The 115,343-nt window shown below is 35.0% G+C and carries 107 protein-coding genes, 4 pseudogenes and 1 CRISPR repeat array (2 of these 112 only partly in view); of the genes and pseudogenes, 57 read left to right on the forward strand and 54 right to left on the reverse strand.

All coding sequences use genetic code 11. The features are described from left to right. From GKR88_05640 to GKR88_05655, 4 genes are all read left to right on the forward strand, one after another. Positions 1–322, forward strand: the 3' end of a protein-coding gene (locus GKR88_05640) for an IS3 family transposase (GenBank protein ID QMU63822.1). Its footprint begins 932 nt before the window's first position; the window shows 322 of its 1,254 coding nt (coding positions 933–1,254); the start codon falls outside the window, past its left edge; the stop codon is at positions 320–322. A gap of 94 nt (positions 323–416) precedes the next feature. Then, positions 417–1,538, forward strand: coding sequence for a hypothetical protein (locus tag GKR88_05645; GenBank protein QMU63823.1), 1,122 nt, complete (start codon positions 417–419; stop codon positions 1,536–1,538). 134 nt (positions 1,539–1,672) lie between these two features. Further along, on the forward strand, positions 1,673–2,506 hold the full coding sequence (locus GKR88_05650) for a hypothetical protein (GenBank protein QMU63824.1): 834 nt from the start codon (positions 1,673–1,675) through the stop codon (positions 2,504–2,506). 6 nt (positions 2,507–2,512) lie between these two features. Next, the gene (locus tag GKR88_05655; protein ID QMU63825.1) at positions 2,513–3,823 is read left to right on the forward strand and encodes a hypothetical protein; all 1,311 of its coding nucleotides are present in this window, start codon (positions 2,513–2,515) and stop codon (positions 3,821–3,823) included. 47 nt (positions 3,824–3,870) lie between these two features. Here GKR88_05655 and GKR88_05660 read toward each other — a convergent pair whose 3' ends face one another. The 8 genes from GKR88_05660 to GKR88_05695 form a co-directional block, all read right to left on the reverse strand. Then, entirely contained in the window at positions 3,871–4,728 is an 858-nt protein-coding gene (locus tag GKR88_05660; GenBank protein ID QMU63826.1) for an IS3 family transposase, read from the reverse strand. Then, positions 4,728–5,099, reverse strand: a complete 372-nt coding sequence (locus GKR88_05665) for a transposase (GenBank protein QMU63827.1) — start codon at positions 5,097–5,099, stop codon at positions 4,728–4,730. Before GKR88_05665 ends, GKR88_05660 begins: the two co-directional genes overlap by 1 nt. Positions 5,100–5,283: 184 nt before the next feature. Beyond that, on the reverse strand, positions 5,284–5,673 hold the full coding sequence (locus GKR88_05670; protein QMU63828.1) for a hypothetical protein: 390 nt from the start codon (positions 5,671–5,673) through the stop codon (positions 5,284–5,286). Between the two features lie 71 nt (positions 5,674–5,744). Continuing rightward, positions 5,745–6,242 carry a hypothetical protein gene (locus tag GKR88_05675; protein ID QMU63829.1) on the reverse strand — a complete coding sequence of 166 codons (498 nt, stop codon included), beginning with the start codon at positions 6,240–6,242 and terminating at the stop codon, positions 5,745–5,747. Between the two features lie 309 nt (positions 6,243–6,551). Next, entirely contained in the window at positions 6,552–7,763 is a 1,212-nt protein-coding gene (locus tag GKR88_05680; protein ID QMU63830.1) for a DUF3883 domain-containing protein, read from the reverse strand. Between the two features lie 165 nt (positions 7,764–7,928). After that, a complete protein-coding gene (locus GKR88_05685) occupies positions 7,929–8,165 on the reverse strand; it encodes a DUF2442 domain-containing protein (GenBank protein ID QMU63831.1) in 237 nt (78 codons plus the stop codon). After that, positions 8,143–8,382, reverse strand: a complete 240-nt coding sequence (locus tag GKR88_05690; GenBank protein QMU63832.1) for a DUF4160 domain-containing protein — start codon at positions 8,380–8,382, stop codon at positions 8,143–8,145. The genes GKR88_05685 and GKR88_05690 overlap by 23 nt, the downstream gene beginning before the upstream one ends. A gap of 14 nt (positions 8,383–8,396) precedes the next feature. Then, positions 8,397–8,777, reverse strand: a complete 381-nt coding sequence (locus tag GKR88_05695; GenBank protein QMU63833.1) for a hypothetical protein — start codon at positions 8,775–8,777, stop codon at positions 8,397–8,399. A 214-nt stretch (positions 8,778–8,991) separates the two neighbouring features. On the opposite strand from GKR88_05695, the pseudogene GKR88_05700 reads away from it, so the two are divergent. Then, positions 8,992–10,083 (forward strand): annotated as a pseudogene (locus tag GKR88_05700) (IS4 family transposase). Between the two features lie 47 nt (positions 10,084–10,130). Here GKR88_05700 and GKR88_05705 read toward each other — a convergent pair. The 5 genes from GKR88_05705 to GKR88_05725 form a co-directional block, all read right to left on the reverse strand. Next, positions 10,131–11,342, reverse strand: a complete 1,212-nt coding sequence (locus GKR88_05705) for a DUF3883 domain-containing protein (protein QMU63834.1) — start codon at positions 11,340–11,342, stop codon at positions 10,131–10,133. A gap of 161 nt (positions 11,343–11,503) precedes the next feature. Beyond that, a complete protein-coding gene (locus GKR88_05710) occupies positions 11,504–11,755 on the reverse strand; it encodes a DUF4177 domain-containing protein (protein QMU63835.1) in 252 nt (83 codons plus the stop codon). A gap of 29 nt (positions 11,756–11,784) precedes the next feature. After that, positions 11,785–11,991, reverse strand: a complete 207-nt coding sequence (gene yidD, locus GKR88_05715) for a membrane protein insertion efficiency factor YidD (GenBank protein QMU66650.1) — start codon at positions 11,989–11,991, stop codon at positions 11,785–11,787. A gap of 92 nt (positions 11,992–12,083) precedes the next feature. Continuing rightward, positions 12,084–12,941, reverse strand: coding sequence for an IS3 family transposase (locus GKR88_05720; GenBank protein QMU63836.1), 858 nt, complete (start codon positions 12,939–12,941; stop codon positions 12,084–12,086). Next, positions 12,941–13,312: a transposase gene (locus GKR88_05725; protein QMU63837.1), complete on the reverse strand. Its 372-nt coding sequence runs from the start codon at positions 13,310–13,312 to the stop codon at positions 12,941–12,943. The genes GKR88_05720 and GKR88_05725 overlap by 1 nt, the downstream gene beginning before the upstream one ends. Before the next feature lie 68 nt (positions 13,313–13,380). Here GKR88_05725 and GKR88_05730 point away from each other — a divergent pair, with 68 nt between their 5' ends. Continuing rightward, positions 13,381–13,809, forward strand: a complete 429-nt coding sequence (locus GKR88_05730) for a hypothetical protein (GenBank protein QMU63838.1) — start codon at positions 13,381–13,383, stop codon at positions 13,807–13,809. A gap of 15 nt (positions 13,810–13,824) precedes the next feature. Here GKR88_05730 and GKR88_05735 read toward each other — a convergent pair whose 3' ends face one another. Continuing rightward, the gene (locus GKR88_05735; protein QMU63839.1) at positions 13,825–14,040 is read right to left on the reverse strand and encodes a helix-turn-helix domain-containing protein; all 216 of its coding nucleotides are present in this window, start codon (positions 14,038–14,040) and stop codon (positions 13,825–13,827) included. 95 nt (positions 14,041–14,135) lie between these two features. On the opposite strand from GKR88_05735, the gene GKR88_05740 reads away from it, so the two are divergent. From GKR88_05740 to GKR88_05750, 3 genes are all read left to right on the forward strand, one after another. Next, positions 14,136–14,270: a type I addiction module toxin, SymE family gene (locus GKR88_05740; GenBank protein ID QMU63840.1), complete on the forward strand. Its 135-nt coding sequence runs from the start codon at positions 14,136–14,138 to the stop codon at positions 14,268–14,270. Between the two features lie 518 nt (positions 14,271–14,788). Then, complete coding sequence (locus GKR88_05745; protein ID QMU63841.1) at positions 14,789–15,712, forward strand: IS1595 family transposase; 924 nt, start codon at positions 14,789–14,791, stop codon at positions 15,710–15,712. A 550-nt stretch (positions 15,713–16,262) separates the two neighbouring features. Beyond that, positions 16,263–16,493: an NINE protein gene (locus GKR88_05750; protein ID QMU63842.1), complete on the forward strand. Its 231-nt coding sequence runs from the start codon at positions 16,263–16,265 to the stop codon at positions 16,491–16,493. Between the two features lie 13 nt (positions 16,494–16,506). Here the strand turns inward: GKR88_05750 and GKR88_05755 are convergent. Together GKR88_05755 and GKR88_05760 are read right to left on the reverse strand one after the other, a co-directional pair. After that, positions 16,507–17,672, reverse strand: a pseudogene (locus GKR88_05755) (IS3 family transposase). A 14-nt stretch (positions 17,673–17,686) separates the two neighbouring features. Then, a complete protein-coding gene (locus GKR88_05760; GenBank protein ID QMU63843.1) occupies positions 17,687–18,337 on the reverse strand; it encodes a hypothetical protein in 651 nt (216 codons plus the stop codon). Positions 18,338–18,682: 345 nt separating this feature from the next. Here GKR88_05760 and GKR88_05765 point away from each other — a divergent pair, with 345 nt between their 5' ends. Genes GKR88_05765 through GKR88_05775 form a run of 3 tightly spaced genes read left to right on the forward strand, consistent with a single transcriptional unit; the run spans position 18,683 to position 19,459 of the window. Then, complete coding sequence (locus GKR88_05765) at positions 18,683–19,018, forward strand: helix-turn-helix domain-containing protein (GenBank protein QMU63844.1); 336 nt, start codon at positions 18,683–18,685, stop codon at positions 19,016–19,018. Then, a complete protein-coding gene (locus tag GKR88_05770; protein QMU63845.1) occupies positions 19,015–19,218 on the forward strand; it encodes a hypothetical protein in 204 nt (67 codons plus the stop codon). The genes GKR88_05765 and GKR88_05770 overlap by 4 nt, the downstream gene beginning before the upstream one ends. Continuing rightward, a complete protein-coding gene (locus tag GKR88_05775; GenBank protein QMU63846.1) occupies positions 19,211–19,459 on the forward strand; it encodes a type II toxin-antitoxin system mRNA interferase toxin, RelE/StbE family in 249 nt (82 codons plus the stop codon). The genes GKR88_05770 and GKR88_05775 overlap by 8 nt, the downstream gene beginning before the upstream one ends. Before the next feature lie 92 nt (positions 19,460–19,551). Here GKR88_05775 and GKR88_05780 read toward each other — a convergent pair whose 3' ends face one another. The 8 genes from GKR88_05780 to GKR88_05815 form a co-directional block, all read right to left on the reverse strand. Next, complete coding sequence (locus GKR88_05780; GenBank protein ID QMU63847.1) at positions 19,552–19,845, reverse strand: hypothetical protein; 294 nt, start codon at positions 19,843–19,845, stop codon at positions 19,552–19,554. 2 nt (positions 19,846–19,847) lie between these two features. Further along, positions 19,848–20,135, reverse strand: a complete 288-nt coding sequence (locus GKR88_05785; protein QMU63848.1) for a hypothetical protein — start codon at positions 20,133–20,135, stop codon at positions 19,848–19,850. An 11-nt stretch (positions 20,136–20,146) separates the two neighbouring features. Beyond that, on the reverse strand, positions 20,147–20,830 hold the full coding sequence (locus GKR88_05790) for a hypothetical protein (protein QMU63849.1): 684 nt from the start codon (positions 20,828–20,830) through the stop codon (positions 20,147–20,149). A 102-nt stretch (positions 20,831–20,932) separates the two neighbouring features. Further along, positions 20,933–22,903: a hypothetical protein gene (locus tag GKR88_05795; GenBank protein QMU63850.1), complete on the reverse strand. Its 1,971-nt coding sequence runs from the start codon at positions 22,901–22,903 to the stop codon at positions 20,933–20,935. Between the two features lie 90 nt (positions 22,904–22,993). Beyond that, positions 22,994–23,989 carry a transposase gene (locus GKR88_05800; protein QMU63851.1) on the reverse strand — a complete coding sequence of 332 codons (996 nt, stop codon included), beginning with the start codon at positions 23,987–23,989 and terminating at the stop codon, positions 22,994–22,996. A gap of 335 nt (positions 23,990–24,324) precedes the next feature. Next, complete coding sequence (locus GKR88_05805) at positions 24,325–25,506, reverse strand: hypothetical protein (protein QMU63852.1); 1,182 nt, start codon at positions 25,504–25,506, stop codon at positions 24,325–24,327. Positions 25,507–25,511: 5 nt separating this feature from the next. Further along, positions 25,512–26,945, reverse strand: a complete 1,434-nt coding sequence (locus tag GKR88_05810; GenBank protein ID QMU63853.1) for a hypothetical protein — start codon at positions 26,943–26,945, stop codon at positions 25,512–25,514. Between the two features lie 121 nt (positions 26,946–27,066). Then, entirely contained in the window at positions 27,067–28,086 is a 1,020-nt protein-coding gene (locus GKR88_05815; protein QMU63854.1) for a hypothetical protein, read from the reverse strand. A gap of 839 nt (positions 28,087–28,925) precedes the next feature. Between GKR88_05815 and GKR88_05820 the strand changes: the two genes are divergently transcribed. From GKR88_05820 to GKR88_05840, 5 genes are all read left to right on the forward strand, one after another. Continuing rightward, positions 28,926–30,308, forward strand: coding sequence for a mannosyltransferase (locus tag GKR88_05820; GenBank protein QMU63855.1), 1,383 nt, complete (start codon positions 28,926–28,928; stop codon positions 30,306–30,308). A 140-nt stretch (positions 30,309–30,448) separates the two neighbouring features. After that, positions 30,449–31,261: a Cof-type HAD-IIB family hydrolase gene (locus GKR88_05825; protein ID QMU63856.1), complete on the forward strand. Its 813-nt coding sequence runs from the start codon at positions 30,449–30,451 to the stop codon at positions 31,259–31,261. 746 nt (positions 31,262–32,007) lie between these two features. After that, positions 32,008–38,493 carry a hypothetical protein gene (locus tag GKR88_05830; protein ID QMU63857.1) on the forward strand — a complete coding sequence of 2,162 codons (6,486 nt, stop codon included), beginning with the start codon at positions 32,008–32,010 and terminating at the stop codon, positions 38,491–38,493. Between the two features lie 431 nt (positions 38,494–38,924). Beyond that, entirely contained in the window at positions 38,925–43,334 is a 4,410-nt protein-coding gene (locus GKR88_05835; GenBank protein QMU63858.1) for a hypothetical protein, read from the forward strand. 12 nt (positions 43,335–43,346) lie between these two features. Further along, complete coding sequence (locus GKR88_05840; protein ID QMU63859.1) at positions 43,347–46,412, forward strand: hypothetical protein; 3,066 nt, start codon at positions 43,347–43,349, stop codon at positions 46,410–46,412. Between the two features lie 665 nt (positions 46,413–47,077). Here the strand turns inward: GKR88_05840 and GKR88_05845 are convergent. Then, a complete protein-coding gene (locus GKR88_05845; protein QMU63860.1) occupies positions 47,078–48,031 on the reverse strand; it encodes a carbon-nitrogen hydrolase family protein in 954 nt (317 codons plus the stop codon). Between the two features lie 92 nt (positions 48,032–48,123). Then, positions 48,124–48,915 (reverse strand): DUF2797 domain-containing protein, encoded by a 792-nt coding sequence (locus tag GKR88_05850; protein QMU63861.1) that lies wholly within the window; start codon positions 48,913–48,915, stop codon positions 48,124–48,126. A 77-nt stretch (positions 48,916–48,992) separates the two neighbouring features. Between GKR88_05850 and GKR88_05855 the strand changes: the two genes are divergently transcribed. Continuing rightward, positions 48,993–50,501 carry a hypothetical protein gene (locus tag GKR88_05855; protein QMU63862.1) on the forward strand — a complete coding sequence of 503 codons (1,509 nt, stop codon included), beginning with the start codon at positions 48,993–48,995 and terminating at the stop codon, positions 50,499–50,501. A gap of 44 nt (positions 50,502–50,545) precedes the next feature. After that, positions 50,546–51,502: direct repeats of the CRISPR family, unit length 46 nt; unit sequence GTTGTGAATTGCTTGCAGAATTGTATTTTTACATAGCATTCACAGT. Positions 51,503–51,571: 69 nt separating this feature from the next. Here the strand turns inward: GKR88_05855 and cas2 are convergent. The 13 genes and pseudogenes from cas2 to GKR88_05920 all read right to left on the reverse strand — a co-directional run bounded on the left by cas2 (position 51,572) and on the right by GKR88_05920 (position 66,610). Next, positions 51,572–51,919, reverse strand: a complete 348-nt coding sequence (gene cas2 / locus GKR88_05860) for a CRISPR-associated endonuclease Cas2 (protein QMU63863.1) — start codon at positions 51,917–51,919, stop codon at positions 51,572–51,574. A gap of 7 nt (positions 51,920–51,926) precedes the next feature. Next, entirely contained in the window at positions 51,927–52,823 is an 897-nt protein-coding gene (gene cas1, locus GKR88_05865; GenBank protein QMU63864.1) for a type II CRISPR-associated endonuclease Cas1, read from the reverse strand. 3 nt (positions 52,824–52,826) lie between these two features. After that, a complete protein-coding gene (locus GKR88_05870) occupies positions 52,827–54,848 on the reverse strand; it encodes a hypothetical protein (GenBank protein QMU63865.1) in 2,022 nt (673 codons plus the stop codon). A 105-nt stretch (positions 54,849–54,953) separates the two neighbouring features. Next, positions 54,954–56,312 carry a hypothetical protein gene (locus tag GKR88_05875; protein ID QMU63866.1) on the reverse strand — a complete coding sequence of 453 codons (1,359 nt, stop codon included), beginning with the start codon at positions 56,310–56,312 and terminating at the stop codon, positions 54,954–54,956. Positions 56,313–56,710: 398 nt separating this feature from the next. Then, positions 56,711–58,596 (reverse strand): annotated as a pseudogene (locus GKR88_05880) (hypothetical protein). 326 nt (positions 58,597–58,922) lie between these two features. After that, complete coding sequence (locus tag GKR88_05885) at positions 58,923–59,585, reverse strand: dTDP-6-deoxy-L-hexose 3-O-methyltransferase (GenBank protein ID QMU63867.1); 663 nt, start codon at positions 59,583–59,585, stop codon at positions 58,923–58,925. Positions 59,586–59,641: 56 nt separating this feature from the next. Next, entirely contained in the window at positions 59,642–59,992 is a 351-nt protein-coding gene (rplS, locus tag GKR88_05890; protein QMU63868.1) for a 50S ribosomal protein L19, read from the reverse strand. 99 nt (positions 59,993–60,091) lie between these two features. Then, on the reverse strand, positions 60,092–61,570 hold the full coding sequence (locus tag GKR88_05895) for a hypothetical protein (GenBank protein QMU63869.1): 1,479 nt from the start codon (positions 61,568–61,570) through the stop codon (positions 60,092–60,094). Beyond that, the gene (gene trmD, locus GKR88_05900) at positions 61,563–62,240 is read right to left on the reverse strand and encodes a tRNA (guanosine(37)-N1)-methyltransferase TrmD (GenBank protein ID QMU63870.1); all 678 of its coding nucleotides are present in this window, start codon (positions 62,238–62,240) and stop codon (positions 61,563–61,565) included. The genes GKR88_05895 and trmD overlap by 8 nt, the downstream gene beginning before the upstream one ends. A gap of 41 nt (positions 62,241–62,281) precedes the next feature. After that, positions 62,282–64,519: a sulfatase-like hydrolase/transferase gene (locus GKR88_05905; GenBank protein QMU63871.1), complete on the reverse strand. Its 2,238-nt coding sequence runs from the start codon at positions 64,517–64,519 to the stop codon at positions 62,282–62,284. Between the two features lie 58 nt (positions 64,520–64,577). Further along, entirely contained in the window at positions 64,578–64,988 is a 411-nt protein-coding gene (locus tag GKR88_05910) for a hypothetical protein (GenBank protein ID QMU63872.1), read from the reverse strand. A 231-nt stretch (positions 64,989–65,219) separates the two neighbouring features. Continuing rightward, on the reverse strand, positions 65,220–66,122 hold the full coding sequence (gene prmC, locus GKR88_05915) for a peptide chain release factor N(5)-glutamine methyltransferase (GenBank protein ID QMU63873.1): 903 nt from the start codon (positions 66,120–66,122) through the stop codon (positions 65,220–65,222). Then, positions 66,119–66,610 carry a GNAT family N-acetyltransferase gene (locus tag GKR88_05920; protein QMU63874.1) on the reverse strand — a complete coding sequence of 164 codons (492 nt, stop codon included), beginning with the start codon at positions 66,608–66,610 and terminating at the stop codon, positions 66,119–66,121. The genes prmC and GKR88_05920 overlap by 4 nt, the downstream gene beginning before the upstream one ends. 41 nt (positions 66,611–66,651) lie before the next feature. Between GKR88_05920 and GKR88_05925 the strand changes: the two genes are divergently transcribed. From GKR88_05925 to GKR88_05940, 4 genes are read left to right on the forward strand one after another with little or no spacing between them, the layout of a single operon-like run. After that, on the forward strand, positions 66,652–67,125 hold the full coding sequence (locus GKR88_05925) for a hypothetical protein (protein QMU63875.1): 474 nt from the start codon (positions 66,652–66,654) through the stop codon (positions 67,123–67,125). Positions 67,126–67,146: 21 nt separating this feature from the next. Beyond that, positions 67,147–68,175 (forward strand): bifunctional diaminohydroxyphosphoribosylaminopyrimidine deaminase/5-amino-6-(5-phosphoribosylamino)uracil reductase RibD, encoded by a 1,029-nt coding sequence (ribD, locus tag GKR88_05930; GenBank protein QMU66651.1) that lies wholly within the window; start codon positions 67,147–67,149, stop codon positions 68,173–68,175. After that, complete coding sequence (locus tag GKR88_05935) at positions 68,168–68,776, forward strand: HAD-IA family hydrolase (GenBank protein ID QMU63876.1); 609 nt, start codon at positions 68,168–68,170, stop codon at positions 68,774–68,776. Before ribD ends, GKR88_05935 begins: the two co-directional genes overlap by 8 nt. A 1-nt stretch (position 68,777) precedes the next feature. Continuing rightward, positions 68,778–69,647: an EamA family transporter gene (locus GKR88_05940; protein ID QMU63877.1), complete on the forward strand. Its 870-nt coding sequence runs from the start codon at positions 68,778–68,780 to the stop codon at positions 69,645–69,647. A 12-nt stretch (positions 69,648–69,659) separates the two neighbouring features. Here the strand turns inward: GKR88_05940 and GKR88_05945 are convergent, their stop codons facing one another. Continuing rightward, the gene (locus GKR88_05945; protein ID QMU63878.1) at positions 69,660–70,058 is read right to left on the reverse strand and encodes a YbgC/FadM family acyl-CoA thioesterase; all 399 of its coding nucleotides are present in this window, start codon (positions 70,056–70,058) and stop codon (positions 69,660–69,662) included. Between the two features lie 166 nt (positions 70,059–70,224). Here GKR88_05945 and dnaA point away from each other — a divergent pair, with 166 nt between their 5' ends. From dnaA to GKR88_05960, 3 genes are read left to right on the forward strand one after another with little or no spacing between them, the layout of a single operon-like run. Next, positions 70,225–71,652 (forward strand): chromosomal replication initiator protein DnaA, encoded by a 1,428-nt coding sequence (dnaA, locus tag GKR88_05950; GenBank protein QMU63879.1) that lies wholly within the window; start codon positions 70,225–70,227, stop codon positions 71,650–71,652. Between the two features lie 19 nt (positions 71,653–71,671). Next, the gene (locus GKR88_05955) at positions 71,672–72,046 is read left to right on the forward strand and encodes a low molecular weight phosphotyrosine protein phosphatase (GenBank protein ID QMU63880.1); all 375 of its coding nucleotides are present in this window, start codon (positions 71,672–71,674) and stop codon (positions 72,044–72,046) included. Further along, entirely contained in the window at positions 72,036–72,743 is a 708-nt protein-coding gene (locus GKR88_05960; GenBank protein ID QMU63881.1) for an SAM-dependent methyltransferase, read from the forward strand. Before GKR88_05955 ends, GKR88_05960 begins: the two co-directional genes overlap by 11 nt. A gap of 168 nt (positions 72,744–72,911) precedes the next feature. Here the strand turns inward: GKR88_05960 and GKR88_05965 are convergent, their stop codons facing one another. From GKR88_05965 to GKR88_05990, 6 genes are all read right to left on the reverse strand, one after another. Continuing rightward, on the reverse strand, positions 72,912–73,538 hold the full coding sequence (locus GKR88_05965) for a peptidoglycan-binding protein LysM (protein ID QMU63882.1): 627 nt from the start codon (positions 73,536–73,538) through the stop codon (positions 72,912–72,914). A 175-nt stretch (positions 73,539–73,713) separates the two neighbouring features. Next, positions 73,714–74,025, reverse strand: coding sequence for a T9SS type A sorting domain-containing protein (locus tag GKR88_05970; protein QMU63883.1), 312 nt, complete (start codon positions 74,023–74,025; stop codon positions 73,714–73,716). Between the two features lie 95 nt (positions 74,026–74,120). Continuing rightward, positions 74,121–75,311, reverse strand: coding sequence for a sulfatase-like hydrolase/transferase (locus tag GKR88_05975; GenBank protein ID QMU63884.1), 1,191 nt, complete (start codon positions 75,309–75,311; stop codon positions 74,121–74,123). Positions 75,312–75,954: 643 nt separating this feature from the next. Further along, on the reverse strand, positions 75,955–76,977 hold the full coding sequence (gene mltG, locus GKR88_05980; GenBank protein ID QMU63885.1) for an endolytic transglycosylase MltG: 1,023 nt from the start codon (positions 76,975–76,977) through the stop codon (positions 75,955–75,957). Continuing rightward, positions 76,970–77,494, reverse strand: coding sequence for a GNAT family N-acetyltransferase (locus GKR88_05985; protein ID QMU63886.1), 525 nt, complete (start codon positions 77,492–77,494; stop codon positions 76,970–76,972). The genes mltG and GKR88_05985 overlap by 8 nt, the downstream gene beginning before the upstream one ends. Further along, positions 77,494–78,270: a diaminopimelate epimerase gene (locus GKR88_05990; GenBank protein ID QMU63887.1), complete on the reverse strand. Its 777-nt coding sequence runs from the start codon at positions 78,268–78,270 to the stop codon at positions 77,494–77,496. The genes GKR88_05985 and GKR88_05990 overlap by 1 nt, the downstream gene beginning before the upstream one ends. A gap of 118 nt (positions 78,271–78,388) precedes the next feature. On the opposite strand from GKR88_05990, the gene GKR88_05995 reads away from it, so the two are divergent. From GKR88_05995 to GKR88_06060, 14 genes are all read left to right on the forward strand, one after another. Beyond that, positions 78,389–79,765: a trypsin-like serine protease gene (locus tag GKR88_05995; GenBank protein ID QMU63888.1), complete on the forward strand. Its 1,377-nt coding sequence runs from the start codon at positions 78,389–78,391 to the stop codon at positions 79,763–79,765. 293 nt (positions 79,766–80,058) lie between these two features. Beyond that, entirely contained in the window at positions 80,059–80,202 is a 144-nt protein-coding gene (locus tag GKR88_06000; GenBank protein QMU63889.1) for a hypothetical protein, read from the forward strand. 254 nt (positions 80,203–80,456) lie between these two features. Then, positions 80,457–81,017 carry a hypothetical protein gene (locus tag GKR88_06005; GenBank protein QMU63890.1) on the forward strand — a complete coding sequence of 187 codons (561 nt, stop codon included), beginning with the start codon at positions 80,457–80,459 and terminating at the stop codon, positions 81,015–81,017. Positions 81,018–81,353: 336 nt separating this feature from the next. Then, positions 81,354–82,160 carry a hypothetical protein gene (locus tag GKR88_06010; GenBank protein ID QMU63891.1) on the forward strand — a complete coding sequence of 269 codons (807 nt, stop codon included), beginning with the start codon at positions 81,354–81,356 and terminating at the stop codon, positions 82,158–82,160. 92 nt (positions 82,161–82,252) lie between these two features. Continuing rightward, positions 82,253–83,662 (forward strand): 23S rRNA (uracil(1939)-C(5))-methyltransferase RlmD, encoded by a 1,410-nt coding sequence (rlmD, locus tag GKR88_06015; protein QMU63892.1) that lies wholly within the window; start codon positions 82,253–82,255, stop codon positions 83,660–83,662. Between the two features lie 4 nt (positions 83,663–83,666). Beyond that, a complete protein-coding gene (locus GKR88_06020) occupies positions 83,667–84,146 on the forward strand; it encodes a hypothetical protein (protein QMU63893.1) in 480 nt (159 codons plus the stop codon). Further along, on the forward strand, positions 84,127–84,822 hold the full coding sequence (locus GKR88_06025; GenBank protein QMU63894.1) for a hypothetical protein: 696 nt from the start codon (positions 84,127–84,129) through the stop codon (positions 84,820–84,822). The genes GKR88_06020 and GKR88_06025 overlap by 20 nt, the downstream gene beginning before the upstream one ends. A gap of 61 nt (positions 84,823–84,883) precedes the next feature. Further along, positions 84,884–85,831 (forward strand): isopenicillin N synthase family oxygenase, encoded by a 948-nt coding sequence (locus tag GKR88_06030; protein ID QMU63895.1) that lies wholly within the window; start codon positions 84,884–84,886, stop codon positions 85,829–85,831. A gap of 18 nt (positions 85,832–85,849) precedes the next feature. Continuing rightward, complete coding sequence (locus tag GKR88_06035) at positions 85,850–86,176, forward strand: translation initiation factor (protein ID QMU63896.1); 327 nt, start codon at positions 85,850–85,852, stop codon at positions 86,174–86,176. Positions 86,177–86,180: 4 nt separating this feature from the next. After that, complete coding sequence (locus GKR88_06040; GenBank protein ID QMU63897.1) at positions 86,181–87,119, forward strand: DUF1835 domain-containing protein; 939 nt, start codon at positions 86,181–86,183, stop codon at positions 87,117–87,119. Beyond that, on the forward strand, positions 87,109–87,981 hold the full coding sequence (locus GKR88_06045) for a phosphorylase (GenBank protein QMU63898.1): 873 nt from the start codon (positions 87,109–87,111) through the stop codon (positions 87,979–87,981). The genes GKR88_06040 and GKR88_06045 overlap by 11 nt, the downstream gene beginning before the upstream one ends. Positions 87,982–88,386: 405 nt before the next feature. Beyond that, positions 88,387–88,968 (forward strand): transposase, encoded by a 582-nt coding sequence (locus GKR88_06050; GenBank protein QMU63899.1) that lies wholly within the window; start codon positions 88,387–88,389, stop codon positions 88,966–88,968. 266 nt (positions 88,969–89,234) lie between these two features. Beyond that, positions 89,235–89,492, forward strand: coding sequence for a hypothetical protein (locus GKR88_06055; GenBank protein QMU63900.1), 258 nt, complete (start codon positions 89,235–89,237; stop codon positions 89,490–89,492). A gap of 163 nt (positions 89,493–89,655) precedes the next feature. Beyond that, positions 89,656–90,252 carry a hypothetical protein gene (locus GKR88_06060; protein QMU63901.1) on the forward strand — a complete coding sequence of 199 codons (597 nt, stop codon included), beginning with the start codon at positions 89,656–89,658 and terminating at the stop codon, positions 90,250–90,252. Positions 90,253–90,576: 324 nt separating this feature from the next. Here the strand turns inward: GKR88_06060 and GKR88_06065 are convergent, their stop codons facing one another. The 7 genes from GKR88_06065 to GKR88_06095 all read right to left on the reverse strand — a co-directional run bounded on the left by GKR88_06065 (position 90,577) and on the right by GKR88_06095 (position 98,995). Next, positions 90,577–92,055 carry an oligosaccharide flippase family protein gene (locus GKR88_06065; protein ID QMU63902.1) on the reverse strand — a complete coding sequence of 493 codons (1,479 nt, stop codon included), beginning with the start codon at positions 92,053–92,055 and terminating at the stop codon, positions 90,577–90,579. Further along, a complete protein-coding gene (locus GKR88_06070; protein ID QMU63903.1) occupies positions 92,056–93,144 on the reverse strand; it encodes a UDP-N-acetylglucosamine 2-epimerase (non-hydrolyzing) in 1,089 nt (362 codons plus the stop codon). Positions 93,145–93,233: 89 nt separating this feature from the next. After that, on the reverse strand, positions 93,234–94,517 hold the full coding sequence (locus GKR88_06075) for a glycosyltransferase (GenBank protein QMU63904.1): 1,284 nt from the start codon (positions 94,515–94,517) through the stop codon (positions 93,234–93,236). Next, on the reverse strand, positions 94,514–95,704 hold the full coding sequence (locus GKR88_06080) for a glycosyltransferase (protein QMU63905.1): 1,191 nt from the start codon (positions 95,702–95,704) through the stop codon (positions 94,514–94,516). Before GKR88_06080 ends, GKR88_06075 begins: the two co-directional genes overlap by 4 nt. Positions 95,705–95,710: 6 nt before the next feature. Then, positions 95,711–96,232 (reverse strand): methyltransferase, encoded by a 522-nt coding sequence (locus GKR88_06085; protein ID QMU63906.1) that lies wholly within the window; start codon positions 96,230–96,232, stop codon positions 95,711–95,713. Positions 96,233–96,305: 73 nt separating this feature from the next. Further along, positions 96,306–98,729: a YfhO family protein gene (locus GKR88_06090; protein QMU63907.1), complete on the reverse strand. Its 2,424-nt coding sequence runs from the start codon at positions 98,727–98,729 to the stop codon at positions 96,306–96,308. Continuing rightward, on the reverse strand, positions 98,726–98,995 hold the full coding sequence (locus GKR88_06095) for a DUF4834 family protein (protein QMU66652.1): 270 nt from the start codon (positions 98,993–98,995) through the stop codon (positions 98,726–98,728). Before GKR88_06095 ends, GKR88_06090 begins: the two co-directional genes overlap by 4 nt. Positions 98,996–99,170: 175 nt before the next feature. On the opposite strand from GKR88_06095, the gene GKR88_06100 reads away from it, so the two are divergent. The 12 genes and pseudogenes from GKR88_06100 to GKR88_06155 all read left to right on the forward strand — a co-directional run bounded on the left by GKR88_06100 (position 99,171) and on the right by GKR88_06155 (position 108,256). Next, a complete protein-coding gene (locus tag GKR88_06100; protein QMU66653.1) occupies positions 99,171–100,166 on the forward strand; it encodes a transporter in 996 nt (331 codons plus the stop codon). A 152-nt stretch (positions 100,167–100,318) separates the two neighbouring features. After that, the gene (locus GKR88_06105) at positions 100,319–101,437 is read left to right on the forward strand and encodes a GTP cyclohydrolase (protein ID QMU63908.1); all 1,119 of its coding nucleotides are present in this window, start codon (positions 100,319–100,321) and stop codon (positions 101,435–101,437) included. 377 nt (positions 101,438–101,814) lie between these two features. Beyond that, positions 101,815–103,410 carry a peptidoglycan DD-metalloendopeptidase family protein gene (locus tag GKR88_06110; GenBank protein ID QMU63909.1) on the forward strand — a complete coding sequence of 532 codons (1,596 nt, stop codon included), beginning with the start codon at positions 101,815–101,817 and terminating at the stop codon, positions 103,408–103,410. A 12-nt stretch (positions 103,411–103,422) separates the two neighbouring features. After that, a complete protein-coding gene (locus tag GKR88_06115) occupies positions 103,423–103,941 on the forward strand; it encodes a hypothetical protein (GenBank protein QMU63910.1) in 519 nt (172 codons plus the stop codon). Positions 103,942–103,948: 7 nt separating this feature from the next. Continuing rightward, entirely contained in the window at positions 103,949–104,374 is a 426-nt protein-coding gene (locus GKR88_06120) for a hypothetical protein (protein ID QMU63911.1), read from the forward strand. A 27-nt stretch (positions 104,375–104,401) separates the two neighbouring features. Further along, entirely contained in the window at positions 104,402–104,773 is a 372-nt protein-coding gene (locus GKR88_06125; protein QMU63912.1) for a transposase, read from the forward strand. Continuing rightward, a complete protein-coding gene (locus GKR88_06130) occupies positions 104,773–104,952 on the forward strand; it encodes a hypothetical protein (protein QMU63913.1) in 180 nt (59 codons plus the stop codon). The genes GKR88_06125 and GKR88_06130 overlap by 1 nt, the downstream gene beginning before the upstream one ends. A gap of 15 nt (positions 104,953–104,967) precedes the next feature. Beyond that, positions 104,968–105,630, forward strand: a complete 663-nt coding sequence (locus tag GKR88_06135; GenBank protein QMU63914.1) for an IS3 family transposase — start codon at positions 104,968–104,970, stop codon at positions 105,628–105,630. A 124-nt stretch (positions 105,631–105,754) separates the two neighbouring features. Continuing rightward, positions 105,755–106,510, forward strand: a complete 756-nt coding sequence (locus GKR88_06140; protein ID QMU63915.1) for a hypothetical protein — start codon at positions 105,755–105,757, stop codon at positions 106,508–106,510. 10 nt (positions 106,511–106,520) lie between these two features. Beyond that, positions 106,521–106,673 carry a hypothetical protein gene (locus tag GKR88_06145; GenBank protein ID QMU63916.1) on the forward strand — a complete coding sequence of 51 codons (153 nt, stop codon included), beginning with the start codon at positions 106,521–106,523 and terminating at the stop codon, positions 106,671–106,673. 174 nt (positions 106,674–106,847) lie between these two features. After that, a pseudogene (locus tag GKR88_06150) lies at positions 106,848–107,556 on the forward strand (16S rRNA (uracil(1498)-N(3))-methyltransferase). Between the two features lie 34 nt (positions 107,557–107,590). Further along, on the forward strand, positions 107,591–108,256 hold the full coding sequence (locus GKR88_06155; protein ID QMU63917.1) for a DUF4159 domain-containing protein: 666 nt from the start codon (positions 107,591–107,593) through the stop codon (positions 108,254–108,256). 357 nt (positions 108,257–108,613) lie between these two features. Here GKR88_06155 and GKR88_06160 read toward each other — a convergent pair whose 3' ends face one another. Next, positions 108,614–108,946: a hypothetical protein gene (locus GKR88_06160; GenBank protein ID QMU63918.1), complete on the reverse strand. Its 333-nt coding sequence runs from the start codon at positions 108,944–108,946 to the stop codon at positions 108,614–108,616. A 301-nt stretch (positions 108,947–109,247) separates the two neighbouring features. Between GKR88_06160 and GKR88_06165 the strand changes: the two genes are divergently transcribed. The 6 genes from GKR88_06165 to GKR88_06190 form a co-directional block, all read left to right on the forward strand. Next, positions 109,248–110,558, forward strand: coding sequence for a DUF819 family protein (locus GKR88_06165; GenBank protein ID QMU63919.1), 1,311 nt, complete (start codon positions 109,248–109,250; stop codon positions 110,556–110,558). A gap of 42 nt (positions 110,559–110,600) precedes the next feature. Next, entirely contained in the window at positions 110,601–111,317 is a 717-nt protein-coding gene (locus GKR88_06170) for a DUF4369 domain-containing protein (protein QMU63920.1), read from the forward strand. Between the two features lie 591 nt (positions 111,318–111,908). Further along, on the forward strand, positions 111,909–112,346 hold the full coding sequence (locus tag GKR88_06175; protein QMU63921.1) for a DUF4870 domain-containing protein: 438 nt from the start codon (positions 111,909–111,911) through the stop codon (positions 112,344–112,346). 152 nt (positions 112,347–112,498) lie between these two features. Further along, on the forward strand, positions 112,499–112,840 hold the full coding sequence (locus GKR88_06180) for a PadR family transcriptional regulator (protein ID QMU63922.1): 342 nt from the start codon (positions 112,499–112,501) through the stop codon (positions 112,838–112,840). Next, positions 112,833–114,458 carry a PspC domain-containing protein gene (locus tag GKR88_06185; protein QMU63923.1) on the forward strand — a complete coding sequence of 542 codons (1,626 nt, stop codon included), beginning with the start codon at positions 112,833–112,835 and terminating at the stop codon, positions 114,456–114,458. Before GKR88_06180 ends, GKR88_06185 begins: the two co-directional genes overlap by 8 nt. Before the next feature lie 216 nt (positions 114,459–114,674). After that, a protein-coding gene (locus GKR88_06190; protein QMU63924.1) for a DUF2807 domain-containing protein crosses the window boundary here: on the forward strand, positions 114,675–115,343 show its 5' portion. It continues 60 nt past the right edge of the window; 669 of the gene's 729 nt are visible here — the first part of the coding sequence; its start codon is at positions 114,675–114,677; its stop codon lies beyond the right edge, outside the window.

Genomic DNA, 115,343 nt, shown 5'->3' on the forward strand with positions numbered 1-115,343 from the left:
TATTTATCAAACTAAAAATACCGAAGAAATCATACATCATTCTGATAGAGGAATACAATATTGTAGCAATGTTTATACTCAAATTTTGAAAAGAAAAAAGATACAAATCAGTATGACCCAAGAAAATCATTGCTACGAAAACGCAATGGCCGAAAGAGTTAACGGAATTTTAAAAGATGAATTCTTCCTCGACCAAACATTTACAAATATCAATCACGCCAAAAAAGCAACAAAAAATGCAATCAAATTATATAATAATAAAAGATTACATTTATCTTTAGATTATAAAACACCTAATTACGTGCACAAAAATGTAGCATAAATTTTAATAATTAACTGTAGCCCTATTTTAGGACGAGACAGGTAAAGACCGAAAAAAATGACAGAAATATTAACTTTGAACAAAATATATAGATATGAGTAAGACGAAAATACCGCCAATAGTGAAAATTAGTGCCTACCTTTTGAGTTTAGGCACGTTTATAGTAGGTTTTTGGCACGCCCATTTGGGGTTAAAAAATCAACACTTTTTTGGCTCTGAAAATGGAAGCCTTGTGATAGCTGCAATTATATTGATTCTTATATTAATATCATACTACTTTGCGGTTAGCGGCAGAAAAGTTGCACTATTCTTCTATCTCATTTGTGCTTTCGCATTAATTGTATTTAATCTGAATTATTTCTACCCGTATGATTTTAAAGAAGATTTGGTTAAGGAAGAAGCTGGTATTTTAAAAGATACACTTATATCATATTCTACAAGAGCCCAAGCAATTATCGGTGTCGAGTCAGATGTGGTAGATGACTATATTGACTTGAAAGACTTGGAGAAGCAACTTATTAGCGAAGTGAGAGACCAAAATGGATTTAAAGCCAATGCAAGAGCCGTACTTAGTAAATTCAATGACATTTTAGCAAATTATAAAATCAATGCAATCAATCCCTCATTGGCGGGTGTAAATGAACCAACTGAACAGGCTCGTATTCTGCAAGGTTACATTACAAGTTCAATCGAGAGTTTTATAGCAAAAAACTTAGTCAACAGTGAGATAAATTTAGATGTTGCTGAAAGACTTTTCAAAGCAAAAGAGGATTTGAAATCACTAGAGATAAAATATATTCCAGAACTAGAGTTCATTCAGCGAGACACAACTAAAATAGACATAAGTAACGATAAAAAGAACATAGAAAACAATCCCAAGAATATTGCAAAAATTGCAAAAATTGTGTCTGAAGTTAATAGTACTACAAAACCAATTAATGATATAAATACGGGTAGTGCTGATTTCCCAAAACTTGAAGCCACAATAACCGAACTCGGAAGTGTGGGCCATACTTTACCTTCAATAGTTCAACACATAAAAAATGGAACTAAAGAGCAAAAAGTAGGAACGTGGAAGAACATTCTACTTGTTATATTTTTAGACTTAATTGTTCCCTTAGCCATCTACGTTTTAATAAGAAGGAAAGAAGATGAAGACGATGATGAAAATTTCTTTAATAGCCTATTCGGGAAAAATAAAAATTTCAATAAGTAAACCAAATAAATAGAAAGTAATGAGCGATTATATATCAACAGAAAATCAAGAGAGCCAATCGAATAATCCAGAACCAGAAAAATCTTCAAGGATTCCACTAGCGGATTTAAGTCAAAAAAACATAATGGAAATTTTTGACAACCTTAATCAAGAAGGTCGTCATATTGTTGTTCCCATTGGTTTTCCAAAAGCAGGAAAGTCTTTGTTCTTGTCGTCACTTTTGTATTATAGCCAAAGATATACTGAAAAAAAAATGGTCAGCACTTGATTTAAACGAGTATCCTTACGACAAAGGTAACGTGTCTAGAGATACTATGGTTAAGTACTTTGACGACAAGGAAGCATATCCTTCTACTGAAAAAGGAACCCTAGATTTAATAGGAATGGATATGGAACCGAACAAAAAGGGACTTCCGGTGCTTAAATTGGCTTTTGTTGATTTAGCTGGTGAAGATTTGGAGGAAATCAAGACTGACAATAAAGGTAAATTTAATCCTAAAATTGAAGGAATACTAAAAGCCTGTGAATTAGGTAAGCCTGTATTTTGTCTCATAACTCCTTATAAGCCTGTAAAAGGAGATAAAGACGAAGACACTTTGCATCAGAATTTTATAAACTATATAAAGGTTAATATGCCAAATCTTTATAGCGTATCTAAATTTATCGTTATAGTATCTCAATGGGATAAAATTCCAGTTAACGAAAATGTGGTAGTTGAAAATTACATTAAGCAATTTAGGCCATCACTAGACAATGCTATAAAAAGTAGAAACGCAAAAATAGTATATGGAGAATTTTCTGTAGGAAAGTTAGTCGACACATTTGATGATGACAATAACCCAGTGGTATATATACAAAGGCTAGACTTCCAATACCCACATAATTTCTGGAACAATTTATATAAACTTGCCACAGGTAAATCTGAAGGTGGTGGTTTATTTGCATTTTTTAAAAGACTATTTGGATAAATTATTATGGAAGATACTAGTATTATTTTCTTCGGAAAGCCAGATGGTTTTGAATCCTTCGGATTTAAGCCTCAAGGTGTAAAAAGCAAAGTAGACCATTTTGAGCCAAGTCTGAAACTGGAATCAAAGCATCAAGATGTATTTCACACGTTTACAAAAAATGGTTACTCATATTTAGAACTATACAGCTTCGCCAAAGCATATAATGCAGGACGTGACGGCATTGTGATTGGTGTAGCTATTAAGTCAAATAAAGAAATAGCTGTTAATGATAATAATTTTAAGATATTAAATGGACTCTTAAGTCATTTTAAAAAACAGGCATTAAGTGGGAAAATGTTCAACTCTACGAAAATATCGGATATGGTTAGTTCATTTAGTTTAGATGACAAAATATTTAGTGATTTTGAATTTACAGCCGATTACTCTAATGAACACGGAACATTACCTCTATTTCTTGAAGATTATGAATCTAAAATAAATCAGATTTCTGAATGTCGTAAAAGTTATTCAAATGTATATGTGTCAAATGAAAAGAATATTTTCAATACCAAATTAAATAATCGATTTTTGCACAAATTTGGCAATAAATTCTACACTATATCAAATTCGCAGTTAATTGAGTATAAAGAACCAGTTAGGACAAAACCTACACATACAACTAAAACTAGTACGGATAATGTTACCGACAAACTAAAAAGTGATATTCTAAGAGAAAAAAGCAAATACGTTGATTTAGAGAGTAAGTTAATCGCTTTTAGGAAATCTAGCGGCAAAAAAATCAAAGCACTTGCGATTACATCGGCAGTTTTATTGCTATCACTTGGGGCTTTTTTTTTTAAGGACTTCTACTTGGATGACAAAAAGAATACTCAACCTCCAAGTATCGTTACAAGTCAAGATTCAGGCGTGGATAATGGAAATCAAAACAAACCCTCGCAGCAGGAAAACACTATTAATATTGATAATATTCTGGACAATCTTGACAATCGCTCTCTCCTTAGTGCTATACTTGTTAATATCGACCAATTTGAAAAGAACAAAGGGGTGAATCACTATAATGCTATAGTACGCGATTGTGAAAAACTGAATATTGACCATTCGTATTTCAAGAAACCTCAAAGCCCAACTATTAAACAGAAAACAGTGGAAGTTACTAGTGGAATGGGGATAAACACATTGCTTAATAAGTTCGACAATAAGTATACTAAAGATGAAATAATCGAGTGCAACAAAGATGCATTTGTGAGACCATCTGACGGAGATCCTTACCTGAAAGAAGCTGGAATGAAAATTATAATGCCTTGTACAGAATGATAAAAAGTGTCTCGTCCTAAAATAGGGCTACAGTTAATTATTAAAATTTATGCTACATTTTTGTGCACGTAATTAGGTGTTTTATAATCTAAAGATAAATGTAATCTTTTATTATTATATAATTTGATTGCATTTTTTGTTGCTTTTTTGGCGTGATTGATATTTGTAAATGTTTGGTCGAGGAAGAATTCATCTTTTAAAATTCCGTTAACTCTTTCGGCCATTGCGTTTTCGTAGCAATGATTTTCTTGGGTCATACTGATTTGTATCTTTTTTCTTTTCAAAATTTGAGTATAAACATTGCTACAATATTGTATTCCTCTATCAGAATGATGTATGATTTCTTCGGTATTTTTAGTTTGATAAATAGCTTTATTTAAAGCTCTAACACAGCCTTTAAGTTCTAAACTATCACTAATATCATAGCCTACTATTTTTCTTGAATACATATCAGTAATAAGTGCTAAATAACAAAATCCATTTATAGTTCTTATATAGGTAATATCCGAAGCCCAAACTTGGTTAGGTCTATTAATGATCAGGTCTTTTATGATATTTTTATATTTATAAAAACGATGGTAAGAGTTGGTTGTTTTAGAAGAATATTTTTTCCTTCTAATTAACAAATTATTTTCTTTTAAGATTCTAAATAACTGGTCTCTACCTATATTTATATTCTGTTTCCTAAAATCATTATGTAAGGATTTCATTAGCTTTCTAGTACCTTCTCTGGGTAATGTTTTCCTGCTTTTTTTAACAAGCATTATTACATTTTGTTCTATTTGTTTTTTAAGAACAAACCTTTTTTGATATTTGTAATAAGCATCTCTTTTTAACTCGAAAGCATTACAAATAGTAGCGATGGCGTACCTTCTTTTTTTTCTATTAATCGGTGCTATTTTCATTAAGGCTTTATGTTTAAGTTTTTTTTTAATTCTTCAACATTTTTATAGCCAAGATTTTCAGCAGCTACTTCAAGATAACTATCATTCACAAGTTTATCTAGATCCTTTTTAATAAGAAGATCTTTGAGTTGTTTTAGCTCTTTTTGAAGGGCTTTAATACGGGATAATTCGTCGTCTGTTTGCACGGTTACACGGGTGTTCATTAAATCTTTACGGTCATATTTTTTAATCCATACGTTTATCGTACTAGATTGTATGCCGTAAGTTAAGGCAATTTGTCTTTTGGAATGGTTTCCTTTGGTAAGTTCTGCTAATACTTTGAGTTTAAAACTCTCACTATAACGTCTTACATATCCATCATTTTTATACATATACTTGTTGTTTTTTGTATACATATTTCAGGACGGGTCAGTATTATGCCCAACGTTAATGTATATGGTTTGTTGCGTGTATAAATGTACTAAATTTTCGACAAAGCAATAACTTTATAAAAAATCACTTAACTTTGATTAAGCGATTTATAGCAATAAACTATATACCGTGTTGGTAGCCGTTTTATTTAATGTTTTCTGTCTTTATATTTAAAAAATAATCTTGAGGTAATTTATTCATAACTATCCAAAAAATCAAAGTAATTGGTAAAATCAAATAACTTAAAGTTTTAATTATAGATCTTTTAATGAGTTTTTTTTCACTAGCGTTAACTTTAATTCTAAATAAAAATTTTCCCAATGTTATTCCTTTGTTTAATAAATCAGAAAGAATAAAATATATAAGATAGAACAATATTATCGGCGTAACTTTTACTTTCCAGATATTATTAAACATTTCAAAATCATAAGTATTGTATTCTAAATTAAAAAGAGAGTTTAGTAGAGAGAAAATGAAAACAACAATAAGATTGTCTACAAAAAAAGCTAAAATTCGTTTCGTCATTATATTCATTGTAATTGTTTTTAAATAATTCTAATTTTAGACTATCTCAATTAATTGAGATAGTCTAAAATAGGAATAAATTATGATTTAATAAGTTTTGTATTTACATAGAATTTATTATCCTTCTTTATAACTTTATAAGAACCAGATTTAATAGAAAAATCATTTTCAAATATTTTTTCTTTACTAGATTCTTTAATTTTCAATTCCGTTATTTCATCTCCATATTTTGACATTAAATCCGAAATATCAATAAACCCGTCAAGTAAGCTAGCCTGTTGATTACTACTACTTTCAGTCCAACAACCTGGGTTTTGGCACATTACTCCTCTACAACCACAACAGACAGTAACCTCTGTTGATATTTCGACAACAACTAGAACAAGTGTTACAGTAAACGTTCTACAACTTTTCACTAAATCACTTTCATTATTCTCATATGCAATCGATGTATCACAAAAACAATTTTCAACAAAACCATTCTGTTCATAATTTCCTTCAGAGTTTTCAAATTCTGTATTAGCAAATGTAAATGAGCTAACTAACATTAATGTAAAAATAAAAAATACTTTTTTCATCGTTTAGATATTTTAAGTATTAACCAATTTTAATATTGGCTTGGGAACTGTTCCCGATGATAACCTTTTATTTCCACATTTTGTTTACTACTCTCGGTTCAATTTCTCTTAAGCGAGTGACTTTTGTCATTTCAAGTTATGACTTTTCTTTTTTTGAACCGTTGATTTTTAACGTAATGTTTCTGTCAAATGGATACCAACGGTTAGTATAAGAATAGTAGGCGATTACGGAACTCGAATTTTTCAATTTATTACTAAATTTTATGCGGGCTACAATGTTTATGTTTATTCCTATTTCGGCTATTATTTTTATACATTGTTACCCACAGGCTTTTTCATCGTTACTTTGTATGTCAATGGTACTTCACACAAATTTGATAATTCGCCATTTAGGATTAATAATTTCCCGTTTTCATTTTCATCATCAAATTTATATAGTCTATAAAGATAATAATTTTCTCTTTCCACTAAACTTCTCTCTAATTCGTTTCTCGTAACGTAGAAAGTTGAATTTACTGCTCCTTTTGTGGTTTTAACTTCGATATAAAGTTTATCGCCATTTTCATTGAATGATAAAATATCAAAACCAGCCCCATCGCCAAAGTTTTTTGCTGTGTGTTCAACTTTATCTGCCAAATCTGGTCGATTTGCTTTTTTGAGTTTTTCTTTTTCGTAATTCACAACCCAAATTTCTCCTAAATCACCAATTCGTTTATTCTCAATATTATTTTGGATGTGGTTTACTGCTCTTGGCGTGAAATCAACATCAGTTTCAGCAACTTGGATTGAAGATGTTAAGGATTGACTTAATTCAAATGTTGTTTGTGTTGTAGTCTTATTCTCGGTTTGCTCAATGTTCAAATGTTGAACGACTGCATAAACGAAATCTTGGGTTAGAATTTTAAGGTTTTTGTCATAATAGCAATCATCGTCAATTCTTTCTTTATGCAATTTTATTAACTCTTGGTCATTTTCGAGTTGATGCTTTATAAGCTCGCAAAGGTTTTGAAATTGAACTACATTTTGGTATCGTCCTTTTATTGGTGTGTAGTGATAATTTATAGTTTCCGAAAACCCCTTGAACATTCCAAATTTGTAAAAGAAGTATCTTTCTGGGTATTTTAAAGTTAAATAGACAACGACTGCTCTTTGTCCTTGATAGTCACTTTTACCTTGAAAATTGTTTTCGTTCAGTTCTTTAAAATTCGTTCTGAAAGTTTTAATTCTTTCGGTCAAATCTAAATCCTCATTGTAAAGATTTTTGAAAAGTGAACGAACTTCTTCGGGCGATTGTTGAGCATTTTCGCAAACCATTCGGTAAGGGAAAGTGTTGAAACTATCCAAAAGGTTTGCAGTTTTGCTCAAAGAAATTTCGAGCATATTTGCAAAATCAGTAGCATTTATATTCCAATTATTTTGAAATTGTTTGACCGCTTTCCATTTGTAAAGCTCGTGTCCATTTATTCGTTCGAAATCTTTTTTATATTCCTCAATGTAGGACTTTACTATTTGTTTGTTCAAATCTCGATGTTGGTTTTAGCTTGTGGGTAACGGTCTTGTATATGAAAAGTAGCGAATTTTAGTCACTAACTTTTCGGATTATTACAGAACTTTAATTTTTTTCATTATACTTTCGATTAAGCGATTAAACCGCTATTTTTTATAGCCGATGTTAGCAAAAGTTATCTAATCAAGTAATCTTTCTACTGAAATATCTTCATCAAGTTCCTCCCAATGAATACCTTCACCATTTCCTATAAATCGCCACTTTTTTAATTGTTCAATAGTAGCATTACGAAGTTTTGGAAACCACTCCAAAGGAACTGATAGTTCTCTCCCATCTTCTAAAAAAACATTCATCTTGTTTTTTGAAAAAACAAGATCAGTAGCTAATTTTGATTTATTTATTGTTAAAATACTCATTCCATTTTTTTATTAAAAGTTTTTTATTCTCAGTTACTAACTTACGAATTTCTGATATTTCAGAGGCTTTAAATCTTCTCGAATATACAAGCTTCAAAATAGGTTCGAGATTAAATTTAGAAGTTTTATTGTCTTTCTCTACATGAATATGAATTGGTAAATGTTCATTTGTGTAAAAGAAAAATCTGTATCCTTTAATTCGTAGAATAGTTGGCATAATACAAAAGTAAGCTAATTTTTAGAACCACTCCAAATTCCACTTATATTTTCACTTGTGTTTTGCCAAGTTCCATTTGTAGTATTCTCATTCATCGTACCTACAAATGTAGCTCCACTAGTTACGGTTCCTAACGTTACATTTAGATTTCCGTTTTCTTGAACATTTCCATTAACATCATAGACATCGTTAGAGTCAGTCGAAGTAGCAGTTCCAGTAATAATTCCTTCTTCATTTACATTCATACTCCAATTCCCATTATCCTCGCTTCCAGTATAAGTGCCATTCCAGTTTCCTTGAAATTCGGATATTTGAGTTTCGTTATCATTGTTATTTGAACAAGATGTTGATATGAATCCAATCACTAAAGTTAAGATTAAAGTTATTTTTCTCATAAGGTTTGTTTTTAATTTTTGCTAACGGTTAGTATAAGAATAGTAGCCGATTACGGAACTCGAATTTTTCAATTTATTACTAAATTTTATGCGGGCTACTTTAGTACATGACAAAAAATATAATTAATTGATTATCAGTAAATTAAATGTTAAATAATTAAAATAAAGCATTGATTTTCAGTATATTAGAAGAATAACATCACTCATTTTTCTAATGAAAAAAACCAATGCTTCCACTAAAAGTAGTGAATTAAATTCAGTTTTAAGTTCTCATTTCCAAGGTAAGATCAATTTGGCAAGAATCAAACTCATATCACATTTCATTATCGCCCTCTGTAAGGTACAGACAGTTACCTTTGAAAAGGTAGCCAACGCTTTTGAGACCTCAGTAGATTCGAAGTCATCACTCAGACGTATTCAAAGATTTATTGCTGATTATTCGTTGGATGGAGATTTGATCGCTCGTCTTATATTTAGTCTCCTTCCTAAGCAAGAGGGATTGATCTTGAGTATTGATAGGACCAATTGGAAGTTTGGTCAGACCAACATCAACATTTTTAAGTTGGGAGTTGTCTATAAAGGTGTTGCCTTCCCATTGTTATTTACTATGTTAGATAAGCCAGGGAACTCTAACAGTCAGGAGCGTATTGATCTTGTGAATCGTTTCATAAGACTTTTTGGCAAAGATGTTATTAAATCCATTGTAGCCGATAGAGAGTTTGTAGGTAATCATTGGTTGGATTTCTTGAATACAAATGGAATCAAATATTATATCCGCATTCGAAACAACTTTAAGGTAGAGCTTCCTGATAAGAACAAAACCATCAAAGTATTTCACTTGTTTAATCCACATAAGATCAATGAGTTTGTGTATTATCCTAAAATTGTACGTGTTAATGGTCAGCTTTGTTTCCTTTCCGGATGCAAGTTGTACCCAAAAAATGGAAAGCCTGATTTCTTAATCATTGTATCGTTCAACGCTCCTGATAAGGCCTTTGAACAATACAAAGAACGATGGCAGATAGAGATGTGTTTTAAAGCAATGAAAGCCAGTGGCTTTGATATTGAAAACACACACCTGCAAGATATTAAGCGTATTGAAAAATTAGTACTGCTTGTAATGATGGCTTTCGTATGGTGTTACAAAGTTGGTATATATTTACATCAGATTAAGCCTATCAAAATAAAAAAGCATGGAAGAATGGCTAAAAGCATATTCAAATATGGATTAGATTATATCGCTTCTGTGCTATTAAACCCTGTAAATCAAAACAATATGAACTTGACTAAATTTTTGTCATGTACTTATGCGGGCTACAATGTTTATGTTTATTCCTATTTCGGCTATTATTTTTATACATTGTTACCCACAGGCTTTTTCATCGTTACTTTGTATGTCAATGGTACTTCACACAAATTTGATAATTCGCCATTTAGGATTAATAATTTCCCGTTTTCATTTTCATCATCAAATTTATATAGTCTATAAAGATAATAATTTTCTCTTTCCACTAAACTTCTCTCTAATTCGTTTCTCGTAACGTAGAAAGTTGAATTTACTGCTCCTTTTGTGGTTTTAACTTCGATATAAAGTTTATCGCCATTTTCATTGAATGATAAAATATCAAAACCAGCCCCATCGCCAAAGTTTTTTGCTGTGTGTTCAACTTTATCTGCCAAATCTGGTCGATTTGCTTTTTTGAGTTTTTCTTTTTCGTAATTCACAACCCAAATTTCTCCTAAATCACCAATTCGTTTATTCTCAATATTATTTTGGATGTGGTTTACTGCTCTTGGCGTGAAATCAACATCAGTTTCAGCAACTTGGATTGAAGATGTTAAGGATTGACTTAATTCAAATGTTGTTTGTGTTGTAGTCTTATTCTCGGTTTGCTCAATGTTCAAATGTTGAACGACTGCATAAACGAAATCTTGGGTTAGAATTTTAAGGTTTTTGTCATAATAGCAATCATCGTCAATTCTTTCTTTATGCAATTTTATTAACTCTTGGTCATTTTCGAGTTGATGCTTTATAAGCTCGCAAAGGTTTTGAAATTGAACTACATTTTGGTATCGTCCTTTTATTGGTGTGTAGTGATAATTTATAGTTTCCGAAAACCCCTTGAACATTCCAAATTTGTAAAAGAAGTATCTTTCTGGGTATTTTAAAGTTAAATAGACAACGACTGCTCTTTGTCCTTGATAGTCACTTTTACCTTGAAAATTGTTTTCGTTCAGTTCTTTAAAATTCGTTCTGAAAGTTTTAATTCTTTCGGTCAAATCTAAATCCTCATTGTAAAGATTTTTGAAAAGTGAACGAACTTCTTCGGGCGATTGTTGAGCATTTTCGCAAACCATTCGGTAAGGGAAAGTGTTGAAACTATCCAAAAGGTTTGCAGTTTTGCTCAAAGAAATTTCGAGCATATTTGCAAAATCAGTAGCATTTATATTCCAATTATTTTGAAATTGTTTGACCGCTTTCCATTTGTAAAGCTCGTGTCCATTTATTCGTTCGAAATCTTTTTTATATTCCTCAATGTAGGACTTTACTATTTGTTTGTTCAAATCTCGATGTTGGTTTTAGCTTGTGGGTAACGGTTTGAATATACGTAGTAGCGGATTTCAAGATACTAATCTTTAAATTAAGCACTTAAATTTGTCCAAAGAAATAAACTTTGGATTTAGCACCAATACCGCTATTACGTATATTTTTTGTTATGTGCTTTTTATTTTTCTTTTCTAAACACAAGCATTTTAAAAGTTATAACCTCTGCTTTTCCTCCAAGCAATCCAGACAAACATCCAGGTTGTTGAGAAGAGGAAACTGTGTCAATATTTGACAACTCCCAACCTCCTTCAGCTGCACTATTTATTATTCTTTCATAAGTTGCTACAGCTTGACCGTGTAAATCTTTTCCTTTTTTTCCTGTGTCGATAACAGAAGGTACTGGAACACATTTGTACTCGTAATTTTTCATATTTATATAGTTTAAGTTAAAAATTTAATTTATGGGTTATCAATTCCACCATTTGGCGGTTTGCATCTTTGTAATCTTTTTATTCCGTTTAAAACTCCCTTGCTAATTCCATATTTATCAATGGAAATTATCATATATTCAGAACAAGTTGGCTCAAAACGGCACGAATTCCTGATTCTATTTGGGGCTGTTTTTTGATAAAATCTAATTATCTGTGTTAATGCTTTTTTCATAATCACTATATTAGACTATACCTCTTTCATCTCATTCATTGCGGTTTGTTTTTAATGTCTCGTCCTAAAATAGGGCTACAGTTAATTATTAAAATTTATGCTACATTTTTGTGCACGTAATTAGGTGTTTTATAATCTAAAGATAAATGTAATCTTTTATTATTATATAATTTGATTGCATTTTTTGTTGCTTTTTTGGCGTGATTGATATTTGTAAATGTTTGGTCGAGGAAGAATTCATCTTTTAAAATTCCGTTAACTCTTTCGGCCATTGCGTTTTCGTAGCAATGATTTTCTTGGGTCATACTGATTTGTATCTTTTTTCTTTTCAAAATTTGAGTATAAACATTGCTACAATATTGTATTCCTCTATCAGAATGATGTATGATTTCTTCGGTATTTTTAGTTTGATAAATAGCTTTATTTAAAGCTCTAACACAGCCTTTAAGTTCTAAACTATCACTAATATCATAGCCTACTATTTTTCTTGAATACATATCAGTAATAAGTGCTAAATAACAAAATCCATTTATAGTTCTTATATAGGTAATATCCGAAGCCCAAACTTGGTTAGGTCTATTAATGATCAGGTCTTTTATGATATTTTTATATTTATAAAAACGATGGTAAGAGTTGGTTGTTTTAGAAGAATATTTTTTCCTTCTAATTAACAAATTATTTTCTTTTAAGATTCTAAATAACTGGTCTCTACCTATATTTATATTCTGTTTCCTAAAATCATTATGTAAGGATTTCATTAGCTTTCTAGTACCTTCTCTGGGTAATGTTTTCCTGCTTTTTTTAACAAGCATTATTACATTTTGTTCTATTTGTTTTTTAAGAACAAACCTTTTTTGATATTTGTAATAAGCATCTCTTTTTAACTCGAAAGCATTACAAATAGTAGCGATGGCGTACCTTCTTTTTTTTCTATTAATCGGTGCTATTTTCATTAAGGCTTTATGTTTAAGTTTTTTTTTAATTCTTCAACATTTTTATAGCCAAGATTTTCAGCAGCTACTTCAAGATAACTATCATTCACAAGTTTATCTAGATCCTTTTTAATAAGAAGATCTTTGAGTTGTTTTAGCTCTTTTTGAAGGGCTTTAATACGGGATAATTCGTCGTCTGTTTGCACGGTTACACGGGTGTTCATTAAATCTTTACGGTCATATTTTTTAATCCATACGTTTATCGTACTAGATTGTATGCCGTAAGTTAAGGCAATTTGTCTTTTGGAATGGTTTCCTTTGGTAAGTTCTGCTAATACTTTGAGTTTAAAACTCTCACTATAACGTCTTACATATCCATCATTTTTATACATATACTTGTTGTTTTTTGTATACATATTTCAGGACGGGTCATTTTAATAAAAGAACAGTTGAAATTGGAATGACAGATTACACAACTTCGAAGTTCAACGGAAATTATACACTAAAATATGAATTGTGGGATTTGAAAGCTTTTGTAAAATACTCATTTCCAATAGTTGGCGGAAAGGATTTTTTATTTCGTTCAACTCAAGACAGAGAAGTTCCTGAATTCGTGAAGTTTGTAAAAATATCAAGAACTAAAGATCAATTAGAGATCATATATCAAACCAATCATCCTAAGAAAGAACTTCCTGAGATTATTAAAAGGGCAATAAAAAATTCAACTGAAAAGGTAATTGAATCAATCAAAAGTATCACGTCAAAAATTGAAAATGATACTAGCTCGTTCAATAAATCGTTGACAAAGTTTACTTTAGATTTAATGACAGAACGTAAAGAAAAAATAGAATCCGAAGGACAACAAACGGACGAAATGAATGACTTTTGACAAGTCATAACAACACTAAAAATCGACTAGCTTCTTTAAAGTAACCTCAAGAGCTTCAGCAATTTCTAGTAAAGAATAAAGTGTTGGATTGACTTTTCCATTTTCTAACTTTTCAACAGCTTGTCGATCTTTATTGCATGCACGGGCTAAATCAGATTGACTCCAACCCTTTTGACTTCTTAACTCAACAATACGTTGACCGATTTTCTTTTTAAGTTGTTCTTTGTTCACAAAACAAATGTCAATTAATAATACGACAATTTTGTCATATAAAAGTTTGACAAGATAATTTTAATCATTATGTTTGTCATATAATAATGCGACAAATGAAAAAACCCAGAACACTCAAAGTTTACGAAACTTTTCAAGCTCGACAATGGAAATATGTTGTCATTCCAGAAATACAACTGAAAGGAAAATGGTTGAGAGATCTCGGATTTGAAATTGGCGATCAGATTTAGATTAAACAGCAAAAGAACAAATTGACCATTACGTTAGTCGATAAGAAAAAATAAAACAATTACGCCGAACTAGGTGTATAAAATTGCTACGTCTTTCTCTCTTGAGAAATTTTAACTACTTTTAAATCAACAATAAAAATGAAAAATTTCTTATTTTAATCTACTTGATAAATTTATCGGAAGTAAAAAATTAATGGGATTATTAGGCGATATAAATGAAATCAAAAAGACTTGGGCGAATTCGTCGAGAGGGCAAAATTTTTTATTATTCTAAGTAGTCTAATTACTTTTAATTCACTGGCATCTATATCTGATGCAGTATTTAAATGGAAAGGATTTATATCAGATGGGTTGGAATTTTATAGAGCAAATATAACTAGTCCGTTAACAAAATTTTTCTCCTTGTTAAACCTTGAGTATGAATTATTCGAAATGAACGTAATTATTATTACGTTTTTGATTACACTTAATTATGCCACTAATTTAAAAATTCGTATCTTAATATAAAGTTTAGAATTATGAATTTACTACATTTTATTGAACAATTTCCAGATGAGTTTTCCTGTAAATCACATATGAAGTTGGCTCGTTCAAAAGAAGGAGTCATTTGCAAAAAATGTCAATCAAAAAAGCACTATTGGTTAAAGTCTAAATGGATGTGGCAATGTTCTTATTGTGGTTTTAGAACTACTCTACGCAGCGGTACTATGATGGAGAACTCCAATTTACCTATTCGTACTTGGTATCTCGCTATGGCATTTATGACTTTTAGTAAAAAAGGTATTTCTGCTGCCGAATTACAACGTCAGCTCAACCATACACGTTATACCACTATATGGTCTCTTATGCACAGAATACGTTCGGCTATGGGAAAACGAGATAATTTATACGACCTTGAAGATATGATTGAGTTTGATCAAGATTACTTTACTGTGGCAACAAAAGAATCCGACAGACAAAAGCTTAAAAGAGGCAGAGGCAGTCAAAAACAATCTAACGTAGCGGTAATGGCAGAGTCTGTACCTTTAGAAGATTTAAAGACTGGGAAACAATCCAAACAATGTCGTTATTTTAAAATGAAAGTTTTGGATACTCATAAAAAAGAAGAAGTCAACACGCTTATTGATAGTAATTTTGATGATACATGCATTGTTTTTAGCGACAAAAGCACGTCTTATGTAGACATAGGTGATTATGTGGAAGTACACATTACTGAAAAATCAAATAAAGAAACCACTATTACCACACTAAAATCGGTGCATATAGCCATAAGTAATGCAAAACGCACTCTGTTAGGTATTTACCATAAAATTAAAGGAAAATATTTGCAGAATTATCTTGACGAGTTCTGCTATAAACTCAACAGACACTATTTCGCTGAAAGACTATTTGATAGACTGGTAGTAGCTGTCACTCATCAATACTGGTATAAAAGTGGGTAATCAATTACGTTTATATTGTTGTCTGCATTTCTTAGAGGAATGTACTTTTATGCACTAAAACATCAACATGTTAGAAAACGTGTTATTAAAGGCAAATACTATATTTCAGATATTTTGATAACAGTTGTCATTTTCACTATTTTTGGTCATCTTGGCTATTCCAAAAATATATTCTTGAACAGAATAGTCGTTGTTTTTAGTCCTCTACTTCTTGTTTTACTTCATTCAATATTTTTTTGGATTCACTATTCTAAAAACGACAACAAGCAAAAAACCGCTTTCGTTATACCGATAATTTCCTCAATTTTATTAGTTCTAATTCTAGCAGCAGTAAATAAAGGTCTTGAATTATGATTATTAATTTATCTAAGTTATCAAAACTTCACGCCTATAAAAACTACGCCCAACAAGGTGTATAAAAAATTGCGCTGATTCAGTAAATTGAAAATTATTGCTACCTTTAGTGGAAAGAAAAAATTGAAAAATTGCTTACTCCCCCTATTCGCAACTTTTCATACACTAGAACGTTGGGCTTAATGTAAAAAACGAAATGAAGAACAAAACTACAACTACATTATTAGCTTTTTTTCTTGGTGGACTTGGGGTTCACCAATTTTATCTTGGTAAATCTTTGAAGGGGATTTTTTATCTTTTATTCTCTTGGACATTTATTCCAGTTTTTATAGCTTTTATTGACTTTATCTTATTGCTTGTTATGGGACAAGAAAAATTTGATTTAAAGTATAACAGCGGCAATACTTCTACTTCTAGCCTAAATTAGGTGTAAGCTTCCCCTAATTAGAACTGTTTAAATTTCTAATATTTGATAAATTTATTGTTTTAATTCTCTTGGAGTTAGCCCCAAGAGAATTAATTTCTGCGTATTTTATTGGCGATAATCTACCAAGCCCGTCATGGGGTCGATGATGATTATAATCATACATCCAATCTTGGGTTTGTTCTCTTACTTGGTTAATGTTCTCAAAAATATATTTATCAATAACTCCTCGCCTATAAGTTCCATTAAATCTCTCTACAAATGCATTTTGAGTTGGTTTGACAGGGTGAATATAGGTAAACTCTATGTCATGCATTTGGCTCCATACAGCGGTGATATTAGCAATGAACTCCGGGCCATTATCCATACGTATCTTATTGGGCTTTCCTCTTCTATTAACAAGATCGTTAAGTACCCAAAACACACGATTACTTGGTAAAGAAAAATCTACTTCTATATGTAATGCCTCTCTATTACAGTTATCGATAATAGTAAAGGCTCTAAAACGTCTTTTGTTCTCAAGGGTATCGGTAACAAAATCCATACTCCATGTATCATTAAGATTTTCCGGAACCTCTAATGGTTCTTTCACTCTAGATGGTAATCGTTTTTTTACTTTACCACGTAGAGGAAGTCCTAATGCTTTGTAAACCCTATACAATCGTTTATGATTCCATGGTTTGCCTTGATTACGTAAACGACTATAAGCCTTCCAAAAACCTTCTTCTCAATGTTGAACTGCTTTTTCTTGTAAAGCGAGCTCTATCTCAGTATCGGCTTTGGGTAACGGTTTATAATAATAAACACTCTTGCTCATATTTAAGACTCGGCACGCCCTGCTAATACCATAATGTGCAAGTGTTTTACTTATCGTTCTCTTACGGCAAGGCTTTAAAGCTTTTTTGCAATAACCTCTTTTGCCATTTGATGATCTAAGGCTAGAGAAGCATACATCTGGTTGAGCATCCGGTTCTCACCCTCAAGCTCTTTGACGCAACGTAACTCTCCGGAACTCATCCCGGCATATTTAGAACGCCACTTGTAAAAAGTTGCTGAAATAAACCCATGTTCCCTGCTAATCTCTACAACTGTTTTCCCTTGATCAAACTCTTTCAAAATCTTTGCAAGATGTGAAGGTGAAAATTTACTCTTTCGCTTTGTTTGTCTATTGAAAGTTAAAATTAATCTTTCTAATTTTAAACAGTTCGGTTTTTAGGGAAGATTACAGTTCCGTAACAGCTTAGGATTTCGTACTCTCTGGTAATGTCTTCTATTTGCAACAGAGAAGCTGCATCAATGATAGCCTCTGTGAATATCAGTTTTTTGCAGTTTTTACCCGGATAATTGGGATACAATCCCTTGCGGTCTTTTAAATAAAAATGTTTGCTTTTCTTGTCGTCCAGAGTACTCCTAAAATATAATCCTGTAATCTGGTTTTCCTTATGCTTCAATGCAAAACAGATACACCATTTGCCAAAAACTCCGTAGGCAGGGTTTCCGGTTCTGCCGGTTATTCCCTTATCTATCAATAATCCATATTCCAAACATTGTTTAATTAAGCTTTCCTCTCGCCTTTGTCCATGGTGGAACTGACCCGCATTGTAACCAACTTCCAACCTTTTAAAATCTAAACATCGGCTTTCCAAATACATTTTTCCTGATTTTGAGTTATGTACCGCATTTTTAAAATATTGGAACATATTGGCCAAAAACCGGCTTTTGCTTAAATCGGGTTGGTAGCGTTCTTTGCTGCCCTGTTTTTGGTAACCTAAAATCTCTTTGTATTTCTTTAAGACTTCGTGTTTGGTGCTATTTTCCTTATGCATCACAAAATCTATCACATCCATACTCTTGCCATGCGTTTTACAGTTACTACTAAAACAATAGGCCGTTTGAGTTTTGTAATACACCTAGAAGCTCGGGGTCTTATCCTCATGAAATGGGCAGTTCAATCGGCTCTGTTTGTCGGTTTTTAGCCCGTAATAATGCAGTACCATTGACATGGTGAGTTGCTGTTTTATCTCGATTATCTCCATACTAAAATTATTTTCAAAAAATTCTCAATGTTCTTATAAGATACAAAAGTATCTAATTATTCCATATACATAAAAATATCAAATTTTATTATACCTTTTATTTACGTATATTTGCTGCATTACAGGATTATAGTATAAATAAGTATCCTATCAGATATGGAAACAGGTAAAATGATAGCAATTTTAAGAGATAAAATAGGGTGGTCGCAAACTGACCTTGCTAATAATAGCGGTGTTTCTCGTGTGATGATCGGTAAATATGAACGTGGAGAAGCTGTACCGTCTATCGGTGCAGCTAAAAGGATTGCTGATGCTTTCGAGGTATCTTTGGATTATTTGGTAGGTGAAGGACAAAACGCCAAATTCGATAAAAAAACCGTAAAACGTTTACAAGATATTGAAGCGCTGAACCCATCTATAAAAGATAAACTTTTCTTTTTGATTGATACCGTTATCCGTGATACGAACGCGCAAAAAGCATATATACAATGAGAACCCAATACGTAACAGATAACAACGGTAATAAGCTCGCAATCATTCTGCCAATTAAAGAGTATAATAAAATGATTGACGATTTGGAAGAACTCGAAGACATAAAACTCTATGATAAAGCAAAGCAGCGAAAACAAGAATTTATAGATGCTCAACAGGCTTTTAATGAAATTGAACAAAGCCGTAAAAAAAATGTATAAAGTACAGATTGAGCGAACAGCACAGAAAAAACTGGCTAAAATTCCTGCTCCTTATTATACTAATATCAAAACAGCAATTTTAAACTTAGCCAACAACCCAAGACCTCAGAGTTGTAAAAAACTAAAGGGCAGAAAAGGCTACCGTATCCGTGTTGCCGATTACCGTATTATCTATGAAATTCACGATCATGTCCTAATCGTTCAAGTAATTGAACTTGGACACAGAAAAGATATTTATTAAAAAGCGCCACTCCCGCCACAGAGCAGCGCTATCATTATGAAAATGAAAAAAACTTTAAACTATTTTAACGAGGCGCAGGGAAATTATCAGTATTAAAAAACTGTTGAATTTTCAATACTTAAAGCTCTCAGTATTTCAGATATTCGTTTTAAATCATACGGTATTCCATCACCTTCAGCTTTTGATAGGCGATGTATTTCTGATAAATCATCTGATAATTGACCTAATGAAATATCTTTTGGTTCATCATAAGGATTGTATAATTCATCACTCGATATATCCCAATAAAAATCATTTTTTAATTCAATCTTATTTCCTTTCTTATCTTTTAGATTAGTAAGTAAAAGAGTTATTGTTTTCTGTATTTCTTCAATATTTACTACCATAACTACTGACTATTTAAAATCTTATCAATATTATTTTTAAAAGCTTTAATTTCTTTCTCTAAGTGTTTAATTCGAGAATTAATAATCCTATCTCTAACTTGTTCACTTGGAGCATTTTTTAAAAATTTCTTATTATCATACTTATCAGGATTCTTTTTAAAATTTTTCAGTTTTTTCTTATGCTTAGTAATTTGTTTTTTTAGAGACATAATAGCTTTTAATTGAGATTTAGTCAATTTAGCTTTTTTTAATTTAAATAATCTTTGTAGCCATGAACCTATTTTCACCAAACTTCCTCCACTTATATATTCAAAATACCAGGCCCGCCAACTACTGTTTCTGATTTGGTCAATTGCGCTGCTAAATAACCATCAATAAGGAAGAAACCTTCATTTAAATCTTCTTGCACAATTGTATTACCGGGTGTATAAGTAACTCCTTCTCTCTCTGTTCTTATAACAGCCAGACCATCAGATGTTCCGTCCCAATTATCAGGATCATTAACTAAATATATATTAGGGTCTCCATCATCAATATGCTTTATTATCTTTCCAGAAGGGTCAACGTAGGTTGAAGTTTGCGGAGTTGGTAAATTACTTGGTTTAAAATCAAAATTCTTTTCTTCATCCATATCACCCAAACCTATGGGCATCATTCCACCTGGGTCAATAAAATAAACCGGATTATCAAAGGCAAAATTATATGGAGAATACCTTCTCATTTCTTCCGCTAACGGGTCAATATTCATCCATCTTCCCAAAGAAGCGTCATAGCCCCTCCAGTTCATCTCATATACATTCAGCCCCAAAGATTCTTCTAATTCAATTCCATTGTATTTGAACTTATTAGCTATATGATTTCCGTTAGGGTTTATTGTACTATTGTATCCTCTCTGAAGCATACCAAAAGGATAATAATTTGATTCAGAAACAATAACAGTTCTTGCCGTATTGCCTTTTACAATTTTTACATCATCAAACCACACCTTCCCGGCATGTTGTTGTCTATTCGAATACCCACCTCTCTTACATCTGCCGCCACATGAACGGTTTTTGCTACATATACCCACCGGTTTTTCTCGGTAATCTTATCCGATGTATGATGTCCGCTGGGCCAGCCTGTCTCTCCTGATTTCCTGGTGGTCAGAAAAATCTCCGCACTGTTGTTTGTTACATCCTCTACAAATACCCACCCCGATACCGTAATAGTAAGTATCTTCCGGGTTGTTAACGGCTGTCCAACTATCATTATATACATAGTAATCACTAGTAGCAGCAATCGGGTCAATCCTTCCCGAATAACTTCCCGATTTCTTTTTACTGCTGTCCAGTGTAGTAAGCGCCCTACTCAAACCATTACTGCTATCCCAGTTAGCCATACTTTCAAATCCATCGGTAAACACGGTCTGTTGGCTGTTATTCGTATTTTTGGTATAACTCAGTCTCACGTTTCCTAAATGATCTTTTGCCTGGTAAATATAATCAAAACCTCCCGAATGATTGGGCGTAGCATAGCCTTCGGGTGTGGAAAAGAACTGCAAAACATCGTTTTCGTATACATAATTGCCGGCATACTGTGTGGTTATCAGGCTGTTGAGGTTTCTTACTTTTTTCTCCATTTTAGTTCCCATAGCATCGTACAGGTAATCAATAAACTTACCTGTACTAAAATATACCTGTGTCGGCAAATTCAGATGATTGTAGCTAATAGCTGTAATTCCTTTATTCTTGTCTTGTATCATATTACCATTGGTGTCATAAGCATAATCCTCATCCGTATTGATACCGTCTTTAAATCCGTAGTTTTTATTTCCGTTGTCGGTTACTTTGGTAAGTTGGTTTCCGTCATAGGTATAGCTTAGATAGTCCATAGTACCGTAGTGTCCGGCATTGGAGATGACAGGGTTGTTTACCACAGCTCCTCTTCTGAAAAGGCGTTGTATATTGCCGTTTTTATCATAACTGATACTACCTATGTTAAACCGAGACGTCTCATTCCAGGCATAGTAGTAGGCTCCGGTAATCCGGTTGAGGTCATCATAATAATAGCTGTATTGTCGTTTGGCATTGTCCGAGGCTGTTTTCCACAATATTTGTGAGATATTGCCATTATAGAGATAAGAGCCTGTGTCATTGTATTTGAGTTCCATAGAGAACAAATCGTCTGCCAGTCCTGCCGAAGGGTCGTTGATCTTTTTTAGCCAACCCCTGATATTGTAGGTATAGTCTACTTCCTGTAGCGGAGCAGCTTCCCTATCCCCTACCTTTTTTTGGATGAGCTGACCCAAATCATCGTAATGGTTCTTGACCACGAGTTCTTTCGCTGTACCGTTTACGGTTTGTTTTTGAGTGAGCAGCCGTTCTGCGTGGTCATAGGTAAATACATCTTCTACCACAATGGGCGTATTACCGGCTTTGGTATGCGTAGCTCTTGTGCTAAGGACGTTGCCTGTAAAATCTAGTTTGGTCTCCACAATGTCTGTGGTTTGCAAATAATCATTTTTGCTATACACATACACAGGTCTTGCCTTATCATCGTAATAACTGACCGTAGTAATCCAGTGGTTTGTATCCAATACTTTTATAAGACTTCCGGTGGCCAGTCCGGTAAGCCTGTCGGTAGTACTTACGCCATAGCTTGTAGCGGAAGTTGGTGCTCCTGCCCTGTTAAAGGTATAGTTGTCATAATAATTGACGGTTAAGACCTCTATATGGGTATTTGGAAAATCACTATTGCTATAATAGATTCCCAAAGCACCTTCATTGTTTTGTTTAACCTCATAGTTTTGTTCCATACTTTTATTGTCAAAAACCGTTTGCATGGCAGCTCTTGAACTACTGCTTGTTTCGCTATAGAACCCTGTATAGATAACCCTTCCCAAGACATCGTATTTGGAAAAGAGCCATTTGTTTCGTGCTTTTAAACCGGCATCTTGCGTCAGTACGGGCCTGTTTAGTTTGTCATAGACGATATGCTCCCAACCTTTGCCGGGAATCTTTTTTTCTATCAGCCGGTTTCTGTGGTCGTATTTATATTGGTAGCAGAGTTTGTCTAACAATTACCGGACTTTTTCTGCTGTTTCCGCTTCGGTATACCCTTGTATTCTATGATAAAAACAAGTAAAAGTTGAGATATTATTTTTACTAATTTATGCAGCAAATTTAAAAGTATCTACATAGGGTGTTTGTCGTTTGACAACGGCAAACACTCTTGCTATTAATTTGTTTCTAATAATGTTAACGGTACTCATTTTACTTTTGCCTTGTTTTATTCTTTTATGATAGTATAATTTCATTTCTGGGTTATGTTGTATAGCAGAAATAGCGCACATATTAATAATTGCTTTCAATTTTTTATTAGCCAAATGAGAGACTTTTGTACGTCCTTTAATACTAGTTCCAGATTGGTAAGGAAAAGGAGCAACACCACAATAAGAGGCAAACTTTCTCCAGTTTTCAAATTTTGAAAAATTGTCAGTAAACACAATCATCATTATAGCAGTTTGCATTCCTATACCTTTAACACTAGTAACAAGTTTATAGGTTTCTTTTAACATTATATTTTGGTCAATAATAGCTTGCATTTGAGTATTAATCTTGTGTATTTGTTTGGTTAGTTCTGCAATCATTTTTTGTTGAACGTCAAAGATTATTTTATACTCTTTTGCTTTATAAATTCTTTTTTGTTCTTTCAAAGTAACTTTAAAACCAGCTCTTTGTTTGTTAAGTTTTGTCCTTAAAGATAAGAGACTTTTTAGTTGTAATATACTTCTTTTAGGTAGCTTACTGGGTTTAAGTTCTTCTTTTAATCGATACCCATATAGAGCAATGCGTTTGGCATCAATTTGGTCATCCTTTCCACGAGCAATACCAATAGATCTTTTAATTTCTAAACCAGAAGCTATGAAAAAAGATAATTTTTGTTCAGTTAAAGACACAGATAATAAATGAGAGTACATTCCTGTATGTTCAAATACAAACATGGTTTCTTCTTTAGAGAAAGACGAATTTTTAAAACTCCACTTTAGCATTAATTTAAATCCAGATTTACTGTTCTCAAACTGTTGAACAATTTGTTTAGAATAGATACAAACATCAATTAATAATTTACTGACATCGATTCCGATAATTTCATTTGTTTTCATAATTTTGTAATTAGATATTAATAATAGTTACTTAAACTAAGACCTTTAATAAGGGCAGAAACTGAAATTCTATATGGTTCTAAGTAACTTTTAAAAAGAACGGAGACTAATACGGGGGATGGCTCTAAAAAGCTAGCTGGCCGCTAAAGTTCACTCCGTTCTTTTGTGTTTTTGGTTATCAACAAAATAAGAGTTATTAACAAAGAAAAAAAGAAGCAAAAAAAGAAATTTCATCATAACTATTATGTTTTTATTTTAAGTAATTATTTCTATTTGCTAATCTAAAGGCAGGTTCTGAGGCAGGCTGACTCTTGTCGTCCTGTCAAAATCCGAAATCACCAAGGTATTGACACCGTTGGAACTATATCCGCCGCATAGGCGTATAATTTACCATCTCTTGCATAGTAGCTCACATACCTGTAGGCAAACACCCCACCCGAAGATTCCGAAACCGATGCACCGCCCAAATAGGTATGGCTACCCATAGCCGGATGAGTGTGAGGCAAATCCATAATATACCCTGTTTTAAAGGTACTGTTTGCCAGGTTTTGCAAATCAAAGTCGGCAACAAATTCAAAAGTTCCCGGTGCGGTTTGTTCTATACCAAAGGTAACGGTACCTGTTGGGCTCCCTCCTGTGAGGAAAGTACCGGCAGTATAGCTTTGCATGCCTGTCTGGTATACATTGGTTTTTGCTGATGCCAGCGGAGGCAATACGTAGGTCAGATTACCAAAATCGTCATATACATAATAGGTATCATGAAGCTGTTGGTTGTTATAGGTACGTTTTAGCAACACTCTGCCCATCAGGTCTTTAAATTCTTCGGTAGTACGGTCTTTTCCGTCGCTTGCTCTCCAATTTTCATCTTTGGTAATGGTTTTGTAGCCTTCGCCGGCAGGGTAATAACCGGTGGCTATGACGAGTTCCGGCGATGCGGTGCCTGCGTTAACCTGTACTCCAAAACGCAACACTTCATGGGCTGAATTGGTACTGTAGTCATAGGCTATGGTATGTCCGTTTCCTACTTTCCAATCCTTGCCGGGCGCAGCCTGCTCTAAAATCAGGTTTAACGGAGAGTTGTCAAACACTTTCTCGGAATAGGCATTTACCTCAGCCGGTGCCATTCCCGTAAAATCCTCCGGGTATTTGCTTTTATAAAACGCATTGATTGCTACGGACATATCTCCGCTTCTTATATTTTCATTATTGCTCCCCTTAGCATAAGGCAGGTATTGTTTTATCTGTCTGCCATACGCATCATAGGTCGTATGGATAATGATATCCTCTTTATTGCCTCCTGCTTGTTTGGCAATATTTTGTACGGGTCTTCCCAAACCGTCATAGTACGTAATGCGTTCTGCTTTTTGGTCATGAGTCAGGGCTGCTGCGTTGGCAGCACTTGTATTTCCGTCTGTGGTTCTTACTTTAAAGATCGTATTTTTAACATAATTTTCCGTACCGGTTTGTGCCCATACTGCCATGGGAATAAACCATAAGATATAAAGTAGCTTTTTCATCGTCTTTAGTTTTTATAGTGGTATTGATTTTTACTTAATATATTGCCCTGAGTGTCTTTTATATATTCCAACCTGTTAAAAGTGCCATAGGTATAGTATAGGGTTTCTCCTCTTGCGTCTGTCATACTGGTGATTCCTATCAAAGGGTCGTAGGTATAGGTAGTTATCTGCGCATTTACAAGATTGGGAAAATAGGCGGGGTTTCTGAGCTTTGCCAGTGCTACTCTCAGCTGCCCTTCATTGCCTGCATCTCCAAAAGTGCTGTCATCATCTGCATTGGATTTGGAAATAATCTCCAAAAGCGTACTGCCGGAAACATCGTCAAAGGTGGCATTTTCTATCTTTGCCAGTAATTGACTGCCCTGATAACCCCATATCAAAACCGTATGTGCTGCATCGGCACTTGAAGAAACCTCTATCGGGTTGGCATGGTCATCATACAAATGAATCTGATATGCTGTCAGGTCTTTATCAAGAGTACAATGGTAATCATTGCTCCACTGGGAAGCTTTTGTGAGTATTTCCCGGGTATTGCTAATAGAGCTTTCAACAATAGGGATTCCACCGGCAATAAGCCTGGGAGGCATTCCCTCTTTTGGGGTGTACTGATACGTTTTATATAAAAGCAACTGATTGCTGACCAGATTACGGTCTTTATATTCTTTTACATAAAAAGGAGTGGCGATCTTGTTGTTTTGGGTAAGTTCCAAAAGCGGCAGCCTGATATCACTTTCTCCTTCACAGGGAAGTGCTGCGGGTTTTGGACCGGTAGTGTATTGAATATCAAACTGCGGATTGCTATAAGGGTAATGATACCTTGTTTTATAAGTGCTGCCTGTCGAATTTGCCACATTTTTCTCGCTGACAAACGGATAGTTGTCTTCATAAGCGTAAGCGGTAGTAGTGCTTATTTGACTGCCGTCTAAATGATAAGAGATGCTTTGAGTCTCTTTAAGCAGGTTTCTTTCGATATGTATAGAAGCAGATTCCGACATAAATACCGGCGCATAATCACATCCTTCGGCGGCGTCTAATCCTCTGGAGTTGATCACCGAATTGCTGATAGGGACCGATGTATATCTTTTATGCTGGTAGGTGTTGATGGTTCTGGCCACATAATGACCGGCCTGATTGTAAACAGCTTCTTCTTTTAGACTGCCTCTAAAGAGGTCTGCATCTGTCATCATATCGGGGAAAGTGCCGTTGTTTATACGGAGCACTGCCCTGTTGTGAGGGTTTGACGGCAAGCTGACGATTGCATCCGTATTCGGGTAGTCTGCTGCAGATGTATACTCTTTAAGGGTATATCCGTTGCCTGTTTCATATACTTTTACTCTGGAATAGCCTACAAAAGACGATTGTGTCAGTTTTAAGTTTGCCAGCTGGGTCTGATAGATTCTAAGACCGTCATACGAGCCGCTATATCCCGGAGTTTCCATTACGTAGTCATTGAATCGGGTAGGTTGATGATAGTCCCCGAGCTTTGTCCGTTGCTTTTTTTGTACTGATAGGAAATCTCTCTTTCCAGGGAATGGTCATGGCCGTAGATGCGTTGTTTTTTTATTCTAAGCCCGCCTCCCTGTATGGTTTTCCCAGTAAGATAAAGTTGTTAGACTCACTCTCCAGGAGGGTATACCCTCCTGTGGGGTAGGTTATTTTCTCCAGAAGCGCTGCCCTGACATACGCTTCATTAGAGGCCAGTGAGAAATTACCCGGTAGTTGGGTATAGTTTGAATTTCCGATATCAAAAGGTAAAAACGAATATTTTCCACTATTAGGATAATGGTAGGTCTTTGGAATATAATGACCTGATGTCGTCGGAGCAGGGGAGGCTACTTCTCCGTTATGATATCCTAAAAAATCAGAAACCCATGAATTTCTTTTAGGAAGTTTTGTTGTATTGTATTCTAAGGTATAGCCCGGAATACTATTTGTCCCACCGGGTTGTGCAAAATAGACTTCATCCAAAACCAATCGGTAACATTCGGGCTGGGAACAGTTTTCTACAGAACGAATATGAGAGTACACAAACCGAATGTCTTTGATAACGGTTCCATGTACATCTTTTACAATAATTTTTGATAACGCTTTGTTGTCCAGAGCAATATTGCCTGAATAATCGGGTAAGTCCAAACGGGTAAACTCATAAAAGAATACGATCTCTCCCTGGTCAAAACGAATTTTTTTAAGCGTTCTTTTTTTATGAAAGTTTGTCTGAACATTTTTAGAGCCCAGCGTTTGGTCGGGCCTAAAAATTCCTTTTGTTTTCCAAAACTCATTTTGCTGATAAGGCAGGTGATAGTCAAAGTGAACCGAACTATTGGTTATGGGGTCAAACAGGGTAGTGAGTTTTTGAGTATCTATAAAACGATTGACACGCAGGGGTTGTAAGGGTGAGAAATTACTTTCGTCCCAACTGGTAACCTGATTGCTGTTTACATTTAGGGAAAAATCGCTAAAGGTATATACAAATCCGTGGGTGTTGGTAATTTTTGTACTGACAAGGCCCTGAGCGTATGCTATAACATCACCGCTACCCGGGTGTAGATCTAAGTTTGAATTATATAGCCAGGCTTTCATTTTTATCATGTTGCCTTGTTTGTTCAGCTCCAAACCATTGAGTTTGTACTGGTCTTTATCCAGAAAATTATAGTTATAATTGGGATTGAGCTCGGGAATAAACCGGGTATTTAAACCGGGAGCACTTGCAAAAAAGTAATCCGGCTCTCCGTCTCTGGTGATATATGACGAGCAATCTGCTCCCTGTGTATCCGAGAGATATCCTTGATTCCAAAGCCGGACGGTGAGTCGGCAGGCTTTAGATCATGTAATCCGTTGACTTGACGAACGACACTTCCTCCGGCGTTTAGACTCTAACCCAATCCTACACTTGAAGCGACCTCGTCTACTTTGATGCCTCCGCAATTATAAGCTATGGAAATGGGGATAGACATGCTTCCCAGTTTTATTTCATATAAGGGAATGGAAATAGCGGGTTTTCCGGTGTATTCACTGACAGGTAAAAAATGAATCTTACTAAAAGCAGCAACATCGGGTGTTTGTGAGGGGATAAACTGCTAGATACCGTTTTTTTCTTGTGACCAGATAGTTAAGGTCATCCATAATAAGGTGTTAAAAAAAGCTCTTTTATTTTTTATTTGAATATTTTTTAATCAGAAATATAGTAAATGTACTTGTTTTAGCATACTATGCACCAAAAACTTTCAACAGGGTTAAAAACCATTGTTGTCCAATTAAAAAATGCCGGTCACTTGTGAATTGATAAGAAGCATCATCAGCACATTTTAGAAATCTTTCAATCTTTTAATTTTTTAATCTCTCAATCAATTGCTATTGAGAAGATAAAGATTTATAATTGTGAATTTAAAATTTGTAACCTATATAAAATAGTATCATACGTGTTTTTCTCTCAAAAATACCGGTCAATTACAGCTATTATTGTTAGTGTTGCGCTGTACTTTTTGTTTGCCTATGACCTGGACAGAACCAACTTTTATCAACTAACAACACTCTATATAAGTCTCCTTATTCCTTTTTTCTATTTTATAAGAAAGGAGAACAATCATTTTTCTTTTTTGGTGGCAATTGCTATTTTATTTCGATTGACTTTTTTGTTTGCCATTCCAAATTTGTCGCAAGATTTCTACCGGTTTATCTGGGACGGGAGAATGATTTTGGAAGGATTGAATCCGTATATTTCATTGCCGCAAACATATATAGAGCAAAGAAGCTTTCCAATTCCTCAAGCAGTTGAACTATACGCCGGAATGGGTGATCTAAACGGTAGTCATTATACCAATTATCCGCCTGTAAACCAACTGTGCTTTTTAATGGCTGCCATCTTTTCAAATTCCAGTATTTTGGGAGCGGTTATCGTAATGCGACTGCAAATCATTTTAGCAGATATTGGAATTATCTATTTTGGGAAAAAGATTTTAGAGCAATTACACTTGCCTGTTCATTATATCTTTTTATATATCTTACATCCGTTTATCATTATTGAACTAACGGGAAATCTCCACTTTGAACCTGTCATGCTGTTTTTCTTAGTATGGAGTTTGCATTTATTACTACAAAAAAAATGGATCTGGGCAGCAGTTGTTTTAGGACTTTCTGTTTCCGTGAAATTAATTCCGCTTTTATTTCTGCCCTTATTTTTTCAGTGGTTTACTACAACTCCGGCTTATCAGGCTCAGGGTAACAAAGCTATTAACATAATAAAAGGCTTTCTTCGATTTATTTCTTTTGGAATGCTTGTTATAATAATTAATATGCTATTATTCCTTCCTTTTCTTTCCTCCGAATTGATAAGTAGTTATACGAACTCTGTGGGGCTATGGTTTCGAAATTTTGAATTTAATGCAAGCCTGTACTATATTGCCAGAGAAATAGGGTATTTATTTAGAGGTTGGAATGAAATTGCTATCATAGGGAAGATCATGCCCGGTATTGCAGTCATTTTTCTGGCAATGATTACGTTTTTCAGGAATAATACATCACCACAGCAATTGATTACAGCTTTACTCCTAGGACTCACTTTTTATTACTTTACCACCACCACCATGCACCCCTGGTATTTAGCCACTTTGGTTTTGCTGTCGGTTTTTACCAAATATCGATATCCGATCGTTTGGAGTGTAGCGATTATCTTAAGTTATCAGGCATATGCCAATGATCCGTGGAAAGAAAATTTATGGTTTGTGGGTATAGAATATATGATTGTTTTTGGCATGTTGTTTTGGGAACTAAGGCCATTAAAAAAACAAGAGAGGCTAAAATAGCAGGAAACAGATTATTTTTACTATGTTCGTAATTGTAAAAGTTCAACTAATTTGAAAATAAATTTAGCGTTCCTTCTCAATCTTTCAATTTTTTAATCAATTAATATTGTGAATTTAAAATTTATAACTTATTTCATTTCATGGAGCTATCAAAAGTGAAACTTATTGTTTCAGACATGGACGGAACCTTATTAAACTCACAAGAAAAAGTTAGTGAACTGTTTTTTGAGCTATTTTATCAACTTCAAAAACTGGGGGTTCATTTTGTAGCAGCAAGCGGGAGGCAATACAATAGTATTATCCATAAATTAAACCCTGTAAAAAACGACATTACTGTTATTGCCGAAAATGGAGGAATGGCAAAAAGGAAAGATGACGTATGGGTTTTACAAACACTGAATCCCAAAAAAATAGCAGCTATTATTCCCACTCTTAGAAGTATTGAGAACATTTTTATTATTTTATGCGGAAAAGATACTGCCTATGTTGAATCTACGGACGAACATCTTATTGCGATGTTTAAAGAATATTACGGGAATCATAAGATGGTGGAGGATTTAACCAAAGTTGTATATAATACCGATTTTTTGAAAATTGCCTTGTATCATTCCGAATGCTCTGAGAAAAATATATACCCCAAAGTACGGCACCTGAAAGATGAACTGCTCTTAAAAATTTCAGGTAAAAATTGGCTGGATATCTCTAACCCTGAAGCAAATAAAGGAAATGCCTTACAGGTTGTTCAGGAAAAGTTGAATATTACTCAAAATGAAACACTGGCTTTTGGAGATTATCTAAATGATATTGAGATGTTACAACGAGCATCTTTCAGTTATGCCATGAAAAACGCACATGATGATGTCAAAAAAACAGCTCGCTTCACAACGGAAAGCAACAATGATTTTGGTGTGGAAAAAGTGTTACAGCAAGTGATTCGGGCAAAATTAACCTAATCTTCTAAAAAGGTTCTATAGCGACTGCCCCAATGGTTATTTTCATGATCATTTGCAGTATCTTCATTTGTCAATAACGCATTTTTATCTTCGCTATTCTTATTCCAAAGCCAAGTTATATCAGTATTACGGTAGATATTCTTAAAAGTGATACCGATTCGTCATTCTTTTTTTTAGTTCTTTTAAAAACGTTTTCTTTATCTTAAATTCTTTTCCCATTATAGACAGTTGATTGCCATTTGTACGACCGTCCAATATATTGGGAGAAATATTAGCAATCGTTGTATCGCTAATCCTTACAAAGTAAGGTGGTAATTCTGTCAGTAATTTTTTCTACTTTATTTGCTGTTAATAGGATTAATGAGGTTGGCCCTGTAACCAGCAATACTATACTGTCGTTACCTACAGGATGGCTATAGGTGTGAGACAGGTTATTGGTATTATTGTATGAGTTTTAAAAGGGTGAGGTTGCCGTACTTAAATGTACCATTGTAGATATACTTTAAAAAAAAATGTGTAACTTACGGATGTAAAAACCTAACTACCGACATCATGACTGTTTTGCAAAAAAGCTTTAAAAGCACTACAGGAGGGGATATTCAAGGACTCCGGCAAGTCATAAGTCAGTCAAAATATCCTACGGTTACCAGCGGTATTTTTGAGATCAATACAAAAAACATCTTAAGAAAAACTTCAATCAGTCCATAATTTCACCTACATATTTATTATAAACTTACCTACCTACCATGACCCCTAAAACACACCTAAAGATTCAATTAAAACTTGAGAACCAACAAACCATCACAGGATTACAAAATGCCGGCTATCAAAATATCTTCGATATTGCAGGCACCAGTAGAATTGCCTTTAAACAAAGCGTAGATTTTTTATCTGCGGAAGAGGCAAAAGTGCTGTACGAAAAAGCCGAGCAACGCGTACACAACCTTCAGGCATTGTTTCGTGCGTATCAACTACGGAACGATCCGGCCATTGCAAATAATCCCAAACTGGCAGTAAACCCAATACTCAAAAGTTTTAACGATGCCCTTGCCCGTTCTTTGGGTAATAATGCTGGATTTGAAGACTTCTTCCCTGAACGTTCCGAAGATGGCTATGCCGATGTCTCATCCATTCAATCGCTGTTTTCTTCGGGCCGTTACCTTACTTCATTGTATTATATTGCTCAAACCTTGCACCCGGCGAGTCATAAGCTAAACATCAACAATCGCAGACCCGACCTGCAAAACCTTATATTGAGTAATGAGCAAATGAACAAAGAGGTCACTTCTTTGGATATTTTACTGGAGGTACTGCAAGGTTCTATGGGCGATCTTCAAGAAACCTATTACCCCGTCAACCTACCGTATGATGACAGCCTTACCCAAATTCGTTCGGTATTGGAAGCGCAGGATATGAACCTGCCTGTTGTCTGGGACATCCTGTATGACCACGAAAAGGAAGCCTTTGATGCTTGTGATATAGTATCCGCTAACCGTTTAGGTCCGAACAACTACGGACGGGAATATCTCAACTTGATGCCTGAAAATTATGATTTTATCATTACGGAACAAGATTCCGGTTATTTGGATGACTTAAAAGCGCTTTATAATGAACCAAATGTAAATAACTTTACTGACTTCCAAGATGCGGTAAGTCCTGTGGATACATTTTGCGCCAAAACAGGCATCACTTTTAACAAGCTCATCGATTTGACAGGGCAGAAAAATTATCGGGCTAGTGGATATGGCCTTTATATCAGCCGTTTTTTAGCCTATAACAAACCAAACCTATCCAATGCTGTAAACATTGAGGAATATGGTTCCAAATACATAGGAATCAGTGATGTAAGAAGACTGTACGTTAAAGAAGATACAGACACTGAACCCAATGAGTTAAAAGTATTTACAGGTACGGAGGGCGAAGAAACCTATCGTAGGGTACAGAAACTGTTACGCCTGGTAAACAGTATGTCCATGGCATACCACGAATTGGACTGGGTGATTCAAAGTCTTAACGAAGGACTTTTGGGCTATTCATCAGACCTTCCTGTTTTGGATGCTACCATTATGGAGGCACTTGGAGAGTTTGTCCGGTTACGGGACCGTTATGCCATTACCGCCGATCAGTTTGCAGCTTTTACAGGTCGGGTAAGTATCTACCACGAAGCTGAAAAGGAGAGTTTCTTTCAGCAATTATTTTCCAATGCAGATCAAAGCCTGATACTTTCCGTGGGAGAAAAACTTATCTTTACCGATACAAGTGCAAAGCAGTTGAATAAAAATGCCATTTTGTGCAGTGCTTTGCAAGTGACCAATGACGAATTGCTGCGTATTGCTACATTTTGCTACGACAAGGATCCCTACGTACAACTTACGGAACAAGAAGCTGCAAAGCTGTATCGTATGGGCTTTATCCCAAGCATGTTGGGCTTATCTTACAGTGAAGCCGAATACTTATGGAGAATGATGTCTCCTGAAGACAACTCCATACTTGATACTATTAAAGACCCGACTGATAGCCAAATTTTCCACATTATCCGGGATACGGAATATATACTCTCCTGGTTGGATCGCAATAAGATACCGATTGTGCAACTGCCTTTTTATATTACTTCCGATTACAGTGCGGTGGCCACACCCAAAATGTTTAATTTCTTGTCAAACTTATTTCATTCGATACCTGTGGCTACAGAGACATTGGACGCGGAAGGGTTGAACGAACAGGCTCTTTACAAGGGCATTGCGGCAGGATATAGCACCTTAAACCTAAAAGCCAATCAAGTACCTTTTATCATCAATTGGATTGAAAACAGTAATGATATATTTACACTGGCTGATTTTTGGAAAAACATATATACCTTGTTTCAATCAGGAGACGCCACCTTTGATGACCTGAACACCGACACCAATAGCGTTTTGATACAACAATGCCAAATTTTAAGCCAATATACCCTGATTACTCAAAAGTGGCGTTTAACGGAACAAGACTTGCATTTATTCAATGCGTCTTCTGATCAGCTACTATCTGCAAGAAATGCGGTGGGTACATTTCCCGCGCCTAGTTTGCCTTTTCTCCTGATGATTTCAAGACTCAAAGAATGGCAGCAACGTCTGGTAGTATCCTCAGACGAGGGCATGCAGTATTTTACAATGGCAAATAAAGCAGATTTAGAGGAACCATCAGAAGTAGAAACGCTACAAAGCTATTTGGCAGAAATCCATGGGTGGGCTACCTACTTGACCACTTCGGTATCTACTGACCTGTTTCCCGATACACAAGTACCTTTCGCCTTTGAAGAGGTATTTACTTTGGAAACATACGTACGCCTTGCCCTACAACTGGAAACCGACGGAACAACTCTGGGAAGTCTGAATCAAATGGCAACAGACAGTTCCGTGGATACAGGGACGGTTGCAGAACATCTGATAGCGGCACATCAATCGGATCAGGTAAAAAGTACTGTAAAAGAGAGACGTAGAGATGCCTATGTGGCGTATTATATTGCTAATTGTGTCCCTGATGCCTATAAAGATCAAATCCAAACTCCGGATGATCTGTATGAATACCTTTTGCTGGATACCCAAATTACGGATGCGGTAACCAGTGCTTCCATAGCAGAAGCCATTGCCAGTCTGCAACTCTATATTCATCGTTGTGTAGAAGGATATGACCCCGAGGTAGATCAAACGGCTATGAGTACCTTGTATGCACCCAATAAGTTTCTGTACAATTGGAATGATTACAACAAACGTTATGCCACCTGGGCGGGTAAAGAACGCTTAGTATACTATGCAGGGAGCTATATAGACCCGACGTTACGTTATGGTAAAACCGAGTTATTTCAGCAACTGGAACAGACCCTCAACCAGGGCAAGCTCAATGAAAATCAGGTACTCCAAGCAGTACAAAAATACCTGGTAGATTATGATGTTTTGGCGCGACTCACCACCATCTCCGGACATAAAAACGGAGATACCGTATTTTTTGTAGGACGTAGCGAAGAAGCACCTTTTCAGTATTACTGGCGAAGTATGAATACCACGGTAGTGGACGATACCGGCAAAACCACAGCCGGCTCCTTGACGGAATGGAAAAAAATAGGAGCCTCCATAGACGAGACCGCCGAATACATCACACCGTTTTGGTATCACGGACGTTTGCATGTCAGTTGGCGCAGCCAAGAGGAGCAACGAAAAGACGATACGGATATAACGGTGTATTTCTTTAATATCTGGTATTTGGACGAAGAAGGCAAATGGCAATCGTATCGTAAGATGGATAATCTGATCAGTGATAGTTTAAAAATTGTAGAACAGCAACGTAAAGACACAGAGGTATCGGGCAGTATGGAAGAAAAATTTCATAAACGCTTCCATCGGGGGCTTGCCATGATTACGGTGGATGACTCGGATCAGTTAGTCCTTTGTGACAAAGCAGGACTGGGCTTTGAACTAAATGATGAGTTTAAAGTAACCCAAATGAGACCCAAACCAGTAAAGATTGTCGGAGAAGAAAGTCTATGGAGTCAAGCTCCTATTCAATATGATAGTTTTAAATTCTATCAGGAGGCTCAAAATGCTAAAGTTAGTCAATGTATTGTCGATGGTTGTCTGTTTAATTCCTTGGTATTATCATCTGGGGGTATTACAAAAGTTGAAACGAAAAAAGACGGTTATGGTATCTTGTTTTCGTTGCAAGATTCAGAAGCCAGTTACGCATTTATTGGAGATTTTATAGAGGAGTATGAGGGAAGTAAATATTTTTTAAATTGGTATGGATCAGGAAAGTACAGAGAGCAATATATGAATGGAAATTTATCAGCTACCTACTCTGGTTACCTACAAGGAAACTTTACTTTGTATTCAGATACGAATTATTCTCAACCCCAAAACGTCAACCTAACCGCTCCAAAACTTCCCCCTTCTATACTGGCATTGGGAATCAGTAGCTTGTTTAACTACGATACCCAAACCGATCTTACCGATGATTTTGGGGAAGACATCTTTAACTGCTCTTACGGCATCTATATCTGGGAACTCTTTTTCCATTTACCGTTTTTAATTGCCAACCGCTTTGCCACCGAACAACGTTTTGAAGAAGCCGAAGCATGGTACAAATACATTTTCTCCAGTACAGGCTATCGGGATGAAGATGGCAATCTACAGACAGACGGCAATGGAAATCCTCGCTATTGGAATGTCATCCCCTTACAGGAAGATACGAGTTGGAACAGCGAGATTCCGGAAACCACCGATCCGGATGTGATTGCCATGAACGATCCCATGCAGTACAAACTGGCCATCTTTCAACACACCATTCAACTCTTGATCGATCGGGGAGATGCCGCCTATCGTCAATTGGAACGAGACACACTGGTAGAAGCCAAGATGTTTTACATTCAGGCAAGTCAACTAATGGGACCTTATCCTGAAATCCGTATCAACAACAGTTGGTCCAATCCCACATTGTCTGAGGAGGCTGGTAATATTACTGAACCCTCAAGTGCTACAGACCTTACGCTGGTAGTGTCTTTTCAAGCCAGTCTAAGCGAACAGTACGGTCATTTTCTACCTCCTTACAACGAAGACCTGCTAATCTATTGGGATACACTAGAGTTGCGACTTTACAACCTACGTCATGGTTTGACCATAGACGGGCAACCCATGTCATTGCCCCTATATGCTACCCCTGTATCACCCAAAGACTTACAAGTACGACAAGTCTCAGGAGATGGTTTTGGAAGTAGTACGGGAGGTACCGGGCTACTGAGCGAATATCGCTTCTCCATACTGATTGAAAAGGCACGAACCGCCGTTTCTGCCCTGATGCAGTTTGGAAGCAGCCTCTTAACTGCTATCGAAAAACAAGATAATGAAGCCCTGACCCTGTTAATGCAAACCCAGCAAAATGCCATCACAAAACAACAAATTGAGATTCAGCAAAACAACTTAAATGCCATTGGGTATAGTATTGACAACACTACGGAAGCCAAAAACGGTGCCGAAAATCGCAAAACTCATTATACCAACTTGGTAAACAATTGGATCTCTACGGGAGAACAAGCTGCTTTGGGATTGCGTTCTACGGCAGCAGCACTCAATATTGCTTCTTCAATCTCCGAATCCATTGCAGGCGGTGCAGATACCGTACCCAATGTGTATGGTTTTGCCGTAGGAGGTTCCAAATACGGTGCCATTCCAAGGTCTATTGCCAAAGGGATGCAATTAACAGCTATGGCAACGGAACAATCCGCTGTTATTACCGATATCACCGAAAACTATCGAAGAAGACGTGAAGACTGGATGTTGCAGAAAGACATTGCCGAAAACGAAATTGCGCAGTTGGATGCCCAGCTGGAAAATTTGGAAGAACAACGATTGATGGCGCAAAAACAACTCACACTGGCCGAAACGGAAGCCGCCAATGCCCAAGCCCTTTATGAATTTCAAACTACCAAATTTACCGGACAGGAATTGTATAACTGGATAGTAGGCCGCTTGTCATCCTTGTATTACCAATTGTACGATGCAACACTACCTATCTGTATCATGTGCAAAGAAGCACTCATCAAAGAAACAAGCACAGACAAAGCTACCAGTGCCTTTACCACTCCTGCATGGAATGATTTGTACCAAGGGCTATTGGCAGGAGAAAGTTTACAATTGGAATTGCAAAAACTCGATCGATTGTGGTTAGAAGAAAGCAAACGAGGATTAGAGGCTACCAAAACCGTTTCCGTAGATCAAATCTGTAGAAGCAACGATACTACTTTAGTTGCTGAAATTCAAAAATTGATCAATGGTGAGGAACTTACTCCCATAGAAGGTTTAGAACTTGCATTGTCAACAGATGAAAATCCAATTTTTACAGCAACCATTACACTAAACCTATTAAGTCTTGGTAGTTCTTACAATACCACAGGGAATCGGGTGATCAAAAATGTAGCCATTAGTTTACCTGCTCTTCTGGGACCTTATCAAGATGTAGAAGCTACCCTTATGGATAACAACGGAAACTTTGTGACCCTATCTCATGGGCAAAACGACAGTGGAATGTGGGTACTCAACTACAATGACGAACGCTTTTTGCCTTTTGAAGGGGTGGATCCCACAGCAGAGAATAGCACCCTTGGTTTTAACGTGTTTAACGTAGGCGAAGATCAAGCTCAGGAAGCTTTATTCAAAAGCATTAGTGATGTCGTGTTCCATATTGATTATAATATTTTTATATAATGGAGTTGAAAAGTTTGGAAAGTTATAAAGTTGGAAAGTTCAAAGTGGAAAGTGGGAAGTGGGAAGCCAAATGATGACTGAGGATTTATGATGAGCTTAGTCGAACTATCTCGAAATCATCTTTAATGAAAATATATTTACTGGACATGAAGCAATAGTTTAACAATAAAACAGTCTTATATTTCATTTTGGAAAGTTGAGGTTTTAAAGAAAATAGAGATGAGAGGTGAGAGATTAGAAATGAGGATTTTGAAAATGTATTTACGAATTTCAAAATAGCAATTGAACTACAAAACAGTCTTACGTCAAAAAGCCCTACTTCTTACTTAATGAATAAATCAAGATGAACAAATACCTACTATATACTTAATACTACATACTTAATACTTAATACTTAATACTCAATACTAAGTACTAAAAAAACACTCCCTATGCAACAACAATCACAAAAAGGTGTAAAAACCGTCTCTAGTGTTTTACCCAAAGGAGGAGGCACCATCCAGGGTATGGGCGAAGCGTTGAGTGGCATCGGTTCTGATGGCATGGCTCATTATACTTTACCCCTGCCTGTTTCTTCCGGGCGTGGTGTTGCACCTCAGTTAAGCCTTTCATATACAAGCGGTAATGGAAACAGTCCGTTCGGATTGGGTTGGCAGTTGCCGCTTCTTGCCATACGGCGCCAAACCAACAAAGGTACTCCTCAGTATGCTGGCAACGATCATTTTATAGGTACTGAAGGCGAAGTTTTGGTGATGGAACTGGATACAGACGGAAATCCGCTGACAGACCAAAAAGACACATTGCAAGGTAGCTCTTTGGCAGACACCTACACCGTTACCCGATACCGTCCCAGAATAGAAAGTAGTTTTCATTGCCTTGAATATTGGCTATCATCCAATGCTACAGACGCCTTTTGGCTGTTATATGCCTCCGACGGCAACCAACACCTGTTAGGGAAAAACAGTCACACACGCATTACCAATCCTGGTGAGTCCAATCAAATTGCCGAGTGGCTGATAGAAGAAACCCTTACCCCTACACAGGAACATATTTATTACCAATATCAGGCAGAAGACGACACCGGGCTTGAAGAGAATGATCGAACGGATACTGCTCAACGTTACATTAGTACGGTATATTATGGGAACAAAACCCCACAAAGCACTTTTTATGCACTGGAGGCCTCCGGTATTTCGGAAGACGACTGGCTCTTTATGGTGGTGTTTGACTATGGTGAGCGCAATGCCACGGATCTACCCGCATTTGACACATCAGGCAATTGGACAAAACGCTCCGATCCGTTTTCTACCTTTCATTACGGATTTGAAGTACGCAGCTATCGCCTGTGCCGCCAGGTACTGCTGTTTCATAGAATTGAGGAACTGGCAGGGGCAGCTACCGGATCGGAATCGCCCACATTGATTACCGCACTTAGACTTTGCTATGATGAAAGCCCCGTCGTTTCCTGTTTGGCCATGGCGGAGCAATCGGCATGGGAAACAGACGGTTCTCAGGTATTGCTTCCTCCTCTGGAATTCGATTACCGGGATTATTCCATTAACACAGATGCAACTACATGGGAAGAATTGGAAGGCTTTACGGGGATAGATAATGGTACAAACTATCAACTGGTAGACCTCTATGGAGAAGGCATTCCGGGCATTTTATACCGAGATGGAAAAGGCTGGCAGTACCGTTCCGTGGAACGTTCCGATGCTTCCAAAGACAATGACTCCAACGCGGTACAGTATGGAGCTACCGAGTGGTTGCGGCAAATCCCCACACTCCGGGAAGGAGGAACCTTGATGGATTTGAACGGAGACGGAAAACTCAACTGGGTCATAAGCCAACATAGCTATGCAGGGTACTACAGCAGCAACCCGGATCATACGTGGACATCCTTTACCCCGTTGTCTGCCATACCCGTTGAATTTGCATATCCTAATGTACAACTGGGCAATATGGCGGGTGCCGGTTTTCCCGATGTGGCTTTGATCGGCCCGGAAAGCGTTCGTTGGTACCCCAACAAACGTGACGGTTTTGGTGCTGCCATCACCGTATTACACGATGGTGAAGCGTTGCCGGCCTTTGATGCCAATCAGCATGAACTGGTAGCCTTTGCTGACGTACTGGGTTCGGGACAACAACATTTGGTACGCGTCACACAAGATGGCGTGGAATGCTTTCCGAATCTTGGACACGGCCGCTTTGGAGAAGCCATCAGCATTCCGGGGTTTCAGTTAGGCGAAGGCATCGCCTTTCAGCCTCATCGTGTCCATTTTGCCGATTTGGATGGATCCGGAGCTATGGACATCTTATATGCAACTTCTGATGCCTTGCTTTGTTTTACCAATCAAAGCGGCAATGGTTTTGATACTCCCATCGCAATTCCCTTCCCCGAAGGCATACATTTTGACGATACCTGCCGTCTCAGTATTGGCGATATGCAAGGATTGGGCATCAGCAGTATTTTATTCAGTATTCCACATATCGTACCACGTCATTTCCAACTCAATCCGGTAACAGCAAAGCCTTATCTGCTTACTGAGATCAACAACAACAGAGGGGGTGCCTATACATTACAATACCGCAGTTCGGTACAATTTTGGCTGGATGAAAAAGCAAGGGGTAACCAAACAGTGAGTTTTTTACCATTTCCCGTACATCTGGTGGCAGAAATTCAAACCCTGGATGAGATTACAGGAAACCGGTTGACTCAAACCGCTGGCTACTATCACGGATTTTACGATGGTGTAGAAAGAGAATTCCGAGGCTTTGGCCGGGTAGATATCACAGATACGAATGACAACGCTGCCGGCACACAAGACGAAGTAACTTCCTTTCCAAGTCTTACGAAAAGTTGGTATCATACAGGCCAACAAGAAGACGAATCCCGATATACAGCAGCCTACTGGCAAGGCGATGACGATGCATATACATTAGGGAGTACCTACCTGACCGAATTTAATACCGAAGATATACCTTTAACAGATGAATCCAACTCCTATTGGCTGTTTAGAGCCTTAAAAGGCAGTCCTTTACGTACAGAAGTATATGGTTTGGATGGATCAGCAGCACAAGAAAACCCCTACACTGTACAAAGCTTTCGTTATCAGGTACGCCTCGTTCAGAATGCTTCCGACAGTCCATCGCAAGCTCCGGTGGTGGTACCTTTCACCTTAGAACAACTCAGCTACCATTACGAACGTATTCCGGAAGATCCGAAATGTACACAACAAATACAAGTACAAACGGATGCCTGCGGATTTCCGTTACAACAGATTGCCATTCAATATCCCAGAAGATCGAAGCCCGGTACCAACCCATATCCAAGTGTAGTACCACAAAGTGCCTGGAGTAGCAGTTATGATGCACAACAGAATGTGTTACGCATTACCGAAACATTGAGTGCAGTCAATCACATTACCGATATTGAGAATGAGCAATGGCGATTGGGATTGCCCACAGAACAACGGGTTAATATGTTACACCCGGATGCATCAGGTTCGATCAGCTTTGAATCGGTAACGGATATATTGGGTGCAGACGCTGAGCGAATTTATGCCGGACAGCAGAAAACCTATTATACCGAACCCGATTCGGAAGACATCAATGAAACCCCTACCATACTGGGATTGGTAGCCTGTACCGAAACTGCTGAGTTTGACGATCAGGCACTCACCGCTTTTGATAACGTACTTAGCACAGAGGCACTTGAAGATAAATTAACTGATGGCGGCTATCAAAAAACACCACGACTACTGTCGTATGGTGATGAAGAAGACGTCTGGGCAGCTCAACTGGGATTTACAAAATACGCAGCTCAAAGTGGATTTTGTCGCCCCGTTGAAACCCGGAATTCCCAACTTGTCGGACGTACAACGCTCGTTTATGACACCTACACCTGTGCTGTCATTCAATCAGACGACCCCATGGGTAACAGCGAAAATATGGAGTATAACTATCGTTTCTTAGTACCTTGTAAACAAATAGACATACACGGCAATGTACACCTGGTGGAATTGGATGCTTTGGGAAGAGTCACTGCCTCTCGGTTTTGGGGAATGGAAAATGGAAGCAATGTAGGATTCCCTACACCTGATGATCAACCTTTTGCACCCCCTGTAACCATTCAAGATGCTGTTGACTTAGAAGACAATATTCCTGTGGCAGGATTTGCCGTATACGATCCTTTTAGTTGGATGCCTGAATTTGACCTTAGCAAGATACCCGAAGCATTAGTTCAAGAACTCAATGCTACCAACGTACTCACAGTACAAGGCAGGCAATGCCGTCTCGCCTCCAGGCGTTGGCTTCGCAGAGGTGGTACTGTTGAACAATTAAAGGAATTGGAATCTGACAATCCACCTGAACCGCCACACACCATTCAGGTAAATGCGGATGCCTATTTTGAGGATACGAACCAACAATTACAAAAGCAAGTAGTTTTTAGTGATGGATTCGGCCGTACTTTACAGGCAAGTCAAAAAGTAGAAACGGGTACTGCTTACGTTCGCCTGCCCACAGGGAATTTACAAGTGGGTGATGACGATCAAGCTGTTCAGGAGGAATCCGACGAACGCTGGGCAGTAACCGGCAAAACCGAATACGACAACAAGGGACAAGCGATTCGAAGCTACCAGCCCTATTTTTTAAATAGTTGGCAGTATGTTATTGATGACAGTACTCGTGAAGATATGTATGCCGACGTTCATCTCTATGATCCGACTGGGCGAGAATACAAGGTGGTGACTGCCAAGGGCTATGAAAAGCGCGTTCACTTTTTTCCCTGGTTTAACGTTTCCGAAGACGAAAATGACACGTTTAACCCCGAATCATAATACAATCAATTTATGACAACTAACACCAACATACACGCCAACACCCCTACCATTTCGGTAACAGATAATCGTGGATTGGGAATTCGACAATTGGTCTATTATCGAAAAGATGTAAATACTGACCCCGAAGAACGTATCAGCTTTACCCAATACAATGCATTGGGCCATCAGCAAAATATACAGGATGCTCGTCTGACGAGCCCTAACTTTCAGTATATCAATTCGCTTAGTGGTCAGGTATTAAAAACCGAAGGGGTAGATAATGGCTCACTTGTTCAGCTATCCGATATCGAAGGGCGTCCACTATGGCAACAAGACGGACGGGATACCATACAACGTTTTGAATATGAAGAAGGAGGTTTGGGACGCATTACCACTATGATAGAACACAGTAGCGGAGATACCGAACAAATTAGAGAACGTTTTGTCTATGATGACAATGCCACAGCTGGCTACAATCTACAAAGTCAACTCGTAAAGCATTACGATACTGCCGGACTGCTAACCATAGAAAGTCGTTCTATCAGCGGTCAAACATTACAGCAAAGCCGAAACCTGCTCAAGAATCTCTCTCAAGAAACTGATTGGCAAGGAGACGAAACAAATTGGGAATCATTATTAGATATCTCCACAACCTATACCACAGAAGAAACCTACGATGTACTGGATAACCCGCTCAACTTGTCAGATGCCAAAGACAACTTACGGGAAATGACGTACAACATAGCCGGACAATTGAAAAGTACTTCGTTGACTCCAAAAAATGGCTCAAAAACAACCGTTTTGGAAAGCATTTCCTATAGTCCAGCCGGTCAGGTACTGCAAGAAAACGCAGGCAACGGAGTCCGTACCGGCTACCAATACGAACCCGAAACGCAACGGTTGATTCGACTTTCAGCAATGAGACCAGACACTGATGAAGGATCTTTTGATACCCTTCAGGACTTTTCCTATACCTACGATCCTGTGGGTAACATTACCTCCGTTAAAGACGAAGCCGTTGCTACGAGTTACTATAAAAATCAACAAATAGATGCGCTACGTACCTTTACATATGATACGATTTATCAACTGACACAAGCAACAGGCAGGGAAAATGACTCTAACAGTACATCTTCAGTCATCCCTGATGATCCTACTATTCCGATCAATACCAATCAAATGGTGAATTATACCCGGAACTACGCTTACGATGCCGGAGGAAACTTGGAACAAATCAAACATACCGGAGCTGCTTCTTATACCACCAACATCTTGGTTTCAGGTACTTCCAACCGTGCCATAAAAGATTGGGAAACCGGGCAAACCGATATAGAAGGGCAATTTGATGCCAATGGCAACCTATTAGCCTTGCAACCGGGTCAACCATTGCAATGGAATAAACGCAATCAATTGGAATCAGTCACCATTATTGAACGAGAGGGAGATACCAATGATGCGGAATATTACCGCTATACAGGTGATGGCATGCGGTTGGTAAAGTATGCAGAACAATTGGCTTCCGGAAGTACAACCAGTCAACAGGTCATCTACTTGCCTGGTTTGGAATTGCGCATCAAGAAAAACGGAGCTACAGTAAAAGAAGAACTGCATGTATTAACCATGGAAAAGGCAGGACGTGCCGGAGTACGAATGTTGCACTGGGAATCGGGGAAACCCACAGATATTACAGACGATCAGGTACGCTATAGCTTTGACGATCATCTGGGATCTTCGTTATTGGAATTGGATGAAGATGCAGAAGTTATTAGCCAGGAAGAGTATTTTCCTTACGGAGGTACAGCGGTATGGGCTGCCAGAAGCCAAGTAGAAGCAGATTACAAAACCATCAAATACTCGGGTAAGGAACGGGATACTACCGGACTCTACTATTATGGGTATCGTTACTACCAGTCCTGGATAGGCAGGTGGTTGAATACAGACCCTGAGGAAAGTGCGGATGGATTGAATTTATATCGAATGGTTCAAAACAATCCCGTTACGCTGGTTGATCCTGATGGCACTCGTTCGTATCGTTTTTATACCGCCGTTGAAGCGACATTGGAATTTATGCAGGAACAAGACTCCGCAGCAGATGCAATTCGGCGTGGTTCACGTCTAACCTATTTAAAGGCGGCTGGAAAAAGCTTGGCAAAAGGTATTTTCACCTCCTCGTTACAGGGAAATCCTCTTCCCTTTCTATATAGATTTGTGCCTACCCTTACTTTTCTTGGTATTGCCATCCTCGGACCAGAACGATTTGGTAAATGGATGATTGGTAAGATGCAAAAATACCTAAGTAAAATCGCAGCAAGACACCCGTACATTACTGGTGCTGCCCTGGGAGGTATTACTGCCACAGCGTTTGGTGGCGATACAGCTATTGGAGCTGCGGTAGGTACAGGTGCGGGTATGATAGAATCTGCACTGGGGCGTCCTGAACATACTACTCTGTCAGCACCTGCAGGTGGTATGGCAGTAGGTATTGCCAATCAACACGGAGCAACGCGAATGGGACGTTTGGGTGCCGGTATTGGCGGAGCGATCGGTGGTTTGATAGCAAGTAATTCAGGGGAAGCATCGCGAGCGGGTTACTGGGCTGGTATCGGAGGTGCATTAGGCTCACAACTGGGAAGAAGATTGGATAATCTGGTTAGGATAGGTAATATTGGTAGGATAGCCGCTCGATTGACAGGTTCAACGCGCTTGCGATTGCTTAGTATGATATTACGCCACGTACCACAAAATACAGGTACTGCTGAAGCCAGCCTCTCTATAGGTGGTGGTATTGCCGGTGGCGTAGGAGGAGTCGTTGGACCAGGTTCGGTAACTGGTGGTATTATTGCTGGCGCGGCGTCAGTTTTATTGGGTGGTGCAGCATTGTCAAGTGGCTTGGCATTAGGTGCAGCAGTCACAGCTCTTGGTCATATCACAGGTGTGGGATCGACCATGGATGATACTGTGAGCAGTTTGGCAAGCAGTGGAATACACGCATTACGTCAAAGTAGTACTGTGATGTCTTGGGCAAGATGGGGTACTGCAAGAGCTGTGGGGAGTAGTGCCTTTAGTGCCTTACGTAGTTATTTTTCTCCTGTTTAATATATCGTAGGATTTTTACAGGGTATACGACAAATTTCACTAAGCTATTTAATAACAAAATGAATATTTAAACAGTATGCTGATGACTAAGTAGGTCTATGGTATTAGCAAATAGGATTGTAGATTGACCTTATTTGTTTTTTTGCTATTCAGGCGTATGTATTTTGTTGAAGTTCTGAGGTAGTAGTTCGGTTAGTTTAGAGACCTTATAGTCCGCATGCTGATGGGCCATTAGGTATTTCCCACTGATGCTTTGCGTACAGGGAATAGAACTGAGAGACCTTTGCAAAATAGTGATATATTCCGTATTTGATTTCAAATTTCTTCCTTCTCGAAAATTTTAAATCCTCAAAACCAACAGGTTATTCCGGTTGAAAATTTTCTTCGGGCATCGAACTTTTTTGTCAAATCAATTTTTCAAAGGTCTCACTGAATTAATAATAGATACCTACTTGCTCAGCGGGATACGTATACTCTGGTTTTTCGGATTTAATGCGTACATTACAAATGGGTAACATACCATATATGGTGTGGTATTTACCCCTTCATTGCCTGTCAATGTTTCCTGCTTACAATCAAAAATGAGAAAAACAGATAGAAGTACTGTCAAATAATAAGATTGCTTTGCACTTTTGGTATTTTCCCCTGTGAGAACCACTGTTTATTTACTCAAATTGTACCGTACTTTGACGTTCTCTGTTTACCTGTAACTTTGTTACATCCGGCCTTGAATAATGACCGGCTACGTCAAAGTTTTGACACTCTTGCAATACTTTGGAAAAATCCAGTGTTTCATAGAGCAATCCTGCCTTTCCGACAACCGGTTCCAGAATCCATTCACCATCGGGCCCTGCAATACACGAACCTCCGTTTGCTAAAATTTCAGGGGCATTTTCTATAATCTTATCTGCATGCGGGGTATTGGAAGGTACATCATTTTTCGACATTAAACCCGACACGGAAATAACATAAGAACGAGATTCTCTTGCAATAAAACGCGTAATGTCTTTGGTATTATGATCACTTCCCGGCCAAACGGCAATATGTACGTTTTCCCCCAAACCGTACAGTGCCGCCCGGGGCAGTGGCATCCAGTTTTCCCAGCAATTCAATCCTCCTACGGTAAAATTTTTCAGTGCGTGTACCTGTAGGCCATTTCCGTCGCCGGAGGCCCAAGTCAGTCTTTCTTCATAAGTGGGTTGTAATTTTCTATGTACGGATTGAATGGTTCCGTTCCGATCTATATACACTAGAGAAGCATAGATACTATGTCCGCCTCTATCAGTTGCACGTTCTATAATTCCCAAATAAACAACGAGCCGGTTTTCTTTTGCCAACCGGCAAATAGAATCCAACTCTCCTTTTCCAATAATAACAGCATTTTGTATATAATGTGCGTGCACTTCTTTTTGCACTGTTGCGTTAAACTGCGCTCCGTTTGTCAATGCTATCCAAAAAGGATATCCGGGCAATAAAGCTTCTCCAAAAACAATCAGTTCCGCATTTTCTTTTACTGCTTCTTTCATTGCGTTTTCAATTTTTTGAATGGTTTGTTCTTTGTGTAGCCAAACCGGAGCTATTTGTGCCAAGGCAACTTTTAAAAAATCAGAATCGGACATCTTTAAGTGATAAAGTTAAAAGCGATACCATTTCAAAACAATTCTCAAATTAATTCATCGCTACATCAGTTCATTGTTACATTAATTCATTGTTACATTTTCAAATTAATCACAAGCCCTTCATTAGCTCTTATATTAAAAACCGTTTGGTCTTCAAAAATCAAGTACTGTCCTTTCATCCCAACTAATTTTCCCGTATATGTTTGCTCTTTAACCAAATTTAAACTTTTAGGTTTTTCCGGATATTGATGTACCGGAAAATGAAGTTCGATTTCCGTATTATTTTCAATAATGTACTCTTGAGCCTCTTCGGGGATAAAAGGTCGTAATTTTTGTTGCCAATCTGCTAAGTTAACATCTTTCGTATCATTTCGTAACATTTTTCTCCAATTTGTTTTATCCGCGACATGTTCTTTTAAAGCTACCTCTGTGATACCGGCCAAATACCTGTTTGGAGCTTCTACAATTTCCATAGCTTCGTGTGCTCCTTGGTCTATCCATCTTGTGGGGATTTGTGTTTTTCTTGTTACCCCTACTTTTACATTACTGGAATTAGCTAAATATACAACATGAGGCTGTAGTTGCACTGATTTTTCATATGCCAGATCTCTATCCTCTATATCCAAATGCGCGGTACTTAATTCGGGTTTCATAATCCAATCTCCCGCATCAGGAGTTTCAAAAAAACAAGTTTTACAAAACCCTTGTCTGTATATCTCTCTTTCCAGATGGCAATGTAAACATTCGTACGTAATAAAACGCATTTTTATATGGCTGCCCAGTAACTGATTCATGTTTAAAAAATCAGTTTTCATATCTAAATAATATTGAATCTCAGCACCATTTTCCGCTGCCATTTTTTTTAATACTCCCTGATATTCCATATAAAAGATTTTACTATTTTTAGCTTCGTAAAATGCTATAACAAACTTAGCATAAAATTATAGTAACTAAATAAAAAATGCCAGTTCCTTTTGTAAATTCTATCATTTCCTGGTTTCTTAAAAAAAGAAAGCATCAAATAGAATTATTTATTAAATCCCCTAATGATGTACAACAAGAATTGTTGTCGGGTTTAATAGATCGGGCAAAAAATACGGAATTTGGTAAACAATATGATTATGCTTCAATGAAAGGCTATGTCGATTTTGCCGGTAGCGTACCTGTTCAGCAATATGAAAGTATAGAACCTCTGATTGAACGTTGTAGAAAAGGTGAGCAGCATCTTTTTTGGCCAACGCCTATTAAGTGGTTTGCAAAGTCCAGCGGAACCACTAATGCAAAAAGTAAATTTATTCCCGTAAGCGATGAAGCCATTGAATATTGTCATTTGAAAGCAGGGAAAGATATGTTGTGTTTGTATATTAACAGCAATGAAGATGCAAAACTTTTTACCGGAAAAGGACTGCGGTTAGGTGGCAGTTCTGCAATTTATAAGGATAACAATTCTTATTTTGGAGATTTATCAGCCATTATTATAGAGAATATGCCTTTTTGGGCCGACTTTAGTTCGGCACCAAGTCAGGAAACAGCATTGATGAGTGAGTGGGAAGCTAAAATGGAAGCCATTGTGAATGAAACGATACATGAGAATATTACAAGCTTGGTAGGGGTTCCTTCCTGGATGCTGGTTTTGCTAAACAGGGTATTGAAAAAAACGGGGAAAAATAATATTTTGGAAGTTTGGCCAAATCTGGAAGTATATTTTCACGGAGGTGTAAACTTTAGCCCCTATAGAGAGCAGTATTATAAATTGATTCCGAAAAAAGATTTTAGGTATTATGAAATTTACAATGCTTCCGAAGGGTTCTTTGCTATTCAGGACAGAAATACCTCTGACGAGTTACTGTTGATGTTAGATTACGGTATTTTTTATGAGTTTATTCCCATGAGTGCCTATGACGGTGAAAACTCAGATGCGATTCCATTATCAGAAGTAAAAGAGAATATCAATTATGCAGTGGTGATTACTACCAATAGCGGGCTTTGGCGCTACTTAGTTGGAGATACCGTAAAATTTACTTCCTTACGCCCGCATCGTATAAAAATAACGGGGCGTACCAAGCATTTCATCAATGTTTTTGGGGAAGAGCTGATTATTGAAAATGCCGAAGAAGCATTAAAACAGGCTTGTAAAAAGACCAATGCTTCCATTACGGATTATACGGTGGCTCCTGTTTTTATGAAAGATGATCGGGAAGGGGGGCATGAATGGCTGATTGAATTTAATGAAACGCCGGAAAACATGGCTTATTTTACCGAAGCGTTAGACAATGCTTTACAGGCTGTTAACTCTGACTATAAAGCAAAACGTTATCAAAACATGACATTGGCAATGCCTGTAATTCATCAAGCAAAAACGGGGTTGTTTTACTCCTGGTTAGAACAGAAAGGAAAATTAGGAGGACAACACAAAGTGCCGAGATTATCTAACAAACGCGATTTTATTGAAGAGTTGTTGCGGTTGTAAAAGGTTATATATCGTTCTTTAAAAACCTCTCTTCAAGACAGGAGGTTGTGAATTGCTTGCAGAATTGTATTTTTACATAGCATTCACAGTAATTACAAAATAAATAAGTCCGGCTAATGCGTTGTGAATTGCTTGCAGAATTGTATTTTTACATAGCATTCACAGTCCTGCTTCTTTTAGCATTTTCATTTGTCCTGTTGTGAATTGCTTGCAGAATTGTATTTTTACATAGCATTCACAGTCAAGTTCCTTAACTAAATCAGATTTGGAGAGTTGTGAATTGCTTGCAGAATTGTATTTTTACATAGCATTCACAGTTGAAGATTTAAAAACCAATTACGGGTATAAGTTGTGAATTGCTTGCAGAATTGTATTTTTACATAGCATTCACAGTACTATGGAATACACAAAATCCTACTTAAAGTTGTGAATTGCTTGCAGAATTGTATTTTTACATAGCATTCACAGTTATTGGCAGAAAATACTACTGGAATTAACGGTTGTGAATTGCTTGCAGAATTGTATTTTTACATAGCATTCACAGTTAGGATCTAATTCAATCTCAGAAACAACTTGTTGTGAATTGCTTGCAGAATTGTATTTTTACATAGCATTCACAGTCCATTATATATAATTTATAAAAGTATATGCGTTGTGAATTGCTTGCAGAATTGTATTTTTACATAGCATTCACAGTAAACATCTACTTGATGTATGATGGGAGTTAGTTGTGAATTGCTTGCAGAATTGTATTTTTACATAGCATTCACAGTGAGTGTTATTGACAATATCATCGCGACAATGTTGTGAATTGCTTGCAGAATTGTATTTTTACATAGCATTCACAGTAAAACTCGGTGATTTAGCAAAAACAGGATTGTTGTGAATTGCTTGCAGAATTGTATTTTTACATAGCATTCACAGTATTTAGGTGGTGATGTTTTGAGCCATCAAAGTTGTGAATTGCTTGCAGAATTGTATTTTTACATAGCATTCACAGTTTATCAGAGGTTAATTCTCTGATATACTGGATGTTATTTTTAAAATTAAATAAAAAAACAATAGCGGGTTTAGAATAATTCTAATTGTTGAGCAGGTTTTTCTAATGCTGTAGGTTTTTTTCCGTAAAAGAGTTGTATCATTCCAAATTGCTTATCCGTAATTTGTAGTATTCCTACTTTCCCATATTCCGGTAAACTTCGTTTTACTCGCTTGGTATGTACTTCGGCATTTTCTCTACTGGCGCAAAAGCGCATATAAATTGAAAACTGAAACATTGTAAATCCGTCAGTCAGGAGCTTCTTTCGAAAATTCCCGGCCGCTTTTCTGTCTTTTTTTGTTTCCGTCGGAAGGTCAAAGAATACCAAAACCCACATACTTCTATATTGGTTTAATCGTGAAAAATAATTCGTTCCCATATTTTATTTATTCAAATATCGGATATAACAATTTCCTGCTTACACCTGTAAAGCAATCATATAAAGAATTGGTAGTTCTGCTCATAGCGACCATCAGGAGACTTTTCTTCCCATCAATTACAACATCCGTAACGGGCAATTTCAATAATTGCGTTTTTAACGATGTATCCAATTCATGATAAGGATTTCCGGATTGTAAAATATTGTCAACCAATACATCCACATAAATGCGGTAAGGCTCCATAATATCATCAGCCAGACAAAACGCATTATATTTATTACGATGAAATATGCCAATTGCAGGTAACATTCCCGATCCGGTCAAAGCTCTGGCTGTAATGGCTCTTAAAATGGCATAACCGTAATTGAGCAAATTGTTTGGAGGTTCGCCTTGTGCATATCTGATAAACCCGTCTATTCCAAAAATATGCTTCCAATAATACACGGCAGCTCTACTTTCATGATTCTCAATGTCTCCGCTTTTAACTTCAGTTACCCATTTAAATAATTTCCTGGCCGGAATGTGTTTCTTAACAAGGAAATTAGCCTGATTTAAAATTTTTGCACTAATGGTTTGTTGCCAAAGATTCTTTTTTAAAGGCAAACTGGCATTTAATTGATACTTCATACGTTCCGTTTGCTCACTATGCCCAACCAGAGGTTGCTGCAAACTAACAGGTAAGTGGAACTCATCGCAACTGATAACTGCTGCTTTGTTTTTGATCAGTTTACTTAAAAGCCCGTTTGTAATGTTAATTTGCGGGTGTTCAATGACTACTATTCCAATATCTTCTATAGGAATGGTTTTAACAGGTTTTTCTTCCCCGGGGTAGCATATAACCAACTGTTGATTTTTGGTACTTAAATAGGTTGGGTTTCCAAAAAATAAAGTTCGCTTTATCATCCTTTAATATTCACCGATCTTTATAATTTTACCCAAAGAGTTTACCTGCACTTTCTGACATTTGCCTATTAAATTTGCATAGGTAGTGATCCGTTTATAGTTTGCAGGATTTTTCTTATCAATCTCAGTTGCATATTGATGTGTAAATTCAAGGTAAGGCGTACCACTTCCAAGTATAGATAAGGATTGTACCTTCCACAGCTTAGGGACTATCAGAGAATATTTATTTTCATCCAGTAAGTCTGTGTCAGATGTCAATTTTTCATCAAAAAAAACAAAATAATCATTTATCTGAAGATGGTATAGATATTTCCATTTTGACTCATGCTGTTTTTTTACTATGGGAAGATTTTGTTTTACCCTTTCCACAGCTTCCAAATAGGTGATTTTCTCTCCGTGAATTTTACCCTCTTTATCTTCATATAATGCTATATGGTGATTTTTACCCTGGTTGACGTATCCTCTTCCAATATCGATCAAATCAGAATACCTGGATTTGACTCTTATCCGCTTTATTTGAATATTTTGATCCTTATTCATATAGATCGGGTTTTGTTCCAGGTTAGAGAACGCTTTTTTCTTATTTCCTTCAAATTGATCAAGCCGTTGTTCTAAAATTCGCTTAATGCCCTTGTCAATTACATTTTCAATATTTAGCTGATCATCAACCTCTTTTCTTACTACATATATGTTTTCATAACATTGCACTTTTTCCAGGATATTTCCTTTGTAAATTACAGGGGTTGTTTTTAACGATTTTGCCGAAAATGCTTTTTTGGGGTCATTATCAAATTTTTCCAAATGTAATTCAACCAAATTCTTAACTTTACTATTGACAATAAGCTGAGTTTGTTCCGTATCAAAACGGCTATTTAACTTCACTGCTGTTTCTTTTATTCTTTTGATATTTCCATAGACAGTTTCTTTATGGAGTTGCCCTCTGGGGGTTAGAGTGATTTGTATATTTTCTTGCCATTTAATTTTTGTTTTTGTCCTGTTTTTGTTGCTGGTAACTACTTTATTTTTCCGTTTGAAAGAGATCAGTGTTTGTGACAAAGACTTCAAAATATCCTGTCGCAGGTGTTGCCGGGGCGGATCAAAAGACTGTGCAGCTATTGCTAACAGATCTTTTCCTCCCTGATAACGCTCTTCAAAAGTAGCATTAAGCGTATTGAGGTGCCGTATGTATTTTGGCCTGGTAAAAGCAACGATAATAGCATCCAAAGCATGATGACGATGATCATCTCTTTTACTCCAAAAAATTTTGTTTCCGGATTTATCGATACGGAAAATCCGCTCCACAGATTTAAACTGTCCTCCATTGGTTTTAATATCCCGATGTTCCGTTTGGCCTATATTTCGATATTTTTCAAGGTTTAGTTCCTCCAATACATATTTTAAACCCCATTGCTCTTTTAAGAGATTTGTAATAGTTCCCGAGGTTACCGTAACATTCCTGCATGTGGACAACAGCAGATCTTTTGCTTTTTTTGTAATATAATGAGTTTCACTTAGTTGTCTGTTAATAAAATCATCAGGTATTCTATCAGCTCCCATTAATAGTTTCTCTTGTTTGGGTTTGGGTATCTTTTTATTGTCCTTGATACTACTCACATACTTGTTGAAAGCTTCATCGCCTTTACTCTTTAGATAATCATAAGCGGTTTGATTGGATTTTTCCCTATTAAGCCTTGATTCACATAATGTTTTATTCATAAAAGAATCATCATACATTCTGGATTTCGGAATAATGTGTTCAATTTCGTAAGCATTCGTAAATAATTCGGAAGATTTAATCTGTTTACCCGAATATAAGGACTGCCAATTGGTCTCTTCTGCCAGTTTGTATTTAATAATATCGTTCCTGCCTGGGCGGGGAATGTGATATTCTTCTTTTAGTCGTTTTCTTATTGTTTCATTTTTCCTGGTAGCATCAGCTATTTTTTTGGTTGACTCCTTTCGTTTTTTGGCATTCATTCTGAGACCTCTGGCCAGCTCTATACGAATTTTATCAGGCCTTCCCAAATGCTGATCTTCCGTAATTTTATTGACAAGGTTGATTAATTGATTTAGGATTTTTTCAACTACCGGATTCCGTAAACTATTTTTTTTGAGTAGTTCCAGTCTGTCCTAAAGTATCCGGCTTTCGTTTTCTTCTTTTGTTAATGCCTTTGAATGATTGTATCCGGCCTCCTTACAAGCATCCGAATAATTCAACCCTCTCTCCATATGTGGCAGAATTTTTCTAATGGCTCTCGATGACAGGCTTCCGTAGCGCAATGTATAATTAATCTTACTGACAATTTCACTGGCCTGTTCTTCGTTAAAAGCAAATTTCAGTTTTAGATTTTTAATTAGATTTTCGTTGCTTTTTGCCGAATAAATCAAGTGCCATAATTGCATAACCGGCTGTTTATCAAAATCATTCCCTTTTTGATAAATATCGAGATCTAAAACATCAAGGGTGTCGTAACCTAAACGATTAAAAATACTCACAAGCTCAAATCTGGTGGTATTTCCGTCTATCTTGTCAAAATTTATACTGTATTCTTTTGTGTTAAGCCCTAACGCTCTTAAGATTTGAGTACTTGTCATTTTTGGGACTTCCTGCAACTTATCAAACAGCACTTTTTTTTGCTCATGAGTAAGTATATGTTTATTAGAAGACCTGTCTTTGATATCGATATCATGCAAACGCTGCCAGATACGAAATTCCTGAAATAACGGTGATGAAACCGGAATAACTTTATGATTTTTTTCAAACTCACATTCTGACAGTAATCCTTTTTGAGATTTTAAATCCCGTTGATAGAAAATAATAGTATCTCTAATAATCTCTTTTAAACTTTCGGTAAGTTCCGGATAATGTTTGGCTTGTTCTTTCCATATGGTTTCAAATTCATTCAAATAGCTGCTTCTTGAGTAAATCCTCCCCCTCAAACGTGCTAACGGGTTTATCCGTAAAAGTTCATATAATTTCTGTCCTACGGTAATACCTCTATCCGATAGTTCTTGATCTCTTTCGGTTATTCCGGCTAAATAGTTTGAATCGGTAGCTTCACTGTTCGCTTTTCTATTACTTTTGAAACCTCTTTTACCATTTAAAAGAAACAGAACTTTTGCCAACTCCTTCTTTTCAATCTTAGATGTGGCAGCCATTGCTCTATTTTGATATAAATCCAAAGAATTGGTACTTAGCAAATCATTCGTATTTTTAATGAAACCAATATCTTTTAAGATACTTATTAATTTGTCTCTTCTTTGCTTAAAACGTTGATTGTTACGTCTTGCTCCCCTTTTTTGGGTTCTGGACAGATTTGTTGACAAAGCATTTCCTTTGGAAAACTCATCTTTTTCTTCCTTTGTCAAAGGGACAATGCGTACACCTGTTTTTATAATTTTTGACGTTTCCTGATCATTTTCAGCCTCATGGATAAAAGCCCATCCAATTGAAGCAGTTCCTAAGTCTAGTCCGAGAGTTTTTTTCATTTAATTTATATTTAAAAAATTAAACCATAACCGGGTTTCAATTATTTTTCTTAATTTTGAGCTACATTTCTGTAAGATTTCACAATAACGGATGATTCCGTTGTGAAAACATTTATAAGCGGCTATTTGGTCGCTTTTTTATGAGTGGTATATTTTGAATCTTAAAGATACAAGTTTTTCAAATGAATTTGATTTTTTTATAAAAGTTTACTCAAAAACCCTCTTTTAGTTGGCTATAATTCAAAATAATGCTAAGGCAAAAATAAAATATGCATCAAGGAAATCCTTATAGAAACTATTCCTATTTTGTTTGATAAAGGTATCTTCTATTAAGGTATTGAAATAATCCGGAAGTTATAGCACATTTTCAGAAGCCATTTTATAAACACAAAGATTCATTACTCTTTATCACAGTTCTCACAATAAGTTTTTCTTAAGTATTCGTTTTCCAGCAACTGGAAAGTTACACCACCGTCAAAAATGGAATTAAAGAGTTTGCAGAACCGTTGCCGGTTACTATTAATTGAATTTAACATGACGGTTCTATAATCAGGGGACTGTATTAATTTTTTGTTGATCAGTGTTAGGTTTAAATAGTAGAATAATAAGTTCTCATCAATTGTAATGCTTCTCTTGCTTTTTCGTCTAATAGCACTATGGCAGCATCTACATTTCCATAATACGAGAAAAATTGCGCTAAACTTAAGTAATCATAATTTGTAAGCGGAAACTTGCGGTAATTATTCCGTATGTATTTTATGGAAATATCTTTCTTTGCATAGTTTCTTTTTTGCATCCATTTTCCGGCTTTTATAATATGAAAATTAACAAGCATCCGGTCTATTAAAGGTTGCGCAATATCATAATTTTTGAGATTTCCAATATACGTTTCTATTTCCTGTTCACTAGTCGATTTATGATGGTATCTCCACAGCCTGAACTTTAATACGGCAAGATTATATTTTATCTTTTTGTCTTTTGGTGCGAGTTTCTCTAATTGCAATAGCTCATTCGTTACGATGAGCACCTGACGAGGATTCATTTTAAACTTAAAAATGCTATTCTTATTTAAAACAGAAATGTATTTTAACTGTTTGGGAACTGCCATTTTAGTTAAAACATCCGGAGATGTTTCTTTGCCTTTTATTTTTTCAAAAATCGAATTCTGTATTGCCAGTGCTTCTTCTATTTTATCATCTGTTATCGCATTGTTGAAAAGTGTTACCAGTGTCGACGGAGTCATTTCTTTGTATTTGTCTTTTTTATCTAATTCCAGAGTAACAACAGCTTTTCTGTGGTTTTTCAAATACAACTCCAATGCATCGGAGAGTTTTCCTACTATTTTTTTTCGAACTTGCTTTTTACTAAGTGTTTTTAAGTTTTCGTATTTTGTGCCGGAAATGTCATTCAAAAATTCTACCCAGTTCTCCGATGATTCTATGTCATTTATAATGACAGGTTTTTGAAAAGATTGTAATGCTTTTACAATGCTTTCTGCTCTTTGCTCCTGTAGTTCTATATTCCTTTTCAAAGTTCCCTCTACAGATGAATAAGCCCTGATTTTTACTTTCTTAATATTAAAATCCGTAAGTCGTAGTGAATCATATAAAGGTCTTATATCTTCCGGGGCATACTCGGATTTATCTTTTTCAAAAGAAATGGTAAACGTCAGAGTTTTGTATTTCATTACAAATTTGTCCTGTATGCTCGCTACTTTTTTAACATCATAGGTAAGAGAATCCAAATACATTCCCATATCTAATAAATCCAGAGGGTATGATTCAAAATCATATACCCAATAGTATTGACAGAGTGTTTTGTTATTTAAGAATAAAATATTAAACTCTGTTTCTTTTACATTAGTATTTGCAGGTAATGTTCCTACCCTGACCCTGTATGATTTACCTTTTGTCGGTCTTAATCCTTTTCGCAATTTTTTTGCATATACGGGTTTTAACAGTTTTCCTTTTATTTGTTGTTTTGGAACCGTCTCAATACCACAATCATATCTTTGCTTTGATACCACATCAATAGCCATTCCGTCTCCGGATTTTTTAAACAACTGATCGAACCACTTTTTATCATTCACTTCAAAATACAACCGATTGTCTACCACTTTAATCCCAAAGCGGACTTCTTTGGGTTTTTGCTTAAAAACCCGGGTAAAATAACTGCATTTTTGTATTCGTTGTGTAGGTGTTGGAAATAAAATTCCAAAATTATTTTGTGCTATAAGTAGCGGTGTATTTGTTATAAATAACAAGAGGATTCCTATTTTTTTCATTTCCTTTTAGATAAAGAAATTCTAAGTTACATAATTAATTTAATTAACTATTTGAGATCTTTGCAAAATTGATTTGGCGAAAAAGTTCGACGCCCGAAGAACATTTTCAACTGGAATAACCTGTTGATTTTGAGGATTTAAAATTTTCGAGAAGGAAGAAATTTGAAGCCAAATCAATTTCAATACGGAATATATTACTATTTTGTGACTAATTACTATTTTTAACTTCATAGAAGCGACCTCTATGTTTTAATTGTTGAGAGAGAGTACAACAACGATTTGAATAACCCCCTGTTTAATGAGGCTTATTTTTTGTTGATGTTCGTTTATTTCTTTATAATGTAAGAGGGGATATGATAATATTTTGGTTTATTTAATACTACGCTTTTATTTTGAAAATATTCATCTACCGCCTTAGTTTCACCTTCAACAGTTCCATAATCATCGATCATTAAAACCCCTCCCGGGACAATTTTATCCCAAAGATTTTCTAATATTATTTTAGTTGGTTCATATACATCTACATCAATATGAAGTAATGCAATTTTTAATGATGAATTATTTTTTATGTAGGTTGGTAATGAATCTTTAATGTCTCCCTCTACAAGTTCATAATTCTTGGTTTTTTTATTTTCAAAATGAAATTCTAATTCTTGTTTACTAATACCAAACCCGCCTGTATTCTCAAAAGATTCAACAAAATCCTTATCATTTTTAAGAGATAAATCTTGAGGAAATTTTCCAAAAGCATCAAAGCCTACAACTTTTCTGGAACTACTATGTTCTAATAAATCTCTGAATGAAATTAATCTAACAATAGAGCTTCCTTTATACACGCCAAACTCCAACACATCTCCGGGAAGGTCAATTATTTTTTTATAGATCTCCAGATGATTTAAAAACTTACCTAACCTACCCGTTTCACAAGTCAAGTAGAATACATTTTCATAATCCCATCTTTTATTTAAGTCGGCTTTGTAATTTTCCATTTTCATTATTTTTTTTAATAAATACTAATTTTTACTACCCGGTTACTAAGTAAACCCTAGCTCCTTTTTTCTTTAATTCTGGCTTTTTTACCTGTTAGCTCTCTAAAGTAGTATATACGTGCTCTGCGTACCCGGCCTTTTTTGTTCACTTCTATTTTCTGAATAGCAGGTAGATTTACGGGAAAGATTCTCTCGACTCCTATAGTACCGGACATTTTTCTGATAGTAAATGTTTCTGACGAACCGCTACCTCTTTTCTGAATGACTACTCCTTTAAAATACTGGGTACGTGTCTTGTTTCCTTCTTTAATTTCATAGTATACCGTAATGGTATCTCCGGAGGAAAATTCCGGTAAATCCTTTTTTGTTACAAATTCTTCTTGAACAAACGTTACTAAAGATTCCATTTTTTTGAATTTATGGTTTAAGTAAAACTAACATTCACGGTTATCGTCATCGGTTAATTTTGTGAGTGCAAATTTAGGAATTAATTTTAGTATATAAAATTATTTTTCCGGTTGATAATTAGTACAATAAAAAACCCAGAATTTTCTGGCTTTTGCAGTTCCTTCATTAACAATAATAGGTGTCAACTCTTGGATTGATGCAAAATGCTTTCTAATATCAGGATTTATTGTACCATTTTGAAGTTTGTTTTTAAATCGTTTATCAGAGTCGATAAAGAGTGCATTTTTGCCTTCCAAAACCTTTAAATCATCGTCCATATAATCAAAATGCAACGCTTCGATACCAGCAATATTCTGAGCGTATACTTTTTGATTTAAATAAAATCGCAGTACGGCGGATGTTTTATAACCATCCATAGAAAATAAGAACGGTTGGTGATACTTATTTTGTAATTTTTTTATTTCAACGGAAAGTTCTCTCCACCCTACCCAGGTATCATCGCTTTTTATGGGAACAAAAAAGAAAATCACCTGACCTGCCAAAGCGAGATGAAAAATAATGGAAATGATCATTTGAGCCTTTATTAACTTTTTACTGATATACATTCCGGCAATAATGATTCCTGTAATATAGGAGGGCATCATCCAGTTTAGTTTTACCCAGTAAATTGGCGTGATTAAAAAGAATCCGAAAAATGTAGGAATAAAAAACGCCAGTAGAAAAAGGGTTTTTTGAGAGGGTAGTTTAAACTTTGTAATCGCTTTTTTTACATGTTTATATGAAAAAATAATGAACACACTAAATAGAACAGGGAGCAATAAAAATAACTGGTGTCCGACAGCTCCAAAAAATAATTTTGGTTTTATCCGGAACCTGCTGATAGAGTCAGTTCTGACTGAAGATTGAAAAGCAAAAGATACAAACTCGTTCTGATAGTTCCACCACCAAACAGGAAATGTCATGATAGCAGAAATGATTAAGCAAATATATAACCAGGGTGATAATAAAAGCTTTCTGTATGAGTTGGAAAAAATAAGAAAAACTAATAGGCCAAACGGTAGTAGCAGAGCTGTGTATTTACTATCAAAAGCCAGTCCCATGACGATTCCACCTAGAACCCAAAACCACTTTTTACGGTCAAAAACGGCTTTGTACAAGCAAAGGATGCTTAATGTCCAGAACAGAAGTAGCGGTACGTCGGGCGTTGAATTGAAAGAGAGTATTGAGATAAAAATAGTAGAAACCAATAATACCGTGCTTCGCCATAGTTTCTGCTGCGATAGGAAAAAGGATGCTAATTTGTAAAAGCAGAAGATAGTCAATGAAGTTATCGAAAAGTCGGCAAATTTTATAGTAAAAACAGATGGACCAAAAATATTGGTAAAGATCCTTAATAGATAGCCGATCATGCCCGGATGGTCAAAGTAAGAGAGTGATAAATTTTGACCATACATATAATAGTAGGCATCTTGCGGCATTAAACCCATAAACGGTAAAAGGAAAAAACGAAACAGTTGAAATCCTAAAACCCAACTCAACGCAGGATGTTTTTTTATAAGCATCAAAAATTTATTCATCTAGCAGATCCGGTCTTATTTGTTGTGTTCGTTCATGTGCTTTGTTTGAGCGCCATTCTTCAATTTTAGGGAAATTTCCCGACAATAAGATTTTAGGAACTTTCATACCCTTATAATCTGCAGGTCTTGTATATACGGGGGGCGACAATAAACTGTCTTGAAAAGAATCTGTAAGCGCAGAGGTTTCGTCATTGATGACTCCCGGAATCAGCCGTACCACACTGTCAACCAAAACCGCAGCAGCCAATTCGCCACCTGTCAGCACATAGTCGCCAATAGAGATTTCTTTGGTAATATAACTGTCTCGAATACGTTGGTCAACTCCTTTATAATGTCCTGTAAGAATTAAGATGTTTTCTTTTAAGGAAAGGGTATTTGAAGTGAGTTGATCTAATGTTTTTGCGTCCGGAGTCATATAGATGATCTCATCATAATTTCGCTTTGCCAGTAAGGCATCCATACATTTTGAAACGGGTTCTATCATCAAAACCATGCCGGCACCACCTCCAAATTGAGTATCGTCAATTTGTTTGTAATTTCCCAGCCCATAATCTCTTAAATTATGAATATGGATTTCTGCCAACCCTTTATCTTTTGCTCGTTGGATGATGGAATGATTAAAAGGACTTTCCAGTAATGCCAGTGCTACGGTAATGATATCAATTCGCATATTACAAATGTAAAAGATTTGCAGGGTTTGAAAAGGCTTTTTTAAGGTTCGTTAAAAGACCAGGTATCTGCATAAACTCCATAGATGGCATCCATTTCATATTTTGTGACGTATTTTTCATCTTTTCCGGGGCTGAAATTCAAATGATATGCATATACTTTGATGTTATGGGCTTTCAATCTTTTTAATACATCCATATTTCCGGCAATAAAAGTCCGTGAAACCGCTATATGACGGATATTATTTTTTTTGAGTTTTTCAACTGCACCACTTCCTAAATTTTCTAACACACTTTGTGACACAACAGGTTTTATGCCTGCGGCTATACCTTCCTTAACGGCCTCCCAACTAAAAAGCTCCATCATTAATCTTTTTTTATCCGTAAATTGTTCGGAAAATTCTTTGGGCGTATTTATTTTATCAGTTACCAAAATAGCGTCGGGGTGTTCTAAAAACCATTTATTGATACGCTCCATATTCATCGGGGTGTATTTCCCCCTGAGAGGATGTTTTAAAAATTCACTTTCCGTAACAGGAAGACTGCCTTTATAGTTTGTGATTTCTGCCCAATGATCCCAATCGTGAGCAGCTACAAATTTTTGATCTTTTGTTTTAATGATATCCAATTCAAAAAGGCGCAAGCCGTTTTGATAACTACTGTTTAAAGCTTCCAAAGCGTTTGTATAGGTGTAATTTCCAATTTTCCCTCCGGCATGTGCTATATATCTTGTGGTATCTTTTTTATAGTACTCATAGTTTTTACTGATTTTTAACGGGGTGAATTGAGAAGCGTGAAATCGTTTTATTCCGGCAATGTTTAATGCAGTTAATTCTTGAATGTGATCTTTTATGAACAGGGATTTATTCCCTGAGATATAGTCTGCTAAAAAGCTGGCATTGTGTGATATGTTTGCTCCGTCCAAAATAATATTCGGTAAATCCATTTGGTAAAGATTGTCCGTTTTTGTAAGGCTTTTGCCATCTGCATTAGTAAGTATATAAAGCCCTCTTTTGCTGTGATCGTCAAAAATAACAGGGCTGCCCATTTTCAGATGATCCGGAAAAATATAGATTACAGTGTCAGACAGCAGGTTTTCTTGTTCCAGGTAGTTAATAAAATCTTCAATCATATAATCTAACGAAGCCACCATAAATTGCAAATCTGTTGCTTTTGGAGAAATGTATTTTTCCATACGCTCATCATAAATTCCATTTGGAAAATGGGTATCTACGGTAGCTAAAAAAAGTACATATGGTTCGTTAATAGAAGTGTGATGTCGGATTTGTTTTTTAGCTTCTTCAAACAAATCTTTATCTCTGAATTTTTCCCCCAGGAAAGATTGATCTATCACTCGCTTGATTTGAAACGTATGTAGCAATTCCTGTGTCCCTGAAAATTCGGCATCAGAAGAAGATATATAAGTCATTTTATATCCTGCTTTTTGAAAAATATGACTGATTCCCGTAATATTCGAATGATATGCCTTTTGGAATATATCATTTCCGTGAATGCCGAAATGGGCAGGAAATCCTGTCAGGTATGTATATAAGGAACCACTGGTCCATCCGCTTCCCGAGTTTTGTTCCATAGGATAATAATTCCATTTTTTCTTTAATGCATTAAGGTTTGGAGTAAGATGTGACAAGCTTCCTTCCAAATAACCTCTCTCTAATGACTCTAATGAAAGTACAATGATATTTTTACCTTTTTTTACTTCCAAATCTTTAGGAAAGGTATATGCGGTAATTCCGAGTTTATTTAGTGTGGTATGTATTTCTTGTTCTTTCACGGTAAGCATGGAAATGAGTTCTGCGCTGGTATGAATAATTCCTCCTTTACTACTCATAAAATACAAAGAAAGAACGGATATAAAAATAAAAATGAATTTAAAACTGACGGCTGCGTGTATTTTTTTGAACCTAAGCGTTTTTCGAATAAAGAATCGAATAAGTTTTTTTGAATCATAAAAAAGAAAAAAAATGGTGAAAAAAATAAAGGACAAAACAATAATTTGCAGGTTGTAGACTCCCAGCATTGCAGTAATATCTCTTACATTAAAATGTACATAAAACTGATAGCCTATAAAAGTGTTTACAAAATACAGTGAAATCAGCTGTAACGAGAGAAATACACTCCATAAAAATCCAATAAAAACCCTGAGCTTTTTAGATGTTAATATGCTACAGATGCAGAACCCTATCATGAAAAGCAACAGCAGGTTTATGATTTCTATTCGCAATTCGAACAGGTACTTAAGTATTTTGATAATGGTCTCCATTTACACAATTATATTTACATGAGTTCATTATGTATGATAGTAGAAACGGAAAAAATAGCTAATTCGAATGATTTAGAAAAGTATACGTGAAGGCATGTTTATAAGTAGCGTTTGGAACAAATTCAATGATACCCTTAGTGTCTAAGTAATTGGTAACATTATAACTGATTTTTTGAGGATCATCATCACCTATAATAGTTGCGGTTATTGTACGTCTTTTTTTTGAAATTTTAAAACGAATTTCCGAATGAAGATTATTTGAATTTTCATATGAAAATGTATAAATACCTTCTTGTTTACTGATAATTAGCGTACAATTATCCCCAATGTTTTCTTCTCCGGTTACAGCTCCATTGACAAGATTCTTTTTTTGAACTTTTTTAAAGCTATACGTAGATTTTAGCTGACCATGCGATAGTGCAGACGTTAGTACAATGACCAGTAATAAAGTAAATTTTTGTAGTTTCAAAAGGTTGATTTTAGTATTTATATAATGAACTTATCTTGATTTTTTTAAAAAATAATGCTATTCCTCAGTGTTTTCCTTTTACACTTTACAACTTTCCACTTTCAAACTATCTAACTTATTTCTTGAAAATTAATGGTATAAAAATAAGTATTCTATTTTTATTACGGTAAGTTCAAATAGGCGAATACCATTATTTTCCGGCAAAAACCCTTTTCTTTTTAGACGTGGGAGTCATACAATAGCTTTTATCATCCTGTCATTTCCAAATATATCTTTGCGCAGCACTATGGTTGAAAAACCTTTTTCTTTTAGTAATTCAATAATTTCTTTTCCTAAGTATTGATTAATTTCAAAATACAAAATTCCGCTTTCAGATAAATGACATATTGCCAAATCCGCAATTTTATCATAAAAAAGGAGCGGATTATCATTGGCAACAAATAAGGCGAGATGAGGTTCATTTTGCAATACATTATTTTTCATTTTTTCCATTTCCGAGATTCTCACATAAGGAGGGTTTGAAATCATAATATCGTATTTTTCGGGAAGCTCCCGGGTCGTCAGAATATCCGATACTAAAAAATGAATGTAAACATCGTTTAATTTTGCATTTTTTGTAGCGGTGATAATGGCTTCTTTGGAAATATCAATGGCAGAAACGGCAGCATTTGGTAAGTGTTTTTTTAATGTAATGGCAATACAGCCGCTTCCGGTTCCGATATCCAGAACAGACATATTCTTACCTGTTCTTTTTTCACTTTCCACTTTCCAACTTTCTGCTTTCTGACTTTCTGACGTTCCGCTTTCAACCTCATGGATTACCCATTCAACCAATTCTTCAGTTTCAGGCCTTGGAATCAATACCTGTCTGTTGACCAAAAAAGGGAATCCGTAAAAATGTGTTTTGCCTACAATATACTGAACAGGATTTTCTTTTTGTAATCTTTTCAGTGCATTATTTAATGTATTTAGTTGCTTGTTATTTATTTGAAAATCAGGCCGGAGACTTGTGTCAATTCGTTGTAATCCCAAATAATTTTCTGTCAATAAAAAGAAAAAAGTGTCAATTTCCGTTGACGGATATATGTGGCGTAATGATTCGGAGAATTTTTTTCTGTAATCTCTTAAAATCATAACTGTTTAATCATCCAGACATTGCAAGAATAATGCCCTGTATTTCCCATGGGGCCATCTATAAAAGCAAAGCCGTTTTTTTTATATAATTTCTGTGCGGCTTTCATATATGGCATGGTCTCCAGGTAACACTGCTCAAAACCAAAATCTTTTGCTTTCGTCAGGCAGATAGCAATCATTTTGGCTCCCAATCCCTTTCCTCTTGCTTCCGGTAAGAAATACATTTTCTGTAATTCACAGGTATTGCTGCCAAAATCATCGAGCTGTGCAATTCCACAGCCTCCTATAATGGTGTCATTATGAACGATAACAAAATATGCTGCCCTATCGATAGTATAGGCTTCAAACATATCATCCAATGATGTATCTTCATATGCCGTACCTACTTTGGGAACCCCCATTTCTATTAGAACTTGTCTAATTACCGCAGCTATTTGGCGATTATCTTCAAGCTTAATTTCTCTGATAATATAGGCTTCAGGTGTCATTTATTAATGTACTTTTGCAAGGGCAATGTAGCCAATTTTTAATGAAAAAAATGATGAAAAAAACACTTATTTTGTTTGGGGTGTTACTGTTGATTTTTAGCTGTGCCATAAAAAAGAAGCCTGTTTTTCTAAAGGTAGATAATGTGAAGCTTATTGCTATAGATTCAAAAACAGTAACTTTGGGAGCCGATGCTTTTTTTGAAAACCCAAACCACATCGGTGGGAAATTTTATACGGATAGTATTCAGGTTTGGGTGAATGGGGCAAGATTGGCAAAAGTGTCTTCAAGACCGTTCAAAGTTCCGGCAAGAAAAAAATTTGCAATACCGATGGTTGTGGAAATTCCTGTTAAACGTGTATTTGAGAATAATAAAAATGGTATTCTGGGCGGATTGGTAGATTCTTTTTTAAATAAATCCATAAAGGTTCGATACAAGGGGAATCTATATTTTAAAACACTAGGATTTGCTAAAACATTTCCTATTGATGTTACTCAACAGATAAAAATCAACTAATTCGTGCAACATAAAAAATACATGCGGCGCTGTTTGGAGTTGGCTGCAAATGGAATAGGAACCACAAAGCCCAACCCGTCAGTAGGAGCTGTTATTGTGCTGAATGACAGTATTATAGGAGAAGGATATACCAGTCCGTACGGAGGAAATCATGCGGAGGTAAATGCCATTCATTCCGTAAAAGATTTATCATCTTTACGCAAAGCTACTTTGTATGTTACCTTAGAACCTTGTGTACATTTTGGAAAAACCCCACCGTGTACCGATCTGATTATCCGTCATCAAATACCCAATATAGTCATTGGGTGTTTGGATACGAATGAATTGGTTGCCGGAAAAGGGATTGAAAAACTGAAGCAAGCCGGATGTAATGTTCTTGCAGGTGTTTTGGAAAATGAGTGTAAAGCTCATCATAGCAGATTTTTTACTTTTCATACTAAAAAACACCCTTATATTATATTAAAGTGGGCAGAAACTAAAAATGGTTTTATAGCTCCCTTACATAAAGATATACAAAAACCAGTCTGGATTACGAATACATATTCCAGACAATTGGTACATAAATTGAGGGCAAAAGAGCACGCTATTTTAGTAGGTACGAATACGGTACTGGCAGATAATCCAAAGTTGAATGTAAGAGATTGGGAAGGCATAAACCCTATAAGAATTGTTTTGGATAAGCAATTAAAGCTGCCCGGAGCATTACAGGTATTTGATCAGTCCGTGCGAACTATTGTCATTACGGATATGGTTAATGAAACAAATAGTAGTAAGAGCACATTTTTAGAATACAGTTATATCAATTTTTCGGGAGATGTGCCGAGGCAAATTTGTGAGGCCCTGTATGGAAAGGATATACAATCCGTCCTTATAGAAGGAGGAGCTAAAACCTTACGATCATTTATTGAAGCCGATTTTTGGAATACAGTATATGTATTTGTAGGAGATATTACTTTTAAAGAGGGAATAAAAGCACCTGTATTTTCCGGGAATTTAGTATCAGAAGAACACATAGGTAATGATGTTTTAAGAATATATAAGAATGATTAAGAATATTATTTTTGATTTTGGTGATGTATTTATCAATTTGGATAAACAGGCCACTACTAAGGCACTTGGACAATTTGGAGTTTTGGAATTTACAGATGAAATGTATACAATATACTTTGATTATGAAATGGGCCTGATTACTACTTCCGAATTTGTAACTGCATTTCATGATTTATATCCGTATATATCAAAAGCACATTTTATCAATGCCTGGAATGCAGTATTACTGGATTTTCCGGAGCGGCGGATGAAATTCATTAAAGAATTAGCTGCTTCAAAAAAGTATAGGTTGTTTTTACTGAGCAATACGAACGATTTACATATACAATGGATTCAAGATAACTGGGGTATGGAATTGTACACTGAGTTTAAAAACTGTTTTGAACAGTTTTACCTGTCTTATGAGATTCATTTAAGAAAACCCAATCCGGATATTTATAAGTTTGTGTTAAATGAGAATAATTTACTTGTCAAAGAAACCCTGTTTATAGATGATACGATTGAAAATACGGATGCTGCTCAAGCACTGGGGATGTGTGTCTGGAACCTTAATCCGGAGACAGAAGATATTGTTACTTTGATAAAGAAAAACCCATTTTGAGATGATTTATTTACTAATTAGTATAGGCATTTCAAGTTGTTTATTTGTCATTTTCAAACTTTTCAATATATATAAAATAAATACTTTACAGGCAATAGTTGTTAATTACCTAGTTGCTTTTACATGTGGTATACATACCTCAGGTCTTACATTGAATTTTTCAGAAGTTACTTCACAGCCTTGGTTTATAAGTGCTTTATTCTTAGGGATTCTGTTTGTTACCATTTTTAATGTAATGGCAGTAACCTCTCAAAGAAACGGATTGTCGGTAGCTTCTGTGGCAAGTAAAATGTCTGTAGCGATTCCGATTATTTTCGGATTTGTTTTATATAGTGAAGTTATTGGTTATGTAAAAATTCTGGGAATAATACTGGCATTGCTGGCAGTATATTTATCAACAACTTCTAACATTAATGCCTGCACTGTAAAAGGAAAAGGTTTTGTATTTCCTTTCCTTCTTTTTTTAGGTTCTGGAATTATAGATACTGTATTGAAATATACTGAGGCAAAATTTGTTTCGGCAGCAACAATACCTGCTTTTTCTATTACCACTTTTTTATTTGCATTTATTTTTGGATGCCTGTTTTTATCGGTACAAATTTTTCAGGGTAGATTTCAATTTCAGTTAAAAAGTATACTGGGAGGTATCTTGTTAGGAGTTCCTAACTATTACTCAATAGTGTATCTGTTGAAAGCATTGCAAACAGAAGGCCTGGAAAGTGCAGTAGCATTTACCATAAATAATGTCGGGATTGTTGTCCTGACCACAATATTTGGGTTATTATTATTTAAGGAGAAGTTAACTACAAAAAACTGGATGGGTATGGTATTGGCTGTTATCAGTATTCTATTAGTTGGCAGTTTTTTTTAATATAAGCAAAAATTAGAAAATCAATTTTTTAGAAATATAATCCGGGCACTTTATAGGTTTTCCGGTTTGCATATCCATAAAAGCCAAAACGGAGTTTCCGGTGGTCAATAATGTTCCCTGTTCATTAATGATTTCATAATCAAATGTGATCTTGACCAGAGGTGGTTTTTTTATGAAAACATGAATAGTGATCAAATCATCGTATTTTGCAGGCCGTAAAAAGGTAAAAGACAATTTAACGACAGGAAGCATAATCCCTTTTTTTTCCATGTCTTTGTACGTAACACCTATGCTCCTCAACCATTCTGTTCTGGCCAATTCAAAATAATGTGCATAGTTACCGTGGTGTACCACGCCCATCTGATCTGTTTCACCGTATCTAACCCTAGCTTTTGTTGAAAAATTCACCAAAATTTTTGAACATTACGGTTCCCATGTTACGGAAAAAATAATTAAAAATCAATAGCAATTTCATTTTTTTATACTAAAATTTATTTACATTTTTGTGGAGCTATTTGAGAGATGCTGTTATATAGTGTTAAACCACCTCTAACAATTAATTTTTCAATATATCTAAATGATTAAAACTGCTCAATCAGTTTGGAACGAGTGCTTGTCTTTTATTAAAGATAATATTAAACCACAGGCATATAAAACTTGGTTTGAGCCTATTAAGCCTGCAAAATTATCAGGGGAAGCATTAACCATACAGGTTCCCAGTAAATTTTTCTATGAATGGTTAGAGGAACATTATATAAAACTGCTAAGAGTAGCGCTGGTCAGAGAATTGGGTCAGGAAGCCAAATTGATTTACGATGTGCGTATGGAAAATACGTATAGCAGCAGCAAACCTCAGATCGTTAAAATTCCAAGCTCGAACAGAGATCCGTTACAATCGCAAAAAGTAGAGGTTGCCTTTGATATAGATAAGAGGAAGTTGAGAAACCCATTTGTAATTCCCGGCTTGCAAAAAGTAAAGATAGAATCTCAATTAAACCCCAATTACAATTTTAAGAATTTTGTTGAGGGTGATTCAAACAGGTTAGCAAGATCTGCCGGAATGGCAGTTGCAAATAAACCCGGAGGGACATCATTTAATCCGTTACTCATTTATGGCGGAGTAGGTTTGGGTAAAACGCATTTGGTACATGCTATTGGAGTTGACATAAAAGATAAATACCCTGAAAAAACCGTTCTATATATTTCTTCGGAAAAATTTACACAGCAATTTATTGATTCCGTAAAGTCAAATACAAGAAATGATTTTATTCATTTCTATCAAATGATTGACGTCTTAGTGATCGATGATGTGCAATTTTTATCCGGAAAAGCAGGAACACAGGATGTGTTTTTCCATATTTTCAACCATTTACACCAAAATGGGAAACAAGTTATTCTTACATCGGATAAGGCACCGGTTGATATGCAAGATATTGAACAACGGTTGTTATCTCGTTTCAAATGGGGGTTGTCTGCCGAATTACAAGCACCGGATTATGAAACCAGAATTTCCATACTTCAAAACAAGCTGTTTAGAGATGGTGTGGAGATGAAAGATGAAATTATAGAATATATAGCTAAAAATATAAAATCGAATGTTAGGGAATTAGAAGGAGTTATTATTTCCATGATTGCCCAGGCATCTTTTAACAGAAAGGAGTTTTCATTGGAGTTGGCAAAGCAAATTATAGATAAATTTGTTAAGAATACTAAAAAAGAAGTGTCTATTGACTACATTCAAAAAGTAGTTTCTAAGTATTTTGATATGGATGTGGTAACCCTGCAATCTAAAACCCGGAAAAGGCATATTGTTCAGGCAAGACAATTAGCGATGTATTTTGCCAAAAGAATGACAAAAACTTCTTTGGCAAGTATAGGGTCTCAAATAGGACAACGAGATCACGCTACCGTATTACATGCGTGTAAAACGGTTGATAACCTTACGGAAACAGATAAGCAATTTAGAAAATACGTAGAGGAACTTACTAAAAAACTAACTTTTTAATTACGTATCATTCGAACAAGTGAAAAAAATATTGATGGTTTGCTTGGGAAATATTTGTCGTTCTCCACTGGCAGAAGGCATATTAAAATCTAAAATAGACCCTGAAAAAATATTTGTAGACTCGGCAGGTACAGCCGGATACCACATAGGAGAATTGCCGGATCCAAGATCAGTAGAAATAGCCGGAAAATATCATATAGATATAACTGGTCAGCGAGCAAGAAATAAAGAAGATATGGCAAAAGTAAGTTTGATTTTAAATCAATCTTACCCAAATCAAAATAGAGAAGTGCCAGATTCGTGCTACGGAGGAAGTCAAGGTTTTGAACATGTCTATATCATGTTAGACGAAGCATGTGAAATACTAAAACTCCATCTCAAAGATGAAAGGTAACTTATACTTAATTCCGACTACCTTGGGAGATACGGAACCTCTGGAAGTAATACCTTATGCCGTAAAAAAAATTATTGAGCAAATTGACTTCTATATTGTAGAAAATGAAAAATCAGCCAGGCGATTTATAAAAAAAATTACACCTAAAAAATCCCAGCCCGGTTTACATTTTATGTTGTTAGATAAATATGCAGAGGAAATAGAGACCAGTGAGTATTTAAATGTTTGTGAAGAGGGAATTCATATAGGACTACTTTCCGAAGCCGGAGTTCCGGCCGTAGCAGACCCCGGTGCAACCATTGTAAAATTAGCACATGAAAAAGAAATACAAGTGATTCCTTTGGTTGGGCCATCCTCTATTTTAATGGCATTAATGGCTTCGGGAATGAATGGGCAGAATTTTGCTTTTAACGGGTACTTACCGATAGATAAAAACGAAAGAAAAAAAGCGATAAAAACATTGGAGCTCTTGTCCAAGGAGAAAAATCAATCTCAATTATTTATAGAGACTCCTTACAGAAATGAAAAAATCTTTTCGGATTTGAAAACGACGTTAGCTCCAAATACAAGGTTGTGTATTGCAGTAGATATTACGTTACCGTCAGAATATATAAAAACCTTTACCGTAAAAGAATGGAAGCAGCATCAGCCTGATTTGCATAAGAGACCGGCTATCTTTATTATTCAGAGATCATAATACCAATTTATCACTTGAAATTACCGGTATAAAACTTAAAAAAGCGATGTTGTTTTCTCAAAAAAATACAGTTGAAAAGTTAGAAAGTTTAAAAGTTTAAACGTGTAAAGCCTACCTTATTTGGTATGTTTAGCTTTTTAAATAGGAACTTTCAAACTTGAAACTATATTAAACTTTAGCTTTTCTATTTGCTTCAATGTCAGAAACATGAAAACCTGCAAATTTTTTCATATAGGAAGCAATAGAGGTGCCGTAGGCATCAGAAAAATCAAGAGTTCCATTATTTCTCAAATATTTTTTTACATTGCCGGCTCCACCCAAATGTGCAGCAGCCAAAATACCGGATTCGGTAATGGTAATACCATTAATGGTCTTACCCACACATCTTTTAATATCTCTTCGTAAAATCCACTTATTTACCTTACAGTAGGCTAAAAATACACTTTCCTGCAATTTGGGATTTTTTAAGAATTGAGCCGTATCATAAATTTTAAAACGCTTTAAAGTAGCTTTTCCAAATTGGTACTTTCCTAAATATCCCAAAGTATTTACAACTTCATACTTTCCTTGTGATTCTTTAAAAGCAATGGCTTCTTTAAATGCGGTAAAATCATTCAAACGGTAAGGAACTTCTATGGTACTTACTACAGGAAACAACACAGCAACAGGAGGATTTTCGCGGTGCGTTGTTGTTGCTCTTTTTGGAATTTTAACCGTACCGGTATATAATAAAAGTACGGTTATTAAAATTAAAAACTTTCTGATAAAAGAATACTTTCTGTTTTGCAGGCGCAAAATTACAACATGTTTTTAATATATTGACAGTCAATTTGTTAATATTTTCAAAAAATGTAAATAATGAAATTTTATACCCTTTTGATTGAGAATTTTTAATATTGCGAGAAAAAATTTTGCAAAGTTGATAACAAAAAAGCATATTTTTAAAAGTATCTTCAATGAACTCATTTATTCAATGAGTATGCTTTTTGTTATTATGAGAGCCTTCAACTATTATTTTAATAAAATAGAGACCTGAGTTCAACTCTTCTACATTAATGATTTGCTCATAGGTTGTGGTATGATATAATAAGGAAGCATTTGAAGTATAAATTTTTATATCGGAAATTTTTGAAATATCAAAACGGTTATCTATAGTAATATTAAAAGATTTTTTTACAGGATTCGGATATATAGTTACGGCAGTTGCTGCATTAAAAAAATCTTCATTACTAAGTGCTCCTTCATTTACATAAGGGTCAGTTCCGTTTATAAATTCTTGCATATTGGAATAACTGTCATTATCGGGGTCATCATTTGGACCGTAGGTATACGAGAGTAACTCCCGAAACTCCCAGACATCATCTAATCCGTCCCTATCTACATCCGGAGATGTCCCGGAAAAACAGTATGTGCAGGGTCTAATGTCGGCATAGAAGCATTGACTTCTTTAAGGTGATCGCGTAATTGAATGGTCAAGTTTCCGGTTAAAGTAGCTTGCATAGTCGACAGATCGTTATTTTCTCCTATATCCGTAGCAAGATCATATAGATGGATACTCCCATTTTCATATTCCACAATGAGTTTATATGTACCATTTATGACGGCAGAACGAGGTGTTTTATTGGGATTATTGTCGTAATGAGGAGAATGAAAATAAATGGGTTTTGTCCTGCTAAAAGGAGTGGGTCCTGTAAGCAAAGGAACGATGCTTTGGCCATCTGAATTAGGAGGTAAAGCAATAGTACTCCCTGTTAACTCTGCAATGGTAGGAAATAGATCGTAACCGACAACAGCTTCTGCATAATAGCTATTTTGCATGATGTTGGGGCCTTTAACAATAAATGGTACACGAATTCCTCCCTCTTTTATAAAAGTTTTCCCAAAAGATAAAGGGGTATTGCTAGTTAAATTTAGTTGTTCTCCGTTATCAGAAATAAAAATAACATAAGTATTATTATCTAAGCCTAAGGTTGTTATTTCGGCTAACAATTGACCGATACCGTCATCCGTATCTTCGGTCATTACTCCGTATTCGGCATTATTATGACGGGTACCGGGAGGTCTTTGTGATGCATCATTATAAATATCAATAGTGGCCTGCCCGGCTTCCACATCACTGTGTACTGCGTAATGAGACAACTGTAATAAAAAAGGAACATTATCGGCTACTGCATCTCTGATAAACTGTATAGCCCTATTCGTTAGATCAAATATTTTTTTCGGATCGGTTTGTACCGTCCCTCCCTGATTTCCATCATTATTATTTGTATTCCCGTCATTAAAATCAAATCCATTATTCGTCGGGCTGGAAGTATTATTATTTCCTAAATGCCATTTGCCAAAATGCGCTGTCCTATAGCTCATTCCCGTAGATTTTAACCATTCCGCATAGTTAATATCATTACTATTTATAGAAGTTTCAGTTGTGGGTTCTATTAAAATTTTACCGGTGGCAATATTATTATCGGTGTTGGTAAAATGATTACGGGAAGTTGTTTTACCGGTCAAAATATTACAGCGCGACGGTGAGCATTTGGGAGCCGGAGCATATCCCTGTGAAAAAGTCATTCCTTTAGAAGCGAAAGATGGATCAATCCGAAAACTTGTGGGATTTTAAAGATATTATTGAAAACATTTAAGTTGAGTCAATCGCAAAAGCATCATTCAATAGAGGAAACCTTTGCAAAATAGTGATATACTCCATATTAAAATTGATTTGGCTTCAAATTTCTTCCTTCTCGAAAATTTTAAATCCTCAAAAACAACAGGTTATTCCGGTTCAAAATTTTCTTCGAGCGTCGAACTTTTTTGCCAAATCAATTCTGCAAAGGTCTCTAGAGTTTAAAAACTTAATAAGCAGTTATTTAATGGATATTCATTTAAAAAAAATCTGAAATGATAAAATTTTTATTCAAGTCTTCCCCACAACTTTTTTGCTTGATCCTGAAAGATTCCTGTTCAGAGGTAATATAATAATCACTTTTAGAATCAGGCAGGGTAGGATTCATCTGAACAGAAGAACCGGTCCAGCCTTGATCATCCAGAACAATGATAACAAAATTAGATTGAGCAATTGTTTTAGAGCAAAGAAAAAATCCTAGAATGAATATATAAAACTGCAGTTAGAAATGTTCATTTAGTGAACTCATTTAAGCTTTTATTCTCTAATTGATAGTTTTGTCTAACTTTTAGGAAACAGATTTCAATTTATCTAGCGCCAAATACCTTTCTTTTCCAGCCAACGCTGATATTTTTTGGCATTTCTATTATGCTGCCTTAGCGTACGGGCAAAAACATGAAAACCTATTTTATCCGTATTTACACACATATAATAATAAGGATGTTTTTCATAGTTTAACACCGCATCAATAGACGAAACATCCGGCATGGCAATCAAAGCAGGTGGCAACCCTCTATGCAAATAAGTATTATAAGGAGATTTAATTTTTAGGTCTTTATGTAACACTCTTTTGATTACAAAATCAGGTCCTTTTTGTTGTTTTAATACATAAATAACGGTAGGATCAGCTTGCAGAGGCCATCCTTTTTTTAATCTGTTTATGTATAATCCGGCAACTACAGGCCTTTCGGGTTTTTGAGCAGTTTCTTTTTGTACAATGGAAGCTAACGTTATCACTTCTTCTTTTTTTAAACCTGTTTTTTTTGCTTTGTTGATACGATCCTGATTCCAAAATTTTGCAAACTCTTTCTTCATTTTATCCCGAAAACCTTCAGCAGAAGTATTCCAGTAAAACTGATAACTATTTGGAATGTACATGCCTAATGCTGATGCTCTTGTAAATCCGTTTTTTTTTAAAAAAACCGAATCAAGCATCGCCTTTATAATTGTAGTAGAATCCGCTTCTATTTGGGTAGCTACCCTACCGGCTAATTTTTCCAAAGTATCCCGGTTATTAAAAGAAAGGATCACCGGCGTTTGATTGCCGCTTCGCAAAAGATTGATGACGTCATTTAAAGACATGTCTTTTTCTAAAAGGTATTTTCCGGCTTTAGGCCTTATAAATGTTTTCTTTTTGGCAAGCCAGGTAAAATGATTTTTCTCAGGTAAAAATGGAGTAAGCTCTTTTTCCAGATTCGCCATATTACTATTTGTTTGGATAAAAATAACTCCGTCTTTGGAAATGGTCTTTCCGAAAATAATTTGATAATAATGAAAACCAACACCACCTATAAGAAGTATGAGTAATACACCAATACTGATTTTTTTAATCATGAATACGTTGATATAAAATTTCGTCTTTAAATGTTTGATTGTGAACTAACCAATCTTTTTTTACTCCTACTTTTTTGAATGAAAGTTTTTCAAATAAACGGATACTGGCTTTATTATCTGAAGTGATATTAGCATACAGTTGATGTATATCCAAATGATGAAAAGAATATGCAATTAATAGTCCCAAAGCTTCGGAAGCAATTCCTTTTTGCTGGTATTTCGGATGCACTAAAATACCGACGCCTGCTCTTTTATGTTGGGGGTTAAAATCGAAAAGATCAATCATACCAACAGCATTGTTACTACTATTTTCTTCAATAACAAGCCGCAATTGTTTTGCTTCGTATACATCTTGATGTGCATTTTCTATATATTTCTTTAATATGTATTTAGAAAAAGGTGCCTGTATATTACTTATTTCCCAAAAAAGCTCATTATTTTCTATTTCAAATAAAAAATCCAGATCTTCCGGTTCTAATGCACGTAGTATAATATGAGTTCCTGTTAATGTAACCATTATAATTTGATAATCCCTTCAAATACAAATGTTGCAGGTCCGGAGAGCATAATATTTTTATAAGACGAATGGTCCACATCAAAAGTAACCTCAAGTTTACCACCTGTTACAAATAGTTGTATGTTTTTGTCGGTTGTTATATTGCATTTGTGCATCGCAATGGCCACAGCAGTAACACCTGTTCCACAAGCTAAAGTTTCATCTTCAACCCCTCTCTCATAAGTCCTGACCCTAAAGGAATTTTGAGATTCCGGTTCTACAAAATTTATATTACTGCCTTCTTTGGCATATAATTTATTTCTAATAGCTTTTCCTCTTTTAAAAACGGGGTAGTTAGCTAAATCGTTTACCATTTCTACATGATGCGGAGAACCGGTATTTAAAAAAACAAAATCTTCTTTTACGTTTACAGTATCAACATCTTTCATTTTTAAGGAGACCATATCATTGCTGATAGTAGCTTCATGCAAACCGTCAATAGCATTGAAAATGGTTTTATCGGTAATTATATTTAGTTTTTTGGCAAAGGCAACAATACATCGACCTCCATTTCCACACATGCTACTCTCAGCACCGTCGGAATTGTAATATGTCATTCCAAAATCCGAAGAAGTATCATTTTCCAGTAATATTATCCCGTCTGCCCCAATTCCAAAATGCCTGTCACAGATATTTGCTATTATATTCGTTTTTTCTTTGGGAAATGTATTTTTTCTGTTATCGAAAATGACAAAATCATTACCTGCTCCCTGATATTTGTAAAAGGTGAAATACATGATGGCAAAGATAGGGAAAAGCCATATAAGTAAAGACTGTTAAAAGAGGGTTAAAAAAAAGAATACGTTTGAAAAAAATGCTAAAATGTTTAAATTTGAGGGATAAAATTTTTAAGAAATGAAAAAAGTTATAGGATTATTAAGTATAGCCATAATTGGAGGTATTATAGCTTTAAGCGGATATAAACTCTTCTTTAATCAACCTGTTGTTATTGAAAGAACTGTAAAAAATCAAATTCCTACGATTCAATCAAATTATAAAAATATTTTAAATGTCAATTCGGAAACTTCATCAGGATTAGATTTTACAGTCGCTGCCGAAAGAACAATAAACTCGGTAGTACATGTAAAGAATACGGCAGTAAAATCCGGAATCAATTCCTGGAGCGATTTGTTTAATGGCCCGAGAAAGTACGAGCAAGTAGGTACGGGAAGCGGTGTTATTATTTCACCTGACGGATATATTGTAACTAACAATCACGTAATAGATGATGCAACAGATATAGAAATTACGTTGAATAACAGGAAAAAGTATAAAGCAAAGCTTATCGGCACAGATGAAAAGAATGATATAGCACTGTTAAAAATAGATGAGGAAAATATGGAGCTGACCTATATTCCTTTTGCAGATTCCGACAATGCAAAGATAGGAGAATGGGTATTGGCAATAGGAAATCCGTATAATTTAAATTCCACGGTAACGGCAGGAATTATCAGTGCTAAGGGAAGAGATTTACAAGGAAATTCAAATGTAGATGCATTTATTCAAACAGATGCTGCGGTAAACCCCGGAAATAGCGGAGGGGCGTTAGTAAATACAAGAGGTGAACTCATTGGTATTAATACGGCCATTTCTTCAAGAACAGGTTCTTATGTAGGCTATTCTTTTGCAGTGCCTTCCAATATTGCCAAAAAAATTGTTGATGATATACTAGAGTTTGGTAGCGTACAAGAAGCTATTTTAGGAATTAGTGTGGATGTTAGGGATACTAATATACAAGGAGTGAAGATAGGTTCATTAGATGCTAAAAGTGAAGCTAGAAAATCAGGATTAGAACAAGGAGATATTATTGTGATGATTAATAATATGAAGATTACCAAGTTTTCGGAACTTACAGGCCAGTTAACAGCAAAAAGACCTGGAGAATATGTAGATGTTACTGTAAACAGAAATGGAAACCGGTTGACAAAAAAAGTAAAATTGAGTAAGCGGAATACTTATGTTTCACGATCATTTGGTTGGGCATTAAAAAATTTAAGTAAAAAAGAATTAAAACAACTTGATATTAAAGGCGGAGCTAAGATTTATGAGACCAATAGCAGAGATGGAGACAATAGTCTGAAAAACTTTATTATAACTAAAATAAATGATAAAAAGATTTTTAATGCTTCGGAAGCTGCAAGATTATTGGATGAAGCTGGAAAAAGCCGGTATTCTATTGTTATTGAGATGATTAACACGGAAGGAGAGAAAGAACGATACCGATTTAGATAAGTTCAACGCATAAATAGTAAAGAAAACCTGGGTAGAAGTCAGGTTTTTTTTATGATTTATCACTTGAACTTACGGTAATATAACTATGGAAAGATAATACCTAAACTTCGAAGTTGCTTTTACAACTATAAGGGCTAAATCAACGTAACTTGACATAAATTAAGGTTTGCGGATACATTTTAAAGCAAGAGCGCTTACACTACCAGAATTGAGAACCAAAACAGTCATGGTTCTTGGTTCCAGAGTCAAGAAATCTTTTTTGCTTTCTTACTTGCTATAAAAAAACATAATTGATGAACTCATTTAAACTTTTTGGATGTAAGCGAACATTAGAAGTTTTTAGATATGTTGAAAGCTTTTTTGAGTTGCATAGCAGCACTACGGAAGGAAAAAAAGATAAAAACAGAGCTAAAAACACCCATTTTTTAGCAAATTGAAAAAGTTTAAATGAGTTCGATGTCAAAAAAGCAGTTGAAACTCTGAAAAGCTTCAGTAGAGCTTTACACTTTACACTTTTCAACTTTCTAACTGATTATGGAGAAAATTTACCTATAGATATGATTAGTGATATATCACTTGAACGTTTTTATTTTTCCATTGATCTATAAAAAAGGTTGATTAGCAGAAAAAGGAATTTTTGATTTGGATTATCGTCAGAGATTTGCAGCATAACTTTAAAATTTTATATATCATGAAAAAATTAAATGTATTAGTAGCCATCGTATTTGGATGTGTAAGTATGACTTCATTTGGTCAGGTGTTTTCTGGAAGCGGAACCATGAATGTGGAAGCAGAATTAGTAATTCCATTGACTGTGTCCGGTACTTTACTAGATTTTCAAAAAGTAGCCATTCCTGCTACAGGTAACCGTTACTATCATGTACAAGGAGATGGTAGCATGTATTCTGCGGCTACTTCAACAGCTACAACAGCAGACGGAGCACAGACAGATTTCGAAGGTTCTCCAACAGTAAGTACCGTTACGATAAAAGGAACTCCAAGTACTGCAATTCAGTTAACAGCAGCAGCTAGCTCTAACTTGACCAATGCAGGTGGTTCTACTATTGAGTTTGTTCCAAAATACTATTCATTTGGTGCTACAACAGCAGCAGCGATGACTACTTCATTAAATAGTAGTGGAGAGTTAAAGTTAAGTTTAGGTGGAAACATTAAAGTAGTAGGTCAGGATGATTCATCTCCAAGTACTCCGGGAGTATATACAGGTACTACAACATTATCAGCTCAGTACTAAGATAATAGCTATACAATAGCTTTCCTCAAAAGAATCATATAGGTTTTTTGATACTCAACACCTCGCCCTTGGGCGAGGTGTTGGGTTATGATACTATTTAAGAAGTTTGGAAGTCCTGGGTTTCAACTCTTTTAATACCAGTTCTAATACAATAGGTTAAACTCAATCTTATAGAAGATGGATTCAGCGCTCTTTTATTCAAAATAATGGTAATTTCCTGTTTGTCGTAGGAAAAGTTCATTTCGTCTACAGATAAGAGTACTTTGGTGTTTAAACAGGTAATTAATCTATTTATATGTAGATATTTACACCGTAAAACTTTTAAATTTTTAAATTATGTCATTAACAAACAATACTAGAAACAGCGTTTTATTACTTTTTTTACTACTAAACATTTTTACTTGTTTTGGACAAGGAAGTGTTCGATTGACCAAAAAGAAATTATTCTTTAACAGAGCTTCTACCCACAAAGAATTAGGAGTTTGGAATGTATCAAATAGAGAGCAGGAGTATACCGTCTTTTTGCGAAAAAGTACTATGGATGAAAATGGAATATACAAAGTAGATACAGTAAATGTAGATGAGCTTGATAAGCATATTCGCTTCTTTCCAAGATCTTTTAAAATAGGACCAGGTGAAATACAAAAAGTTCGTGTTCAAGTAAGAGATTGGCAAGGATTGACAAAAAATGATAATTATACTCACATTTTTGTAAAGGAAGCCTTATCGTTTGGTACCGGCGAAAACACTACCTTGATAAATAAAAAGTTAGGAACAGATGTAAAAGTTGTGGTAGAAGTAGGTATTCCTCTTATTTTGCAAAAATCAGGAATTAAAGAATCTAATTTTACTATTAATGAATTTGAACTTGTAGATAATAATAAGTTTCGTTTAGGCCTGGGAAGAACAGGAGACAAGACCAAGTATTGCAAAATTAAAATTTTTCATACAGATCCGGAAACAAATAAAAGAACCAATGTTGGAACGCTAAATAATGTAGCTGTATTTTCTAATATGAAAAAGAGAGACATTCTGATTAATCTGACAGAAGAGATTACTTCAGGAAATGTAGAAGTGTTCATTATTGAAGACAGTGATAGTAGAAAAGCTCAGGTTTATATACAAGAAAATTTAAAAGTATAACGCGATATCAATTTATATGCTATTTTGAATAGTAAAGAAAACCCGGAAAAAAGCCGGGTTTTCAAGCATTTGAATATTAGTATTTTTACACTATGAGTAGAAAAAAGAAAAATGTCATCTTTGAAAATATTAAAGTAATAGATGCCGGCACCAAAGGAAAAGCAGTAGCAAAAGCACCGGATGGCAGTATTATTTTTATGTCCAATGCAGTCCCCGGGGATGTTGTTGACATACAGGTAAACAAAAAGAGAAAGTCATATTATGAAGGAAAAGTCATTCAATTTCATACCTATTCGGATAAAAGAACTGATCCTGTATGTGAGCATTTCGAATATTGCGGCGGTTGTAAATGGCAACACATGAAATATGTGGCACAATTGGTGTATAAAGAAAAAGAGGTGATTCACAATTTACAGCGAATAGGTGGCCTGGACTTACCTGAGATGGCTCCTATCCTACCCTGTGAAAAAAACTATTTTTACCGCAACAAAATGGAATTTTCTTTTTCTTCTAATCGTTGGTTGACCCCGGAAGAAATCAAATCGGGCCGGAAAATCAACGATAAAAATGCTTTGGGTTTCCACATTGCGGGAATGTGGGATAAAGTTTTGGACATCCATTACTGTCACCTGCAGGAAGATCCTTCCAATTCCATACGAAATGCTATTAAAGCCTTTGCCGTTAAAAATGATATTGCATTTTTTAACCCCAAAAACCGGGATGGTTTGTTAAGAACTGTGATGTTACGTATCACATCTACCCGGGAAATAATGGTCGTCATTCAATTCTATAAAGAAAATACAAAGAAAAGAGCGTTGCTCTTGAATTATCTTTCGGAAACTTTTCCTGAAATCACATCGTTACAATATACCATCAATACAAAAGCAAATGATACTATTTATGACCAAAAGGTGATATTATTCAAAGGAAGAGATCATATTTTTGAAGAAATGGAAGGTTTGCATTTTAAAATCAATGCAAAATCTTTTTATCAGACAAACTCAAGTCAGGCATATGAATTGTATAAGATTATACGCAATTTTGCGAATCTTTCCGGTACAGAGCTAGTATATGATTTATATACGGGAATAGGTACCATTGCTCAATTTATTGCTAAAAAAGCAAAAAAAGTAATTGGAATTGAATCTGTTCCGGAAGCTATAGAAGATGCAAAAAACAACGCACGTCTTAATAAAATTAATAATGTAGCATTCTATGTAGGTGATATCAAAAAAATATTTACATCGGACTTTATTAATCAACACGGAAAACCGGATGTGATTATCACCGATCCGCCAAGAGATGGGATGCATAAAGACGTTGTATCGCAAATCGTACAGATAGCTCCAAAGAGAATTGTGTACATAAGCTGTAATTCAGCAACGCAGGCAAGAGATTTGGCTTTTATGAAAAAATCTTATAAAATTGTTAAAACACAAGCAGTAGATATGTTTCCGCAAACACATCATGTGGAAAATGTTGTACTTTTGGAGCTGATATAAAAAAATGAAGAAATGTATCCTTTTATTGCTAGCTGCCATTACTTTTTCTTTTTGTAAAAAGGATGATTTTTGTGTAGAACCTGTTACGCCAAATTTAATATTACGCCTGTATAACAGCACAAACCCAACCGAACTTAAAAGTGGTGAGCGTTTATCTATTTGGGCAGATGGAAGAGATACCTTACCTCAATACACTTCGGTGACGTTAGATTCTGTTGTTATTCCTCTAAACCTTATTTCGAATCAGACGGTTTATAATTTTAAAATAAACACGGTAGACGGAAATATTGCGAACAATCGGGTAGACCAATTAACCGTTAACTATACTACGGAAGAAGTATATATTTCAAGATCTTGTGGTTTTAGGGTTATCTTTAACAATGTAACTGTTACTTCAAATAATGGTTGGATATTGTCGTTGAGTCCGTCGTCCATTGCTACTATTAACAATGAATCTTCAGCACATGTACAAATATTTCATTAGCATTGTAGTAACGCTCTTTACGATTTCAATGTATACTCAAAATCCTTTGAATGTAAACGTGGAAAAAGACACTATTGTATATAAAACGGCCTATGGTTTGCGCTTGGGAATAGATATCAGTAAACCTGTAAAAGCGTTATTTGACAGTAGTTATAAGGGGTATGAAATTGCAGGAGATTACAGACTTTCTAAAAATTTTTATATTGCTGCAGAACTTGGTTATGAAGAAGAAACTACCCATGAAGATTTTACCAATTCTTTTGCAAAAGGAAGTTATATTCGCTTGGGAGGAAATATCAACCTCTATAAAAACTGGCTGGATATGAATAATGAAATTTTCTTCGGCTTTCGATATGGCTTCAGTATTTTTGATCAGACATTAAACTCTTACACGATCAATACAGGTACTGAATACTTTCCAGCAACATTGATGAATTCCAGAACAGCAAGCGGTTTAAATGCTCATTGGGCAGAATTTATGTTGGGAATTAAGGTTGAGACCATTAAAAACTTATATATTTCTGCCAGCTTCTCATATAAAGTAATGGTGAACGCGGAAGATCCTGATAATTTTAAAACGCTTTTTGCACCGGGGTTTAACAGGGTGTTTTTGAATAATACCGGTTTTGGGTTCAATTATACCATTTCTTATCTCATTCCATTCCGTAAAAAATAATGCTATAAACTCATCATTATTTTACTAATTTTATGGTGAACTTATTTTAATCCCATTAATAATGAATAAAATACCAAGTGTAGATCTATCGGATTTTTTATCAAACGATAAAAATCGTAAACAGAAATTTGTTGACGAAATAGGACATGCATATGAAAATATAGGGTTTGTAGCACTGAAAGGGCATTTTCTGAACGATGATCTGGTAGCGGACTTATACAAAGAAATCAAAAAGTTTTTCGAACTGCCCGTAAACGTAAAAAAGAAATATGAAATTGAGGGTATTGCAGGACAACGCGGTTATGTTTCTTTCGGTAAAGAAAGTGCCAAAGGGAAAAAAGAAGGGGACTTAAAAGAATTTTGGCATTTTGGTCAATATGTTGAAAACGATCCCGTGCCAGAAGCCGAATACCCAAAAAATGTATATGTTGAAGAACTTCCGGAATTTAATGAAGTTGGGAAAAAAGCATATAAAATGCTGGAAAAAACAGCAAAATATGTACTACGCTCACTAGCTATTCACTTACATTTGGAAGAAACTTATTTTGATACGTTCATTAAAAACGGAAATAGTATTTTAAGGCCCATACACTACCCTCCTATTACTACCGAACCTAAAAACGCGGTGAGAGCTGCTGCTCATGGAGATATCAACCTGATTACTTTATTAATGGGAGCTCAGGGGAAAGGACTGCAAGTACAAAATCATCGCGGAGAATGGATTGATGCTGTTGCCGAGCCTGATGAATTGATGATTAATGTCGGAGATATGCTGTCCAGGCACAGCAATAATAAGTTAAAATCTACCATCCACAGGGTAACCAACCCACCAAAAGAGTTATGGGGAACTTCTCGTTATTCAATCCCATTTTTTATGCACCCGATAAGTAGTATGAAATTAAATGTTTTGGAAGGCTGTATCGATGAAAAAAATCCCAAACTGTTTGATGATATTACGGCAGGAGCATTTTTAGAAGAAAGGCTTAAAGAGTTAGGTTTAAAAAAATAACGAATAGCTAAAATAAGCATGGACTTACAAGATCAGTTACGGAATTTATTTCCCGATCATATATCGGGAACTCCCAAAAAAGAAGAAAATAAAAGTGATATATGGTTGCAAGATGAACCTATACTTTGTAAATATGAAAAACGTAAAGGAAAACCCATAACCGTACTGGATGGTTATAATGGTGCCCCTTCAGATTTTAAAAAACTAGCCAAAGAAATAAAAACCAGTCTGAATGTTGGTGGGAGTGTTAAAAATGACACCATTATTATCCAGGGAGATTACAGAGATCAAATAATGAAAATACTCAAAGAAAAAGGGTTTTCCGTGAAAAGAATCGGCGGGTAATTTTATGGACAATATCTTGCATATCACCAATGGGGACAGCCTTACTGATTATCTCAAAAAATCAGACTATAAAGGGACGTATCTGACCTGGCGGGAGATGCTATGCGAGGGTCCTTTAGTTGCTATCATAGATTCCGAGGAGTTTTTTAACTTGAGAAGCACATTTTTAAAAGAGTTTTACAACGTAGAATCAAACAACTATTCTTTCAAAAATGAACTCAATACATTAAACCATACAGAAACATATGCTGCTATTGTTTTATGGTTTGAATACGATTTGTTTTGCCATATCAATATGTTGGGTGCCATTAATCTTTTACAGCAAAAGAACATACAAAAACCCATTTATATTGTTATCAGCGGATTTGTTGGCGATGAAAAATCGTTAAAAGGTTTGTGCGAATTAAATCCGGACCAGCTACAAACACATTATAATCAACGAGTTGAATTGACTCCAAAAGATAAAAAGCTAGCGATGGATTTGTGGAAAATATATTGCGGTACAGATCACCACCTTCTCGCCTCTTATCCGGTACATACATTCTCTTTTAAATATTTAAATAACTGTTTAAAAGCACATATAGAACGATTTCCAAATCAAAAGACAGGGTTAAATGTACTGGAAACAACTATTTTAAAAACCATTCGCAACAAGGAGGTAAAATCCGAGCGTCAATTATTGAGATATATGCTAAATGATCAGGGGTATTACGGATTTGGAGATATTCAACTTAGACGAATGATACATAAACTGGATATCTTTTTTGAACTTTCAAATGGCATATTCAAATTAAACAGCAAAGGACATGGGATTTTGTCAGAGCAGCAAAACTTCATGAATGAAATGGATGACCATATGGTTTACGGAGGAGCGCAACAAATGGATTTCCGGTTTCATTTGGGAAAAAACCAACTTGTTAAATCAGTATCAAATGCCAATTAAACATTCAGAATTAATTCTTAATCCGGACGGAAGCATTTATCATTTAAGTTTAAAACCGGAACACATCTCAAAAGATCTTATTTTTGTAGGTGATCCTGACAGAGTAGATAAAGTTACCAAACATTTCGATACCATCGAATTTACCGCTCAAAAAAGAGAATTCAAAACCACCACCGGGATATATAAAGGCAAAAGAATCAGTGTTCTCTCAACCGGAATCGGATCAGGGAACATAGATATTGTTTTAAATGAATTAGATGCATTGGTAAATATCGACTTAACAAACAGAAAAATAAAAGAAAAACATACATCGTTAAATATTATTCGTATTGGTACGTCCGGATCGTTACAAGCGAATATTCCTGTTGATAGTTTTTTGATGAGTACTCATGCTTTAGATACCGGTGGAATGCTTCATTCCTATATTCTTGATACCATTTCTCATTCTGAAATGGAAAAAGCATTTATTCATCATACGGACTGGAGTTCAAAAAGAGCGACTCCTATCATTATAGGTAGTAGTCAACAGTTAGATAAAAAAATGTCTTCAAAAATACTTTATAAAGGAATAACGGCAACTGCAGACGGGTTTTATGGCCCCCAGGGGAGAGTTTTAAGGTTACCCGTTCAAGATCCGAAATTAAATAATAAAATTAATTCGTTTAACTATAAAGGAATGAGGATTACTAACCTGGAAATGGAAACTTCGGCTATTTACGGGTTATCCAAACTACTGGGCCACCATGCCTGTTCTATGAATGCCATTATAGCCAATAGAGCATTGGGGATGTTTAGTACTCATCCGAATAAGACAGTTGAAGACCTTATTCTTTATGTTTTGAATAAGTTTGCCGAACCATAAGAACTTACTTTAACCCGGATTTTAAGAAACTAATTACACTTTGACAGTTAAGAGCTAACTTGCCAAGGAGTTCGATAATTAAGCCTATTGTATAAATGGTGATTAAGATCCTCGCCCGAATTTTGGTTAGAATGCAAAAAAGACTTTCTGTATAGAAAGCCCTTTGAGGCAAAAAATGATGAAACATCTGTTATCTCGCATAGAATAATGCTCAAAGATAAAGCATTCACCAGAACTCTTTTTATTAATTCATTAAATTTCAATTATGAAAACATTCGAGAAAATGCAAGTGAGCAACCCCTATGCTGAGCGTATAGTGTAGGTTCTCGATCTCATTTTGTTGCTGTAGGACAGCAAAAAAATCAAGTTAAAGAGTTCTCTGTACACCATTGAGGTAGTTTGAAGATGATAAGCTATTTACAAGAACACACCATAGATATCGTACTAAGCGAACAGGAAAAGAAAAAACTTGTTATTAAGCAAATCAAAGGAAAAAATCAACCCGGAATAGCTGTTCAAGAATACTTCTACAAATTATTTGGTACCGATATTATGGCTATTGAATCGGTAAGTGTAAGCACTGTTCTAAGCTTTTTATCAGAAATAGGCACCGATATCTATAAATTTGATAGTGCCAAAAAATTTACAAATTGGTTAAGACTAGCAACCAATAACAAAGTTTCAGGCAGTAAAACCCTAAGTAGTAGAACTCCTAAGGGTAAAAATAAATTTGCAATAGCTTTGCCTAATGCAGCTAATACCATAGAAAATAAAAAAGAAGGTTATTTGGCTCAGTTCTTTAAACGTATCGCCTATAAAAAAGGAAGAGCAGCAGCTATAACAGCTATAGCCAGAAAAATAGCAATACTTATATGGAATATGATTATCAAAAAACAAGCCTATCATCCCATAGATTCAGAACAAGACAAAGAAAAATTAAAACAAATCAAAACAAGACAAATTCAAAAAAATTATGAAACAACATAAAATCGATATTAGCACATTATCAGTGTGTTAGGAATTAAATTAGGTAGAATGATATTACCGACACCTTTGGAAAATTGATTTGACAAAAAAGTTCGACGCCCGAAGAAAATTTTCAACCGGAATAACTTGTTGGTTTTGAGGATTTAAAATTTTCGAGAAGGAAGAAATTTGAAGCCAAATCAATTTTAATATGGAGTATATCACTATTTTGCAAAGGTCTCTTACCTTTAAAAAATAATTACCCCATTTTTCCGTTATTTAATAAAATGTGTACATTTATACCTTTTAAAAAGAAATCCATGAAAAAAATCGTATGTATTGCTATTTGTGTTATAGGACTTGCTTGCTTATCGTCATGTAGAAGTACATCCAAAAGTTGTGGTTTGGCTACAACTCTTCAACATCAGGATATGCAGCAGTTATTGAGTTTTGATAATACGGTAAAGTACTCACATTATGGTTATTATCATATTATAAAAGCGGTCTTAGATGCTCGCACTTTTACAGACGTGGTGGGAACATAGCAACAGGCATGGTGATTGTAAAGGGCGGTATTCATTCAAGCTATAAATTTTCCTTATAGTGCTATAAAAAAATTTATGGTGATAAAAATCCTGGCATTATTTGGGCTTTTAAATTGCTAATGCTGTTCAAATACCGGAAAAACAGAAGTTAATACAGTATAGCGTGTCATTATTTATTCCAACATACTTCTCTCCTGTTTCTCAGTTTTCGGAAATCGTAAGAGCCGATAGGGTTACATTTGAAACAGAGGATAACTTTCAAAAGCAAAGCTACCGGAATCGTTGTTATATATATGGGGCTAATGGCAGGCAGTTATTAAATATCCACGTCTCACATACGAATAGCCCGGAAAGAAAAAAAACAAAAGATACCATTATAAGTGGAGAGTTTCCCTGGCAAAGACATCATTATAAGTCTTTAAAAATTGCTTATAATTCCTCGCCTTTTTTTGAATTCTACGAAGATGACCTTATGGCTATATTCAACAAAAAATACAAGTTCCTGCTAGATGTAAATTTAGATACCTTTTCTTTTTTTAACGAAGCTTTGGATTTGAATATATCATATGCTAAAACAACAACATATATAATAAACGCTGATGTAACAGATTTTCGGTTTTTAGCAAATGCCAAACAGCATATTAACGATTCCTTTAAACCATATGTTCAGGTTTTTGACAACAAATACGGGTTTATAGAAAATCTGTCTATGTTAGATCTTCTCTTTATGGAAGGACCCAATGCAGTAAGTTACCTTTAAACCGAAATTTGACATAAGATACCTTTACAACATTGATAGATTATAAATTCCTCATTCATTACGGTCTGCATTATATTTTTCCTCTCCTGATTGCTTTTTTGTTTTACAGGAGTCACTGGAAAAAAGTATACGTCATCTTCTTATTAACCATGTTGATTAATACGGATCATCTTCTGGCAGATCCAATATATGATCCTCTTAGATGCAGTATTCATTTTCACCCGCTTCATACATATTATGCATGTATTGTATACGTTGGTTTTTTATGCTTTAAAAAACCAAGAGTTCTCGGAATTGGGCTTGTTTTTCACTTAGTTACAGATGCTATTGATTGTTTTTTGTAAATGAGTTGAACCTAAACAGTTTTCTTAAAAACACATTCATATCATTCGATATTTTCAATTGCACTACTAAAATCAAATAAATACCGGTAATTAACATTCCTTTTAACAGCATATTAAGTATAGGATGAAAACCAAAATTTATAAAATAAAAAATAAGGTATAAGATAGCAATGATGAAAATTAAAATCATTGTTTTAGAAGTAAAGGGAGTCATCCGAAACTTATGATACACATACCACATTTTAAGCGTATTAAAAAAAGTAATGACTATTAACGTGGACAATGCTGCTCCATAGATACCCATCTCGTCAATGAGCCATGCATTCAAAAAATAGACAGAAAGCGCCATGGCAATTCCGTATGGGAGCAAAATCTTATAATATTTGGAGTTTGAAACAATAGCTCCGTTATTTCCTAAAAACATACTGTATAACTTTGCCAAAGAGATTACCAGTACGATTAAAATTCCACCGGAATATTTTTCGGGAAGAATTTTATATAACTCAATTACGTTTGCATTGATCAATAAAAAAATAAATCCACATACCAATATCAAATTTATAGAGCTTCTTTTGTACAAATTTGCTACTTCCGGCATATTATTTTCATTCAACGCTTTGGCTGTCAATGGTTGTAAAATATGTGACATGGCCCTACCCGGAGCTTCTATTACCGAACCAATGTACACTGCTACACTGTAATATGCCGTATATTCAATGGCTTTTTTAGCGGGAATCATTACCTTATCAATATCCAGTAATATGGCTCCTGCACTTCCTGCCAGGATAATGTATATCGAATAGCTAATAAGTTCTTTATAATTATCCGGAAATGAAAAACTAAATTTCGGTCTGTACAGCTTAAAGGCATACAGCATCATAATAAACATTCTCAAAAAATAAGCAGCCGTTAAACAATAGATAAATGCTACTTGATTTATCACTTTATAAAATACTAAGAATAATAGTATCATGACGGCAATTCTATTATAAAGCTCTTTTAAAACGTTTCCGAAGACTGATTTTAGTTGAACTTTAGACCAGGAATAAAAAATCTCAAAATAAGCAGTTGTAACAGCCACCAGATATATGATAAACGTATAGTCTCTTATGATGGCATTCTTTTTTGATAAATACGTTGCAATTTCATTATAAAAAAGGTTTCCAAAAAAAGCAATAGGAGTGGCTATAAACAAGGGTACAAACAGTGCAGTACTTAAAAATCGGTCTCGTTGAATTTTTGAAGTATAACTGCTATAAAACTTAACAATGGTATACTGTACTCCAAAAGCTGTCAGTGGCATTAATAAATTTGCCATAGATAGTAAATAGGTAACCAGTCCATAGTATTCCTCCTTTAAGAAACGAGTATATAAAAAAAGTGCATTTATCCCTCCAAAAAAGAAAGCAGCATAAATAATGATTGTATTCCTTGATGATTGTTTTAAAACAATTCCCATCTAATTTTGTAATAAACGAATAATTGATTTATACATCTTTTCTCCAACATTATTATTACCATATAACGGCATTTCAAAATTTGATTTTTTAGTTAAGAAATATTGATAAGCTGCCGTTATCTCTTGCGAATCACATCCGGTAACTCTTGCAATATTACAGGTAATCAATTCTACCCACTCTGTTTCATCGCGTATAACAATGCAATGCTTTTTATTAAAAAATGCTTCTTTTTGCAAACCTCCGCTATCTGTAATTACCATAATACAGTTTTTTAATAACTCCAGCATAGAAAAATATCCTACCGGTTCTATCAGCGTAATGGTTGGTTTTATATCAAACTTCATCAGCATTTTTTTGGTTCCGGGGTGTAGTGGTAAAATTACTTGTCTATTTTGATGTATTTTTTCCAAACCGGAAAAAATAGCTTGTAACCTCTTCCGGTTCTCCGTATTCTCCTGCCTGTGAATGGTTGCCAATACAAACGCTGAATGTTGTAATTTTAAATCTTCCAAAATAGATGATCTTTCTTTTGAAAACTTACTATAAAATGCAACAGCATCTTTCATAATATCTCCCGCTTTCTCAATAATTACGGGAAAATGATCAAACCCTTCTTTTTTCAGGTTTTGTAAGGCAATATCCGTAGGGCAAAGAAGCATATCGGAAATCCTGTCCGTAAGAATCCTGTTAATTTCTTCAGGTATTTTCATATTAAAAGACCTCAATCCCGCTTCTATATGGATCACCTTTATCCCTATTTTTTTAGCAGCTAAAGCCCCGGCTAAGGTAGAGTTTGTATCTCCATATACAATGACTGCCAAAGGCTGCTCTTTTAGAAGAATAGCTTCTATTTCTTCGAGCATTTTACCTGTCATAGCCCCATGATTCATTCTGTTGATATGTAAGTTATAGACAGGTTTGGGAATTTGCATTTCATCAAAAAAAACCGAACTCATATTGTTATCAAAGTGCTGACCCGTATGCACAATAACTTCTTCTATTTCCCGATATTTCCTTATCAGTCTACTTAAAACAGCAGCTTTTACAAATTGAGGTCTCGCTCCCAGAATGGTAACTACCTTCTTCATTTTTCGAGTACAAATTGATTTATAGTATGTTAGATTTTATGTTATTTCTCCGGTATTTAAAAAACGTTGAATAAAAAACTTTCCAATTTTCAACTTTTCAACTTTCCAACTATATTTATAACTTCAGCTAATTTTCTTGTCAAATTTTTTCTATGATATTTTTGTATATCTGTACTTTTTATCACTAGTTTTTTCATTTTAAAATCACGATAATAGTGGAGGATGGTTGTTTTGAGTTTTTGCTTGTCATCAAAATCTACCATAGTACCTGATCCTGTTTCATTAATAATGCTTGCGGCATCTCCGTCTTTGGGGCCAATGGCTAATATAGGGCGATTTGCTTGTAAATACTCAAATATCTTTCCTGTTATGATTCCTTTTGCACCGGGCACCTTATTGATTACCAACAATAATAATTGCGATTTTTGCTGATATAACTGTATCTCACCATGATTCAAATAATCAATAATACGTACATTATTATCATTAAAAATAGCAATATCTTCTATTACTTCCGGTGCTATTTTGCCTATTAGTTGTATGCGAAGCTCTTTTTTAAAGTCAGGGTTTTCATCACTTATTTCTTTTAAGGCAGTCCATAGTATTTTGGGATTTCTATCGGTATTCATCATCCCGATATGAGTAATGCTAAAAGTGGAATCAGTATCACTTGTTCTACATAGGTTTTCAGTATCAAATCCGTTTGTAATTACGTGAATATTTTTTGTAAACTTCCGAAAGCGTTCCTTCATAGTTGCACCCACAACAATCACTGCATCCGATGTAGCGAGTACTTCTTTCTCCAGTTCATAATGGCGTTTTTTTGATTTTTTTGTCAGTGGTAGTTGATGAAAATAGTCTATTTCTGTCCATGGATCTCTAAAATCCGATATCCATTTAATTCCTAATTTGGCTTTAAGCTCCATAGCTATTAAATGTATGCTGTGTGGTGGGCCGGTACTAATGATAAGGTCAATTTTGGTAGTACGGATGTATTTTATCAGGTATTTTACAGATGGTTTGACCCAGTATTTTCTGGCATCCGGGATAAAATAATTGGCACGAACGTATTGTAAAAACCTGCCGAAAACGCTTGGGTTCGGATGTAAAAAACCACTGCTTTGCTTCTTGTTTTTTTTTCCGAAAAAAGAAAAAATAGTATTGGGTTCAAAAATAGGTTGCCGTATTACTTCCACTCCCTTGGGTACCTGATTAAAGAGGCTTTTATCTTCAATAGCATATCGTGGGTTTTCTACGGTATACACAACAGGTTCTATGTCGAAATCACGTAAGTATTTTACAAACTTTAACCAACGTTGTACGCCCGATCCTCCGGATGGTGGCCAGTAATATGTAATAATGAGTACTTTCATCCGGATAAAGTATCATATAAATTAAGGAGTTCTTTTGAGGTGTGTTCCCAGGAAAATTCATTTTTTACAAATTCCGATCCATTTTTTCCTAATTGCTCTCTCAATTCCGGTTGAGTGTAAAGTTCTAATACTTTAGTAGCAAAATCTACCACATCTTTTTCTTTATGAATCAACCCTGCTTTAATTCTGTTAATGAGCTTTTTCTGCGCAATAGCATCACTAACCAAAAGAGGTTTTGAAAAGCTCATATACTGAAACAACTTATTGGCATATGCAACATCGTGTTGTATATTTCTATGTAATGGAGAAATACAAAGATCACTAGCCATTATATATGACGGAAACAAAGAAAGGTTTTGCCATCCTTCGAAATCTACAAATGCTGTTACTTTTGCATCTTTTACTTGCTGTTTTAAAATGGCATCCGTCGTATTTTTCCCAACAATGACCAATTTAATAGTTGGGATTTCTTTTGCTATTATTTCTAACGCGCTAATAGCTGTTTGTAAACCTCTTCTTAAATGAGTATCTCCCAAATACAATAAGGTAAAATAATCTTTATATCTGTTAATGATAGTGTCATTTAATTTTGCATTTTTATAAAAAGATGCAGCAACCGTATTTGGAGCTACTATTATTTTTTGAGCAGCTATTTTGGTTCTTTCAATTACCTCATCTGCAAACTCTTGAGAAACCGTAACTATTTTAGTTGACTTAGCTATAAATGCTTCTTCTTTTCTTTTCCATTTTTTCGGAGATATGATATATTTCCCCGGAAACTTCTGTAAATGAGGATACAATTTCATAATTTCAGGCATGTTGTCATGTAGATCCAGAACTGTAGGAAGGTTATATTGGTTGTTTGCTAAAAATACGGCCTCAGCTATTCGAATATCGTGAATGTGGAGTGCATTAACTTTATTTTTATAAATAAAATCTGAAATTTTCCTTTTCATCAACCACGAATATAAAGGAATTGTATATGCCAAAGCAGATAATTTGTATTCCAGTTTGTTGGAATGATATCTTTTGATTTTTATTCCTCTAATTTCTTCTTCGAATAACTGGTTTCCATAGTTTAAACAAAATAAAAATACTTCATGCCCTTTTTTGATTAGCTCAACTGCTTCATTTTCCACTCTGGGATCAGTAGGAAAATCGGAATCCAAAATCATTCCTATTCTCAAAATAATTTATTTTTTGCGTTCTGCATATACCGCATAATATCTCGGCATAAATGTTCTCAATAGGGGTCTAATCCCCAATTTCTTTACAGGACTGGTCCATTTTTCGGTTTGTATCATTTTCCACCCGGTTTTTTCCAATAGCCAATTAAACTGCCAGTCTTCAAATTCGTGATAATGCCTGTCCCACATATCTGTTTTACTCCTGTAAGCTTTGGCAAACCAGAGGTTTAGCGGAATGGTGGCAATGAGTTTTGCAGATGGCAATTCTTTTAATACGTTATAGGGTGCCACCAGGTGTTCCAGGATTTCAAAAGCAGTTACGGCATCTGCTTTGTATTTTTTTACTGTTTCCGGTAGTACATCCAAATCTTCTCCATTCGTATTCAAAACGGTATAACCGTGATCTTCCATGATTTTGCAAAACGGGTTCCTCGTACCCAAATCCAGTACAGTAGCAGGAGGGGGTACTACTCTTAGTAAAAAATCAATCGTATGTTGGTATCTTTTTTTTGGGTAGTAATTATCCATATTTATTGATTTTATACGGTTTAAAGGTTAAAGATTCCAAGTTAGTTCACTCAATTCTTTTGAAATAAAACTATCATTTATATTTCTTTTTCACTAAAAACCACCCAATAGGTAGTAAAAACAGCAGTACATAAGAAGTTAATGTAATTGTATTCCCTTTGGCAATTACAGTCGGTTCAAATTTGAACTCGATGATATGATTTCCGGCAGGGATGGGCATTCCTCTCAACACATAATTTACCCTATAGTGGGGAACCTGTTTTCCATTTATATAGGCATTCCAGCCAGCTTTGTAGTAGATTTCCGAAAAAACCGCAAACTGTTCAACGGTAGTTTTAGATTCGTATTTCAGATGGATAAGATCATAAGAAGTTAATGTAATGGTAGCAGTAGTATCTTTTTCTCTGGTCAAATTAAATTTTACTTTATACCCTTTTTTATTAATAACTGCTTCTTGTTTTGTTTGCAAACTATCCAATGCCTTGATCTCTTCATTTGCAGAATCCACTGTTTTTAAAGCATTTACAAACCAAGCATTTCCATTAGCATCCGGATTTATCTGTACCTCTTCTTTATCTTCATTATTGAAAATAAAGTACTTTACATTTAGCATATTAAATATTTCCACATTATTATTAGCTATTTGAAAATCAAATAATTCCTGATAACGTCCCAATTTGGCGGCATGATAGCCTCCAATAGACTTATGAAAATACGATGTTCTTCCATCTTGTAAAGGGTTTACGGTAAAATTAGCCACTCTGTAATGACTCTTATCTTTTAAAATTTGCTGGTCGCCAACAGAAGCTATAAAAGGTTTTTCAATCTTTTCAGCAGGCTTAAAATCGTCCTGATTAACATATCTTTTCGCTACGGATATCAAGTCGAAAAGAATAAAGGCTCCCAAACCTATCATCACTTTTGTTTGATTCAACTTCTTTTTTAATAATGCCCAGAGCAATCCAAATGAAGCTATAATTAAAATCGCAGATTTCAAACTGTCCCATAATACCAAGTATTGTCTGTCTGCTTTTAAGGCATCTACCAATCCGTCAACTTTATATTGCTTTTCAATATTCGTATAATAAGCATCATTCGGGCCTTCAAAAGTGGTAAACGAATAAGCATAAAACAAAGCAAAAAGTAGTATCCCGATAACCACATACAGTGCTTTTTTAAGTGCTTTTGTTTTTTCTTCCTGAGGTATTTTATTTGAAAAAAATGCTTTTAAAGCCAATATTCCCAGCAGTGGAACACACAATTCGGCAATAATCTGTATAGAGGAGACGGCTCTAAACTTATTATATAGCGGTACATAATCTATAAAGAAATCGGTCAGGAACTCTAAATTTTTTCCCCAGCTCATCAACAGTGAAAATATAGTTGCTGCTACCAGCCAGTATTTATACTTCCCCTTTACCAGGAAGGTTCCTAAAAAAAATAAAAAGAAAACAACAGCTCCTATGTATGCCGGTGCTTCTACAATAGGTTGATGACCCCAATATACGTATGCGTTTTCAGTAAATATATCCGCATTTTTCTTTCCAAATACCGATTCGACTTTTTTATATAAATTAGAGTTCTTTCCAAGTTTTTCAACTGTACCTCCACCCATATAACGAGCAATTAGTAAATTAAACGTTTCCGCTTTTCCATAGCTATACTCGGTAATATAATTTTTGTCCAATCCGGTCCGGGCAATTTTGCTGGTTCCGTCCGGATTAATAGTCAACTCTGATTTCCCTCTCGTACTGTAATCCGTATACTGCTTCATAGAAAGCAACCTGGTCGAATTTACTCCCAATCCTAATAGCATAGCAATCATAATTAGTGCTACCTGCTTTAAAAATGACTTCGTTTCTTTTTTCTTAATAGCATCTACTAATTCTACAATTCCTAGAATAAGGATCATAAAAACCATATAATAAGTCATCTGAGGATGATTTGCATATACCTCCAATGCCGTAGCTATTCCGGTAACCATAAATCCTGTTAAATATTTTCGTCTAAAAAGCCAAATGACTCCTGCCAAGACCATCGGTATGTATCCGATAGCATGTGCTTTTGCATTATGACCGGCTCCAAAAATGATAATTAAGTAGGTAGAAAAACCGAAAACCAAAGCTCCTAATATGGAAAGTTTCCAATGTGTGTTTAACGCTGTCAGCAATAAAAAAAAGCTTAGAAAATAAAGAAACAGATAATCTGCCGGTCTTGGTAAAAAACGTATTATCTTATCTATATACCTTATAAAATCATTAGGATAATAAGCACTTAATTGAAATGCCGGCATTCCGCTGAACGCACTTCCTGTCCAGTAGGGTTCTATTCCTTTATCGGCCCTAAAATCCTGAATCTCTTTTGCCATTCCGGTAAACTGAGTAATGTCTGATTGAGAAATTTTATCGCCTTTTAAAACCGGATAAAAATATATCAAAGAGATCGCAACAAATAATACAAATGCAATAAGATATGGTGTTTCTTTTTTTAAATTCATTCGTCTAGTTCTTCAAAATCTATATATTCACCAACCGATGAATTGCTTTCTTTTTGTGTATTCGGTTTTTTATCAATAACCGTTTCTCCTTCTTTGACTTTTGTTGTATACTGATAAGGCTGTTCTTGTGACTTCCTTTGTATATTGTGCGCAACTTTTTTTAGTACTATGGGAGCCAGAATTCTCATCAAAAATTTTAAGATGTAATAACCCAATACCAAGATCAGTATAGTTCTTATAAATCCGATTAATTCTGCCTGTTGCATTTGTTTTTCTAAATTTAAATTCAAAAATAACAATTTGGCTATAATTGTAACGTTAAATAGTTTACAAAAACCTTAGCGTGTGTAAAAATATAGATATCGGATTTGACAAATCGTTATTTTCAGCTATGTTTGTAAAACACATAAAGTTATTTTTTCGTTGAAATTATTTTTATCTATCACAAAGTTTACTGCCTTCTTACTCCTTTTAAATGGTAGTTTTATTGCCTCTTTGCAGGCTCAATATACAGAAGTTATCAACTCTAATCGTCCCGGGTTTTCCGAGAGTCCATATAGTGTTGGTACCGGGATTTATCAATTTGAAACCAATCTTTTTTTTAGAAATACCTCTGCAGAATCCACCTTTTCGAGGCCTCAATCTTTAGGGATTAATTTTGCTTTTCGATCTGGTTTTTTTCTCGAACGTTTGGAACTTAATCTAAATGCCGGTTATCAAAGAGATAAAATTATCTCTAATACTCCCTCTTCACATTATTTTGGATCGGGTTTAAGTGAATTTACGGTTGGAGCCAAGTATTTGGTCTATCAACAAGAATATGAAGATAAAAGTAAAGAAATCAGGAGTTGGAGAAGAAGAAATGCCTTTGATTGGAAAAGAGTTATTCCGTCTGTTGCTGTTTATGCAGGTGTAAATACCGATTTTTTAGGAGACATTTATAAAACAGGAAAACTTTCTTATAAAGCAGGCATCTTATTACAAAATGATTTTTCCGAAAGATTCAATTTAATAACCAATGTATTTTACGACAAAATTGGAACCGATCTTCCCGAACTCTCTTATATTGTAACAGCTACCATAAGCCTCAATGACAGATGGTCTACATTTCTTGAAAATCAGGGAGCCAGAACAAAACTTCTATCAAGAGGAAATATAGGTAGCGGTTTGGCCTACTTGTACAGCAGGAATTTACAATTTAACAGTTCTCTACGATTTGTTACAGAAGGCAAAGCTGTGGGATTCTATGGTTCTTTTGGAATTTCTTATCGATTAGATAAGCACAAAGATAAACTGATTTCCGGTGGTAATCCGGAACTCATACTTGGTAAGCAAACCCGATATGCTTCCAAAGGTTTCTTCGGTAGAGTTTTTAGTAAAATAACAGGTATATTCAGAAAGAAAAACAGGGTTCCAAAGGTTAACACAAATAACTAGACTACAGGTGAAACAGGTAAAGCCAGGAAAAAGCCTAAAAGGGTTCGTAAAAAAGCAACAAAAATAAAACGTCCAAAGAAAAAGAAGAAAAAAAATAAAGACGATGATAAAGAAGAAGGTGTATAACTCATATTAATCATTTATTTTTTAATATGATAACGCTAAAAGAATGTCATACAAAAAGAGAAATGAAACAATTTGTTACTTTTCCTTTTTCCATATATAAAAATAATCACTATTGGGTACCTCCTATAATTAAAGCCGAACTGGAAACTTTTGATAAAAAAGCGAACCCTGTTTTTAATGATGCTGATGCCCGATTTTTTATTGCTAAAAGAGGACAAAAAATAGTAGGTAGGATTGTTGCTATCATCAATTGGTTTGAAGTTGAAAAGCAACAAATAAAAAAAATGCGTTTCGGATGGTTTGATGTGATAGATGATATCGAAGTAACAAAAGTTTTGATTGATAAGGTAAAGGAAATAGGTAAAGAAAATAAACTAACCTATATCGAAGGACCTATCGGGTTTAACAATCTTGATAAGACAGGTGTTTTAATTGAGGGGTTTGATCATATCGGAACGATGATCACCTGGTATAACCACCCTTATTATAAAGAACATCTGGAACAACTAGGATTTGTAAAGGAAAAAGAATATCTGGAAAATAAGTTTATATTTAAGAAATCTTATGTTGAATATTACGGTAGAATCAGTAGTTTAATCAAACGTAGGTTTCAACTAACTCCTTTAAATTTTACAAAAACAAAAGACATTATACCCTATGTAGGTGAAATGTTTGAATTATTTAATAAAACTTATTCAAAGCTTTCTACATTTATTCCTATTTCCGATGCACAAATTGCATTTTTTAAAAAAAAATATATTCATTTTATTAATCCGGAGTATATAAAATTTGTACTGGATGAGCATAAAAAAATAATTGCTTTTGCTATTGTAATGCCTTCTTTTTCAAAAGCATTGCAAAAAGCAAAAGGCAGGTTATTTCCATTTGGTATCTTTCATTTGTTATATGCAAAAAAGCATGCAAAAGATGTTATCTTTTATTTGATTGGAATAGATCCCAGCTATCAAAACAAAGGAGTAAATGCCATTATTTTTGAAGAGTTTGCTAAAGTATTTATAAAAAAAGGGATTGAAAATTGTATCAGAACACCGGAATTAGAAGATAATACAGCTATTAAGGCCATTTGGAAAATTTTTCATCCTGTAACACACAAAAGAAGAAGAACGTATCGTATCGATATATGAGATTAATTGAGGGGCTGTTGTTATAATTTTCCGCCTTTGAAATAAATCTCCTCATATATTTGGATATTAAGAATTATTTTTATAGGTTTGACTTGATAAACGAAATAAAAGGGCTATGGCTTAAAAAAATTGAAAGCAGTTAAATTTTAATAACCCCCATACCTTTTCAGACGTCTTGTTTTGTTGTACGATTTTTAACACCGCCTTTTTTTGAATAAAACAAAAAGGCATAAACCGGGCAGTACATAAATATTTATTGTTCCGGTATGAAACAGAGGCATACTAAGAAATGTCTGTAAAAAAATATCCGGTAGTTGTGGTTTATATGAAACACAGCAAAACCGGTGCGTATTAACTAATTTAAACAATTTTAAATCATGAAAATGAAAAAAACTTCATGTATCAAAATCGGGGTATTCGTCTTTAGTCTATCTTTGTTCTTATGGAACTGTATCCGAGAAGACTTTATGAATCCTCAAAACACCGTTACCTCTAACAAGCTCAAGTATTCCTTAACGAAAATAACTTACCGGGAACTACTTGCAGACAAGGAAATAAAACCCTCTTTACCTCTGATTGAAAGACGATTTTCTAAGCACTCGCTACAAAGCATCTACAGCAGAAGTGCTACTGAGGTTGCAGCAGGCCTCACCATTTTTACCGATGAGATTAACAGAATTGTCATAGACGATGTCATTACCTGGACATTTCAGACAGAAAGCCCTGTTTTGGAAACTTCTGATTTTGAAAACTTTTTGGTAAAAAAACACAATGGTGTGTTTACCTATTTTTTGGTTTCCTATGAGTTCACTGACCTTACCGATTCCGAAACATTGTATGAAAAAGCCACTTCGTATGTGATTTCCGAAGAATACCTAAGCCTGGAAGGCCTCAACCTGTCTTCCAGAGATGCTTTTGATTGGGTTTTTCCGAATGACGGTGGTGGTACGGGTAGCGGTCCTTGTGACGGTATTTTGGTATATGACCGGTGTAATTTGGGAGGCAATGCGGACGGACACTGGCCGGTTTTGCAAAACGATGGGTTTACCTATTGTAGCGGTAGTCCGCTGTTATATATAGATTTTTCACATTGTGAGAACTACGGTGTTCCGGACAGTCCTGTGGGAGGCCCGTTGGGAGGAGATGATGGCTCCGGAGGAGATCAGCTTATTGGAGGCGGTAGCGGAGGAGGAAGCTCCGGTGGTGATGGAGATACAACGCTTACGGCTCCTGTTGAGTTGGCAGACCCCAGATGTCCTGAGGGAAGTGGAAAGGTGATGATAAATGAAGTATGCGTATGTCCTCCCGACACCAACAAAGTAGAAGATGCGGACGGAAATTGTGTATGCCCGGAAGGCAAGATAGAAACCTATCAGGGAGTATGTGTGGATATACCTTGTGAAGGGGACCCGGTTCCTAATCCTGAAATTGCACCGCAATATGGGCCTTCGGGTACTCAAGGGGCTATGTTTGGAAATGCTTCTAGTGGAGGGTGTAAAAGATATGGAGGAAACCATTGTACTACCCTTAGAAACAAAAAACACGATGGTTTAGATATTAAAAACGCCATAGGAAATCCTGTACATGTGATGTATGATGGTTTTATTTATTCTACCGGATATAGTGATGATTTAGGATACTATATAACAATACAAAGTACCGTAAATGGCAATACGATTTTAATTACTTATGCTCATATGCAGAAGGATAATAGAATTACTCATACTTCCGGTACACCATTAGTATATGTAAAAGCAGGAGATATTATGGGATATCAAGGAGATACAGGAAATATTAAAGGAGCTATCGCCAGAGATGATGTTGATCCTCATGTACATATAGAGGTAAGAAAACACGATGGAAGTGATTCATGGAACTATAAAAATAACTTCAATGTTGTAGACCCAAGAGCTTATCTTTCTACCGTTATTGATAACCAAGGGATATCGCAACCAAATACTAACTGTAATTAAAAAACACAAAAAATGAAAAACACACTATTTATAATAGCTATTATTTTTACAAACATAGCTCAATGCCAATCAAATATTATCTCCGAAACAGAATACAACAATATCAAAATCAATAATATTACACTGGCCGATATTAAAGCAACAGAAGGGGATGAAACACAAATCAGGGATTTAATACCTGCTATTATTGAGGAAAAAGATATCAATACCGGAGAAAGGGGCCCTTCAAATTATTGGTTTAAATATAACGGGTTTGAAATTGCATTTACTGATAATGCAGGGAAACCTAATCATCCGGGAATATCGTCTTTTACAATAACTAAAAACAATTGGTCAATTACTATTCAAAATAAAACAGTAACCATTGGAGATAATATTAATATTTTAGGGAATGTGTTTTTTAATGATGATAGAAATGGAGATAAGAGCATTATATATAGATATTGTAATGGCTGTAATAACTTTATTTTTATAGAGTTTAACCAAAATACTAATAAAATTACCAAAATTGGCTATATAGAAATTCCCTAATTTTTAAATGAAAAATATATTATTCATTTTAACGCTAATACTAACAAGTAGTTTAGTAAGATGTCAAGTAACGTCAAATATTATATCTAAAACGGAATTTTATAATATTAAAATAAATAACATCACATTAGATGATATTCAGGCTACTGAAGGAAATCAAATAGAACTTATAAACCTAATACCTGCAACTATTCAAGAAAGTAATATAGATCCGAACGGAGAGTTTTGTTACTATACTTATGATGGGTTTGAGATTGGCTTTTCAGGAAATTTAGGTACAGAACACCTTATTTTAGGAGGGTTTGAAATTACCAAAAATAATTGGAATATAACTATACAAGGAGTTACCGTAACTATTGGAGATAATATAAGTGTTTTAGGCAATGTTATATTTAATACACAAACAAATGGGAGTAGAAGTGACCCGTCCTGAAATATGTATACAAAAAACAACAAGTATATGTATAAAAATGATGGATATGTAAGACGTTATAGTGAGAGTTTTAAACTCAAAGTATTAGCAGAACTTACCAAAGGAAACCATTCCAAAAGACAAATTGCCTTAACTTACGGCATACAATCTAGTACGATAAACGTATGGATTAAAAAATATGACCGTAAAGATTTAATGAACACCCGTGTAACCGTGCAAACAGACGACGAATTATCCCGTATTAAAGCCCTTCAAAAAGAGCTAAAACAACTCAAAGATCTTCTTATTAAAAAGGATCTAGATAAACTTGTGAATGATAGTTATCTTGAAGTAGCTGCTGAAAATCTTGGCTATAAAAATGTTGAAGAATTAAAAAAAAACTTAAACATAAAGCCTTAATGAAAATAGCACCGATTAATAGAAAAAAAAGAAGGTACGCCATCGCTACTATTTGTAATGCTTTCGAGTTAAAAAGAGATGCTTATTACAAATATCAAAAAAGGTTTGTTCTTAAAAAACAAATAGAACAAAATGTAATAATGCTTGTTAAAAAAAGCAGGAAAACATTACCCAGATAAGGTACTAGAAAGCTAATGAAATCCTTACATAATGATTTTAGGAAACAGAATATAAATATAGGTAGAGACCAGTTATTTAGAATCTTAAAAGAAAATAATTTGTTAATTAGAAGGAAAAAATATTCTTCTAAAACAACCAACTCTTACCATCGTTTTTATAAATATAAAAATATCATAAAAGACCTGATCATTAATAGACCTAACCAAGTTTGGGCTTCGGATATTACCTATATAAGAACTATAAATGGATTTTGTTATTTAGCACTTATTACTGATATGTATTCAAGAAAAATAGTAGGCTATGATATTAGTGATAGTTTAGAACTTAAAGGCTGTGTTAGAGCTTTAAATAAAGCTATTTATCAAACTAAAAATACCGAAGAAATCATACATCATTCTGATAGAGGAATACAATATTGTAGCAATGTTTATACTCAAATTTTGAAAAGAAAAAAGATACAAATCAGTATGACCCAAGAAAATCATTGCTACGAAAACGCAATGGCCGAAAGAGTTAACGGAATTTTAAAAGATGAATTCTTCCTCGACCAAACATTTACAAATATCAATCACGCCAAAAAAGCAACAAAAAATGCAATCAAATTATATAATAATAAAAGATTACATTTATCTTTAGATTATAAAACACCTAATTACGTGCACAAAAATGTAGCATAAATTTTAATAATTAACTGTAGCCCTATTTTAGGACGAGACAAAGTATTGTCTATCAATATTGTGATGGATGCAACAATTTTATATCTATATATATTAATGCATCTAATGAAATAACAAAAATCATATATATAGAACAAACATAAATACGAAACTACTGGCCGATTTTAAAAAAGTATTTACGGATACGGATGAAGATATTTTAGAAGAAATAGCAGATGCTATTAACAAACACGGAAAAGACTATGGTATTGACACTGATGAAAAACTACAACACTTTCTGGCACAGGTTGCTCATGAAGCCACAAACCCCATAAACGGAATAGCATTTGATACGTTTGAAGAAAATCTGAATTTCAGGTGGGCCAAGTTAGGAACTCAGGATTATTGGGAGAAATACTTTAATACTATTGCCAGTCCTACGACAGATTCCACAAAAGCAAACCCTAATGATTATAAGCGAGATTCTACATCTGTATATGTAAACAAACAAAAATTTGCAAATAGGGTGTATAATGATACTTACAGAAGCGCAAAAACTAAATTAGGAAACGTAAATACCGGAGATGGTTATAAATTTAGAGGGCGCGGTATTTTTCAGCTAACAGGAAGATATAACTACCAACAGTTTACTACATACTACCAAAACAGGTATAGCAGCACACTGGATTTTACTACCAATCCGGACTTGGTTGTTTCTGATAAAGAAATTGCCGTAATTAGTGCTTTATGGTTCTTCAAAAATAAGGTAATGGGCAAAGTTTCTATAAATAATAATACATCGGTAAAAAAAGTTACTTACTATATTAATTCGAAACGTAAAGGATTACCGCATAGAAAAAGCTTATTCAATAAAACAAAAGATTCGATACAATGTAACTAAAATCAAAATCATGAAAACAAAAAAACAAATTTTAAAAATAACGGCAATAGGAGTGCTTTTTATTAGTACTGCAGGGTTTTTATTTTTTCAACAATCTACTTTAGTACAGGAAGAAAAACAACTAATTATAGGTACTTGGGTTATAGATAAATTAAACCCATAATATATCTTTGCTTAGTACTTGATACATAGGGTTGTGTTTTTATGTTTAGCAACACAAATATCCACAACCCTTATTTTTTCTCAAAAAAGTCAAGGTGACTTCTATAATATTATAAATAAAATCTATTAATCATTATAAAAACTTTTATAACTTTTCAAACTTTCAAACCACATAATGCAGCTATTTTACAATTCTGAGATTACAAAAAACACCTCTCCATTTACTTTCGATAAAATTGAAAGCAGGCATATCATAAAAGTTTTGCGAAAAAAAGAAGGAGACATGATCTATCTTACGAATGGTAAGGGAATGTTATTTACCTGTAAAATTACGGATGCTAATGATAAAAAATGTACGGCTTCCATTATAAAATTCGAGGAAAAGCAAGGTTCCAGAGATTATTATTTACATATAGCTATTGCACCTACAAAAAATCTTAGCAGAATGGAGTGGTTTTTAGAAAAAGCAACGGAAATTGGTATTGATGAGATCACCCCAATTATTTGTGATCATTCCGAGAGACAAATGATAAAGCCGGAACGTTTTCATAAAATTATACAATCAGCTATGAAGCAGTCATTACAATTCAGATTGCCAAAGCTAAATGATACCATTACTTTTTCTACACTTATAAAAAAAGGTACCCATAAAAAAATGTTGTATTACCCATTGCCAAAAAGGAGAGAAAAAAAAGCTACAAAACAGTATTTTGCCAAAAGAAGATGTTGTGATACTGATTGGGCCGGAAGGCGATTTTTCTAACTCGGAAATAACTATTGCTATAGAAAAAGGGTGCATTCCGGTTACCTTAGGTAAAAACAGGCTCAGAACAGAAACAGCAGGTATGGTAGCAGTACAAAGCATGGCTTTTATCAATCAATAAAATAAGAATTCTTATTTTGCATAAAATAAACCCAATGAATTTTAGTAAAACGTTTATTTTAATACATGTCGCTTTAGCTGTATTTCTTCTCTTAAATGTGAAAACAACAGCACAAGAGGTAGCCATTTTAAAGTATAGCGGAGGTGGCGACTGGTATGCAAACCCTACTGCAGTGCCTAACCTTATTAAGTTCTCTAATATGTATTGTGATACACAAATTAACGAAAACCCAAAAACAGTAGCCGTTGGTGATATCGATATATTTAATTATCCTGTCCTCTTTATGACCGGTCACGGAAATGTGTATTTCTCTGAAAATGATGCTAAAAATTTGCGTTCTTATCTGATCGCCGGCGGATTTTTACACATTTCTGACAATTACGGATTGGATCCGTTTATTCGCCGTGAATTAAAAAAGGTATTTCCTACTTTAGAACTACAAGAAATTCCAACAAATCATCCCATATACCATCAACCCTATATTTTTGAAAACGGGCTACCCAAAATTCATGAACATGATAAAAAAATAGCACAGGGGTTTGGTCTTTTTTATGAAGGCAGATTGGTTTGTTTTTATGATTATGAATCCGATCTAAGCGATGGTTGGGAAGATGCATCCGTGCATAATAACCCAAAAGAGGTACGCGAAAAAGCACTAAAAATGGGCGCAAATATCATCGTATATGCTTTTAAAAATTAATGCCAAAATTATACCAAAAAGAATTGCCACTAAGAAAAAAGGTGTTTTTTGAATGATCCGTTTTTTTGAGAATATCGGTTTTTTACAGAGATAATCTACTAAAAGCAAAACTCCTGCAAAAGGAATAACCTGCACTTTACAAAAACAACCGATAAAGAAAAAAATAAAACTTAAAAAATAATAATTCTTGTTTTCCGATTGTACGAATTTCAGATAGCTAAACAATGCTACCAGAAAGAAAAACGAAAATAGTAAAGTACTTGTAGCTGACACCCATGCAACCGCTTCAACAGCCAGCGGATGCAGTGCAAAAAATAATGAGAGAAAAACAGCAATTTTTTAGCAAATTGAAAAAGTTTAAATGAGTTCAATTTCATACCCGATAAAATAAACCAAAAGGAGGTTTATCAAATGCAGTAAAAAGCTAAACATATGGAAAGGCATTGCGAATGTAACTCCAAAAATACTGGCAATAGCCATATACCAGATACCTGTTAAAGGAGTATACATACTCACCATATCAGTAGTAAATAATACTTTTATATTCTCAAAATGAAGATGTTGAATAACAGGATTTTCGTAAACTTGTAAATGATCACCAAGATGTACAAAATCATTGCTTAAACTATCAAAATAGATAGCTGTCGAAATGCTGATAAGCAGTAAAATAGAACCAATATGCTTTCTCATATAGGTTTTTTTACACAAAACTACCTTTTGCTAAGATAAATAATAATACAAAAAATAATAAAGTGATTTTTTGCTTTCTGCTTCAACATAAAAAGAAATCATGACAAAGAACTCATCTTGACTTTTTCTATTCCCTAAAAAATGACTGAAATTCACCTATATTTCTTTACTTTTCTTACCTGTAGCGCTGCTATAGCTCTCAAAAAGCGCCTTATCTAGTTCATTTTCGGTTAAAAACAAAAAGTCAAGACGAGTTCAAAGACTATGTTTTAATTTTATATTTTAGCAAAAATCAAACAAAATGGAACAACCTTTATTTACAAATGATGCCATTGTATTTGGCGTTTTAATGCTCTCTCTTGGATTTGTATTTTTTACCGAATCAAGGACATCGGGATTCTGGTTCAAATTTTATAAAATAGTCCCGGGAATATTCATGGCATACTTTATCCCTGCAATTTTTACCACTCTTGGTATCATTGCTCCGGAATGGGAAACGGTTGACATTACCGGTAAAGTAATAAAAGAAAAATCTCAATTGTATTATGTTTCGAGTAGATTTTTACTCCCTGCAGCATTGGTTTTAATGACCTTGAGTATTGATTTAAAAACTGTTTTTAATTTGGGATCCAAAGCATTGATTATGTTTTTTACAGGTACCATAGGAATCATTATCGGAGGGCCAATAGCTATTTTATTAGTAGCCTTAGTTGCTCCCGAAACAGTAGGTGGCGAAGGTTTTGATGCAGTATGGCGGGGACTTTCCACAGTAGCGGGTAGTTGGATTGGTGGTGGAGCCAACCAAACCGCAATGCTGGAGATATATCAATACAATCCTGCCAAATACGGAGGAATGGTATTTGTTGATATTGTAATTGCCAATATATGGATGGCTATCTTGTTAATAGGTATCGGTAAAAAAGATAAAATCAATAAATGGTTAAAAGCAGATACTTCTGCCATTGAAGAATTGAAAGAGAAAGTTACTACATTTATGGAGAAAGTAAAAAGAAATCCTACATTAACTGACCTAATCATTATACTTGCTCTTGCTTTTGGAGCAGTTGGTTTTGGCCACTTTGCCGCAAAGTACTTAAGTACCTTTTTTAATACGATGATCAGTACTATTGATTCCGGCATTATTAAAAATATGTTTACTTTCTTAACATCTCAATTCTTTTGGCTTGTCAGTATTTCAACCGCCATAGCAATTCTATTATCTTTTACAAAAGCAAAAAATTATGAAGGTGCCGGTGCTAGCAAACTTGGCAGTATATTCATCTATATTCTGGTTGCCTCCATTGGAATGAAAATGGATTTAAGTTTGATCTTCGATAATTGGAGTCTTATTTTTATAGGCATTATCTGGATGACTATTCATACCGGATTATTAATTATAGTTGCCAAACTAATCAGAGCACCTTACTTCTTTTTAGCCATAGGCAGTCAGGCTAATGTGGGAGGTGCCGCCTCCGCTCCGGTAGTAGCATCTGCATTTCACCCGTCATTGGCAACCGTAGGTGTACTGTTGGCTGTATTTGGTTATGCAATAGGTACTATTGCTGCCATTGGCTGTACCATACTATTAGAATTAGCAGCATCTGTTGTTTAAATAAAATTCAGCATATTTGTCGCTCTAATATCAATATAGATCATGAAAAAAATTTTTATCTCCTGTCTGTTTATCACGCTTGCTTCCTGCTCTTCTAAAAAAGAAGGAAATATGATCGTTCAAGGTACTATCAAAAGGTTGCAAAAAGGAACTTTATATCTACAAAAAATGAACGATTCTATTTTGTTTTCCGTAGACTCGGTAACGATATATGGAAAAGATATGTTTAAGTTATCAGACAATGTTGATTCTCCCGAAATGTATTTTCTAACCTTTGATGGAAATACTACAGAGAAAAGAATTATGTTTTTTGGTGAACAAGGCACTATTACCATAAATGATCATATAGAAAAATTTGGCCTTAGCCCTGTTATTACAAGCTCTGAAAATCAGAAAGTAATGGACGATTATTTTAAAATGACCACACAATTCCAGAATAAACGTCTGAGTTTAATAGAAGAAGATTTCCTTGCAAGAAAAGAAAAAGATACTCAAAAAATAATTGAAATTCAAGAAAAATCAATGAATTTAATAAAACGCAGATATCTGTTTGCAACTAATTATGCCATTAATAATGCTCATTATGAAGCTGCTCCCTATATTGCTTTAACAGATTTGGCAGATGCCAATACAAAATTGCTGGATACTATTCACTCGTCTTTAAGCCCGGAAATAAAGCAATCTATGTATGGTAAAAAGCTGACTCGTTTCATAAAGAGGATCAAAGAAAATGAGAGGTATGACAGCATAACTAAATAAATAGAATCAGACTTAAAAGTTAGTTTGAAAGTTGCAAAGTATAAAAATTATACCATTTCTAATTTAAATAAAGTGATTGCCTTATTTGAGTACGATCAAACTATAATTTTCAGGCTTGAAGCTCTATAGCTGAACCAATATAAAATGTCATCATTTAAAGATCTATTGATCCTAAGGTCAAGAACTATAGCTGTCCTGATTCTTAATTCCAGTAGCGAAGCGGTCTTGTTTTAAAATGTGTCTACAGCTCTTATTTATGTCAAGTTATTTTGATTTGGCTATATAAATTAAAGATAGAGTCCTTTGCAAAATATGGATATATTCCGTATTTGAATTGATTTGACTTCAAATTTCTTCCTTCTCTAAAATATTAAATCCTCAAAACCAGCAGGTTACTCGGTTCAAAATTGTTCTTCGAGCGTCGAACTTTTTTGACAAATCAATGCTGCAAAGGTCTCAGGTAAATAACAATTCCCAGTCCATATCAGATAGAGAATAATGTTAAAAAATGTTAAATTTAGTACTATGCTTTGCATAATACTATTTTTTATATATATATTTGCATAGTAAAGTATTATATAAATAAAAAAGATGAAACATAATAGTGAAAATACAAATGCTTCTTTAATCCATATTTCTGCATTCGCAGGATTCATTTTTCCATTTGGAAGCATCATACTCCCATTGGTTTTATGGCAATCACTCAAAGACAGAAGTTCGTTTTTAGATGAACAAGGAAAAGAGGCTGTCAACTTTAATATTAGCTATGCACTTTATATGTTGCTTATCTCAATTACTACTATTCCGTTTTTTATAGGAAGCCTATTTAGAGATTATTGGCATTTTGATGAAAACTTCCGGAATCTGGATATAGATCTGGGTTTTGGAAATTTATTTGGATTATTTGCATTCGGATCCTTTGCAGGAATTATAGGACTCATTCGGATTGCATTGATCATATTAGCCACCATAAAGGTAAATAAAGGTGAACCTTATAAATACCCTCTTACCATTAAATTTATCAAATAGATATGATGATGTATTTCGATTTTAAAAAAACATATAGCTATTTAAATGCGTATCTTATTAAATATTTAATAATGAAGCCGGGACATCATTAGAACTGATAAGTTCTCTTAAAATACATAACAATTATATAAACATATTATAAACGACAATACATGAAGATAGAAAATACCAAAGCACAAATGCGTAAAGGCGTTTTAGAGTATTGCATTTTATCTATTTTGCAAAATGGCGATGCCTATACTTCTGAAATACTATCTGCCTTAAAAAGTGCAGAAATGATCGTAGTAGAAGGTACGATATACCCGCTACTCACCAGGCTCAAAAATGCAGGCCTGCTATCTTACAGGTGGGAAGAATCTACCTCAGGTCCGCCACGTAAATACTATGTACTCACGGAAAACGGAGGCATGTTTTTAAAAGAATTAAACAAAACATGGAACAATTTAATTAAAGCAGTTAACCAAGTAACCAGTAAAAAGAATAAAGATGAATAAAACCATAAATATAAACCTAGGAGGGTATTTTTTTCATATAGATGAATTGGCTTATCAAAAATTACGAAGATATTTAGATGCTATTGCCAAATCTTTAAGTAATGATGACCAGGGAAAGAATGAAATTATTTCCGATATAGAAATGCGTATCAGCGAACTGCTGTCAGAAAAAATTACAGATGTAAGGCAGGTTGTAAATGAGCAGGATATCAATGATATTATAAAAATCATGGGAGCACCTGAAGATTATGCCGAGACCGAAGAGACATATACGGAATCCGGAAGTGCATATAGAAGAAAACAGTCCGGTTACAAAAAACTATATAGAGATGGAGAGGACAGGCTCATAGGAGGGGTTGCATCCGGAATAGCACACTACTTTGATGTAGATGTCATTTGGATTCGACTGGCCTTTATTCTGTTCTTTATCGGAGGCGGATTTAGCTTGCTCTTATACATTATTCTATGGATTTTGCTTCCGGAAGCAAGAACTACAGCCGAAAAATTACAAATGGAGGGAACGCCTGTAAATATTGATAATATTGAAAAAAAAATTCGTAAAGAATTCCAGTCAATGACAGAAACCATTAAAGACGGTGCCAGTGAAGTGACCAGGAAAGTAAATGAAGGGTTAAAAAAAAACACAAGTAATGCCAGGTCGGGGTTCCAGGAATTTTTAGATACCATAGGTAATATCATTGTTACTTTTTTTAAAATCATCGGGAAGTTTATAGGAGTTATTTTAATTATTGTATCCGCAGCAATTTTAATTTCATTTATCATTGCACTCTTTTCAATTGGTAGTTTCGAAATTTTAGGAATAGAAGAAGATTTTGTACATATTCCACCTTTTTTAGACAGCTCCTTCTTTCCGGATTGGCTACTGGCTCTATGTCTTTTTATTCTTGTAGGGTTTCCCTTTCTCATTCTTTTTGTTTTAGGTTTAAGAATCCTTTCCAGTAATGTAAAGCAATTTAGCAAAACAACTTCGTTAAGCCTATTCGGAGTGTGGGTGGTAGCCTTATTAATGATCATTTTCACAGGTATAGAACACGGTACGTCTTATGCCGTTGACGGAAGCTCAATAGAAACCAAAACCTTACAAATTCAATCCGGAGATACACTAAGAATAGCCCTTGTAAATAACGACGGCCTGTATTACCAAAACAAGCTCAGGAGAAATTCAAGAACAGAGGAAGTATATGATAACGGCGTTCTGAAAACATATTCCAACTACATAAAAGTAGATGTGGAAAAAAGCAAATCCGATACGTATACACTAAGGCTCAGAAAAACTTCCAGAGGGAGAAATCGAAAAAACGCCAAGGAAAATGCACATGCTATGGAGTACAATTTTAAAATTGAAGAAAATTCACTAACCCTGGATGCTTATTTTCTTTCCAATATCAAAAATAGGTATAAAGACGAAAAAGTGTATGCAACCATATACATTCCGGAAAACAGTACTGTTTATTTCGACACATCCACCGAAGGTTTTTTACACGGAATTTACGATGCGGACAACAGATATGACAGCGATATGGCCACTCATTATTTCCTGATGACACCGGACGGACTGGACTGTACGGATTGTGAAGAAGAAGAAGACAATGAATAATATAGTTTTAAAGTTAGAAAGTGCCAAGTTTACAAGGTAGCTCAACTCAGGCTTTTACACTTTTCAACTTTCTAACTTTTGCATTGTATTTTTTTTTTAGAAAAATAAACGTTAAAATGATATAAAACGATTCAACCATAAAAAATGACAATTCAGTAAATTCCCTTTTGATTAAAGAACTTATTAAAAGACCTTTGACATATAAAATATAAAACCATGAAAACAACAACCATCAAAAAACTAAGTATTATTCTATTTATATCAGTATGTATATCCTCTTGTGGTATGGATATGTTCAACCGAATAGACGGAAACCGAAACGTAGTTACCCAAAAAAGAAAAATTAGCGACGATTTTACAAAAGTGAAAGTAAGCAGTGGAATTGACTTATATCTTACTCAGGGAAGCAAAAACGAGTTAGTGGTAGAAGCCGATGAAAACTTACACGACATCATTATCACCGAAGTAGAAAACGGAAGGTTAACTATTTATTCCGAAAAAAATATTTGGAGAGCAAAAGCAAAAAAAGTATACCTGACCGTAACCGCTATAGAAGCATTAAAAGCGACCAGTGGCAGCGATGTTTATTCCAAAAATATGCTAAAAGTAAAAGATTTTGACTTATCCGTAAATAGCGGAGCAGATGTCAATATTACTGTAGAAGCAGATACGATAACCACCAGTGCCAGTAGCGGTGCAGATTTAAAAGTTTCCGGAGAAGCGCATACTCATTTCAGTAGCGCAAGTAGCGGAAGTTCTATAAATGCCTATGCCCTAAAAAGTAAAAATGTAACCGTAAAAGTAAGCAGTGGTGCAGATATCAATATTTATGCATCGGAAACTATTAATGCAAGAGCAAGTAGTGGCGGAGATATTGATTATAAA

The organism is Flavobacteriaceae bacterium (assembly GCA_014075215.1).
GTDB lineage: Bacteria > Bacteroidota > Bacteroidia > Flavobacteriales > Flavobacteriaceae > Polaribacter.

What these genes read in the sequence shown, in the direction of transcription:
- GKR88_05995 (QMU63888.1), top strand. Translation starts at nt 78,389, where the DNA reads ATGAAAAAAGTTATAGGATTATTAAGTATAGCCATAATTGGAGGTATT.
- GKR88_05730 (QMU63838.1), top strand. Translation starts at nt 13,381, where the DNA reads ATGACAGATTACACAACTTCGAAGTTCAACGGAAATTATACACTAAAA.
- GKR88_05720 (QMU63836.1), bottom strand. Translation starts at nt 12,941, where the DNA reads ATGAAAATAGCACCGATTAATAGAAAAAAAAGAAGGTACGCCATCGCT.
- dnaA (QMU63879.1), top strand. Translation starts at nt 70,225, where the DNA reads ATGATTAAAACTGCTCAATCAGTTTGGAACGAGTGCTTGTCTTTTATT.
- ribD (QMU66651.1), top strand. Translation starts at nt 67,147, where the DNA reads ATGCGGCGCTGTTTGGAGTTGGCTGCAAATGGAATAGGAACCACAAAG.
- GKR88_06055 (QMU63900.1), top strand. Translation starts at nt 89,235, where the DNA reads ATGTGTACATTTATACCTTTTAAAAAGAAATCCATGAAAAAAATCGTA.
- GKR88_06135 (QMU63914.1), top strand. Translation starts at nt 104,968, where the DNA reads ATGAAATCCTTACATAATGATTTTAGGAAACAGAATATAAATATAGGT.
- GKR88_06160 (QMU63918.1), bottom strand. Translation starts at nt 108,946, where the DNA reads ATGAGAAAGCATATTGGTTCTATTTTACTGCTTATCAGCATTTCGACA.
- GKR88_06085 (QMU63906.1), bottom strand. Translation starts at nt 96,232, where the DNA reads ATGGATAATTACTACCCAAAAAAAAGATACCAACATACGATTGATTTT.
- GKR88_05885 (QMU63867.1), bottom strand. Translation starts at nt 59,585, where the DNA reads ATGGAAAATTACAAAGCCGACTTAAATAAAAGATGGGATTATGAAAAT.
- GKR88_05825 (QMU63856.1), top strand. Translation starts at nt 30,449, where the DNA reads ATGGAGCTATCAAAAGTGAAACTTATTGTTTCAGACATGGACGGAACC.
- trmD (QMU63870.1), bottom strand. Translation starts at nt 62,240, where the DNA reads ATGCGAATTGATATCATTACCGTAGCACTGGCATTACTGGAAAGTCCT.
- GKR88_05645 (QMU63823.1), top strand. Translation starts at nt 417, where the DNA reads ATGAGTAAGACGAAAATACCGCCAATAGTGAAAATTAGTGCCTACCTT.
- GKR88_06040 (QMU63897.1), top strand. Translation starts at nt 86,181, where the DNA reads ATGGACAATATCTTGCATATCACCAATGGGGACAGCCTTACTGATTAT.
- GKR88_06065 (QMU63902.1), bottom strand. Translation starts at nt 92,055, where the DNA reads ATGGGAATTGTTTTAAAACAATCATCAAGGAATACAATCATTATTTAT.
- GKR88_06075 (QMU63904.1), bottom strand. Translation starts at nt 94,517, where the DNA reads ATGAAAGTACTCATTATTACATATTACTGGCCACCATCCGGAGGATCG.
- GKR88_06170 (QMU63920.1), top strand. Translation starts at nt 110,601, where the DNA reads ATGAAAAAAATTTTTATCTCCTGTCTGTTTATCACGCTTGCTTCCTGC.
- GKR88_05710 (QMU63835.1), bottom strand. Translation starts at nt 11,755, where the DNA reads ATGAAAAATTACGAGTACAAATGTGTTCCAGTACCTTCTGTTATCGAC.
- GKR88_06005 (QMU63890.1), top strand. Translation starts at nt 80,457, where the DNA reads ATGAAAAAATTAAATGTATTAGTAGCCATCGTATTTGGATGTGTAAGT.
- GKR88_05895 (QMU63869.1), bottom strand. Translation starts at nt 61,570, where the DNA reads ATGAATAAATTTTTGATGCTTATAAAAAAACATCCTGCGTTGAGTTGG.
- GKR88_06000 (QMU63889.1), top strand. Translation starts at nt 80,059, where the DNA reads ATGAACTCATTTAAACTTTTTGGATGTAAGCGAACATTAGAAGTTTTT.
- GKR88_05835 (QMU63858.1), top strand. Translation starts at nt 38,925, where the DNA reads ATGCAACAACAATCACAAAAAGGTGTAAAAACCGTCTCTAGTGTTTTA.
- GKR88_06090 (QMU63907.1), bottom strand. Translation starts at nt 98,729, where the DNA reads ATGAATTTAAAAAAAGAAACACCATATCTTATTGCATTTGTATTATTT.
- GKR88_06110 (QMU63909.1), top strand. Translation starts at nt 101,815, where the DNA reads ATGAAAATGAAAAAAACTTCATGTATCAAAATCGGGGTATTCGTCTTT.
- rlmD (QMU63892.1), top strand. Translation starts at nt 82,253, where the DNA reads ATGAGTAGAAAAAAGAAAAATGTCATCTTTGAAAATATTAAAGTAATA.
- prmC (QMU63873.1), bottom strand. Translation starts at nt 66,122, where the DNA reads ATGATTTTAAGAGATTACAGAAAAAAATTCTCCGAATCATTACGCCAC.
- GKR88_05780 (QMU63847.1), bottom strand. Translation starts at nt 19,845, where the DNA reads ATGGTAGTAAATATTGAAGAAATACAGAAAACAATAACTCTTTTACTT.
- GKR88_05760 (QMU63843.1), bottom strand. Translation starts at nt 18,337, where the DNA reads ATGGATGTGATAGATTTTGTGATGCATAAGGAAAATAGCACCAAACAC.
- GKR88_05830 (QMU63857.1), top strand. Translation starts at nt 32,008, where the DNA reads ATGACCCCTAAAACACACCTAAAGATTCAATTAAAACTTGAGAACCAA.
- GKR88_06070 (QMU63903.1), bottom strand. Translation starts at nt 93,144, where the DNA reads ATGAAGAAGGTAGTTACCATTCTGGGAGCGAGACCTCAATTTGTAAAA.
- GKR88_06155 (QMU63917.1), top strand. Translation starts at nt 107,591, where the DNA reads ATGAATTTTAGTAAAACGTTTATTTTAATACATGTCGCTTTAGCTGTA.
- GKR88_06105 (QMU63908.1), top strand. Translation starts at nt 100,319, where the DNA reads ATGATAACGCTAAAAGAATGTCATACAAAAAGAGAAATGAAACAATTT.
- GKR88_05745 (QMU63841.1), top strand. Translation starts at nt 14,789, where the DNA reads ATGAATTTACTACATTTTATTGAACAATTTCCAGATGAGTTTTCCTGT.
- GKR88_05805 (QMU63852.1), bottom strand. Translation starts at nt 25,506, where the DNA reads ATGAAAAAGCTACTTTATATCTTATGGTTTATTCCCATGGCAGTATGG.
- GKR88_05855 (QMU63862.1), top strand. Translation starts at nt 48,993, where the DNA reads ATGCCAGTTCCTTTTGTAAATTCTATCATTTCCTGGTTTCTTAAAAAA.
- GKR88_06010 (QMU63891.1), top strand. Translation starts at nt 81,354, where the DNA reads ATGTCATTAACAAACAATACTAGAAACAGCGTTTTATTACTTTTTTTA.
- GKR88_05775 (QMU63846.1), top strand. Translation starts at nt 19,211, where the DNA reads ATGTATAAAGTACAGATTGAGCGAACAGCACAGAAAAAACTGGCTAAA.
- GKR88_05990 (QMU63887.1), bottom strand. Translation starts at nt 78,270, where the DNA reads ATGTATTTCACCTTTTACAAATATCAGGGAGCAGGTAATGATTTTGTC.
- GKR88_05685 (QMU63831.1), bottom strand. Translation starts at nt 8,165, where the DNA reads ATGAGTATTTTAACAATAAATAAATCAAAATTAGCTACTGATCTTGTT.
- GKR88_06130 (QMU63913.1), top strand. Translation starts at nt 104,773, where the DNA reads ATGAAAATAGCACCGATTAATAGAAAAAAAAGAAGGTACGCCATCGCT.
- GKR88_05670 (QMU63828.1), bottom strand. Translation starts at nt 5,673, where the DNA reads ATGAATATAATGACGAAACGAATTTTAGCTTTTTTTGTAGACAATCTT.
- GKR88_06125 (QMU63912.1), top strand. Translation starts at nt 104,402, where the DNA reads ATGTATAAAAATGATGGATATGTAAGACGTTATAGTGAGAGTTTTAAA.
- GKR88_05940 (QMU63877.1), top strand. Translation starts at nt 68,778, where the DNA reads ATGATTTATTTACTAATTAGTATAGGCATTTCAAGTTGTTTATTTGTC.
- cas1 (QMU63864.1), bottom strand. Translation starts at nt 52,823, where the DNA reads ATGATAAAGCGAACTTTATTTTTTGGAAACCCAACCTATTTAAGTACC.
- GKR88_06045 (QMU63898.1), top strand. Translation starts at nt 87,109, where the DNA reads ATGCCAATTAAACATTCAGAATTAATTCTTAATCCGGACGGAAGCATT.
- GKR88_06145 (QMU63916.1), top strand. Translation starts at nt 106,521, where the DNA reads ATGAAAACAAAAAAACAAATTTTAAAAATAACGGCAATAGGAGTGCTT.
- GKR88_05920 (QMU63874.1), bottom strand. Translation starts at nt 66,610, where the DNA reads ATGACACCTGAAGCCTATATTATCAGAGAAATTAAGCTTGAAGATAAT.
- GKR88_05960 (QMU63881.1), top strand. Translation starts at nt 72,036, where the DNA reads ATGAAAGGTAACTTATACTTAATTCCGACTACCTTGGGAGATACGGAA.
- GKR88_05850 (QMU63861.1), bottom strand. Translation starts at nt 48,915, where the DNA reads ATGGAATATCAGGGAGTATTAAAAAAAATGGCAGCGGAAAATGGTGCT.
- GKR88_06115 (QMU63910.1), top strand. Translation starts at nt 103,423, where the DNA reads ATGAAAAACACACTATTTATAATAGCTATTATTTTTACAAACATAGCT.
- GKR88_05840 (QMU63859.1), top strand. Translation starts at nt 43,347, where the DNA reads ATGACAACTAACACCAACATACACGCCAACACCCCTACCATTTCGGTA.
- mltG (QMU63885.1), bottom strand. Translation starts at nt 76,977, where the DNA reads ATGATTAAAAAAATCAGTATTGGTGTATTACTCATACTTCTTATAGGT.
- GKR88_06120 (QMU63911.1), top strand. Translation starts at nt 103,949, where the DNA reads ATGAAAAATATATTATTCATTTTAACGCTAATACTAACAAGTAGTTTA.
- GKR88_05725 (QMU63837.1), bottom strand. Translation starts at nt 13,312, where the DNA reads ATGTATAAAAATGATGGATATGTAAGACGTTATAGTGAGAGTTTTAAA.
- GKR88_05985 (QMU63886.1), bottom strand. Translation starts at nt 77,494, where the DNA reads ATGGTTACATTAACAGGAACTCATATTATACTACGTGCATTAGAACCG.
- GKR88_05695 (QMU63833.1), bottom strand. Translation starts at nt 8,777, where the DNA reads ATGAGAAAAATAACTTTAATCTTAACTTTAGTGATTGGATTCATATCA.
- GKR88_05655 (QMU63825.1), top strand. Translation starts at nt 2,513, where the DNA reads ATGGAAGATACTAGTATTATTTTCTTCGGAAAGCCAGATGGTTTTGAA.
- rplS (QMU63868.1), bottom strand. Translation starts at nt 59,992, where the DNA reads ATGGAATCTTTAGTAACGTTTGTTCAAGAAGAATTTGTAACAAAAAAG.
- GKR88_06175 (QMU63921.1), top strand. Translation starts at nt 111,909, where the DNA reads ATGAAACATAATAGTGAAAATACAAATGCTTCTTTAATCCATATTTCT.
- GKR88_05740 (QMU63840.1), top strand. Translation starts at nt 14,136, where the DNA reads ATGAAAAAACCCAGAACACTCAAAGTTTACGAAACTTTTCAAGCTCGA.
- GKR88_05975 (QMU63884.1), bottom strand. Translation starts at nt 75,311, where the DNA reads ATGACTTTTTCACAGGGATATGCTCCGGCTCCCAAATGCTCACCGTCG.
- GKR88_05660 (QMU63826.1), bottom strand. Translation starts at nt 4,728, where the DNA reads ATGAAAATAGCACCGATTAATAGAAAAAAAAGAAGGTACGCCATCGCT.
- GKR88_05875 (QMU63866.1), bottom strand. Translation starts at nt 56,312, where the DNA reads ATGAAAAAAACTCTCGGACTAGACTTAGGAACTGCTTCAATTGGATGG.
- GKR88_06025 (QMU63894.1), top strand. Translation starts at nt 84,127, where the DNA reads ATGTACAAATATTTCATTAGCATTGTAGTAACGCTCTTTACGATTTCA.
- GKR88_05810 (QMU63853.1), bottom strand. Translation starts at nt 26,945, where the DNA reads ATGGAAACTCCGGGATATAGCGGCTCGTATGACGGTCTTAGAATCTAT.
- GKR88_05905 (QMU63871.1), bottom strand. Translation starts at nt 64,519, where the DNA reads ATGGAGACCATTATCAAAATACTTAAGTACCTGTTCGAATTGCGAATA.
- GKR88_05970 (QMU63883.1), bottom strand. Translation starts at nt 74,025, where the DNA reads ATGCAAGAATTTATAAACGGAACTGACCCTTATGTAAATGAAGGAGCA.
- GKR88_06035 (QMU63896.1), top strand. Translation starts at nt 85,850, where the DNA reads ATGGACTTACAAGATCAGTTACGGAATTTATTTCCCGATCATATATCG.
- GKR88_05690 (QMU63832.1), bottom strand. Translation starts at nt 8,382, where the DNA reads ATGCCAACTATTCTACGAATTAAAGGATACAGATTTTTCTTTTACACA.
- GKR88_06165 (QMU63919.1), top strand. Translation starts at nt 109,248, where the DNA reads ATGGAACAACCTTTATTTACAAATGATGCCATTGTATTTGGCGTTTTA.
- GKR88_05800 (QMU63851.1), bottom strand. Translation starts at nt 23,989, where the DNA reads ATGAAAACAAATGAAATTATCGGAATCGATGTCAGTAAATTATTAATT.
- GKR88_06185 (QMU63923.1), top strand. Translation starts at nt 112,833, where the DNA reads ATGAATAAAACCATAAATATAAACCTAGGAGGGTATTTTTTTCATATA.
- GKR88_05765 (QMU63844.1), top strand. Translation starts at nt 18,683, where the DNA reads ATGGAAACAGGTAAAATGATAGCAATTTTAAGAGATAAAATAGGGTGG.
- GKR88_05925 (QMU63875.1), top strand. Translation starts at nt 66,652, where the DNA reads ATGAAAAAAATGATGAAAAAAACACTTATTTTGTTTGGGGTGTTACTG.
- GKR88_05675 (QMU63829.1), bottom strand. Translation starts at nt 6,242, where the DNA reads ATGAAAAAAGTATTTTTTATTTTTACATTAATGTTAGTTAGCTCATTT.
- GKR88_06030 (QMU63895.1), top strand. Translation starts at nt 84,884, where the DNA reads ATGAATAAAATACCAAGTGTAGATCTATCGGATTTTTTATCAAACGAT.
- GKR88_05665 (QMU63827.1), bottom strand. Translation starts at nt 5,099, where the DNA reads ATGTATAAAAATGATGGATATGTAAGACGTTATAGTGAGAGTTTTAAA.
- GKR88_05845 (QMU63860.1), bottom strand. Translation starts at nt 48,031, where the DNA reads ATGTCCGATTCTGATTTTTTAAAAGTTGCCTTGGCACAAATAGCTCCG.
- cas2 (QMU63863.1), bottom strand. Translation starts at nt 51,919, where the DNA reads ATGGGAACGAATTATTTTTCACGATTAAACCAATATAGAAGTATGTGG.
- GKR88_06180 (QMU63922.1), top strand. Translation starts at nt 112,499, where the DNA reads ATGAAGATAGAAAATACCAAAGCACAAATGCGTAAAGGCGTTTTAGAG.
- GKR88_05770 (QMU63845.1), top strand. Translation starts at nt 19,015, where the DNA reads ATGAGAACCCAATACGTAACAGATAACAACGGTAATAAGCTCGCAATC.
- GKR88_05815 (QMU63854.1), bottom strand. Translation starts at nt 28,086, where the DNA reads ATGAAAGCCTGGCTATATAATTCAAACTTAGATCTACACCCGGGTAGC.
- GKR88_06020 (QMU63893.1), top strand. Translation starts at nt 83,667, where the DNA reads ATGAAGAAATGTATCCTTTTATTGCTAGCTGCCATTACTTTTTCTTTT.
- GKR88_06095 (QMU66652.1), bottom strand. Translation starts at nt 98,995, where the DNA reads ATGCAACAGGCAGAATTAATCGGATTTATAAGAACTATACTGATCTTG.
- GKR88_05935 (QMU63876.1), top strand. Translation starts at nt 68,168, where the DNA reads ATGATTAAGAATATTATTTTTGATTTTGGTGATGTATTTATCAATTTG.
- GKR88_06050 (QMU63899.1), top strand. Translation starts at nt 88,387, where the DNA reads ATGATAAGCTATTTACAAGAACACACCATAGATATCGTACTAAGCGAA.
- GKR88_05750 (QMU63842.1), top strand. Translation starts at nt 16,263, where the DNA reads ATGAAGAACAAAACTACAACTACATTATTAGCTTTTTTTCTTGGTGGA.